This is a genomic window from Homoserinibacter gongjuensis (assembly GCF_030161875.1).
GTDB classification, from domain to species: Bacteria; Actinomycetota; Actinomycetes; order Actinomycetales; family Microbacteriaceae; genus Homoserinibacter; species Homoserinibacter gongjuensis.
Genome location: NZ_BSVA01000001.1, coordinates 1,574,811 through 1,687,152 on the forward strand (window position 1 = coordinate 1,574,811; position 112,342 = coordinate 1,687,152).

The 112,342-nt window shown below is 70.7% G+C and carries 103 protein-coding genes, 2 tRNA genes, 23 pseudogenes and 2 riboswitches (2 of these 130 only partly in view); of the genes and pseudogenes, 76 read left to right on the forward strand and 52 right to left on the reverse strand.

From position 1 onward, the window contains the following. The 3 genes from QQK29_RS08480 to QQK29_RS08490 form a co-directional block, all read left to right on the forward strand. Positions 1-231, forward strand: partial view of an MFS transporter gene (locus QQK29_RS08480; RefSeq protein WP_284299474.1) — the end only. The gene continues 1,071 nt to the left of window position 1, outside the view; only the last 231 of its 1,302 coding nucleotides appear in the window; its start codon lies beyond the left edge, outside the window; it ends in the stop codon at positions 229-231. Between the two features lie 83 nt (positions 232-314). Beyond that, complete coding sequence (locus tag QQK29_RS08485; protein WP_284299477.1) at positions 315-785, forward strand: hypothetical protein; 471 nt, start codon at positions 315-317, stop codon at positions 783-785. After that, entirely contained in the window at positions 782-973 is a 192-nt protein-coding gene (locus QQK29_RS08490; RefSeq protein WP_284299479.1) for a hypothetical protein, read from the forward strand. The genes QQK29_RS08485 and QQK29_RS08490 overlap by 4 nt, the downstream gene beginning before the upstream one ends. Before the next feature lie 6 nt (positions 974-979). Here the strand turns inward: QQK29_RS08490 and QQK29_RS08495 are convergent, their stop codons facing one another. Continuing rightward, the gene (locus QQK29_RS08495) at positions 980-1,450 is read right to left on the reverse strand and encodes a hypothetical protein (RefSeq protein WP_284299481.1); all 471 of its coding nucleotides are present in this window, start codon (positions 1,448-1,450) and stop codon (positions 980-982) included. Between the two features lie 67 nt (positions 1,451-1,517). Here QQK29_RS08495 and QQK29_RS08500 point away from each other — a divergent pair, with 67 nt between their 5' ends. The 9 genes from QQK29_RS08500 (at position 1,518) to QQK29_RS08540 (ending at position 12,386) form a co-directional block, all read left to right on the forward strand. After that, positions 1,518-2,507, forward strand: coding sequence for a glycerophosphodiester phosphodiesterase family protein (locus tag QQK29_RS08500; protein WP_284299483.1), 990 nt, complete (start codon positions 1,518-1,520; stop codon positions 2,505-2,507). Positions 2,508-2,595: 88 nt separating this feature from the next. Further along, positions 2,596-3,018, forward strand: coding sequence for a hypothetical protein (locus QQK29_RS08505; protein ID WP_284299485.1), 423 nt, complete (start codon positions 2,596-2,598; stop codon positions 3,016-3,018). Further along, positions 2,943-4,622, forward strand: coding sequence for a sensor histidine kinase (locus QQK29_RS08510; RefSeq protein WP_284299487.1), 1,680 nt, complete (start codon positions 2,943-2,945; stop codon positions 4,620-4,622). Before QQK29_RS08505 ends, QQK29_RS08510 begins: the two co-directional genes overlap by 76 nt. Then, entirely contained in the window at positions 4,619-6,190 is a 1,572-nt protein-coding gene (locus QQK29_RS08515; protein WP_284299490.1) for a hypothetical protein, read from the forward strand. Before QQK29_RS08510 ends, QQK29_RS08515 begins: the two co-directional genes overlap by 4 nt. Continuing rightward, positions 6,126-6,710 (forward strand): sensor histidine kinase, encoded by a 585-nt coding sequence (locus QQK29_RS08520; RefSeq protein WP_431308785.1) that lies wholly within the window; start codon positions 6,126-6,128, stop codon positions 6,708-6,710. The genes QQK29_RS08515 and QQK29_RS08520 overlap by 65 nt, the downstream gene beginning before the upstream one ends. Then, the gene (locus QQK29_RS08525; protein ID WP_284299494.1) at positions 6,707-7,378 is read left to right on the forward strand and encodes a response regulator; all 672 of its coding nucleotides are present in this window, start codon (positions 6,707-6,709) and stop codon (positions 7,376-7,378) included. Before QQK29_RS08520 ends, QQK29_RS08525 begins: the two co-directional genes overlap by 4 nt. Positions 7,379-7,430: 52 nt before the next feature. Then, positions 7,431-8,384, forward strand: coding sequence for an Ig-like domain repeat protein (locus tag QQK29_RS08530; RefSeq protein ID WP_284299496.1), 954 nt, complete (start codon positions 7,431-7,433; stop codon positions 8,382-8,384). 190 nt (positions 8,385-8,574) lie between these two features. Next, entirely contained in the window at positions 8,575-10,710 is a 2,136-nt protein-coding gene (locus QQK29_RS08535) for a hypothetical protein (protein ID WP_284299498.1), read from the forward strand. A gap of 146 nt (positions 10,711-10,856) precedes the next feature. Further along, entirely contained in the window at positions 10,857-12,386 is a 1,530-nt protein-coding gene (locus QQK29_RS08540) for a S1C family serine protease (protein WP_284299500.1), read from the forward strand. Between the two features lie 319 nt (positions 12,387-12,705). Here the strand turns inward: QQK29_RS08540 and QQK29_RS08545 are convergent, their stop codons facing one another. Continuing rightward, positions 12,706-12,879 carry a hypothetical protein gene (locus tag QQK29_RS08545; protein ID WP_284299502.1) on the reverse strand — a complete coding sequence of 58 codons (174 nt, stop codon included), beginning with the start codon at positions 12,877-12,879 and terminating at the stop codon, positions 12,706-12,708. 392 nt (positions 12,880-13,271) lie between these two features. On the opposite strand from QQK29_RS08545, the gene QQK29_RS08550 reads away from it, so the two are divergent. The 4 genes and pseudogenes from QQK29_RS08550 to QQK29_RS08565 all read left to right on the forward strand — a co-directional run bounded on the left by QQK29_RS08550 (position 13,272) and on the right by QQK29_RS08565 (position 17,773). After that, on the forward strand, positions 13,272-13,775 hold the full coding sequence (locus tag QQK29_RS08550) for a hypothetical protein (RefSeq protein WP_284299504.1): 504 nt from the start codon (positions 13,272-13,274) through the stop codon (positions 13,773-13,775). Positions 13,776-13,789: 14 nt separating this feature from the next. After that, positions 13,790-14,287: a hypothetical protein gene (locus QQK29_RS08555; protein ID WP_284299506.1), complete on the forward strand. Its 498-nt coding sequence runs from the start codon at positions 13,790-13,792 to the stop codon at positions 14,285-14,287. 51 nt (positions 14,288-14,338) lie between these two features. Further along, positions 14,339-16,724 (forward strand): annotated as a pseudogene (locus QQK29_RS08560) (ATP-dependent helicase). 143 nt (positions 16,725-16,867) lie between these two features. Next, the gene (locus tag QQK29_RS08565) at positions 16,868-17,773 is read left to right on the forward strand and encodes a hypothetical protein (RefSeq protein WP_348533838.1); all 906 of its coding nucleotides are present in this window, start codon (positions 16,868-16,870) and stop codon (positions 17,771-17,773) included. A gap of 39 nt (positions 17,774-17,812) precedes the next feature. Here the strand turns inward: QQK29_RS08565 and QQK29_RS08570 are convergent, their stop codons facing one another. Together QQK29_RS08570 and QQK29_RS08575 are read right to left on the reverse strand one after the other, a co-directional pair. Further along, positions 17,813-19,084 carry an MFS transporter gene (locus QQK29_RS08570; protein ID WP_284299508.1) on the reverse strand — a complete coding sequence of 424 codons (1,272 nt, stop codon included), beginning with the start codon at positions 19,082-19,084 and terminating at the stop codon, positions 17,813-17,815. Beyond that, positions 19,081-20,643, reverse strand: a complete 1,563-nt coding sequence (locus QQK29_RS08575; RefSeq protein ID WP_284299511.1) for an HNH endonuclease signature motif containing protein — start codon at positions 20,641-20,643, stop codon at positions 19,081-19,083. The genes QQK29_RS08570 and QQK29_RS08575 overlap by 4 nt, the downstream gene beginning before the upstream one ends. Positions 20,644-20,888: 245 nt before the next feature. Here QQK29_RS08575 and QQK29_RS08580 point away from each other — a divergent pair, with 245 nt between their 5' ends. The 4 genes and pseudogenes from QQK29_RS08580 to QQK29_RS08595 all read left to right on the forward strand — a co-directional run bounded on the left by QQK29_RS08580 (position 20,889) and on the right by QQK29_RS08595 (position 23,542). Further along, positions 20,889-22,109 (forward strand): MFS transporter, encoded by a 1,221-nt coding sequence (locus tag QQK29_RS08580; protein WP_284299513.1) that lies wholly within the window; start codon positions 20,889-20,891, stop codon positions 22,107-22,109. 79 nt (positions 22,110-22,188) lie between these two features. Then, a pseudogene (locus QQK29_RS08585) lies at positions 22,189-22,275 on the forward strand (family 1 glycosylhydrolase); the annotation flags it as partial. A gap of 110 nt (positions 22,276-22,385) precedes the next feature. After that, a pseudogene (locus tag QQK29_RS08590) lies at positions 22,386-22,985 on the forward strand (family 1 glycosylhydrolase); the annotation flags it as partial. Positions 22,986-23,179: 194 nt separating this feature from the next. After that, complete coding sequence (locus tag QQK29_RS08595; RefSeq protein ID WP_284301932.1) at positions 23,180-23,542, forward strand: family 1 glycosylhydrolase; 363 nt, start codon at positions 23,180-23,182, stop codon at positions 23,540-23,542. A gap of 95 nt (positions 23,543-23,637) precedes the next feature. Here QQK29_RS08595 and QQK29_RS08600 read toward each other — a convergent pair whose 3' ends face one another. After that, entirely contained in the window at positions 23,638-23,799 is a 162-nt protein-coding gene (locus QQK29_RS08600) for a hypothetical protein (protein WP_284299516.1), read from the reverse strand. Next, positions 23,796-24,365: an oxygenase MpaB family protein gene (locus QQK29_RS08605; RefSeq protein ID WP_284299518.1), complete on the reverse strand. Its 570-nt coding sequence runs from the start codon at positions 24,363-24,365 to the stop codon at positions 23,796-23,798. Before QQK29_RS08605 ends, QQK29_RS08600 begins: the two co-directional genes overlap by 4 nt. 124 nt (positions 24,366-24,489) lie before the next feature. On the opposite strand from QQK29_RS08605, the pseudogene sucC reads away from it, so the two are divergent. The 5 genes and pseudogenes from sucC to QQK29_RS08630 all read left to right on the forward strand — a co-directional run bounded on the left by sucC (position 24,490) and on the right by QQK29_RS08630 (position 29,703). Then, positions 24,490-25,651: pseudogene (gene sucC, locus QQK29_RS08610) on the forward strand (ADP-forming succinate--CoA ligase subunit beta). 12 nt (positions 25,652-25,663) lie between these two features. After that, positions 25,664-26,563, forward strand: coding sequence for a succinate--CoA ligase subunit alpha (gene sucD / locus QQK29_RS08615; protein WP_284299520.1), 900 nt, complete (start codon positions 25,664-25,666; stop codon positions 26,561-26,563). A gap of 109 nt (positions 26,564-26,672) precedes the next feature. Then, positions 26,673-27,560: a serine hydrolase domain-containing protein gene (locus QQK29_RS08620; RefSeq protein WP_284299522.1), complete on the forward strand. Its 888-nt coding sequence runs from the start codon at positions 26,673-26,675 to the stop codon at positions 27,558-27,560. Next, the gene (locus QQK29_RS08625; RefSeq protein WP_284299524.1) at positions 27,548-28,084 is read left to right on the forward strand and encodes a hypothetical protein; all 537 of its coding nucleotides are present in this window, start codon (positions 27,548-27,550) and stop codon (positions 28,082-28,084) included. The genes QQK29_RS08620 and QQK29_RS08625 overlap by 13 nt, the downstream gene beginning before the upstream one ends. 95 nt (positions 28,085-28,179) lie before the next feature. Continuing rightward, a complete protein-coding gene (locus tag QQK29_RS08630; protein ID WP_284299525.1) occupies positions 28,180-29,703 on the forward strand; it encodes an alpha/beta hydrolase in 1,524 nt (507 codons plus the stop codon). Here QQK29_RS08630 and QQK29_RS08635 read toward each other — a convergent pair. Beyond that, a complete protein-coding gene (locus QQK29_RS08635; RefSeq protein ID WP_284299528.1) occupies positions 29,700-29,918 on the reverse strand; it encodes a hypothetical protein in 219 nt (72 codons plus the stop codon). The two genes, QQK29_RS08630 and QQK29_RS08635, sit on opposite strands and share 4 nt — an antisense overlap. A gap of 186 nt (positions 29,919-30,104) precedes the next feature. Here QQK29_RS08635 and QQK29_RS08640 point away from each other — a divergent pair, with 186 nt between their 5' ends. The 3 genes and pseudogenes from QQK29_RS08640 (at position 30,105) to purH (ending at position 33,598) form a co-directional block, all read left to right on the forward strand. After that, positions 30,105-31,340, forward strand: coding sequence for a cell division protein PerM (locus tag QQK29_RS08640; RefSeq protein WP_284299529.1), 1,236 nt, complete (start codon positions 30,105-30,107; stop codon positions 31,338-31,340). Between the two features lie 88 nt (positions 31,341-31,428). Continuing rightward, positions 31,429-32,015 (forward strand): annotated as a pseudogene (gene purN, locus QQK29_RS08645) (phosphoribosylglycinamide formyltransferase). Then, on the forward strand, positions 32,012-33,598 hold the full coding sequence (gene purH, locus QQK29_RS08650; RefSeq protein WP_284299531.1) for a bifunctional phosphoribosylaminoimidazolecarboxamide formyltransferase/IMP cyclohydrolase: 1,587 nt from the start codon (positions 32,012-32,014) through the stop codon (positions 33,596-33,598). Before purN ends, purH begins: the two are co-directional and overlap by 4 nt. Before the next feature lie 165 nt (positions 33,599-33,763). On the opposite strand, the gene QQK29_RS08655 is transcribed toward purH, so the two are convergent. Beyond that, entirely contained in the window at positions 33,764-35,209 is a 1,446-nt protein-coding gene (locus tag QQK29_RS08655; RefSeq protein WP_284299533.1) for an NCS2 family permease, read from the reverse strand. Positions 35,210-35,569: 360 nt separating this feature from the next. Between QQK29_RS08655 and QQK29_RS08660 the strand changes: the two genes are divergently transcribed. Continuing rightward, positions 35,570-37,390 carry an ABC transporter ATP-binding protein gene (locus QQK29_RS08660; protein WP_284299535.1) on the forward strand — a complete coding sequence of 607 codons (1,821 nt, stop codon included), beginning with the start codon at positions 35,570-35,572 and terminating at the stop codon, positions 37,388-37,390. Next, entirely contained in the window at positions 37,387-39,195 is a 1,809-nt protein-coding gene (locus QQK29_RS08665) for an ABC transporter ATP-binding protein (RefSeq protein WP_284299537.1), read from the forward strand. The genes QQK29_RS08660 and QQK29_RS08665 overlap by 4 nt, the downstream gene beginning before the upstream one ends. Positions 39,196-39,311: 116 nt before the next feature. Here QQK29_RS08665 and QQK29_RS08670 read toward each other — a convergent pair whose 3' ends face one another. The 3 genes from QQK29_RS08670 to QQK29_RS08680 form a co-directional block, all read right to left on the reverse strand. After that, positions 39,312-39,785: a hypothetical protein gene (locus QQK29_RS08670; RefSeq protein WP_284299539.1), complete on the reverse strand. Its 474-nt coding sequence runs from the start codon at positions 39,783-39,785 to the stop codon at positions 39,312-39,314. Positions 39,786-39,854: 69 nt separating this feature from the next. Next, entirely contained in the window at positions 39,855-40,172 is a 318-nt protein-coding gene (locus QQK29_RS08675) for an MGMT family protein (protein ID WP_284299541.1), read from the reverse strand. Positions 40,173-40,208: 36 nt separating this feature from the next. After that, positions 40,209-40,652, reverse strand: a complete 444-nt coding sequence (locus tag QQK29_RS08680) for a GNAT family N-acetyltransferase (RefSeq protein ID WP_348533839.1) — start codon at positions 40,650-40,652, stop codon at positions 40,209-40,211. A gap of 124 nt (positions 40,653-40,776) precedes the next feature. Here QQK29_RS08680 and QQK29_RS08685 point away from each other — a divergent pair, with 124 nt between their 5' ends. Then, a complete protein-coding gene (locus QQK29_RS08685; RefSeq protein WP_284299543.1) occupies positions 40,777-41,994 on the forward strand; it encodes an NADP-dependent isocitrate dehydrogenase in 1,218 nt (405 codons plus the stop codon). An 89-nt stretch (positions 41,995-42,083) separates the two neighbouring features. Next, positions 42,084-43,063 (forward strand): annotated as a pseudogene (locus QQK29_RS08690) (malate dehydrogenase). Between the two features lie 25 nt (positions 43,064-43,088). On the opposite strand, the gene QQK29_RS08695 reads toward QQK29_RS08690, so the two are convergent. The 7 genes and pseudogenes from QQK29_RS08695 to QQK29_RS08725 form a co-directional block, all read right to left on the reverse strand. After that, positions 43,089-43,661 (reverse strand): YdeI/OmpD-associated family protein, encoded by a 573-nt coding sequence (locus QQK29_RS08695; protein WP_284299545.1) that lies wholly within the window; start codon positions 43,659-43,661, stop codon positions 43,089-43,091. Between the two features lie 54 nt (positions 43,662-43,715). Then, on the reverse strand, positions 43,716-44,159 hold the full coding sequence (locus QQK29_RS08700; RefSeq protein WP_284299547.1) for an Hsp20/alpha crystallin family protein: 444 nt from the start codon (positions 44,157-44,159) through the stop codon (positions 43,716-43,718). Between the two features lie 214 nt (positions 44,160-44,373). Then, positions 44,374-44,595: a hypothetical protein gene (locus QQK29_RS08705; protein ID WP_284299549.1), complete on the reverse strand. Its 222-nt coding sequence runs from the start codon at positions 44,593-44,595 to the stop codon at positions 44,374-44,376. Between the two features lie 72 nt (positions 44,596-44,667). After that, positions 44,668-44,793: pseudogene (locus QQK29_RS17935) on the reverse strand (hypothetical protein); the annotation flags it as partial. Positions 44,794-45,241: 448 nt separating this feature from the next. Continuing rightward, positions 45,242-45,877, reverse strand: a complete 636-nt coding sequence (locus QQK29_RS08715) for a hypothetical protein (protein WP_284299551.1) — start codon at positions 45,875-45,877, stop codon at positions 45,242-45,244. Beyond that, a complete protein-coding gene (locus tag QQK29_RS08720) occupies positions 45,874-46,731 on the reverse strand; it encodes an FAD:protein FMN transferase (protein WP_284299553.1) in 858 nt (285 codons plus the stop codon). The genes QQK29_RS08715 and QQK29_RS08720 overlap by 4 nt, the downstream gene beginning before the upstream one ends. 32 nt (positions 46,732-46,763) lie before the next feature. Next, positions 46,764-47,186: an FMN-binding protein gene (locus QQK29_RS08725; RefSeq protein ID WP_284299555.1), complete on the reverse strand. Its 423-nt coding sequence runs from the start codon at positions 47,184-47,186 to the stop codon at positions 46,764-46,766. Positions 47,187-47,343: 157 nt separating this feature from the next. Between QQK29_RS08725 and QQK29_RS08730 the strand changes: the two genes are divergently transcribed. The 8 genes from QQK29_RS08730 to QQK29_RS08765 all read left to right on the forward strand — a co-directional run bounded on the left by QQK29_RS08730 (position 47,344) and on the right by QQK29_RS08765 (position 54,939). Beyond that, complete coding sequence (locus QQK29_RS08730; RefSeq protein ID WP_284299559.1) at positions 47,344-48,492, forward strand: ROK family transcriptional regulator; 1,149 nt, start codon at positions 47,344-47,346, stop codon at positions 48,490-48,492. Positions 48,493-48,570: 78 nt separating this feature from the next. Next, positions 48,571-48,735 (forward strand): hypothetical protein, encoded by a 165-nt coding sequence (locus tag QQK29_RS08735; RefSeq protein ID WP_284299561.1) that lies wholly within the window; start codon positions 48,571-48,573, stop codon positions 48,733-48,735. Continuing rightward, on the forward strand, positions 48,690-49,871 hold the full coding sequence (locus QQK29_RS08740) for an extracellular solute-binding protein (RefSeq protein WP_284299563.1): 1,182 nt from the start codon (positions 48,690-48,692) through the stop codon (positions 49,869-49,871). The genes QQK29_RS08735 and QQK29_RS08740 overlap by 46 nt, the downstream gene beginning before the upstream one ends. A gap of 95 nt (positions 49,872-49,966) precedes the next feature. Next, complete coding sequence (locus tag QQK29_RS08745; RefSeq protein WP_284299566.1) at positions 49,967-50,929, forward strand: carbohydrate ABC transporter permease; 963 nt, start codon at positions 49,967-49,969, stop codon at positions 50,927-50,929. Continuing rightward, positions 50,926-51,768, forward strand: coding sequence for a carbohydrate ABC transporter permease (locus QQK29_RS08750; RefSeq protein ID WP_284299568.1), 843 nt, complete (start codon positions 50,926-50,928; stop codon positions 51,766-51,768). The genes QQK29_RS08745 and QQK29_RS08750 overlap by 4 nt, the downstream gene beginning before the upstream one ends. Beyond that, complete coding sequence (locus tag QQK29_RS08755) at positions 51,765-53,231, forward strand: glycoside hydrolase family 3 protein (RefSeq protein WP_284299570.1); 1,467 nt, start codon at positions 51,765-51,767, stop codon at positions 53,229-53,231. The genes QQK29_RS08750 and QQK29_RS08755 overlap by 4 nt, the downstream gene beginning before the upstream one ends. Continuing rightward, the gene (locus tag QQK29_RS08760) at positions 53,228-54,154 is read left to right on the forward strand and encodes an ROK family protein (RefSeq protein ID WP_284299572.1); all 927 of its coding nucleotides are present in this window, start codon (positions 53,228-53,230) and stop codon (positions 54,152-54,154) included. Before QQK29_RS08755 ends, QQK29_RS08760 begins: the two co-directional genes overlap by 4 nt. After that, on the forward strand, positions 54,154-54,939 hold the full coding sequence (locus QQK29_RS08765) for a glucosamine-6-phosphate deaminase (protein ID WP_284299574.1): 786 nt from the start codon (positions 54,154-54,156) through the stop codon (positions 54,937-54,939). The genes QQK29_RS08760 and QQK29_RS08765 overlap by 1 nt, the downstream gene beginning before the upstream one ends. A 99-nt stretch (positions 54,940-55,038) precedes the next feature. Here the strand turns inward: QQK29_RS08765 and QQK29_RS08770 are convergent, their stop codons facing one another. The 3 genes and pseudogenes from QQK29_RS08770 to purU form a co-directional block, all read right to left on the reverse strand. Beyond that, positions 55,039-55,458 carry a hypothetical protein gene (locus tag QQK29_RS08770; protein WP_284299576.1) on the reverse strand — a complete coding sequence of 140 codons (420 nt, stop codon included), beginning with the start codon at positions 55,456-55,458 and terminating at the stop codon, positions 55,039-55,041. A gap of 183 nt (positions 55,459-55,641) precedes the next feature. Further along, complete coding sequence (gene nagA, locus QQK29_RS08775; protein ID WP_431308672.1) at positions 55,642-56,853, reverse strand: N-acetylglucosamine-6-phosphate deacetylase; 1,212 nt, start codon at positions 56,851-56,853, stop codon at positions 55,642-55,644. Further along, positions 56,796-57,645, reverse strand: a pseudogene (gene purU / locus QQK29_RS08780) (formyltetrahydrofolate deformylase). The gene nagA and the pseudogene purU overlap by 58 nt, the downstream one beginning before the upstream one ends. Positions 57,646-57,779: 134 nt before the next feature. Here purU and QQK29_RS08785 point away from each other — a divergent pair. Next, positions 57,780-58,973 carry an MFS transporter gene (locus QQK29_RS08785; RefSeq protein WP_284299580.1) on the forward strand — a complete coding sequence of 398 codons (1,194 nt, stop codon included), beginning with the start codon at positions 57,780-57,782 and terminating at the stop codon, positions 58,971-58,973. Between the two features lie 22 nt (positions 58,974-58,995). Here the strand turns inward: QQK29_RS08785 and QQK29_RS08790 are convergent, their stop codons facing one another. From QQK29_RS08790 to QQK29_RS08800, 3 genes and pseudogenes are all read right to left on the reverse strand, one after another. Continuing rightward, the gene (locus QQK29_RS08790) at positions 58,996-59,472 is read right to left on the reverse strand and encodes a hypothetical protein (protein WP_284299582.1); all 477 of its coding nucleotides are present in this window, start codon (positions 59,470-59,472) and stop codon (positions 58,996-58,998) included. A gap of 96 nt (positions 59,473-59,568) precedes the next feature. Beyond that, the gene (locus QQK29_RS08795; protein WP_284299584.1) at positions 59,569-60,117 is read right to left on the reverse strand and encodes a family 20 glycosylhydrolase; all 549 of its coding nucleotides are present in this window, start codon (positions 60,115-60,117) and stop codon (positions 59,569-59,571) included. A 125-nt stretch (positions 60,118-60,242) separates the two neighbouring features. Then, positions 60,243-61,010 (reverse strand): annotated as a pseudogene (locus QQK29_RS08800) (family 20 glycosylhydrolase); the annotation flags it as partial. Positions 61,011-61,176: 166 nt separating this feature from the next. Then, positions 61,177-61,262, forward strand: a riboswitch (ZMP/ZTP riboswitch). A gap of 40 nt (positions 61,263-61,302) precedes the next feature. Between QQK29_RS08800 and glyA the strand changes: the two are divergent. Both glyA and QQK29_RS08810 read left to right on the forward strand, forming a co-directional pair. After that, positions 61,303-62,594 (forward strand): annotated as a pseudogene (gene glyA, locus QQK29_RS08805) (serine hydroxymethyltransferase). A gap of 88 nt (positions 62,595-62,682) precedes the next feature. Continuing rightward, on the forward strand, positions 62,683-63,561 hold the full coding sequence (locus tag QQK29_RS08810; protein WP_284299586.1) for a bifunctional methylenetetrahydrofolate dehydrogenase/methenyltetrahydrofolate cyclohydrolase: 879 nt from the start codon (positions 62,683-62,685) through the stop codon (positions 63,559-63,561). Between the two features lie 267 nt (positions 63,562-63,828). Here the strand turns inward: QQK29_RS08810 and QQK29_RS08815 are convergent. The 5 genes and pseudogenes from QQK29_RS08815 to galT all read right to left on the reverse strand — a co-directional run bounded on the left by QQK29_RS08815 (position 63,829) and on the right by galT (position 68,266). Next, positions 63,829-65,054: pseudogene (locus QQK29_RS08815) on the reverse strand (RNA polymerase sigma factor). Between the two features lie 22 nt (positions 65,055-65,076). Then, positions 65,077-65,493 (reverse strand): YciI family protein, encoded by a 417-nt coding sequence (locus QQK29_RS08820; RefSeq protein WP_284299588.1) that lies wholly within the window; start codon positions 65,491-65,493, stop codon positions 65,077-65,079. A gap of 125 nt (positions 65,494-65,618) precedes the next feature. Beyond that, positions 65,619-65,894, reverse strand: a complete 276-nt coding sequence (locus QQK29_RS08825; RefSeq protein WP_284299590.1) for a Fe-S cluster assembly protein HesB — start codon at positions 65,892-65,894, stop codon at positions 65,619-65,621. A gap of 127 nt (positions 65,895-66,021) precedes the next feature. After that, on the reverse strand, positions 66,022-67,185 hold the full coding sequence (gene galK / locus QQK29_RS08830) for a galactokinase (protein ID WP_284299592.1): 1,164 nt from the start codon (positions 67,183-67,185) through the stop codon (positions 66,022-66,024). Then, positions 67,182-68,266 (reverse strand): annotated as a pseudogene (gene galT, locus QQK29_RS08835) (galactose-1-phosphate uridylyltransferase). The gene galK and the pseudogene galT overlap by 4 nt, the downstream one beginning before the upstream one ends. 52 nt (positions 68,267-68,318) lie before the next feature. On the opposite strand from galT, the gene QQK29_RS08840 reads away from it, so the two are divergent. The 6 genes and pseudogenes from QQK29_RS08840 (at position 68,319) to QQK29_RS08865 (ending at position 73,308) form a co-directional block, all read left to right on the forward strand. Continuing rightward, positions 68,319-69,128, forward strand: a complete 810-nt coding sequence (locus tag QQK29_RS08840; protein WP_284299594.1) for a DeoR/GlpR family DNA-binding transcription regulator — start codon at positions 68,319-68,321, stop codon at positions 69,126-69,128. A gap of 174 nt (positions 69,129-69,302) precedes the next feature. Further along, positions 69,303-70,205, forward strand: coding sequence for an aldose 1-epimerase family protein (locus QQK29_RS08845; protein WP_284301933.1), 903 nt, complete (start codon positions 69,303-69,305; stop codon positions 70,203-70,205). Further along, positions 70,202-71,017 carry an aldose epimerase family protein gene (locus QQK29_RS08850; protein WP_284299596.1) on the forward strand — a complete coding sequence of 272 codons (816 nt, stop codon included), beginning with the start codon at positions 70,202-70,204 and terminating at the stop codon, positions 71,015-71,017. The genes QQK29_RS08845 and QQK29_RS08850 overlap by 4 nt, the downstream gene beginning before the upstream one ends. A gap of 360 nt (positions 71,018-71,377) precedes the next feature. After that, complete coding sequence (locus QQK29_RS08855; protein WP_431308673.1) at positions 71,378-72,451, forward strand: VIT1/CCC1 transporter family protein; 1,074 nt, start codon at positions 71,378-71,380, stop codon at positions 72,449-72,451. A gap of 14 nt (positions 72,452-72,465) precedes the next feature. Then, positions 72,466-72,887 (forward strand): annotated as a pseudogene (locus tag QQK29_RS08860) (helix-turn-helix transcriptional regulator). A gap of 19 nt (positions 72,888-72,906) precedes the next feature. Beyond that, positions 72,907-73,308: a VOC family protein gene (locus QQK29_RS08865; RefSeq protein ID WP_284299600.1), complete on the forward strand. Its 402-nt coding sequence runs from the start codon at positions 72,907-72,909 to the stop codon at positions 73,306-73,308. 83 nt (positions 73,309-73,391) lie between these two features. Here QQK29_RS08865 and QQK29_RS08870 read toward each other — a convergent pair whose 3' ends face one another. Next, positions 73,392-74,177, reverse strand: coding sequence for a putative protein N(5)-glutamine methyltransferase (locus QQK29_RS08870; protein WP_284299602.1), 786 nt, complete (start codon positions 74,175-74,177; stop codon positions 73,392-73,394). 124 nt (positions 74,178-74,301) lie between these two features. Between QQK29_RS08870 and QQK29_RS18885 the strand changes: the two are divergent. After that, a pseudogene (locus tag QQK29_RS18885) lies at positions 74,302-74,574 on the forward strand (DUF1508 domain-containing protein); the annotation flags it as partial. 35 nt (positions 74,575-74,609) lie between these two features. On the opposite strand, the gene QQK29_RS08875 reads toward QQK29_RS18885, so the two are convergent. Both QQK29_RS08875 and QQK29_RS08880 read right to left on the reverse strand, forming a co-directional pair. After that, the gene (locus QQK29_RS08875) at positions 74,610-74,975 is read right to left on the reverse strand and encodes a DMT family transporter (protein ID WP_284299604.1); all 366 of its coding nucleotides are present in this window, start codon (positions 74,973-74,975) and stop codon (positions 74,610-74,612) included. A 2-nt stretch (positions 74,976-74,977) separates the two neighbouring features. Then, a complete protein-coding gene (locus QQK29_RS08880; protein WP_284299606.1) occupies positions 74,978-75,292 on the reverse strand; it encodes a DMT family transporter in 315 nt (104 codons plus the stop codon). A gap of 10 nt (positions 75,293-75,302) precedes the next feature. Continuing rightward, positions 75,303-75,368: riboswitch (guanidine-III (ykkC-III) riboswitch) on the reverse strand. A gap of 169 nt (positions 75,369-75,537) precedes the next feature. Between QQK29_RS08880 and QQK29_RS08885 the strand changes: the two genes are divergently transcribed. Together QQK29_RS08885 and QQK29_RS08890 are read left to right on the forward strand one after the other, a co-directional pair. Next, positions 75,538-76,008: an RNase H family protein gene (locus QQK29_RS08885; protein WP_431308674.1), complete on the forward strand. Its 471-nt coding sequence runs from the start codon at positions 75,538-75,540 to the stop codon at positions 76,006-76,008. A gap of 69 nt (positions 76,009-76,077) precedes the next feature. Next, entirely contained in the window at positions 76,078-76,800 is a 723-nt protein-coding gene (locus QQK29_RS08890; protein ID WP_284299608.1) for an alpha/beta fold hydrolase, read from the forward strand. A 62-nt stretch (positions 76,801-76,862) separates the two neighbouring features. On the opposite strand, the gene QQK29_RS08895 is transcribed toward QQK29_RS08890, so the two are convergent. Continuing rightward, complete coding sequence (locus QQK29_RS08895; RefSeq protein WP_284299610.1) at positions 76,863-77,456, reverse strand: TetR/AcrR family transcriptional regulator; 594 nt, start codon at positions 77,454-77,456, stop codon at positions 76,863-76,865. Between the two features lie 49 nt (positions 77,457-77,505). Between QQK29_RS08895 and QQK29_RS08900 the strand changes: the two genes are divergently transcribed. Both QQK29_RS08900 and QQK29_RS08905 read left to right on the forward strand, forming a co-directional pair. Further along, positions 77,506-77,910 (forward strand): dihydrofolate reductase family protein, encoded by a 405-nt coding sequence (locus QQK29_RS08900; protein WP_284299612.1) that lies wholly within the window; start codon positions 77,506-77,508, stop codon positions 77,908-77,910. Next, entirely contained in the window at positions 77,838-78,080 is a 243-nt protein-coding gene (locus QQK29_RS08905; protein ID WP_284299614.1) for a dihydrofolate reductase family protein, read from the forward strand. The genes QQK29_RS08900 and QQK29_RS08905 overlap by 73 nt, the downstream gene beginning before the upstream one ends. 85 nt (positions 78,081-78,165) lie before the next feature. Here QQK29_RS08905 and QQK29_RS08910 read toward each other — a convergent pair. Then, positions 78,166-78,238: transfer RNA gene (locus QQK29_RS08910), tRNA-Lys, on the reverse strand. Positions 78,239-78,295: 57 nt separating this feature from the next. Here QQK29_RS08910 and QQK29_RS08915 point away from each other — a divergent pair. After that, positions 78,296-78,928, forward strand: a complete 633-nt coding sequence (locus QQK29_RS08915) for a DNA-directed RNA polymerase subunit beta (RefSeq protein WP_284299616.1) — start codon at positions 78,296-78,298, stop codon at positions 78,926-78,928. Between the two features lie 426 nt (positions 78,929-79,354). Here the strand turns inward: QQK29_RS08915 and pstB are convergent, their stop codons facing one another. From pstB to QQK29_RS08950, 7 genes and pseudogenes are all read right to left on the reverse strand, one after another. Beyond that, a complete protein-coding gene (gene pstB, locus QQK29_RS08920; RefSeq protein ID WP_284299618.1) occupies positions 79,355-80,134 on the reverse strand; it encodes a phosphate ABC transporter ATP-binding protein PstB in 780 nt (259 codons plus the stop codon). A 14-nt stretch (positions 80,135-80,148) separates the two neighbouring features. Then, positions 80,149-81,230 (reverse strand): annotated as a pseudogene (pstA, locus tag QQK29_RS08925) (phosphate ABC transporter permease PstA). Beyond that, a complete protein-coding gene (gene pstC / locus QQK29_RS08930; RefSeq protein WP_284301934.1) occupies positions 81,230-82,168 on the reverse strand; it encodes a phosphate ABC transporter permease subunit PstC in 939 nt (312 codons plus the stop codon). Before pstC ends, pstA begins: the two are co-directional and overlap by 1 nt. A gap of 225 nt (positions 82,169-82,393) precedes the next feature. Continuing rightward, a pseudogene (locus QQK29_RS08935) lies at positions 82,394-83,359 on the reverse strand (phosphate ABC transporter substrate-binding protein PstS); the annotation flags it as partial. Between the two features lie 135 nt (positions 83,360-83,494). After that, entirely contained in the window at positions 83,495-84,421 is a 927-nt protein-coding gene (locus tag QQK29_RS08940) for an NUDIX hydrolase (RefSeq protein WP_348533840.1), read from the reverse strand. An 11-nt stretch (positions 84,422-84,432) separates the two neighbouring features. Further along, positions 84,433-86,607, reverse strand: coding sequence for an RNA degradosome polyphosphate kinase (locus tag QQK29_RS08945; RefSeq protein WP_284299622.1), 2,175 nt, complete (start codon positions 86,605-86,607; stop codon positions 84,433-84,435). A 51-nt stretch (positions 86,608-86,658) separates the two neighbouring features. Beyond that, positions 86,659-87,353 (reverse strand): annotated as a pseudogene (locus QQK29_RS08950) (response regulator transcription factor). 69 nt (positions 87,354-87,422) lie between these two features. On the opposite strand from QQK29_RS08950, the gene QQK29_RS08955 reads away from it, so the two are divergent. The 3 genes and pseudogenes from QQK29_RS08955 to ygfZ all read left to right on the forward strand — a co-directional run bounded on the left by QQK29_RS08955 (position 87,423) and on the right by ygfZ (position 89,572). Further along, the gene (locus QQK29_RS08955) at positions 87,423-87,716 is read left to right on the forward strand and encodes a hypothetical protein (protein WP_284299624.1); all 294 of its coding nucleotides are present in this window, start codon (positions 87,423-87,425) and stop codon (positions 87,714-87,716) included. 153 nt (positions 87,717-87,869) lie between these two features. Next, a pseudogene (locus tag QQK29_RS08960) lies at positions 87,870-88,501 on the forward strand (nitrobindin family protein). Between the two features lie 28 nt (positions 88,502-88,529). Further along, a pseudogene (gene ygfZ, locus QQK29_RS08965) lies at positions 88,530-89,572 on the forward strand (CAF17-like 4Fe-4S cluster assembly/insertion protein YgfZ). Here ygfZ and QQK29_RS08970 read toward each other — a convergent pair. Continuing rightward, the gene (locus QQK29_RS08970) at positions 89,505-90,389 is read right to left on the reverse strand and encodes a class I SAM-dependent methyltransferase (RefSeq protein WP_284299626.1); all 885 of its coding nucleotides are present in this window, start codon (positions 90,387-90,389) and stop codon (positions 89,505-89,507) included. The pseudogene ygfZ and the gene QQK29_RS08970 sit on opposite strands and share 68 nt — an antisense overlap. 107 nt (positions 90,390-90,496) lie before the next feature. Between QQK29_RS08970 and QQK29_RS08975 the strand changes: the two are divergent. The 3 genes and pseudogenes from QQK29_RS08975 (at position 90,497) to QQK29_RS08985 (ending at position 91,805) form a co-directional block, all read left to right on the forward strand. Then, positions 90,497-91,242, forward strand: a pseudogene (locus QQK29_RS08975) (phosphoglyceromutase). A gap of 36 nt (positions 91,243-91,278) precedes the next feature. Beyond that, on the forward strand, positions 91,279-91,482 hold the full coding sequence (locus QQK29_RS08980) for a hypothetical protein (RefSeq protein ID WP_284299628.1): 204 nt from the start codon (positions 91,279-91,281) through the stop codon (positions 91,480-91,482). Positions 91,483-91,494: 12 nt separating this feature from the next. Further along, positions 91,495-91,805, forward strand: a pseudogene (locus QQK29_RS08985) (thiamine-binding protein). Between the two features lie 116 nt (positions 91,806-91,921). Here QQK29_RS08985 and QQK29_RS08990 read toward each other — a convergent pair. Beyond that, a complete protein-coding gene (locus tag QQK29_RS08990) occupies positions 91,922-92,845 on the reverse strand; it encodes an alpha/beta fold hydrolase (protein ID WP_284299630.1) in 924 nt (307 codons plus the stop codon). 156 nt (positions 92,846-93,001) lie between these two features. Beyond that, positions 93,002-93,643: a phosphate signaling complex protein PhoU gene (gene phoU / locus QQK29_RS08995; RefSeq protein ID WP_284299632.1), complete on the reverse strand. Its 642-nt coding sequence runs from the start codon at positions 93,641-93,643 to the stop codon at positions 93,002-93,004. Positions 93,644-93,828: 185 nt separating this feature from the next. Here phoU and QQK29_RS09000 point away from each other — a divergent pair, with 185 nt between their 5' ends. The 3 genes from QQK29_RS09000 to QQK29_RS09010 are packed head-to-tail and all read left to right on the forward strand — an operon-like array spanning position 93,829 to position 95,665. Next, positions 93,829-94,458: a histidine kinase dimerization/phospho-acceptor domain-containing protein gene (locus QQK29_RS09000; RefSeq protein WP_284299634.1), complete on the forward strand. Its 630-nt coding sequence runs from the start codon at positions 93,829-93,831 to the stop codon at positions 94,456-94,458. Between the two features lie 56 nt (positions 94,459-94,514). Continuing rightward, a complete protein-coding gene (locus tag QQK29_RS09005) occupies positions 94,515-94,985 on the forward strand; it encodes a sensor histidine kinase (RefSeq protein ID WP_284299636.1) in 471 nt (156 codons plus the stop codon). Further along, complete coding sequence (locus QQK29_RS09010) at positions 94,982-95,665, forward strand: response regulator transcription factor (RefSeq protein WP_284299638.1); 684 nt, start codon at positions 94,982-94,984, stop codon at positions 95,663-95,665. Before QQK29_RS09005 ends, QQK29_RS09010 begins: the two co-directional genes overlap by 4 nt. A gap of 34 nt (positions 95,666-95,699) precedes the next feature. Here the strand turns inward: QQK29_RS09010 and QQK29_RS09015 are convergent, their stop codons facing one another. After that, the gene (locus QQK29_RS09015; protein ID WP_284299640.1) at positions 95,700-96,224 is read right to left on the reverse strand and encodes a hypothetical protein; all 525 of its coding nucleotides are present in this window, start codon (positions 96,222-96,224) and stop codon (positions 95,700-95,702) included. A 126-nt stretch (positions 96,225-96,350) separates the two neighbouring features. Here QQK29_RS09015 and QQK29_RS09020 point away from each other — a divergent pair, with 126 nt between their 5' ends. Together QQK29_RS09020 and ispD are read left to right on the forward strand one after the other, a co-directional pair. Then, the gene (locus tag QQK29_RS09020) at positions 96,351-96,833 is read left to right on the forward strand and encodes a CarD family transcriptional regulator (RefSeq protein ID WP_284299642.1); all 483 of its coding nucleotides are present in this window, start codon (positions 96,351-96,353) and stop codon (positions 96,831-96,833) included. An 82-nt stretch (positions 96,834-96,915) separates the two neighbouring features. After that, positions 96,916-98,072 (forward strand): annotated as a pseudogene (ispD, locus tag QQK29_RS09025) (2-C-methyl-D-erythritol 4-phosphate cytidylyltransferase). On the opposite strand, the gene QQK29_RS09030 reads toward ispD, so the two are convergent. Continuing rightward, positions 98,062-98,685: an HtaA domain-containing protein gene (locus QQK29_RS09030; RefSeq protein WP_284299644.1), complete on the reverse strand. Its 624-nt coding sequence runs from the start codon at positions 98,683-98,685 to the stop codon at positions 98,062-98,064. The pseudogene ispD and the gene QQK29_RS09030 sit on opposite strands and share 11 nt — an antisense overlap. Beyond that, a pseudogene (locus tag QQK29_RS18640) lies at positions 98,583-98,894 on the reverse strand (HtaA domain-containing protein); the annotation flags it as partial. The gene QQK29_RS09030 and the pseudogene QQK29_RS18640, both read right to left, overlap by 103 nt. A gap of 132 nt (positions 98,895-99,026) precedes the next feature. Between QQK29_RS18640 and cysS the strand changes: the two are divergent. Together cysS and rlmB are read left to right on the forward strand one after the other, a co-directional pair. Beyond that, a complete protein-coding gene (gene cysS / locus QQK29_RS09035; protein WP_284299646.1) occupies positions 99,027-100,439 on the forward strand; it encodes a cysteine--tRNA ligase in 1,413 nt (470 codons plus the stop codon). A gap of 25 nt (positions 100,440-100,464) precedes the next feature. Continuing rightward, the gene (rlmB, locus tag QQK29_RS09040; RefSeq protein WP_284299648.1) at positions 100,465-101,448 is read left to right on the forward strand and encodes a 23S rRNA (guanosine(2251)-2'-O)-methyltransferase RlmB; all 984 of its coding nucleotides are present in this window, start codon (positions 100,465-100,467) and stop codon (positions 101,446-101,448) included. A 16-nt stretch (positions 101,449-101,464) separates the two neighbouring features. Here rlmB and QQK29_RS09045 read toward each other — a convergent pair whose 3' ends face one another. From QQK29_RS09045 to QQK29_RS09055, 3 genes are all read right to left on the reverse strand, one after another. Then, complete coding sequence (locus tag QQK29_RS09045) at positions 101,465-101,935, reverse strand: heme-degrading domain-containing protein (protein ID WP_284299649.1); 471 nt, start codon at positions 101,933-101,935, stop codon at positions 101,465-101,467. Further along, positions 101,935-103,221, reverse strand: coding sequence for a DUF4032 domain-containing protein (locus tag QQK29_RS09050; protein ID WP_284299651.1), 1,287 nt, complete (start codon positions 103,219-103,221; stop codon positions 101,935-101,937). The genes QQK29_RS09045 and QQK29_RS09050 overlap by 1 nt, the downstream gene beginning before the upstream one ends. A gap of 149 nt (positions 103,222-103,370) precedes the next feature. Then, entirely contained in the window at positions 103,371-104,480 is a 1,110-nt protein-coding gene (locus QQK29_RS09055) for an ABC transporter ATP-binding protein (protein WP_284299653.1), read from the reverse strand. 264 nt (positions 104,481-104,744) lie between these two features. On the opposite strand from QQK29_RS09055, the gene QQK29_RS09060 reads away from it, so the two are divergent. The 3 genes from QQK29_RS09060 to QQK29_RS09070 all read left to right on the forward strand — a co-directional run bounded on the left by QQK29_RS09060 (position 104,745) and on the right by QQK29_RS09070 (position 106,788). Further along, positions 104,745-105,680, forward strand: a complete 936-nt coding sequence (locus QQK29_RS09060; RefSeq protein WP_284299655.1) for a DsbA family protein — start codon at positions 104,745-104,747, stop codon at positions 105,678-105,680. Positions 105,681-105,703: 23 nt separating this feature from the next. Next, positions 105,704-105,777 (forward strand) — tRNA-Thr (locus QQK29_RS09065). 21 nt (positions 105,778-105,798) lie between these two features. Continuing rightward, the gene (locus QQK29_RS09070; RefSeq protein ID WP_284299657.1) at positions 105,799-106,788 is read left to right on the forward strand and encodes a DMT family transporter; all 990 of its coding nucleotides are present in this window, start codon (positions 105,799-105,801) and stop codon (positions 106,786-106,788) included. Here QQK29_RS09070 and QQK29_RS09075 read toward each other — a convergent pair. Together QQK29_RS09075 and msrB are read right to left on the reverse strand one after the other, a co-directional pair. Next, entirely contained in the window at positions 106,757-107,281 is a 525-nt protein-coding gene (locus tag QQK29_RS09075) for a nitroreductase family protein (RefSeq protein WP_284299659.1), read from the reverse strand. The genes QQK29_RS09070 and QQK29_RS09075 overlap by 32 nt on opposite strands. 31 nt (positions 107,282-107,312) lie before the next feature. Next, complete coding sequence (msrB, locus tag QQK29_RS09080; RefSeq protein ID WP_284301935.1) at positions 107,313-107,747, reverse strand: peptide-methionine (R)-S-oxide reductase MsrB; 435 nt, start codon at positions 107,745-107,747, stop codon at positions 107,313-107,315. Positions 107,748-107,841: 94 nt separating this feature from the next. Here msrB and QQK29_RS09085 point away from each other — a divergent pair, with 94 nt between their 5' ends. The 5 genes from QQK29_RS09085 to groL form a co-directional block, all read left to right on the forward strand. Further along, positions 107,842-108,852 (forward strand): DUF2332 family protein, encoded by a 1,011-nt coding sequence (locus tag QQK29_RS09085; RefSeq protein WP_284299661.1) that lies wholly within the window; start codon positions 107,842-107,844, stop codon positions 108,850-108,852. 55 nt (positions 108,853-108,907) lie between these two features. Further along, on the forward strand, positions 108,908-109,222 hold the full coding sequence (locus QQK29_RS09090) for a DUF3263 domain-containing protein (protein ID WP_284299662.1): 315 nt from the start codon (positions 108,908-108,910) through the stop codon (positions 109,220-109,222). Beyond that, positions 109,223-109,798 (forward strand): LytR C-terminal domain-containing protein, encoded by a 576-nt coding sequence (locus tag QQK29_RS09095; protein WP_284299664.1) that lies wholly within the window; start codon positions 109,223-109,225, stop codon positions 109,796-109,798. Positions 109,799-109,888: 90 nt separating this feature from the next. Then, the gene (locus tag QQK29_RS09100) at positions 109,889-110,929 is read left to right on the forward strand and encodes a DUF3048 domain-containing protein (protein ID WP_284299666.1); all 1,041 of its coding nucleotides are present in this window, start codon (positions 109,889-109,891) and stop codon (positions 110,927-110,929) included. 114 nt (positions 110,930-111,043) lie between these two features. After that, positions 111,044-112,342, forward strand: the 5' portion of a protein-coding gene (gene groL, locus QQK29_RS09105; RefSeq protein ID WP_284299667.1) for a chaperonin GroEL. It continues 324 nt past the right edge of the window; only the first 1,299 of its 1,623 coding nucleotides appear in the window; it begins with the start codon at positions 111,044-111,046; the stop codon falls past the right edge of the window.

Consider the following 112,342-nt stretch of genomic DNA (forward strand, 5'->3'; position numbering starts at 1 on the left):
GCCATGCCGGTCGGGATGGTCGCGTTCGGTCCGCTCGCCGACATCGTGCCCGTCGAATGGGTGCTCATCGCGGCGGGCGTCGTGACCTTCGTCGTGGTGGCCATCGCCGCCCTCATCCCGGCCGGCCGCCGGGCCATCGCGGTCGGCGCGGAGCCCGCGCCGACGATGCCGGCCGCTCCCGAGAGCGGCGAGGCAGCGCAGGCCGACGAGGCGACGACGCCCGCGAACTGAGTCGGCGCACGGGTGTGGCCCCGATGGGGGATACCCCTTCAGGGGACTCCCGGCGGATGCCGCACGCGGCATACGCTCCCCTCATGCAGCGGAACGACGGCACGCGTGCGCGCGCGGCCGACGACACGGGGGCGGCCGCCCCCACCCCGCTCTTCCTCGCCTACCTGGCGTCGCTCGGGCTCGCCGCCGCGGGATCGTTCTTCGGCGGCTTCGGGACGGATGCGGTGATCGACTTCCTGCTGCTCGCGGCGATCGTCTCCGGCAGCGTGCTCGTGCTGTTCGCCGTGCTCATGATCTGGTCGGCTCGCGCCGGTCACCGCGTCGCGGCGCTCGCTGCCGCGCGCCCCGGCGCGCTCGTGCTGCGCGGTGCGCGCGCGCGGGGCTCCGGCGGGCCGTGCGCGCCCTGCGCACCGACGTGCCCTTCGTGCCGGTCGGCCTCACGCTGCTCGCCGACGACACGGGCTTCGAGGTGTGGTGCGGATCGGCCGAGCATCCCGTGCGGCTCGGACGCGCACCGTGGGAGCGCGTCGCCGACATCCGGGTCACGCGTGTGACGCGTCTGGGTCGGGCCACGGGCGGCATCACGGTGACGATGCTCGACGGCGCCGACGAGACGGGGGTCGAGCTGCCGTTCGCGGTGCTCGGTTCGGGCCTGGGCGGACTCGCCGTTCCCGACGGGCCCGAGTTGGAGCACCTGGTCTGCGCGCTGCGCGCCCGCCGCGCCGCGAGTGTCGACGCCTGATGGGCGTCAGCGTCGTCGACGGCGATCGATGAGCTGCGCGAGCCATCCGGCCGCGAGCATCGCGACCCCGACGATGCCGAGCGCCGTCAGCATCCGCGTGTAGTCCTGGCCGAACGCATCGCCCACGAGCAGGGCGACCATCGCGACCGGAACGGCGGTCAACGCCGCGAGGGCCGATCGGTGCCGCACGAGCAGCCACAGCAGGTAGGGCACCACGAGCACGATCACGAAGCGTGGTCCGGCGAGCAGCAGCCACATCGTGAGCGTCGCGGGGGCGACCGCGACGGTGCGCCGCCATCCGGCCGACGGCAAGAGGCACCAGCCTGCTGCGTGCGCGACCGTGCCGAGCGCGAGCACCCAGAGGGCTTCGGTGTTCGACCCCGCGATCGCGGCGCCGCCGCCCACCAGCAGCCAGGCGCCCGCCCACAGCCTCGTCGGCACATCGCCCCAGCGCAGCGGCGGGAGCGAGGTGGGCATGATCGGAGCGTAGCGGCGCGGCGACTCCGCGCGTTCGCCTCAGCCACGCCCGGCTAGGGTTGCCTGCATGATTCGAGAGCGGCGCCCGTGGGTCATCGGGCACCGCGGGGCGAGCGGCTACCGCCCCGAGCACACGCGCGCGGCGTACGAGCTGGCCTTCGCCCTCGGAGCCGACGCCGTCGAGCCCGACATCGTCGCGACGCGCGACGGCGTGCTCGTGCTGCGGCACGAGAACGAGATCTCGGGAACCACGGATGTCGCCCGCCGTCCCGAGTTCGCCGATCGTCGCACGACGAAGCAGTTCGCCGACGTCTCGGCCACCGGTTGGTTCACCGAGGACTTCACGTGGGACGAGCTGCGCACGTTGCGGGCGGTCGAACGCCTGCCTCAGCTGCGCCCGGCATCCGCGACCTTCGACGGCCGCTATCCGATCGTGCGGCTCGACGAGCTGATCCAGCTCATCCACGACGCGTCCGAACTCTTCGCTCGTCCGATCGGCCTCGTCGCCGAGATCAAGCACGCGGCGTACTTCGACTCGATCGGCTTGCCGCTCGGTGAGCTCGTGCCCGAGGCGCTCGCACGATTCGACGGGCCCCTCGTGGTGGAGAGCTTCGAGGAGACGGTGCTCGGGGAGGTACGCCAGCGCGGCGTCGACGCGAAGCTCATCTATCTGCTCGAGGGCAAGGGGACCGCGCCCGACCTCGCCCTGCGGCTCGGCGCATCCGCTCCCGACTACAGCGCGCAGTTGAGCGACGAGGGCCTCGCCGACCTCGCCACGCGCGTGCACGGCGTGAGCGTCGACAAGGGGCGGCTGCTCAAGCCCGACCCGCGCGCGGGCATCGAGCTCGTCGACCGTGCCCACCGCGCCGGCCTCGAGGTGTTCACTTGGACCCTGCGTCCCGAGAACAAGTTCCTCACCGCGCCGTTCCGTTCCGGCGCGGCGGCCCGCGAGTGGGGCGACTGGCGCGGCGAATTCGACGCGGTGCTCGCGACAGGGCTCGACGGGGTGTTCGCCGACCACCCGGACCTCGCGCTCGCGGCGCGCGACGAGCGCTGACCCGCGCGAGGACAATCGCCCCTGGATTCCGGGACGTGGGACACGGCATTCTTGCCTGCAGTGACTGCGCGACGCGGAAGGATGCAGGATGAGCGCCCCGGCGGACGCCGCGCGGTGGAACCCGCGACGGGTTCCCGCACGTCCGCGCACGAGCGACCGGGTGCGCGGCATCTGCGTGCTCGCCGTGGCGTGGTCGCTCGTGCTGGCCGCGGTGATCCTGGCCGCCGTGATCGGGCCGCCCTACGCGGTCGCCGGCGACCTCTCGATCATCTATCTGGGCTACGCCGTCGTGTGGGGCGGGGTCGCCTGCATCATCGTGAGCCGCGGACCCACGATCACGGGGGTGATCCTCGCGGCGCAGGGCATCGGAGCCGGGCTCTCGCTCCTGTTCACGGTGCTGCTGCGCGCCGAGCCGGGTCCCCCGAGCTCGTCGGCGTGCTCGCGCACACCGCCGACCGCTTCTGGCTGCCCGGCGCGCTCACGAGCTTCGCCGTGCTGCCGCTGCTGTTGACGACCCGCACGACGGGGCGGCGCATCCGGATCCTCGTGGGCGCCGCGATCGCGATCTCGTTCGTGCCGGTGCTGCTCTCGCCGTTCCGTCAGCGCGCGGGTGTCGTCGCGAACCCGCTGGCTCCGGATGACCCGGTGCTGCAGGAGCTGCTGCGCGCGATCATCGTCGCGGCCTTCACCGCCGAGGTCGTGATCGGTGTCGTGAGTCTCGGCGTCGCGGCATGGCGACGGTGGCGCGGCCCGGTCGCCGATCGGCCCGGACAGGGCTGGGTCGTGCTCGGCCAGGCGCTGCTGGTGACATTCGCCTCACCCATCTTCCTGCCGATCCTGCCCGAGGTCGCCGCCGCCGTCGACGCGGTCGCGCCGCTTGCCCCGCTCGTGGCGCTGCTGTTCATGCCCGCGACCGTCGTGCTGTTCGCTCTCGGGCGTCGGACCCGCGGTGTCGAGGTCGCCGTCAACCGCACGGTCGTCAACGTGCTGCTCGTCGCGGTGCTCGTGCTGGCGTACTCGACGATCGCGACCACGATCGCATTGACCCTGCCGGTGCCGCCGCTCATCGCGGGTGTCATCGGGGTCGCGGCGCTCGTGCTGAGCCTCGAGCCGTTGCGCGCCTGGATCCAGAGCCGCGTCGACGAGCTCGTGTACGGCGACGCCGCCGACCCCCGGCAGCTCGTGCGCACCCTCGGCGATCGCGTCCCCGATGACGTCGACGGCGACGCCCTGCGCGCGCTGGCCGAGGAGCTGCGTTCGGCGTTGCGCCTCGCGCGTCTCGAACTCCACTCGGCCGAGCCGGGCGGGGTGCGGGCCGTCAGCGGGGTGGGCGGCGGGCCGGTCACCCGCATCGCGCTGCGCGGTTCCGCGGGCGAGGTCGGCTGGCTGGAGGCGGCGGCTCCCGGCAGGCAGCGCGTCGATCCGCGCGTCGCGCATGTGCTCGACCAGGTGTCGGGCGTGCTCGCGATCACCGTGAGCCTGGCGGAGATCAATCGCGACATCCTGGAGGCCGGCGATCGCGCACGCGATGTCGCCGCCGAGGAGCGGAGGATGGTCGCCCGCGAGCTCGACGAGGGGCTGGGGCCCGGCCTCGCGAGAAGCGTCGACCGTCTCGACAGGATCCCTCAGCTGGTGGTCGCGCGGTCGCCCGAGGCCGGCGCCGAGCTCGCCGCGGTGCGCGAGGAGCTCGCCGAGCGCACGAGCGAGGTTCGCGACCTCGCCCGCACCCTGCTGCCGGGAGCCCTCGACACGGGCGACGTCGACACCGCCCTCCGCGAGCTCGCGACCCGGTTCTCGAGCGCGCGCCTCGACATCACCGTCGAGGGGCGTCTCGGCGACGCCGTGCCCGATGGGCGCGAGGCGGCCATCCATCACCTCGTGGCCGAACTCGTGCTGCTGGCGCGGAGGGCGCCGGATGCGCGCACGGCCGTCATCACGATCGACGTCGCCGCGCGTGAGGTGCGCATCGCGCTCGAGGTCGACGGCCGCGGGCGCCCCGGCGATGAGGGTCCGATCCTCGCCTCGGTGCGCGACCGGGCCGACGAGCTGGGAGGCGATCTGGAGGACACGGTCGTGGGCGCGGGTCGAGTGATCGTCGTGGCGGTGCCGCGATGATCCGTCGCCGCGTCGCCGTCCGTCGCATCCTCGCGGTCGGTGTTCTCGTGACCTCGTGGGGGCTCGCGCTCGCCTCGATCGTGATCGCGTGGGTCTTCCAGCTTCCCGAGCTGCCGGTGGCGGGGGCATTCCTCTCGGCCTCTCCGCCGCTCGTGCAGTCGCGTTTCGACGAGATCGGCGTGGTGGTGGCCCTCATCTACGGTCTCTTGAGCGCCGTGCTCCTGCTGCGTCGCCCGCATCCCGTGGTCGTCGTGCTGGCCGTGCACGCCGTCGGGTCGGGCATCGCCGCGTTCGGGGTGCAATGGGGACTGCTCGGCGAGCGGGTTCCCGACCTGCCGCTCTGGGGTCTGCTCGCGCACGCCGCAGGGTGGGGCTACATACCGGGCACCGTGGGCACGGTCATCGTGCCGGTCATCCTGCTGCGCAAGCCGCTCGGAGCCGCAGGGCGCACGGTCGTCACCGTCGTCGTGGCGCTCGCCGCCGTGAGCTGGCTCGCGGCCGTCGTGCACCAGGCGCCGCTCGATCCGGTGACCGGCGGGCCGATCAATCCGTTCGCGATCCGGGATGCCGCAACGCAGGCGATCCTGCCGTGGATCTACGGGGTCGCGGTCGTGCTCGCGGTGCTCATCTCGGTCGGCGTCGCGGTCTGGGTCGTGATGCAGTGGCGCCAGGCGACCGCGGATCGGCGCGCCCGGGTGGGCTGGCTCACCGTCGGCCACGCCTTCCTCACCCTCTCCTATGCCGCGCTCGTGGTGCCGGCGGACCCCGAGATCCCCGCGCTGCTGTGGGACTTCGGCATGATCGCGCCCGTGATCGGCCAGATCTTCTACCCCTCCGCCGTGCTCGTGCTCGTGCTCGGCACCCGTCTGCGCGGCATCGACCTCGCGGTGACGCGCGTGCTGCTCTGGACGATCCTGACCGTCGCGGCCATCACGGCGTATCTCATCGTGAGCGAGCTGCTGACCGCCGTCACCTCGCTCGACCCGGTCGCGATCGGCATCCTGAGCGCCGCGATCGTCGCCATCCCGCTGCAAGCGGCGCGGCGGGGATCGAACTCGGCATCGACCGGCTCGTGTATGGACCGGATGGTGACCCGGCACGCCTGCTCGGTCGGCTCGGTGAGCGGGTGGGCGAGTTCGACTCCGGTGCCGAGGGGCTCGTGGCTCTCGCCGCAGCGCTGCGCAGCGCGCTCGGCGTGGCGGCCGTCGAGATCGTGCCCGACCGCACGGGCGCCGCCCCGATCGGCGTCGGGAGGGTCGGAGAGGACGCCGTGGCCGTGGAGCTGCGCGCCGCGGGGGCACGGCTCGGTGAGATCCGGGTGCATCCCTGGCCGGGGAGCGGCTCTCGGGCAGCGTGCTGCAGAACCTCGAAGAGCTCGCCGGCGTCGTCGCGATCGCTCTGCGGCTCGCGCTCGCGAGCGCGCGGCTCGGCGCTGCCCGGGATCTGCTCGTCGCGGCACGGCAGGACGAGCGCCGCACCCTGCGTCGCGAACTGCACGACGGCATCGGGCCCTCGCTCGCGGGCGTCGGCTTCGGGCTTGCCGCTGTCGACAACCTCCGGGCGAGTGATCCTGCAGCTGCGGGTGCCCTGGCATCCCGTCTCGCCGACGATCTGCGCGAACAGCTCGGTGAGGTGCGCCGCGTCGCGCGCAGCGTGCGCACCGATCGTGCCGTCTTCGAGCTCTCGGTCGAGCTCGCCGAACTCGCGGCGGACTTCGCCGGCTCCGGTGTCGAGGTGAGCGTCGACGCTCCCGCTGCGTGGCGCGTGCCGGTGGCTGCCGTGCGCCCCTTGTACCTCGTGGCCGCGGAGGCCGTTCACAACGCCGTGCGGCACGCGCGGGCCACGCTCGTCGAGATCGAGTTGCGCGAGGACGGCGAGGGGTTCGTGGCGCTCGGCGTGCGTGACGACGGCCGAGGCTTCGACCCCGACGGCGTCGCGGCCGGCGTCGGACTCACGACGATGCGCGAGCACGCCATCGAAGCGGGCGGCGACCTCGACCTGCGCTCGGGGCCCGCGGGAACCACGATTCTGATCCGCGTGCCGGCGTCGGCCGGCGCGGCCACCACCGTTCTGGAGACCACCACATGACCACAGACTCAGCAAGCATCCGCGTCGTCGTCGTCGACGACCATCCGCTGTTCCGGATCGGCATCATCTCGCTGCTCGAGACGCTCGAGGGCGTCGAGGTCGTCGGGTCGGCCGGGACCGCCGACGAGGCAGTCGAGGTGGTGCTCGAGACCTCTCCCGCGGTCGTGCTCATGGATCTGGATCTGGCATCCGGCAGTTCGGGCATCGACGCGACGCGACGCATCAACCGCGAACGTCCCGACATCGGGGTGCTCGTGCTCACGATGCTGGGCGACGACGAGTCGCTCTTCGCTGCCGTGCGCGCGGGCGCCCGCGGCTACCTCCTGAAGACGGCGGCTCCCGGCGAGGTGCAGCGGGCGATTCACGCGGTCGCCGCGGGCGACATGCTGCTCGGCGCGGATGTCGCACGTCGCGCCGTCTCGTATCTCACCGAGGCGAAGCGCACGGGTGGCAACCCGTTCCCCGAGCTCACCGAGCGCGAGCGCGAGGTGCTCGACCTCGTGGCACGCGGCCAGGACAACCCGACGATCGCGCGCACGCTCGTGCTCACCAACAAGACGGTGCGCAACTACGTCTACGGCATCTCGACGAAGCTCGGCGCGACCGACCGCTCGGCGCTCATCGTGATGGCGCGCGAGGCGGGGGTGGGGATGGATTCACCCGCCTGAAAGGCAATTCGAAACCCATATCGGGTGCGACTGGCAGGAGTCCACCATCCTTGTGGATGCGACGGCCCCGGTGATCGCGCTCTACGGGATCGTCGACGGTGGCCGGTACGCCGTCGGTGAGGAGCTCTTCGTCGAGTACCAGTGCGGCGACGCGACCTCAGGGCTCGTCGGCGACGACTGCACGGCGGACCTGCCGGATGGAGCGCGCGTCGACACCACGACGCCGGGCGACTACACCTTCGCGATCCGGGCCACCGACCTCGCGGGCAACACGACGCGTATCGTGCGCTCCTACAGCGTTGTCGCACCCGACACGACCGACCCCGTCGTCGAGGTCGACGTGCCTGCGGAGCCGGCATCCGGCTGGTACCTCGATACGGTCACCGTGCGCTTCACCGCGAGCGACGAGAGCGGCATCCGTCGCATCCACTACGAGTACGACACGACGCAGGGCACGGTGAGCCGCGACATCGAGGCGGAGACCGCGGAGGTGACGTTCGACCGCAGCCAGTACTACACGCTCAGCTACTGGGCCGAAGACAACGCTGGCAACCGCAGCGAGGGTCGCGACCTGCACCTCTACGTCGATGCAACCGCGCCCTGGATCAACCTGGTCTCGCCCGACGAAGACGAGCTCTCGATCCTGCCGAACGGCCACTTCGCCCAGCACGAGCGCGTCGTGATCGACTTCAGCTGCGACGACGACGCCTCGGGCATCGCGAGCTGCGATGCGACGACCCCGGATGGCCAGCTGCTTCCGACAGGGACGCCCGGCACCCATGAGCTGCGCATCGTGGCCACGGATGTCGCCGGTCACCGCACCGAGCGCGTGGTGAGCTACACGGTCGACGCGGCGGCGCCGAACGGCAACGGGGTCGTCGGACGGGGCGCCCCGCGCCTCGCGTCGACCGGCGCCGAGGGACTCGTCGGCGGTGTCGCGCTCGCCGTGCTCCTGCTGGGGGCAGGCGCGGTGCTCGCGATCCGTCGACGCGTGCGCACGCGGTAGAGAAACCCGTGCGCACCGGTGGTCCGGCCCTTCGGGTGGGCCGGACCACCCGTCCGTCCCAGGACGCATGTCCCGGATGTCCCGGCGCTCTCGGGCCGCTGATCGAGGGCACCCGACTCTGGGCACCGGGACGCCCGGCCCGCGAATGTCGGATGGCGGCTTCGGTCGCACCCGAAAGGACACCTCCACCATGACCTCCACCACCCCCGTGCGCCGGCTCGCCGCGGGCGCGACCACCGCGCTGCTCGCACTCGGGCTGCTGACGCCCGCCGCGCTCGCAGTCGCCGACGAGCTGCCCGTCGAGGACCAGACCACCACGGTCCTCGACGAGGCGACCGCCCCCGTTCCTGATGAGATCCCGGATGCCGCCGCGGCGCCCGCGAGCGATCCGGAACCGATCGAGGAGGGCGCCCCTGCGTCCGAGTCCTCGGCGCCGGAGTCCTCGGCGCCCGAGACCCCGTCGGCCGAGGCTCCCGCCTACGACGCCTCCGCATCCGGCGCCCCGGCTTCCGGCGCCCCTACCGCCCAGGCGTTCGCCGCCGTGACTGACGCTCCCGCTCAGTTCTTCACGCCCACGATCGCGGCGGGCGCCACCTGGACCGGAACCGTCGAGGTCACCGACATGGTCTTCATGAACCTCGGTGCGCTCGGGGCGGAGCTCTCGGGCCGGCTGCGCTCGCCCGCCGGAACCAGCTACGCGTTCGTGAGCCGCCCCGAGGGCAGCGCCGCGGTGGCCTTCTCCACGTCCACCCCGCAGAGCGGCACGGTGACGCTCAGCGTGCGCAACGAGGGCAGCACCGAGCGTGTCGTGCCCATCGGCTTCAGCTACCGCACGAGCACGGTCGACAACGGCGCCTTCTCGAGCATCGGCAAGACCTTCATCGAGCTCAACGTCACCCCGCAGAAGGACGGCGTGCTGCGCCCCGACGCGACCGCCCGCGCCCGCATCGTCGGACTCGATGCTGAGTACACGGCCGAGATGACCCCGATCGTGCCCAGTTCGCCTCAGCGGCGCGCCCGCTTCGACGGCGTCGTGCCGGGCCCCTACCTCGCGTTCGCGACCGTCACTCTCGACGGCGAAGAGCACTCCGTGCTCGTCGTGACCCACGCGGCTGCGACCGACACGACCCCTCCCGTCGTCGAGTACCTCACGAATCCCGCCAGCTCGAACGCGCGCGGCTGGTTCCGGCAGGCGGTCACGGTGACCCTCACGGCGAGCGACGCGGGCGCGGGCGTGTGGCGCCTGCAGCACGGCCTCGACGGCGGTCCGCTCACGACGCTGTACGGCCCCGTCGCGACCGTGAACATCGGCGAGGGCGTGCACGAACTGCGCTATTCAGCCGAGGACTACCAGGACAACGCGAGCCTCATGCACACGCGCACCATCCAGGTCGACCTCACCCCGCCGACGGTCGAGATCACCGGCATCCCCGACGAGATCGACGCGGGCGACGACCTCACCGTCAGCTACAGCTGTGCCGACGCGCTCTCGGACGTGTTCTCGTGCACGGCCCCGATCGCCTCCGGTGGGCAACTCGACACCTCGACGCCCGGACGCCACACCTTTACCGTCGTCGGCCTGGATCGCGCCGGCAACGAGACCCGCGAGACCGTCGAGTACCGCGTGATCGGCGCCGACACCACGGCGCCGGAGGTGCGCGTGGACCTTCCGACCGAGCCGGCGAGCGGCTGGCACACGAGCGCCGTGACGCTGCGCTTCACAGCGACCGACACCGAGAGCGACATCGCGTACATCCGCTGGGAGTACGGCACAGGGTCGGGCACCATCGTCGGCTCGGTGAACGGGCCTGACGGCGAGCTCGAGCTCGCCTCCACGGGCGAATACACCGTGCTTGTGTGGGCCGAGGATGCCCAGGGCAACCGCAGCGAACCGCACCAGCTCCCGGTGAACATCGACCTGCACGCGCCCGTCATCGAGGTGAACTCGCCCGAGGCCTCCTCAGGCATTCTGCCCAACGGGCACTACGCCCAGCACGAGCGCGTCCTGGTCGAGTTCGACTGCGCGGATATCGGCTCCGGGGTCGACCGCTGCGACGGGACGACTCCCGACGGCGTCCTGCTGCCCACCGGCACCCCCGGCACGCACGAGCTGCGCATCGTCGCCACCGACGTGGCCGGCAACCGCACCGAGCGCACCGTCAGCTACATCGTTGACCCGGCCGCGGCATCCCCCGCGAACGGCGATCGAGACCCCCGACTGGCACAGACCGGCGCCGAGACCGTGATCCCCGGGATCATCCTCGTCGCAGTTCTCCTCGCGGCGGGAGCCATGCTCCTGACCACGCGGAGGCTCGGCGGCCGCTAGTCGGGTTGCGGCCGCCGCGCGTCCGGGCGGGATATCCGGGGGTTCTCCGCCCGGACGCACCCGCGGCCCAGCACCACCCTGCACCACCCACAGCACCACCCCCGACCCCCGGAACCACCAATCCGACACAGAAAGAGAACAGGACGATGTCCCGAACCACCACACGCGCCCTCGCGGGCGCTCTCACCGCAGGCGCGGCCGCGATCGCGCTCGCCGGCTGCAACCTCATCCCGATTCCGGGCGGTGCTCCGGCCGAGCCCGGCAAGGCCGTCGGCTTCGAGCAGGTGCAGCAGGCCGTGATCCAGCTCGAGGCGCGCGGAACCTTCGTCGACCCGCAGTACGGCGGCTACGAGGGCGCAGGCCGAGGATCCGGCTTCATCATCAGCGAGGACGGCCTCGCCGTCACCAACAACCACGTCGTCGTGGGCGCGGGCACGATCGACGTCTGGCGCGGAGGCGACCAGAGCGACACGCTCGACGCTCGCGTGCTCGGCGCATCTGAGTGCCTCGACATCGCCGTGGTGCAGCTCGAGAAGGACGAGTACCCCTACCTCGCCTGGCGCAAGGGCGACATCGCGACCGGCATCGACGTGTACGCCGCGGGCTTCCCGCTCGGCGACCCCACGTTCACCATGACGCGGGGCATCGTGTCGAAGGCCGACATCGAGGGTGACACGGCGTGGGCGTCGATCGACTCGATCATCGAGCACGACGCGCGCATCCGTCCTGGCAACTCGGGCGGCCCGCTCGTCGACACCGACGGCCGGGTGGTCGGCGTGAACTACGCCGGCGAGGACACCTACGACTACAACTTCGCCATCCACCGCGACGAGGTCAAAGACGTCATCGAGCAGCTCGCCGCGGGCGAGAGCGTGCTGAGCCTCGGCATCAACGGCCAGGGCGTGGCCGGCGAGGACGGCGGGCTCGGGGTCTGGGTCGCGTCCGTCGCGGCCGGCTCGGTCGCCGACAAGGCGGGCGTCAAGCCCGGCGATCTCATCACCCGACTGGGCGGTGTGAGCGTCGGCACCGACGGCACGATGCGGGAGTACTGCGACGTGCTGCGCACCCACGGAACCGAGGCGACGCTCGACATCGAGCTCTACCGTCCGGCCGACGAGTCGTACTACCGCGGCCAGGTCAACTCGGAGCGCGTCGTGACCGCTGTCGCGAACGTCGGCGGCGGGGGCGGCCAGCCCTCGGGCGACTTCGTCGACATCTCGGATGACTCCGGCCAGGTCGGCGTCTCGGTGCCGGTCGAATGGAAGGACGTCGACGGCTCGGGCTTCACCGACGACTCCGGCAACGTCTGGTACGGCGTGACCGCGAGCACGAGCATCCAGAAGCTCAACAGCGGCTGGAGCGTGCCCGGCGTCATCGTGATGGCGACGCCCGGCGCGTCCGACCCCGCCTATGTCGACAACCTCCTCAACACGACGCGCTCGGGTGTGCAGTCCGAAGGCTGCAGCTCGAACGGGGTGCAGAGCTACGCCGACGGCTACCACACCGGCAAGTACGAGTACTTCACCGGATGCGGTTCGACGAAGGCCGACTACGTCGCCATCGCGGCGATCGCGGACGACGGCAGCTACCTCATCTACGTGACCATCCAGGCCGTCAGCGACGACGACGCCGCCGCCCTGGACCGCATCGTCAGCAGCTTCATCGCGGGCTTCTGACCCCTCGGGCGAGGCGCCGCGTCCTCCTGCGCAGCGCCTCGCCCGCCAACGCGCTTTCCTCCACCTCCACCTCCACCTCCACCTCCACGCGGGCCTCCCGCACCACCTGAATCAAGGAGCGAACCACCATGACCGCAGCCACCGCTCGCGATCGCCTCTGGCCCCTCTGGGGCGCCGCAGCCGGCCTTGCCGGATTCACCGCCACCGTGCTCTTCGACCATCGGCCGTCGAGCGAGATGGAGGCCGCTGCCCGCGGAGAGGACTTCGTCGTGACCCCCGAGGTCATGCACGAGCTCACCCGCATGCCCAACTACCTCGGCTACCTCGTCGGCTTCGCCGCGGTCGCCCTGCTCGTGATCTTCGCGGCCGCCTGGCGCTCGCGCGTCGAAGCGCAGCATCCGCGGTCGATCGCGGCCGGCGTCGTGACCGGCGGCGTGCTCGTGTCGGCGGCGGGTCTCGCGCTCGCGTACGGCTGGAAGGGCGCGCTCGCCAACTACGGCTTCGACGGCCCCGAGAAGGGGCTCTACGAGAACGACGGCCTCTTCGTCTACTTCATGCTCACCGATTTCGGGCCCTACATCCCGTGGCTGGGTGTGCTCGTCGCCTTCGCCGGCATGGCGTGGATGGCGTGGGTCGAGCGTCTCGTCTCGCGCGTGCTGGGCACGGTGCTCGCGATCTACGTCGCACTCATCGTGTTCGCCTACATCGCGATGGGCGTGCCCGGTATCGCGGGCCCCGCCTCGGGCCTCGTGCTCGCCATCGCGGGCATCTGGCTCAGTGCCGGCCGCAGCCGGATCACGCTGCGCCCCTGCTCGTGGGATCGCGTCGCGCGCGGGCCGGCGTCCCGGCGGATGAGGCGGTCGCCCGGCCGGAGGAGCTGCCGGCGTGACGCTGCGCCGAGCCGGCGGCATCGGGCTCCTGGCCGTCGCCGCAGTCGCGCTGAGCGCCTGCCGCGACGCCGAGCCGATGCCGATCCCGACGGGCACCGCATCCCCGACCTCCGACGCGGTGCAGGGCGAGCCGCCTCCGCAGCTCGATCCGCGCTGCGTCGAGCAGTACGGAGCGAAGGCCGGGTTCGTGTACGAGGGCGACATCCGGATGCGACCCGACGGCTGGCCGACCCCCGCCGAGTTCGCGGTGCTGTGCTGGGTCGAGACGATCTCGACCACCGAGCAGGCCGGGCACTACGCCACGAGCTACTACACCCCGTACGACACCGTGTTGCGCTTCTACGAGGGTGCGCTGACCGCCGGCGTGCATGGGCGCGCCGACTCGACCGACGGCGAGCTGCTCACGGGCGTGCTCGGCGACGCGTCGTTCTACATCGTCGAGACCGGCACGAGCCGATACGCCATCCACTGGGCGATCGACGGCGAATACCTGGACTGATCGAGAGGACCACCATGACCCCCACATCGACGCGCGCGGCCACCCGCGCGCTGCACCTCGCCGCGATCGGCGGGCTCCTGCTCGCGCTCAGCGCCTGCGCGCCCGACCCGAACGGCCCCGCTGTCTCCGGGCCGGCGCTCGGCGATCCCGGCCCCGCCGGACCTGCGGCGGGCGACGCGTGCGAGCGCGCCTTCCCGGGCAGTCCGTTCGGCACCGACCTCGCCGACGCCCCGACCGTACCGGCGGACTGGACGCATCCGGATGGCGTCGAGCTGTGCGGCGTCTACCAGTCGAGCGACGCGAACGCCGTTCTGCAGTACGTGACCGAGCTCGAGCCGGATGCCGTGCTCGACGCCTGGGAGCCGCTGCTCGGCGGGTACGCCCTCGAGCGCAGCTCGGGCATGGGCAGCTGGCCGATCCTCAACGCGGTGGCGGGCGACCTCGAGTTCGCGATCCAGACCGACGGCGACACCGGGGCGATCATCATCGGCTTCGCCGAGGGTGCGGCCTGAGTGCATCCCGTCCGGGAGGAGGTCGGCGGCGCGACCTAGACTGGATCGGTCATGACCTTCCTCCTCGACGGGTTCGACTCGGATCCCGGTGATTCCGGCTTGCCGTCCTCCGCGCCCGCCGTCGACGAGGCGCTGCTCGCGGGCCTCAACCCGCAGCAGCGCGAGGCCGTGCTTTATCGCGGCCCGGCGCTGCTGATCGTCGCCGGCGCCGGCTCCGGCAAGACGAGCGTCCTCACGCGGCGCATCGCAAGCCTCCTGCAGACCCGTGAGGCGTGGCCGAGCCAGATCCTCGCGATCACCTTCACCAACAAGGCCGCGAACGAGATGCGCGAGCGCGTCGAGCAGCTCGTCGGCGGCGCGGCCGACGGCATGTGGATCTCGACCTTCCACTCGGCCTGCGTGCGCATCCTGCGGCGCCAAGCGGAGGCGATGGGGCTCAAGTCGGCCTTCACGATCTACGACTCCGCCGACACGCGCGCGATGCTCAAGCGCATCATCAAGGAGCTCGAGGTCGACACCCTCGGTCTCACCGTGCCGAGCGTCGCGGGCAAGATCTCCAAGCTCAAGAACGAGCTCGCCGACGTCGACACCTATGCACGCCAGGTGAACGCCGACGACCCGGCCGACGCGGCCTTCCTCGAGGTGTTCCGCCGCTACAGCGAGGGGTTGCGCCGCGCGAACGCCCTCGACTTCGACGACCTCATCGCCGAGACCGTGCACCTGTTCCGGGCCTTCCCCGAGGTCGCGGCGCTCTACCAGCGGCGCTTCCGCCACATCCTCGTCGACGAGTACCAGGACACGAATCACGCCCAGTACGCGCTCATCCGCGAGCTCACGCGGCCGGTCGAGCCGCAGCACGTGCCCGCCGACACCCGGACGCGGCTGGATGCGAACGGCGGCATCCCGGGCGCCTCGCTCACCGTCGTGGGCGACTCGGACCAGTCGATCTACGCGTTCCGCGGCGCCGACATCCGCAACATCGTCGAGTTCGAACGCGACTACCCCGAGGCGCAGGTGATCCTGCTCGAGCAGAACTACCGCTCGACGCAGAACATCCTCGACGCGGCCAACGCGGTGATCGCCTCCAACTTCGACCGCCAGGAGAAGAACCTCTTCACGACGGCCGGGGCGGGCGACAAGATCACCGGGTTCACCGGGTACAGCGCCTACGACGAGGCCCAGTTCGTGGCGGATGAGATCCAGAAGCTGCACGAGGCGGGTGCGGCCTACAAGGACATGGCGGTGTTCTTCCGCGTCAACTCGCAGACGCGAGCGCTGGAAGATATCCTGATCCGCTCCGCGATCCCGTACCGCATCGCGGGGGCACCAAGTTCTACGAGCGCGCCGAGATCAAGGATGCGATGGCCTACCTCGTGCAGGTCGCGAACCCCGCTGACGACCTGGCTCTGCGCCGCATCATGAACACGCCCAAGCGGGGCATCGGCCCCGCCACCGAGGCCGCCCTCCAGGCGCACGCCGACCGGCTCGGGGTTCCGCTGCGCGAGACGCTGCGTGAGGCCGACCAACTCGGGCTCGGCCCCAAGGTCACCAAGGCGATCATGGACCTCGGGCAGATCCTCGACGAGGTCGAGGCCATGGTGCCCACGAAGCCGCCGGCCGACATCCTCACCGAGCTGCTCGTGCGCACCGGCTACGTCGAGGCGCTGCGGGCCACCCGCGACGCGCAAGACGAGGTGCGCGCCGAGAACGTCGAGGAGCTGCTCTCGTTCACCAAGGAGTTCGCGCGACGCAACCCCGAGGGGCGTCTCATCGACTTCCTGACCGAGGTCGCCCTCGTCGCGGCGGCCGACGAGATCGACGACGCCTCGGGCACCGTCACGCTCATGACGCTGCACACCGCCAAGGGGCTGGAGTACGAGACGGTGTTCCTCACCGGCATCGAGGAGGACCTGCTGCCGCACCGCATCTCGGCGGGCGAGCCGGGGGCATCGCGGAGGAACGGCGGCTGTTCTACGTGGGCATCACCCGGGCCAAGAAGCGCCTCTACCTCTCGCTCGCGATGACGCGCTCGTCGTTCGGCGACACCGCCGTCGCGATGCCGAGCCGGTTCCTGCAGGACGTGCCGGGGCACCTCATCGAGTGGCGGCAGTCGCCCGGCATGGCCAATTCGCGCGGTGGTACGCGCTCGCGCGCCCTCAACGCGGGCCGGCCGCGACAGACCTTCAGCTACAGCACCTCGCTGCCGCCCGCCCCGCCGCGGGAGAAGCGCGAATGGACGAGCGCGGTCACCAACACGGTGCGCGACAACGGCGACCTCACCCTCGCACCGGGTGACCGCATCCGGCACACCGACTTCGGCGAGGGGCGCGTCGTGGATGTCACGGGTCAGGCCCCGAAGGCCGTCGCCGAGGTGCAGTTCGACACCGCCGGCCGCAAGCGACTGCTCATCAAGATCGCGCCGATCGAGAAGTTGTGACGCCCTCCTCAGCTGGGTGAGGAGCCGCGAAGCGGCCTTGCTCAGCTGGTTGAGGAGCCGCGTGGCGGCGTTGCTCGGCTGGGTGAGGAGCCGCGTAGCGGCGTCTCGAAACCAGCGTCGGTAGCCTCGCATACCGTCACCCCATGGACACGATCGACTGGCTGCTCGACTCCGACCCCGCGATCCGGCACCAGGTGCTGCGCGACCTCACCGACGCATCTCCGGATGTCGTCACCGCCGAGCGTTCCCGGGTCGCCCGCGAGGGCTGGGGCGCGCAGCTGCTCGCGCTGCAGGATCCGGAGGGCACCTGGGATCACGGCACCTACCGGCCCGGGTGGGTCGACGAGTCGCGTCCATTCTTCTCCGCGTGGACCGCGACGCACTTCTCGGTGACGCTGCTGCGCGACTTCGGCGTCGATCCGCACGACCCGGGGGTGCGCGATGCCATGAATCGGGTGGCGGAGAACGTGCGGTGGGATGAGGTCGACGGCGGCGAGCTCTACTTCGAGCAGACGACCGAGGCCTGCGTCGCCGGCGTGCTGCTGTCGAACATCGTGTACTTCGGCTTCGATGCCGCGCGCGCCCTCGACAGCATCCTCGCCGACCAGCAGCCCGACGGTGGGTGGAACTGCGAACAGAACACCGCCGTCTCGTCCTTCCACCCCACGATCTGCGTGCTCGAGGGTCTGCTCGCCTGGGAGCACGCGGCCGACCCGGCTGACCCACAGCGCTCACGCGTGCGCGAGGCCCGCATCCGCGGCGAGGAGTACCTGCTCGCGCGACGGCTGCTGCGCCGGCTGTCGACCGGCGGGTTCGTCGACCCGCGCTTCACGATGACGACGTTCCCGACGCGGTGGCACTACGACGTGCTGCGCGCGCTCGAGTACTTCCGCCGCGCGCGACCCGAGGGCGACGAGCGCCTGCTCGAGGCGGTCGAGCTCGTGCGTGGCAAAGCGGATGCTGAGGGCCGCTGGCCGCTCGAGAACGAACTCGACGGTCCCACGTGGTTCTCGATGGGGAGTGGGAGGGCGCTCCGAGTCGCTGGGTGACCCTCGCGGCACTGCGCGTGCTGCGCTGGTGGGACGGGCTCACGCCTCGCTGATGGCGTCGCGCTCGCTGGCTGCGACCTCCACCGCACCGGTGGCCGGCATCCGGCGCCGCCAGGCGAGGGTCACGACGAGCATCGCGGCCGCGGCCACGAGCAGCAGGGCGGCATCGATGCCGATCGCCCAGGTGACGCCGAGCCACGCGCCGATCGCGCCGATGAGGATGCCGGATCCGGTGCGCGACCCGCTCGAGGCGACGGCATAGGCGCCGAGGAAGCGACCGCGTCGGTCGGCCGGTGCCTCGAGCTGCACGACCGCCTGCGAGGTCGAAGAGGAGATGAGGTTGGCCATGCCCGCGACCACGAGCACGAGCAGGCTGAGCACGAAGTTGCGCGAGATCGCGAACACGAGCACCGCCGCGGCGAACGCGATGGTCGCCACGATCGCGAGCCGCGGGCTCACCCGTACCCGCCCGATCGCCTCGAGGCCGACACCTCCGATCACCGCCCCCGTCGCCATCGCGACGAGCAGCAGGCCGTAGCCGAGGCCCGAATCGTCGAGCCCCAGGAGCGCTCCGAACTCGGGCAGCAGAGGCAGCAAAGCTGACCCGATGAAGAGGCCGACGAAGGCCTGCAGCAGCATCACGCTGAGGATGGCCGGGAACTTCGGCACCTCGCGCATCACCCCGAGCAGGTCGCCCAGGCGCAGCGGCGTGCGGTGCTCGCCGACGCGGCTGTGACCGTCGTAGGGCACGAACAGCAGGTAGACCACGAAGGGCACATAGAGCACGACGTTGACGGCCATGCCCCACGCGGGACCGACCGTGAACAGCAGGGCGGCGCCGAGACCCGGGCCGACGAGCATGCCGAGGTTGAGCCCGGTGGCCATGAGACGCACGGCGGAGGGCAGGTCCTTCGGGCCGACGATGTCGTAGAGCATGAGCTGATCGGCGGGGCCCCAGAAGGTTCCCGCGAGCCCGTGCAGCAGCAGCAGCACGACGCAGTGCCAGGGCTCGAGCGTGTTCGTCGCGATGAGCACGGCCCAGCCGGCCGAGGCGACCATGAAGCACGCGGCACCGAGCTGGATGAGGCGGCGGCAGTCGAAGCGGTCGGCGAGCGCCCCGAACGGGATCGCGAACAGCAGTTGCGGCACCCAGTGGCTGATGACGGCGAACCCGGCGAGCACGGGCGACTCGAACAGCTGCCACATGACGAAGTAGGTGATGGCGTGCTCGACGTGGTCGGCGCCCATCATGAGCGAGCCGCCTGCGAGGTAGCCCTTGTACCAGGGCGCGCGAAGGGCGGCGAATCTCACCCGCCGAGCCTATGCGGTTCTCGCGCCAACTCGTGCCGACCTCTCCAGCCCATGATTCGGACAGGTGCTTCGCAGCCGCCGGCCGCCCGATCATGCGGTTGCTCGGAGTCGTTGCAGGGCGGGGCTGCGGGTGGGCAGGGGGTGCGGCGGAGGATGCCGTCGGCGTCGGGCTGTTCGAGGAAGTAGGTGCCGCCGTGTCGGCAGATGCGCCAGTTCTGGTTGTGCAACAGCAGGTGGCAGTGCCGGCACAACAGGACTCCGTCATCGATGTCGGTTCGGCCGTGGTGTTGGTCCCAGTGGTCGATGTGGTGTGCTTCGGTCCAGGCGGGTGGCCGGTCGCACATCAGGCAGCCGCCGTCACGGGCGGCCATGGCCTGGCGTTGCTCCGCAGAGAACAGGCGTTGTTCCCGGCCAAGGTTGAGCACCCGTCCGTCGGTGTCGAAGAGGATCGGCACCGCCCCGCTGCTGCAGATGTAGCGTTCCGCGGTGGCGATCGAGACGGCATCGGGTTGCCCTTCGAAGAACGCCGCGCCCTCGCGCACCCCCTCACTGTTCGTGGGGGCATCGAGGTCGCCCTTGGTGACCAGGATCCGCACCGCGGGCTTCTTGTCACCCAGAAGCTTGCCGTCTTCGACGCGGGCGCCGAGGCGGATCAACTCGACGAGGGTGTCGAGGGTGAGCTGCTCGGTGCTGCGGGTGTCCCGCACGACATCGTCGGCCCGCGCCACCGCATCCGGGTTCACGAAGCGGGGCCCGCCCCTCCGGGGTGAGGTCGCGGCATCGAGGATCGGCACCACGATGGCGGCGGATTCCGGATCCAGCAGCCCGTGGATGCGGGTCATCCCGTCCAGTTGCCGATGCACCCGCAGGTACCGCTGATCCCGCAACGCGTCCTCGCGCGCGGCAATCCCCGCCACATCGAGATCGTCCCGGGCGCGCGATGCCCGCACCGCGAGCTGCTCGATCGTCAGGTGCGGCGCTTCGGCCGTGAGTCGCTGCGCGGCGTCAGCCAGCCGGGTCTCGAGCTCGGCACGTGCCTCAGCGGTTGCCCCATCGGTCTCGTGAGAGAAAGCCGCGTCGAGCCGTTTCGCCGCATGGCCCAGGCGAGTACGGATCACGTCAGCCGCCTCCACCGTGATCGTCGCACGGGCGACTGCGTCACCGATCACCGCCGACCAGCGCGGTATCGCCGGTGCTGCGGGAGCGCCCGTGTCTGCCGGCGGCGTCCCTGTCCGCGCGGTCGCGGTGGGCTGCAGCTCGCCCGCCTTCACCAGGGTGCGCGCATCCCGCAGCGAGGTGCCCGTCAGCTGCGAGATCAACCCCTCCGCCGTGCGTTGCCCGTTCGCGGCCGCCAACCCCGCATGCCCGAGCTCCCGACGCGAGCGATGTGCGATCTCGGCCGCCACCACCGCCGCCTGCGTCTCCACCCGACGCCGCACCTCCGCCACAGCGCGCTGAGCGGCCAGCAACGCATCATCCGGCAAATCACCCACCGGCAGGGGCGCGAACGGCACCGACAGATCCCCCAAGGTGGGGAGCGCGTCGGTGAAGGAGGGCATGCGTCCATTCTCCCGAGTTTCGAACACATGTTCCAGCGATTCTGAGGATTCGTGGAGAGGTCGCACCGGCCGTCCCTGGGGAGGAGAGGAGAACCCGATCTCGCACTGCCCAGTCCCCGCCAGGCCGCCGCGCGGGCCCGCGCAACCCATCCGGGGGTCTTGCACGCGGGAGCCGTATCGGCCACAGTGGTCGCAACTTGGACGACCGTCCAAGTCCGGCCGCACGACCCCGACGACGAGGTGCGATGACCCGCAACACCATCAGCCGCGGCTGGCTCGCGGCCCTGCTGCTCGCCACCGGCGGCGTGTTCGTGGGTTGGTTCGGCCCGATCCAGATCCTGCTGCCCGCCCAGGCTCAGGCGCTCTCCGGAGACCTCGGCAAAGAGGCGCTGCTGGCCCTCGTGACGGGCATCGGCGCGGTCGCCTCGATGATCGCCAACCCGCTCTGGGGCCTGCTCTCCGATCGGATGTCGCTCGTGCGCCCGCGGCGCCGCCCGGTCGTCGTCGCGGGGGTCGCGATCGGTGCGATCGGTCTCGTCGTGCTCTTCCTCGCGCCCGACCCCGCCTGGATGATCGTCGGCTGGGTACTCGTGCAGCTCGGTCTGAACGGCCCCTTCGCGGCCCTCATCGCGATGATCGCCGACCGGGTTCCGGCCGAACGCCGGGGGCTCGTGGGCTCGCTCTTCGGCATCGCCCAGGTCGCCGGCGTCGTGCTGGGCACGGCGGTCGCTGTGGCCTTCGAGGAAAGCGTGGTCGGCTACCTCGCGATCGCCGTGGCCGTGCCGCTGCTGTGCGCCGCCATCGCGCTGCTGCCCGAGCTGCGGATCGCGAACGCGACCCCGGATGCCGCGCGCATCTCGCCCGAGCGGCGTGGCATCCGCGAGGTGCTCGCCACCGTGCGGCCCACGGCCACCTTCAGCTGGGCGTGGATCATCCGGCTGCTCGTAAACCTCGTGAACGCGCTCGTGCTCGTCTACCTCTACTACTTCCTCGCCGACGGGGTCGGGCTCGACGACCCGGGCACCTGGGTGCTCGTGCTGACGCTCGGCAATGTCGTGCTCACGGCGATCGCCGCGGGCGTGGGCGGGGTGTGGTCGGATCGCCTCGCGCGCCGCAAGGTGTTCGTGGTCGCGGGCGGCGTCTCGCTCGCCCTGGGCGCCGCGCTGTTCGCGGCGTTCCCGGTGCTCCCGATCGTGCTCGTCGGCTCGCTCCTCGTGGCGATCGGATGGGGTCTCTACGTGAGCGTGGACGTCGCGATCATCACGCAGGCGCTGCCGTCCGACCGCTCGACCGGCAGCATGCTCGGCATCGCCAACATCGCGAGCGCGGCCCCGCAGGCCCTCGCGCCGCTCATCGCGGCCCCCATCGTCACCGGCCTCGGCGGCTACCCGGTGCTCTACGCCGTCACCGGCGCCGTCGCCCTGCTCGCCATCGCCTGCCTGCCGCGCCTGCACCAGGTGGCGTGACCGCATCCGAAGGAGACCCATGAACGACCAGACCGATCAGACCGAGCTGCCCCGCCTGCCCGCCGGATTCCGCTTCGGCATGTCGACCGCCTCCTACCAGATCGAGGGCGCCGTCGACGAAGACGGTCGTGGTCGCTCCATCTGGGACACCTTCACGCACACGCCCGGCCGCATCCGGGATGGCGACACGGGCGACGTCGCGATCGACCACTACCACCGCTGGGAGGGGACCTCGCCCACCTCGCAGAGGCCGGAATCCACGACTACCGCTTCTCGATCGCGTGGCCGCGCATCGTGCCGGATGGCACCGGAGCGGTCGAACCGCGCGGCCTCGCGTTCTACGACCGGCTCGTCGACGGGCTGCTCGAGCGGGGCATCCGTCCGGTGCCCACGCTCTACCACTGGGATCTGCCGCAGCGATGCGAAGACCGCGGCGGATGGATGGTGCGCGACACCGCCGAGGCGCTCGCCGACTACGTGGAGGTCGTGGCGGCGCGGCTCGGCGACCGGGTGCGCGACTGGATCACCCTCAACGAGATGAGCGTGCACACCCTCTACGGCTACGCGCTCGCCGACCATGCACCCGGCCGGGGGCTCGGTTTCGGGGCGCTGCCCGCCGCCCACCACCAGCTGCTCGCGCACGGGCTCGCCGTGCAGCGGCTGCGTGAGGCGGGCGCCGAGCGCATCGGCGTCGCCCAGCAGCACTTCCCGGTCGAGCCCGCCTCGGATGCCGAGCAGGATCTCATGGCCGCCGGCACCTTCCACGCGATCACGAACCGGCTGTTCTCGCAGCCGATCCTCGCGGGCAGCTACCCCGACGAGCTGCGCCCGCTCATCCCGATCGACGACGCGCAGCTCGCCGCCGACCTCGAGCTCATCTCGGCGCCGCTCGACTTCTACGGCGTCAACTTCTACGAGCCGGTGCGCGTCGCAGCCCCCACCCCGATCTCGACACGACGGGTGCCATCGAGGTCGAGCTGCCGGAGGGCCTTCCGTTCGCACCCGTGCCCTACCCCTCCGACGAGCGCACCGACTTCGGCTGGGCGATCGTGCCGGCGGCGCTCACGGCCGTGCTCACCGAGCTGCACACGAGCTACCCGAGCATGCCGCCCATCGTCATCACCGAGGGTGGGGCGTCGTTCCACGATGTGCCGGGTGCCGACGGCAGCGTGCATGACCCGCGCCGCATCGCCTACCTCGACGCCCACCTCCGGGCGGTCGCGGATGCCGTGGCCGCGGGCGTCGACGTGCGCGGCTACTACGTGTGGTCGGCTTTCGACAACTTCGAGTGGGCGGCGGGCTACCAGGAGCGCTTCGGTCTCGTCTATGTCGACTACGCGACGCAGCAACGCATCCGCAAGTCGTCGTGGGAGTGGTATCGCGAGGTGATCGCGGCGAACGCGCAGCCCCGGACCTCGAGCCCCTCTCCGTGAACGCGCACCCCTGACCTCGAGCCCCTCTCCGTGAAAGTACGCACTTTGGGCCCGAAAGCGGCCCCATCGCGAGGCAAAGTACGTACTCTCGCGGATCAGGCCGCCGGCAGGAGCAGGCGCGACGGCAGCTGCCGGATGCGGCGGGGCGTGAGTCGCACGAGCACGCGGACGAGCGCGAGTGCGGCACCCTCGCGCCGGGGGCGTCGCGGCAGCCCGTACGCATCGCGCACCGCGCCCGGCAGCAGCGCCGCCGTCATGAGCCGCCCGAGGGGAGCGCCGCGCGCACCCACCACGGCACCGTGCCGCGGGCCGGCCGCAGGATAGCCGCCGCAAGTGCGCGCGCCTCCTCGCCGACGGCGAGCGCGGGCAGCATCCGCTCCCAATACCCCGCGAACTCGGCCCGGGTCGCGGGCCACAGCTCGGGCGGCACCTGCAGGCTCGTGCCGAAGCGTCCCGAGACGGCGTAGACCTCGTCGGCCACCGCATCCGCGAGCGGCGGGGAGAGCGCGTCGTGCACCCGCATCCCGACCTCGTAGAGCGTGGCCGCGACCCACAGCTGCGGCTCGGCGTCGCGCGCTCCCGGGATGCCGGCGTGCGCCCGGTCCACCGCGGCGGCCGCCGTCGCCGCCACCTCGGGAGTGCCGAGGGCGATCGCGTACACGTAGCCGAGCGTGTGGCGCAGCCGCCGCATGGGATCGCTCATGAACCCCGAATACGCGGCGACCGCGTGGCCGACCGTCGGATGCGCGAGCTGCAGCAGCAGCGCCGCACCGCCGCCGAGCACGAGCGAGCCCTCCGCGAGGTAGTCATCGGAGCTGCGCACGGGTCCATCCTCCCGAATGGAGCAGGTAGCATGGCAAACGGTCATTTATCTCGATATCGAACTATCTCGGCGTCGAGACACTCCGACCCCCTCCATCCCCGACGCATTGGAAGAAGCGACAAGCGTGGATCTCTACGAGTACCAGGCCCGCGACATGTTCGAGAAGCACGGGGTTCCTGTGCTCGCCGGCATCGTCGCCGACACCCCCGCCGAGGCGCGCGCCGCGGCCGAGAAGCTGGGCGGTGTGACCGTCGTCAAGGCCCAGGTGAAGACCGGAGGCCGCGGAAAAGCCGGCGGCGTCAAGGTCGCCAAGACCCCCGCGGATGCCGAGGCCGCAGCCGAGGCCATCCTCGGTCTCGACATCAAGGGTCACGTCGTGAAGCGCCTCATGGTCGCTGCCGGCGCCGACATCACGCAGGAGTACTACTTCTCGGTGCTGCTGGACCGGGCCAACCGCTCCTACCTCTCGCTCGCCTCCTTCGAGGGCGGCATGGAGATCGAGCAGCTCGCCGAGGAGCGCCCCGAGGCCCTCGCTCGGGTCGAGGTCGACCCCTCGTCGGCATCACCCTCGACAAGGCGCGCGAGATCGCCGTCGCCGCGAAGTTCCCCGCCGAGCTCGTCGAGAAGGTCGCGCCCGTCTTCGTGAAGCTCTACGAGGTGTACACCGCCGAGGATGCGACGCTCGTCGAGGTGAACCCGCTCGTGCTCACGGGCGCCGGTGACATCGTCGCCCTCGACGGCAAGATCTCGCTCGACGACAACGCGAGCGAGGTGCGCCACCATGAGCACGAGGCGCTCGAAGACAAGGGCGCTGCCGACCCGCTCGAGGCGAAGGCGAAGGCCGCCGGCCTCAACTACGTCAAGCTCGACGGCGAGGTCGGCGTGATCGGCAACGGCGCGGGCCTCGTGATGTCGACGCTCGACGTCGTCGCCTACGCGGGCGAGGCCCACGGCGGCGTGAAGCCCGCCAACTTCCTCGACATCGGGGGCGGCGCATCCGCCGAGGTCATGGCGAACGGCCTGGATGTGATCCTCGGCGACGCGCAGGTCAAGTCGGTGTTCGTGAACGTGTTCGGCGGCATCACCTCGTGTGTCGCCGTCGCGAACGGCATCGTGAAGGCGCTCGAGATGCTCGGCGACGCCGCCACCAAGCCGCTCGTCGTGCGACTCGACGGCAACCAGGTGGAGGAGGGGCGCGCGATCCTCGCGGCCGCGAACCACCCCTCGTGACCATCGCCACCTCCATGGACGACGGCGCCGACAAGGCTGCCGCGCTCGCCGCGTAAGGACGGAAAAACATGTCGATCTTCCTCACCAAGGACTCCAGGGTCATCGTCCAGGGCATCACCGGCGGCGAGGGCACCAAGCACACCGCGCTCATGCTCAAGGCGGGAACCAACATCGTGGGCGGCGTCAACGCCCGCAAGGCCGGCACCACCGTGTCGCACACCGACAAGGACGGCAACGCGCTCGAGCTGCCGGTGTTCGCATCCGTGGCCGAAGCCATCGAGAAGACGGGCGCGGATGTCTCGGTCGCCTTCGTGCCGCCGGCCTTCACCAAGGACGCCATGATCGAGGCCATCGACGCCGAGATCCCGCTGCTCGTGGTGATCACCGAGGGCGTGCCCGTGCAGGACTCCGCCGAGGCGTGGGCCTACGCGCAGTCGAAGGGCAACACGACCCGCATCATCGGCCCGAACTGCCCCGGCATCATCACCCCGGGCGAGGCCCTCGCGGGCATCACACCCGCCAACATCACGGGCAAGGGCCCGATCGGGCTCGTCTCGAAGTCGGGCACGCTGACCTACCAGATGATGTACGAGCTGCGCGACCTGGGCTTCTCGACGGCCATCGGCATCGGCGGCGACCCGGTGATCGGCACGACGCACATTGACGCTCTCGCGGCGTTCGAGGCCGACCCCGAGACGAAGGCGATCGTCATGATCGGCGAGATCGGCGGGGATGCCGAGGAGCGTGCGGCCGAGTTCATCAAGGCGAACGTGACGAAGCCGGTCGTCGGCTACGTCGCGGGCTTCACGGCCCCCGAGGGCAAGACGATGGGTCACGCGGGCGCGATCGTGTCGGGTTCCGCCGGCACGGCGCAGGCCAAGAAGGAGGCCCTCGAGGCCGCCGGCGTGCGCGTCGGCAAGACGCCGTCGGAGACGGCCGCGCTGCTGCGCGAGGTGCTCGCGGGCTGACGCCTCCGCTTTCTCCCCTGAGGGGTCGCAAGGTGCACTCAACACGCCGTTGAGGACGCACATTGCGACCCCTCAGCCGTTCGCCCACCCGACGAGGCAGACTGGCACCATGAGCACCGACGCCCTCCGCCGCAGCACGCCGTCCGCCGAGGGGATCGACGCCGCGGGGATCGAGGCGCTCCTCGACGCATTCGAGGCGCACCCCCACATCCGTCCGCACGGGATGGTGCTGCTGCGTCACGGCGCGGTCGTCGCCGAGGGCTGGTGGCAGCCGTACAGCGCCGACCGCGTGCAGCTGCTGTACTCGCTCAGCAAGAGCTTCACTTCCACGGCTGCGGGCTTCGCGCGCGCCGAAGGCCTGCTCGACCTCGACACCCCGGTGATCGAGTACTTCCCCGAGTACGACCCCGAGATCACCGATCCGCGCACCCGCCGCATGACGGTGCGCCACATCGCCGCGATGGCGAGCGGTCATGCCGGCGAGACGCTCGATCGCGCGCTCGCGGCGGGCGAGGGCGACCTCATCCGGGGCTTCCTGCGCACGCCGCTGGATGCCGAACCCGGCAGCATCTTCGCCTACAACCAGCCGTGCACCTACACGCTCGGCGTGATCGTGCAGCGGGCGGCGGGCCAGACGCTGAGCGACTACCTGCGCCCGCGGCTGTTCGAGCCGCTCGGCATCCGCGACACCTGGTGGGAGCAGGCGCCCCCGGTGTCGAGATCGGCTTCAGCGGCCTGCACGCCACGACCGACGCCGCCGCTCGCCTCGGCCAGCTCTACCTGCAGCGCGGGCGCTGGGGCGACACGCAGCTGCTCGACGCGGAGTGGGTCGACGAGGCGACGCGCGTGCAGGTGGCGACGGATGGCGAGGGCACGATCGACTGGAACCTCGGCTACGGCTTCCAGTTCTGGCAGTCCCAGCACGGCTATCGGGGCGACGGCGCGTACGGCCAGTTCTGCCTCGTGCTGCCGGAGCACGACGCCGTGCTCGCGGTGACCACCGAGTCGACCGCGACCCAGGACCTGCTGCAGGCGGTGTGGTCGCTGCTGCTGCCCGCGTTCGACCGGGAGACGGATGCCGCAGCCGACGTGCGCCTGGCATCCCGCCTCGCGAGCGCGCGGCTGGCGACCCCGGCGCTCGCCCCGCATCCGCGCGACCCCGCAAGTTGGAGCGACGTGGTTTTCTCGGTCGCCGACGCGGACGCCGCGCAGCCGACGAGCTCGGTGCGCGAGGTGCGGTTGCGCCCCGATGGCGAGGGCTGGGTGCTCGTGCTGGTCGATGCGCTCGGTGAACTCGCGTGCCCGGTCGGTGCCGATGGCTGGACGGTCTCGGAGCCCGAGGGCGTGCCGGTCGGCGTGACGGGCGGGTGGGGTGACGCGGGCTTCGAAGCGGAGGTGGCGTTCATCGAGACCCCGCACACGCTGCGGGTGGTGTGCGCGCCGAGCGGGGCGGCGACCACGAGCTGGGTGACCGAGCCGCTCGGGTCGCACGACGTCCGCTCGCTGCGGCGCCTGGGTTGACACTCTCCACAGCGGTGCGCCCGCGGGGGCACGCCGCATGCCAGCCCGTAGGCTGAACGCATGACGACCCCCGCCGCCTGGGTGCCCTCGCCGTCGTGCTCACCGCAGCCCTCGCGCTCAGCGGATGCGGCATCCTGCCGTTCTTCCCGGGCGGAGGCGGAGGCGGTGCCGAGCGACCCGGGCCGACTGGTGAAGACGTCGCGGCCGAGCTCGAGCAGTATTACACGCAGGAGCTCGACTGGTCGGGCTGCGGGGGAAGTGGCATCGACTGCACCGAGGTGACCGTGCCGCTCGACTGGAGCGACCCGACGGGCGACACGATCGAGATCGCCATCGCCCGCCACAAGGCGAAGGGCACCCCGCTCGGCTCGCTGCTCATCAACCCGGGCGGCCCTGGTGGGTCGGGCTACGACTTCGTGCACGACTCGGTGAACTACGTCGTGAGCTCCGACGTGCTCGCGAAGTACGACGTGATCGGCTTCGACCCGCGCGGGGTCAACCACTCGAGTCCCGTCGAGTGCTACACCGACACCGACGATCAAGACGACTACCTCTACGGCACCTACTCCGCGGCCTACGGCACCCAGGGCTGGCTCGACGAACTGACCCAGCGCGAGAAGCGCTGGGCCGCCGCGTGCGAACAGAACACCGGCGCCCTTCTCGGCCACCTGGATGCCGCATCCGTCGCCCGCGACATGGACGTGATCCGTGCCGTGCTCGGCGACACCCAACTGCACTACCTGGGCTACTCCTACGGCACCTACCTCGGCACGATGTACGCCGAGCTGTTCCCCGAGAAGGTCGGGCGCATGGTGCTCGACGGCGCCGTCGACCCGCAGGTGGGCGACCTCGATGCGCTCGCCGTGCAGATGGCCGGGTTCGACTCGGCGCTGCGGGCCTACATGGAGTGGTGCCTGCAGGGATCGGAGTGCCCGTTCCGTGGCAGCACGGATGCGGCACTCGCCTCGGTGCGGCAGATGCTCGACACGGTCGACACCCGTGGCTTCGTCGCCTCCGACGGGCGCGAGCTCGACTCGGCCACCGTCGCGACCGGCATCATCTTCACGCTCTACTCCGATCGCTATTGGAGCGAGTTGTCGAACCTGTTCACCCAGCTGCGTAAGGGTGACGCCGACACGGTGTTCGTCTACGCGGACGCCTACAACGGCCGCAGCCCGAGCGGCTACGAAGACAACTCGATGGACATCTACACGGCCGTGACCTGCAACGAGGGAACGCTCGCGACCGACGGCGTCGACGTGTTCGACGGGCTCGAGAAGATCGACGCGGCGGCCCCCATCCTCGGCCGCTACGCCGCCTACGACGACTACGCCGTGCTCAAGGTCGTCTGCTCCAATTGGCCGGTGCCCACGGCCCAGCTGCCCGAGACCTTCAGCGCCGAGGGAGCCGCGCCCATCATGGTGATCGGCACCACCAACGACCCGGCAACCCCGTACGCGAACGCCGTGTCGCTGGCGAAGCAGCTCTCGAGCGGCTTCCTCGTCAGCTATGAGGGCGAGGGTCACACGATCTACGCGCAGGGTGTGACGTGCATCGACGACACGGTCGACGCGTACCTCATCTCGGGCACCGTGCCGGATGCGGATCCGCGGTGCTAGTCGGCTGAGCGCCGTGGGCGGACGGCGTGGCCGACGATGGCCCCCAGCAGGGCGAACAGGATCGCCGCGAGGAACCACGCGGCGGGTGAGTCGTCGGGCTCACCGCTGACGAACTGACCGATCAGCACTCCCATGCCCACGAGGAACACGATCGCGCCCGGGGCCAGCAGCCCGACAACGAGGATGCGCGGCGTCGCGCGCCTGCGGCTCTGCATCACCGGCCGCGTCCCGCGATACCTGACATGCGAGGATCCCTCCTACTCGGTCCACGCGAGTCTTTCGCGCGTCGTCAGGCCTGTCAACAGCTCCCGCCCGCCTTCGGCGCCTGCGGATTCCGACGGGATCGCGTGAGCGTTGCGCGGCACCCCTGCCTGGCCCCCGCAGTGTCGTAGGGTCGCCACGTGACTCGCCGCCTCACCCTCCTCTTCGCGGGCTTCGAGGCGCTTCTCGTCGCCGCGATCGGCGTCGCGATCCCGCTCTTGCTCGCGACCCTGATGTGGGCGATCCAGTTCGGCTTCGGCCCCGATTGGGCGATCTTCTGGCGCGGGGCGGTCGACGTGTGGCTCATCGGCCATGGGGTGGATGTGACCTTCACGCTCGATGAGCTCACCGCTGCGACGATCGGCGCGCCCGCCGGCACGGTCGTGCTGGTCACGATCGCGGCGCTCGGCTTCGCCCTGCTGACCCTCGTGCTCGGCGTGCGAGCGGGCGCCCGGGTCGCGGAGACCGGGCATCGGCTGCTCGGCGAGCTCACGGCGTTCGTCGTCTTCGGTGGCGCCTCGCTGCTGCTCACGCTCTCGGCCGTGCACCCTGCGGCGCGTCCCTCGATCTGGCAGGGTGCGCTGCTGCCCGCCATCGTCTTCGGGGCGGGCCTCGTGCTCGGGGTGCTGCGCGCGGATGCCGACCGCGGTGCCGAGACGCACGGTCGCCTCGCGACGTGGGTGGCATCCGTGAACCCCCGGGTGCGTGCGGCACTGCGGGCCGCACTCACGGCGGGTGCCGCATCCGTGATGCTCGTGATGCTCGTGAGTGCCGTGACCGCCACGGTCGTGCTCGCGACCGGCTACGCGCAGGTGATCCGGCTGTACGAGGCGCTGCACACCGAGGTGCTCGGCGGCATCGTGCTCACGGCGGGGCAGTTCGCGTTCGTGCCGAACCTCGCGATCTGGGTCGCGTCGTGGTTCGCGGGCCCGGGCTTCGCGCTCGGCGTCGGCTCGCAGGTGTCTCCGCTCGGCACCGCGGTGGGGCCGCTACCGGCGATCCCGCTGCTCGGCGCGCTGCCCTCGGGCGAGCTCTCGTTCGGCTATGTGGGGCTCGCGGTGCCGGTCGTCGCCGCGTTCCTGGCGGCGACCGCGGTGCGCCCGGCGCTCGTGCGTGCTGTGGGCGACGGATCGCGGCTCGCGTGGTCGGCGTTCGTCACGCTCGTCGGCGGTGCGGCCGGGGGCGTGCTGTTCGGAGTGCTCGCGGCGGCTTCGGCGGGCGCGCTGGGCCCCGGCCGCTTCGACCACGTCGGGCCCGATGCGCTCGCGGTGGGTCTCGCCTCGGCGCTCGAGTTCGCGATCGGTCTCGCGCTCGGCTTCGCCGCGGCGTCCGTCCCGTCGCTCCTGCGTCGTCGGCCCTCCGGCCAAACGCTGTAGCGGTTTGCCCCCGGCGCCGGCGATCACAGCGGCTCGACGGCAGGCGCTACAGCGTTTGGAGCCATGCCGCGCCCGGTAGGCTGTGCGCGTGCTGCGTGTCGTCGTCCTCATCTCGGGGGCGGCTCCAACCTTCGCGCGTTGCTCGAGGCGGCGCAGAGCGCCGAGTACCCGGCGCGGGTCGTCGCCGTCGGGGCCGACCGCCAGGCCGACGGGCTCGCGCACGCCGAGCAGTTCGGCATCCCGAGCTTCGTGGTTCCCTTCACCTCGTTCGCGTCGCGTGAGTCGTGGGGCGACGAACTGCTCGCCCAGCTGCGCGAGTGGCAGCCCGACCTCGTCGTGCTGTCGGGCCTCATGCGGCTGCTGCCCGCGCAGCTCGTGGCCGAGTACGCCCCCGCGATCATCAACACGCATCCCGCGTACCTGCCCGAGTTCCCCGGAGCGCACGGTGTGCGCGACGCGCTCGCGGCCGGCGTCACGCAGACGGGTGCGAGCGTCATCGTCGTCGACAACGGTGTCGACACCGGCCCGATCCTCGCCCAGCGGCGGGTGCCGATCGAGCCCGGCGACACCGAGGCCACCCTCCACGAGCGCATCAAGCCCGTCGAGCGCGAGCTGCTGATCCAGACCGTGCGCGACATCGCGACTCACACCATCGACCTCAAGGAGTTTCGTTGAGCGGCCCTGCCATCGACCCCACCCGCTACCGCGATCGCGATCGCGTGCCGATCCGTCGCGCACTCGTGGCCGTCTCCGACAAGACCGGACTCGTCGAGCTCGCCCGCGCGCTCGCCGATGCGGGCGTCGAGATCGTCTCCACCGGCGGCACCTCGAAGGCGATCGCGGATGCCGGCATCCCGGTCACCCAGATCGGCGAGCTGACGGGCTTCCCCGAGCACCTCGACGGCCGCGTGCGCACCCTGCATCCGAAGGTGCACTCGGGGCTGCTCGCCGACCTGCGGCTCGAGAGCCACGAGGCCGAGCTCGCCCAGTTCGGCATCGAGCCGTTCGAGTTGCTCGTGGTGAACCTCTACCCGTTCGCCGAGACCGTCGCCTCGGGCGCGGCCCCGGATGCGGTGATCGAGCAGATCGACATCGGCGGCCCCGCGATGGTGCGCGCGGCAGCCAAGAACCACGCCAACGTCGCGGTCGTCACCTCTCCCGCGCGCTACGACGTGATCGTGGCGGCCCTCGCGGCCGGCGGCACGACGCTCGCCGAGCGTCGCGAGCTCGCGCGTGACGCGTTCCGTCACACGGCCACCTACGACATCGGCGTGGCCAGCTGGATGGGTTCGGTCGTCGCCCCCGACGACGAGGGCTCCGGCTTCCCGGCGTGGACCGGCGCGAGCTGGGAGCGCGCCGACGTGCTGCGCTATGGCGAGAACTCCCACCAGGGCGCCGCGCTCTACCGCAGTCCAGGCGGGCACGGCATCGCCCAGGCCGTGCAGCACGGCGGCAAGGAGATGTCGTACAACAACTACGTCGATGCGGATGCCGCCCTGCGCGCCGCCTACGACCACGACACACCCGCCGTGGCGGTCATCAAGCACGCGAATCCCTGCGGCATCGCGACCGCCGCGACGATCGCCGAAGCGCACGCGCTCGCGCACGCGTGCGATCCGGTGTCGGCGTACGGCGGGGTGATCGCCGCCAATCGCGTCATCACGAAGGAGGCGGCTGCCTCGATCGCGCCGATCTTCACCGAGGTCGTCGTGGCGCCAGGCTTCGAGCCTGAGGCGCTTGAGATCCTGCAGGCCAAGAAGAACCTCCGCCTGCTCGAGCTGCCCGCCGACTACGCGCGATCGGCAACCGAGCTGCGCCAGATCTCCGGCGGCCTGCTGCTGCAGCGCGCCGATGCCCACTTCGCCGACCCCGCCGAGTGGACCCTCGCCGCAGGCGAGCCCGCCGACGAGGCGACGCTCGCCGACCTGGCCTTCGCGTGGCGAGCGGTGCGCGCCGTCAAGTCGAACGCGATCCTGCTCGCCTCCGGCGGCGCCTCGGTCGGCGTCGGCATGGGCCAGGTCAACCGGGTCGACTCCTGCCGTCTCGCCGTCGAGCGCGCGGGGGAGCGGGCGGCCGGATCGGTTGCCGCGTCCGATGCCTTCTTCCCCTTCGATGACGGCCCCCGCATCCTGCTCGAGGCAGGCGTGACGGCGATCGTGCAGCCGGGTGGCTCCATCCGCGACGCCGACGTCATCGCAGCGTGCCAGGAGTACGGCGTCACCCTCTACCTGACGAGCGAGCGGCACTTCTTCCACTGAGTTTGTTCGGCACGGCGGCCGTTCCCGTTCAGCAGGGCCGCCGCACCCGCCCGAAGGGGTGCCGACGCCGTCGGGCTTCGCAACTCAGGAGGAACGTCGCGGATGCGGCACTACGACGCCCGCAGGCACGGGATCTCCTGAGTTGCGAAGCTGACCGGGCGCGGGTCAGGCGAAGAGCGCCTCGATGGGCCCGCGGGCGAAGTAGATGAGGAAGCCGACCGCCACGACCCACAACAGCGGACTCACCTTGCGCGCCTTGCCGCTGAGCGCCTGCACGAGCACCCAGCTGATGAAGCCTGCGCCGATGCCGTTCGCGATCGAGTAGGTGAGCGGCATGACGGTGACCGTGAGGAACACCGGCAGCAGCACCGCGAAGTCGGTGAGGTCGATGTGGCGGATCTGCGACATCATCATGGCGCCCACGATCACGAGCGCGGCGGCCGCGATCTCGGTCGGCACGATCGAGGTGAGCGGCGTGAAGAACATCGCGAGCAGGAACATGGCGCCCGTGATGAGGTTCGCGAAGCCCGTGCGCGCGCCTTCGCCGATGCCCGAACCCGACTCGATGAACACGGTGTTCGAGGAGGATGACGTGAGACCACCCGCGACGGCGCCGACACCCTCCACGATGAGGGCCGACTTGATGCTCGGGAAGTCGCCCTTCTCATCCGCCAAGTTCGCCTCCTTCGCAAGGCCCGTCATGGTGCCCATGGCGTCGAAGAAGTTCGTGAAGACGAGCGTGAACACGAGCATGATGAGCGTCACGATGCCGACCTTGCCGAGGTCGAAGCCGAAGTCGACGGCCCCCACGAGGCTCAGGTCGGGCAGCTGGAACGGCGAGCCGGCGAGCGCCGGAACGGTCAAGCCCCAGCCGCCGGGGTTGACGCCGTCGTCGGAGAACATCGGGCCGATGTGCCAGATCGCCTCGACGATCACCGCGATCACGGTTCCGGTGATCAGGCCGATGAGGATGCCGCCCTTGACGCGCAGCGCGACGAGGATGCCCGTCAGCACGAGGGTGATCACGAACAGCAGCGTCGGGACGGTCGCAACAGACCCGGCGATGCCGAGGCCGACGGGCGGCGACGCCTCACCGGTCGCGGTGACGAAGCCCGAGTTCACGAAGCCGATGAAGGCGATGAACAAGCCGATGCCCACCGTGATGGCGATCTTGAGCGCGAACGGCACCGCGTCGAAGATGAGCTTGCGCAGGCCGGTCGCCGCCAGCAGCACGATCACGAGACCGTTGATCACGACGAGGGCCATGGCTTCGGGCCAGGTCACCTGACCCACGACCGAGAACGCGAGGAAGGCGTTGATGCCGAGGCCGGCGGCGAACGCGAACGGCAGGCGGGTGATGAGACCGAACAGGATCGTCATGACCCCGGCGGTGAGTGCCGTCACGGCACCCAGGGCGGCGAAGTCCAAGGTGTTGCCGTCGACATCCGGCTTCCCCGACAGGATGATCGGGTTGAGGATGACGATGTAGGCCATCGTCACGAAGGTCACGAGTCCGCCGCGCACCTCGGTGCCGATGGTGGACCCGCGTTCCGAGATGCGGAAGAAGCGGTCGAAGGCGGACGTGGGCTGTTTCGACGTGGTGGTGTTCACGAAGGCTCCGGAGATCGAGGCGGGCGAGCGGCAGTGCTCCGGGCCTGAGTCTAGAGCCGCGCAGCCCGCGCTCAGCGCCGATGATCGCGTGTTGCGTCGCGACGGATCGCGGGCATATTCTGTAGGGCTGCTCGGGCATCCCTCCGGGCGGACGAGCTCGCATCACGAGGAGGCATCATGACGTACACCGGCACTTCGCGCCCTGTTCTGGCCGCGATCCCGGTCGTCGGCGCCTCCGTCGCGCGACGCCGTTAGCGGCTCAGCCCGCCCGCCCTTTCGACGGATCCGGAATCCGTCGCCCACGTCCCACGTTCCACCTCCTGTGCGCCGCCGTCTGTGCGCGCCCGTCTCGGATGTCTCATGCCTGATCAGTCGACCCCACCCACCCGCGGCACTGTGCGCACGCTCGCGCGCATCCTGCCGTTCGTCCGTCCCTACCTCGGGCGCACCGTCACGAGCCTCTTCGTGTACGTGGCGCTCACGATGGTGTCGCTCAGCGTGCCCGTCGTGCTGCAGTGGATCATCGACGGCCCACTCACGACCGGCGACGCCCGGCAGGTGTGGCCCGCGGCCGGCATCGTGCTCGGTCTCGGCATCGCCGAGGGGCTGCTCATCATGGTGCGCCGCTTCCTCGTGCTGACCCCCTCGACCCATATCGAGGCGAACATGCGCAACGCGCTCTACGCGAAGCTGCAAGATCTGCCGGTGGCGTTCCACGACCGCTGGCAGTCGGGTCAGCTGCTGTCGCGCTCGATGAGCGATCTCTCCACGATCCGCCGCTGGCTCGCCTTCGGCGTCATCCTGCTGGTCGGCAACGTCGTGGTGATCGTCGTCGGATTCGGCATCCTGTTCACCTGGTCGTGGCAGCTCGCGCTCGTGTTCATCATCGCGTCGATCCCGATGTGGGTCGTCGGGTTCCGCTTCGAGCACCGCTACTCGCTCGTGTCGCGCCGTGCGCAAGACCAGCAGGGCGATCTCGCGACCACCGTCGAGGAGTCCGTGCACGGCATCCGGGTGCTGAAGGCCTTCGGACGCGGCAAGCACAGCCTCGAGAACTTCCTGCGTCAGGCCGAGGAGCTGCGCGGCACCGAGCTCGAGAAGGCGCGCTCGATCGCCGGCCTGTGGCTGTGGCTGCTGCTGATCCCGGATGTGGCGTTCGCCCTGTCGCTGCTCGGTGGCGTCGTGCTCGCCGCGAGCGGGCAGCTGACCGTGGGCGGCCTCATCGCGTTCTTCGCGGCCGCCGCCGTGCTGCGCTGGCCCATCGAGTCGATCGGCTGGTTGCTCTCGATGACCTTCGAGACACGTACCGCCGTCGAGCGCGTCTTCGAGGTGCTCGACGAGCCCAACCCGATCCGCGACCCCGAGCATCCGTCGACCGTCGCCGAGCCGCGCGGCCGGCTCGTGTTCGAGAACGTGCACTTCCGCTACCAGGACTCGCCGCCCTCGGTTCCCGACCTGCTCGACGACGTCGTGCTCGAGGTGGAGCCGGGAGAGACCATGGCGCTCGTCGGGCTCACGGGCTCGGGCAAGACGACGCTCACGGCGCTCGCGACGCGACTGTACGACGTGACGGGCGGGCGCGTGCTGCTCGACGGCGTCGACATCCGGGAGCTCACGCGCGACGAGCTGCGCGCGCGTATCGCGATGGCGTTCGAGGAGGCGACGCTGTTCTCGGCGTCGGTGCGCGAGAACGTGCTGCTGGGTCGCCCCGAGCTCGATCTCGATTCGCCCGAGGCGGATGCCGTGCTCGCCGAGGCGCTCGAGATCGCGCAGGCCGACTTCGTCGAGCGGCTGCCGCTCAGCGCCGACACGACGATCGGCGAGGAGGGGCTGAGCCTCTCGGGCGGGCAGCGGCAGCGGATCGCTCTCGCGCGTGCGATCGCGGCGCGGCCGTCGGTGCTCGTGCTCGACGACCCGCTGTCGGCGCTCGACGTCGACACCGAGGCGCGCGTCGAGGCGGGCCTGCGGCGCGTGCTCGCCTCGACGACGGCGCTCGTGGTCGCGCACCGGCCGTCGACCGTCATGCTCGCCGACCGCGTGGCGCTGCTTGAGAACGGGCGCATCACGGACGTCGGCCGGCACTCGGAACTGCTCGCCCGCAACGAGCACTACCGCTACGTGATCTCGTCGCTCGACGAGGATCGCGAGACCGAACATGAGGAACAGGAGGTGATCGCGTGACGCTCGCAGGTGTGGAGGGCGAGGACCGCCAGGACTACACGCGCGAGGAGAGCCGCGCGATCCGCGCACGCTCCTCGCGGCTGCTCGGCTCGCTGCTGCGACCGCTGCGCGGCCGTGTCGTGGTGGCGATGCTCATCGTCGCCACGAGCACGGCGCTGCAGACCGCCGGCCCCGCCCTCATCGCGTTCGGGATCGACGCGGGTCTGCCCGCCATCCTGAACCACCAGGATGCGATGCCGCTCGCCGTCGTCGTGCTGCTGTACCTGGGCGCCGCGATCGTGGGCGCCGTGCTCATGTGGCATTACACGATGCTGTCGGCGCGCATCAGCCAGGCGTTCCTCTTCGACCTGCGCGGGCGCATCTACCGGCACGCGCAGCTGCTGAGCCTCGAGTTCCACGAGAGCTACACCTCGGGGCGCATCATCGCGCGGCAGACGAACGACCTCGACTCGATCCGCGAACTGCTCGACTCGGGCATCCAGGGCCTCATCCGCGGCGCGCTCTACATGGTGTTCATCGCGGCGACCCTGCTGTTCCTCGACCCGATCTCGGCGCTCGTGATCGCGTGCTCGGTCCCCGTGCTGCTCGTGCTGACGCGCTGGTTCCAGGTGACCTCGCAGCGCGCCTTCCGCGCGACGCGCGTGCACTCGGCGCGCCTCATCGTCAAGTTCGTCGAGACTATGACGGGTATCCGTGCGGTGAAGGCGTTCCGCGCCGAGCAGCGCAACGCGGGCGAGTTCGGTGCCACGAACGAGAGCTACCGCGACGCGAACGCCAAGGCGATCGGCGTGTTCGGCATCTTCGACCCGAGCCTCGTCGTGATCGGCAACATCGTCGTCGCGGTCGTGCTGCTCGTGGGCGGGCTGCGGGTGGCGGATGGCGGGCTCGCCGTGGGCGTGCTGCTCGCGGCCCTCATGTACACGCGGCGCTTCTTCGACCCGATGGAGGAGATGGCGCAGTTCTACAACTCGTACCAGTCGGCATCCGCCGCGCTCGAGAAGATCTCGGGCGTGCTCGAGGAGAGCCCGAGCGTGCCGGATCCGGTGCGCCCCGTCGACCTGTGGACGGCGAAGGGCGCGCTCGACTTCGACGACGTGCGCTTCGCCTACCACGAGGACCGCGTCATCCTGCCCGACTTCGAGCTGCACATCCCTGCCGGGCAGACGGTGGCGCTCGTCGGCTCCACGGGTGCCGGCAAGTCGACGCTCGCGAAGCTCGTCGCGCGGTTCTACGACCCGACCGACGGTGTGGTGCGGCTCGACGGCGTCGACCTGCGCGACGTGCACCCCAAGGATCTGCGCCGCGCGATCGTCATGGTCACCCAGGAGGCGTACCTGTTCTCGGGCACCGTCGCCGACAACATCGCGCTCGGCAAACCGGGGGCGACCCTCGACGAGATCCGGGCTGCAGCGCACGCGGTGGGGGCCGACACCTTCATCGAGGCGCTGCCCCAGGGCTACGACACGGATGTCAACAAGCGTGGCGGCCGCGTCTCGGCGGGCCAGCGGCAGCTGCTGTCGTTCGCGCGCGCGTTCCTCGCGGATCCGGCCGTGCTGATCCTCGACGAGGCCACCGCATCCCTCGACATCCCGAGCGAGCGGTTGGTGCAGGAGGGCCTCACCACCCTGCTGGCCGACCGCACCGCGATCGTCATCGCGCACCGTCTGTCGACGGTCGCGATCGCCGACCGCGTGCTCGTGATGGAGCACGGCCGCATCGTGGAGGACGGCACGCCCGCGGAGCTCATCGGCGGAGACGGCCGCTTCGCGACGCTGCACAAGGCATGGCGGGACTCTCTCGTGTGAGCTGCGGCCGGAGGCTTCGGGACGCGTCCGCTGCGCGGGCGCTCCTCGGCCACCCGACTGTCGAGGTGGTTGAGGAGCCGCACGGCGGCGTCTCGAAACCGCCGCCGTGGGGGCGCTCAGCCGATCGTGTTGACGATCACCGTCAGCACGACGATCACCGCGATCACGCCACCCGCGGCGACCGCGAGCATCGCGACGAGCTTCTTGCGGTCGAGCGTCTCGCGGAATCCGAGCCCGCCCGCCTCGCGCCGCACGAGCCGACGGATCGGCTCGGCGCTCACGTGCAGGTCGACCTCGTCGCGCAGGCTCTGCTTGGGGCCGCCGGTGGGGGCCGCCGACAGGCGCGGCCGGTCGTTCTCCCAGTCGATGTAGCGCGGCGTCTCGATGATCGTGAACTTCGAGTCGATCTCGTCGGTGACGATCTGGTAGCTCGCGGTCTCGGTGAGGTTGGTGCGCGCGATGATCTCCCACCAGCGCGGGTTCTGGATGTCGAGGTCGACGGAGAATCCCTTGGCGGTGCGGGTGAAGACGAAGGCGGTGCCGCTCATGTGCCTCTGCATCATCGCCATGAGGTCATCGGTTCGGGTCATGGCATGAGAGGCTACCGGCCTTCACCGGCGGCGCGAACGCGCCCATTCGGGGATGCCGCGGTGCGCGGCTCAGTCCGGAGCGTGGCGCGCCCGCGCGAGGTCGACGCGGAACACGTGGCCATCCCGCGACCACACGAGCGGCGTGCCCTCGGCGCGGTAGAACTCGAGCGCGCGGCCCTCGTGGCACTGCGGCGGATGCCCGCTCGCCCGCACGACCCGCCACCACGGCACGTCGCTGCCGTAGTACGCCATGACCTGACCGACCCCGCGTGCCGCGCGCGAGCCGATCGCGGCCGCGACGTCGCCGTAGCTCATCACGCGACCCTCGGGGATCGAGGCGACCACCTCGAGCACCGCGCCCACGAAGTCCTCGTTCGGCTGCGGCATCCGGATGTCCTCGCGACTCGCAGGGATGCTAGAGCTTCAGCGCGCCGAGGTTCTCGCCGTAGGGGTCTCGCCCACGACCTCGAACCCGACGGCCTTGAAGAACTGCTCGGGCCCGGCCTCGCCGGAAGCCCACACGACGGTGAGGCGCTCGAAGCCGCGGCGGCGCGCCTCGTCGGCGAGCGCCTGCACGGCGAAGCGTCCGACACCGGAGCCCTGCGCATCCGCTTCGACGTGGATGCGCCAGAGGGCGGCCTTGAGATAGTCCTCGGTCGCGTCGGGGTCGAAGGTGCCCATGACGTAGCCGACGAGATGGTCACCATCGAGGATGACCCGGGGCCAGGAGCCCGCCGGATCGAGGTCCGGCTCGACGTGCACATAGGTCTCGGGGGCGATGAACGCCTCCTGGCCCGGCTTCAATGCGAGGTTGCGGGCCGCGACGATGGTCTGCGCCGTCAGCTCTTCCAGTCTCAGGTCCGCCATTCAGCCAGGCTAACCCTCTCGAGCGCTCGCGCGCATAGATATCTCGATGTCGAGATACCTAGCGGGGCAAGGTAGGCTGGGCGGCGGCTTAAACGCGAAAGCGCATTCAACGAAAGGTTGGCACGTGGTCGACAAGATCAAGGTCGAGGGAACGGTCGTCGAGCTCGACGGCGACGAGATGACGCGCATCATCTGGCAGTTCATCAAGGACCGTCTCATCCACCCCTATCTCGACCTCACGCTCGAGTACTACGACCTCGGCATCGAGCACCGCGACGCGACCGATGACCAGGTCACGATCGACGCGGCGCACGCCATCCAGAAGCACGGTGTGGGCGTGAAGTGCGCCACGATCACCCCCGACGAGGCGCGTGTCGAGGAGTTCGGCCTCAAGAAGATGTGGAAGAGCCCCAACGGCACCATCCGCAACATCCTCGGCGGCGTGATCTTCCGCGAGCCGATCGTCATCTCCAACATCCCGCGCCTCGTGCCTGGCTGGAACAAGCCGATCATCATCGGCCGTCACGCCTTCGGCGACCAGTACCGCGCCACCGACTTCGTGTTCCAGGGTGCGGGCACGCTCACCATGAGCTTCCAGCCGGCCGACGGCTCCGAGGCGCAGAGCTTCGAGGTCTACCAGGCGCCGGATGGCGGCGTCGCCATGGCGATGTACAACCAGGATGCGTCGATCCGCGACTTCGCGCGCGCGAGCTTCAACTACGGGCTCGACCGCGGCTACCCCGTGTACCTCTCGACGAAGAACACCATCCTCAAGGCCTATGACGGCCGCTTCAAGGACCTCTTCCAGGAGGTCTTCGACGCCGAGTACAAGGACAAGTTCGAGGCGGCCGGCCTCACCTACGAGCACCGCCTCATCGACGACATGGTCGCCTCGGCGCTCAAGTGGGAGGGCGGCTACGTCTGGGCCTGCAAGAACTACGACGGCGATGTGCAGTCCGACACCGTCGCGCAGGGTTACGGCTCGCTCGGCCTCATGACCTCGGTGCTCACGACTCCCGACGGCAAGATCGTCGAGGCGGAGGCCGCGCACGGCACGGTCACGCGGCACTACCGTCAGCACCAGGCGGGCAAGCCCACCTCGACCAACCCGATCGCGTCGATCTACGCGTGGACCCGCGGGCTCATGCACCGCGGCAAGCTCGACGGCAACCAGGCGCTCATCACCTTTGCCGAGACGCTCGAGGACGTCGTCGTCAAGACCGTGGAGTCGGGCAAGATGACCAAGGACCTCGCGATGCTCGTCGGCCCCGAGCAGGAGTGGCAGACGACCGAGGAGTTCCTCGCGACGCTCGACGAGAACCTGCAGGAGCGTCTCGCGTAACGTCCCCGAGAGCGCACGTCGCTTTCGCGGAGAGGGGTCGGGTCGAAAGGCCCGACCCCTCGTGCGTACCCGGCGCGTAGCGTGGAGGCATGACAGCCCCCACGACCGTCACCGTCACGGGCGCCGCCGGCCAGATCGGCTACGCGCTGCTGTTCCGCATCGCCTCGGGCGCCATGCTGGGCGACAACCCCGTGCGCCTGCGCCTACTCGAGATCCCGCAGGCCGTCGGCGCCGCGGAGGGCACGGCGATGGAACTCGCGGATGCCGCCTTCCCGCTGCTCGACTCCGTCGACGTCTTCGACGACGCGGATGCGGCATTCGAGGGCGCCGAGGTCGCCCTGCTGGTCGGCGCCCGGCCACGCACCGCGGGCATGGAGCGCAGTGACCTGCTCGCCGCCAACGCCGGGATCTTCGGGCCCCAGGGGCGTGCGATCAACGACCACGCCGCCGACGGCATCCGCGTTCTCGTCGTGGGCAACCCCGCGAACACCAACGCGCTCATCGCGGCCGCCCACGCGCCCGACGTGCCGGCCGAGCGCTTCACGGCGATGACGCGCCTCGACCACAACCGCGGCCTGGCCCAGCTCGCCGCGAAGCTCGACGTCGGCGTCGGGCGGCTGCGGCGCATGACGGTGTGGGGCAACCACTCCACGACCCAGGTGCCCGACCCCTCGCACGTGCTGCTCGACGGTGAGCCCGTCGGCTTCGATGCCGCGTGGCTCGCCGAGCACTTCGTGCCCACGGTCGCGAACCGCGGCGCCGCCATCATCGCGGCGCGCGGGGCATCATCCGCAGCTAGTGCGGCATCCGCGGCGATCGATCACGTGCGCGACTGGGTGCTCGGCACCCCCGAGGGGACTGGGTCTCGGTGGCGCTGCCGAGCCGTGGCGAATACGCCGTGCCCGCGGGGCTCGTGAGCTCGTTCCCCGCCGTCTCGGTCGACGGAGCGTGGCGCGTGGTCGAGGGCCTCGAGTCGTCGGATGCCGTGCGCAGCGGGCTCGCCGCGTCGGTCGCCGAACTCGCGGCCGAGCGCGACGCCGTGCGGGCGCTCCGGCTGTTGCCGCAGTAGGGGATCGCGCCAGCCGAAGCGCGTCTCAGTAGAAGGCCTCGCCGCGCTCCATCATCTCCACGAAGCGGCGGGCGTTGCGTTCGCGCGTCTCGGGCCGCTTGGCCTGCGAGATGCGGAAGATGAAAGCCCAGCGGTTCTGCGCGGTGAGCGTCGAGAAGAACGCGGATGCCGTGGGGCTTTTGTCGAGCGCTGCCTGCAGCTCGGGCGGCACCGCGGCATCCTTCTGACGGTAGGCGGCGTCCCAGCGCCCGTCTGCCTTCGCGCGGTCGATCTCCGCCTGACCCGCGGCGCGCATCCGCCCCTCGGCGATGAGCCGGGCCACGTGGTCTTGATTGATCTGCGACCACGGGCTGCGCGCGCGGCGGGGTGTGTACGCCTGCAGGCTGTAGTTCTCGTCGAACGCGCCGGCCTGCCCGTCGATCCAGCCGAAGCACAGGGCGACATCGAGCGCCTGCTGGCGGGTGATGCCGGGCACGTCCGCCTTGGCCTTGAGGATCTTGACCCGCACGCCGTCGTGCGGTGGGTCGTTCTCGAGAAAGGCCTCCCACTCGCGCCAATCGGTGAAGTGCAGGATCGGCTTCTCGGCGAACGACGACATGCCGCACACGATACGGGCCCCGGATGACACGCATCCAGGGCCCGATCGCCGTTGTTACGCCTCGGCGGGCTCGGCGTGCGCCTCGATCTGCTCGCTGCGGGCGCTCGTCTGCACCTCGATCTTGCGCGGCTTCGCGGCCTCGCTGACCGGGATGACGACGCTCAGCACACCGTTCTCGTAGCTTGCCGAGATGGCGGCGATGTCGACGCCCTGCCCGAGGTTGAGCTGGCGCAGGAACGATCCGCCCGACCGCTCGCGCGCGATCCACTTGACGCCCTCGACGCTGCGCGGGGTGCGCTCAGCGCGGATGGTGAGCAGCTGCCCGTCGACGTCGATGTCGACGCTGCCCGGGTCGATGCCCGGCAGGTCGGCGTTGAGCACGTAGTGGTCGCCGTCGCGGTAGAGGTCCATCGGCATCAGCCGCGGACCCTGACGGGTGTCGAGGAGCTGGCCGGCGACACGGTCGAGCTCGCGGAACGGGTCGAAGAACATGGTCATCGGATACCTCCAGATTTTCAGATGTGAGTCGTGGTGACTCAACTTCTCGATATCTGTTTTAGCACTCGGAGGTAGAGAGTGCCAGCCTGCTCGCGCAGGGCGAACGGGTCTGCCTCGCAGGCAAACTCGCCTGTGTCGACACGCGGAATCGCGGCCCCTCGCGCGGGGCCGCGATTCCGGTCGGCGCTGCGGATTACCGCAGCGCAAAAAACACTCAGTAACCCAGGAAGACGTCGGTGCGGATGCGGCGCACGCCCGCCGCGCGGAGCGCCCGCCGCAGGCGCGCCACGTCGCGCGGCGCGCCGGAGAGATACACGGTGCGCGACGTGACATCCGGGATCGCCCGGCGCACGGCAGAGGCGTCGAGCGCATCCGTTCCGAGCCACGTGCAGTGGGCAGGCAGGTCACCCGGGTCGTCGGGGCACAGCACGCTCACGCGGCACCCCGTGGCGGCGAGCTCGTCGCGGTAGGCGAGTTCGGACGCCGAGCGCACCGCGTAGACGACCTCGACATCGGAGGCGCGCGCCTCGCGCGCGAGGGCGCCGAGGTGCGCGACGAACGGCGTGACCCCGATGCCGGCCGCGACGAAGGCGAGTTTCGCATCCGGCGTGCGCGGCAGGGTGAAATCCCCCAGACGCCCGTGGCGCGCACCCGTGCGCCGGGCACGAGTGCGAGCAGCGCGCGCTTGAAGCTCGAGGCCTCGTCGCGGATTCGCACGCCGATCGTGAGCTCGGCGTCACCGGGCGCGGAGGTGATCGAGAACACCCGCCGGATGCCGCGGGCATCGGGGTGCGGATGCGGAAGCGTGAGCTCGAGGTACTGTCCGGCATCGAAGCGCAGCGGTGCCATCGGCCGGAAGCGGAACTCCCACGCGGTCGGGGTGAGCTGCCGTCTGCCGATGAACTCAAGCCGAACGGCTCGCCGCTGTCCGAGCAGGAACGCGAGCACCCCGCCGATCACGAGGGCGAGCTCCGGCGTCGTGCGGAACGGCCCGACGGTGTACGGCACCGTCGCGAGCAGCGCCACCACGACGGCATAGGCCAGGCGCTGCCAGCGTCGTGGCGGCAGGGTCAGCGGTTCGCTCAGCATGTACCCGGCGGCGAAGACGAGCGGGCCGGAGAGGAAGGTGAGCGACAGCGCCGCGGGCAGGTCGCCCCCGCGCCCAGCACGACGGCGATCTGCACGGCAGCGCCCACGGCGAGGAACAGCACCCCCATGCCGAGACGCCGCGTGCGCCACAGGATGAGCAGCGCGCCGAGCGCGACCGCGGGCAGCATCGCGGCTGTGCCGACCCACCACGACGAGAAGGCCAGCCCGCTCACGCCCGCGACGAGCGCTCCGAGTGCCGCGGGGTTCACGAGGTGCCGGCCGCGCCAGGCGATGAGGTACTTCGACGCCGCCGCGATCGCCGCCGCCGCGACGAGCCCGAGCAGCCCCGCCGGCTCGCGCGTCGGCTCGAGCACGAACAGCAGCAGGAGGGCCGTGATGATGCCGGACTCGGTGAGCGGTCGACTGCGGAAGGCGATGCCCAGCACCTGGTTCGCGATCCAGGAGGTGGCCACGAGCACGACGGTCGACACGAGGATCGCGAGCGGGTCGATCGAGATGACGCCGGTGAGGGCGAGCACGAGGGCGAGCGCGGTGAGCACACCGAGGATGCCGATCATCAGCAGGTACATCGTGACGCGGCCGAGCAGCGCATCCAGTCGCGCGATCATGCGAACACCTCTCCGGGGAAGTCGGGGCTCGCCTCGAGCGCGCCGTCGTGCAGCATCCTGACCCACGCGATGCTCCTGCGGCTGAGCCAGGCCGGATCGACATCGAAGAACAGCGCCGTCGCCGCCCCGTCGGCCGTGAGGTCGTCGGAGGCGACCGCCCAGGTCGCGACGACCTCGCGTGCGGGAAGGCCGGTCACGGCATCGAGCACGTGGTGGCGGTCACCGACCACGCGGCGGTTGCCCGCGCTCGCCGAGAGCGCGCCGTCGCGCAGCTCGGCGATGCCGACAGCCTTGGACGGGTGGGCCGGATGCTCGAGCGCGATGCGCATGGGCACGTCGCGGATGCGCAGATCGCCCGATCCGTCGACGACCGAGCGGGCGATCCCCGCGTCGGCGAGCAGCTCGCTCACGAGGTCGACGAGCAGCCCCTTGCCTGCGGCTCCCATGTCGAGCAGCACGGGGGAGGAGGTGGCCAGGTGGGTGCCGTCCCAGGCGAGCGCGTCCTGCCAGCGCGGCACGGCATCCGGGATCCCCGCGAGCCGCGGGCCGAAGCCGGATGCGGCGAGGGCTCCGCCGACGAGAGGCGAGACGCGCCCGCGGGTCGCGGCATAGAGCTCCGCGTAGAGCCCGAGGAGCGGCGCGGCCTCCTCGGGAAGGCAGTGGTGCCCCGGCTCGCGGGCGATGCGGGACACGAGGGAGTCGTCGCGGTAGCGCGACCATGCCCGGTCGAAGCGCTCGACGCGGTCGGCGACGGCCGCGCGCACGTGCTCCCCGAGCGGCTCCTCGGTGTCGATGCGCCACGGGGTGCCGAGCGCGTCGAAACGCCAGGCGGCGGGGAGGGGGTCGGAGATCACGGCCGGTCGGGCGCGCGGAGGGGAGGGGCCGTTCAGCCCTCGAGCGCCTCGGCCTTGATCGACTCGATCGCCTTGGTGAAGCCCCCGCTCGTGAGCGAGGAGCCGGCGACGCGCGAGACGTCGAGGGTGTCGATGTCCTTGCCGACGATGACGTCGGAGATGCCGCCGGCGAACTTCTGCTGGAAGCCCTTCGCCTGCGGGTCGTCGGCCTCGGGGGTCACGGTGACGGCGGTGACGGCGTCGTCCTTCAAGGTGAGCTCGACCTTGACCGACTGCTCGCCGGCGGGGGAGATGTAGCTGCCCTCGGCGGAGTAGTCGCCATCCGCGTAGGACGCCGAGGTGTCGACCATCGCGTCGGCGGCTCCACCGGCGCACCCCGCGAGGGTGAGCAGGCCGAGTCCGGCGGTTCCGACGGCCGCCAGACGGGCGGTGGCGAGGCGAGGGGAGGTCGTCATGCGGTTCAGAATGTCAGCGAATCCTTGGTCGCGGCTGGCAATCTCCATGATTCCGCATGGACCGTGTCGTCGTCGGCGATACGCTCCGAGATAACGACTTCGTAACCGGCGCATCCGCATCTTGCGCGATGTTTGTTCGTACGCTTTACTAACAAACATGCCCGCACCCGAAGCGCAGCGCAGCGCTCTCCGTGCCCTTCGCCCCTCGGCGAAGGTGCTCCCCGAGCACGCGCGTCGTCACAACCGCTCGCTGGTGCTGCAGAACCTCTACCGCGGCGGCCTCCAGAGCCGCGCCGACCTGGCCCGCGAGACCGGCCTCACGCGCGTCACGATCTCCGATCTGGTCGCCGAGCTCATCGCCGACGGCCTCGTCGTCGAGACCGGGCAGCGCGACGAGGGTCGCCCGGGCAAGCCCGCGATCCTGCTCGACATCAACCGTGAGGGCTACCGCATCATCGGCGTCGACCTCTCCGACGCGGGTGTGTTCCGGGGTGCCGTGCTCGACATCGACGGCCAGGTCGTCACCCGCAGCGAGCTCGCGACCGATGGGGCCGAGGGCGCCGAGGTCACCGCGATCCTCGTGCAGCTCGTGCGCGACCTCGTGGCGTCGGTCGACATCCCGATCCTCGGCATCGGAATCGGCTCGCCCGGCATCGTCGACCTCGCCGGCACCGTGCTCTCCGCCCCCAACCTCGGCTGGACCGACGTGGCGCTGCAGGGAATCCTGGAGGCCGCGACCGACCTGCCGGTGCTCGTGGCGAACGACGCCAACGCCGCAGCCCTCGCCGAGCACAGCTTCGGGGATGCCATGGGCGACTTCATGGTCATCCGCGTGGGCCGCGGCGTCGGCGCCGGCCTCATCCTGGGCGGGCGTCCCGTCTACGGCAGCCGCTTCGCCGCCGGCGAGCTCGGCCACGTCGTGGTCGGCACCGACGGTGGCGACCTCTGCGTGTGCGGTAAGCACGGATGCCTCGAGACGTGGCTCTCGGTGCCGCGCCTCACCGCGGGGCTCGCCGCCGCATCCGATGCCGACGCGCGCGATGCCCTGCTGCGCACCGCGGGTGAGCGTCTCGGCATCGCCCTCGCGCCGGTCGTCGGCGCCCTCAATCTCGACGAGGTCGTCATCAGCGGCCCCGTCGAACTGCTCGACGGTCCGCTCACCCAGGCGGCCATCGAGACCTTCCGTGCCCGCACGATGGCCGAGTTCCACGGCGATCTGACGGTACGGATGTCCCACCTCGGCCAGGACATCGTCATGCGCGGCGCCGCCGCCATGGTCCTGTCGGGGAGGCTCGGGGTCTCCTGACCCGATCAACGCAACATCCCTGCACCATGCGGTGTCGCCACCCGGCAACAGCGCAATTCAATGAAGAAGGAAGCACCAATGAAGCGAAAGATCGCAAGCATCGCCGCGGCGACTGCTGCGCTCGTCGTCCTCGCGGGCTGCTCGACCCCGTCGGAAGCCCCGAACCCGGACGACGCCAAGGGCCAGAACATCACCTTTTGGCTGATGGGGGTGACACCCCGGACACTCTCCGTGACTACCTGAAGACCGAGTACAAGAAGGCGACCGGGGGCACCCTGACCATTGAAGAGCAGGGTTGGGGTGACGCTCTCGCGAAGCTTCAGACCGCCCTGCCCGATGCCGACAATACTCCCGACGTCACCGAGATCGGCAACACCTGGTCGCCGACGTTCACCAACGTCGGCGCCTTCAGCGACATCTCCGACATGTACGACGAGCTCGGGGGCGACAAGCTGCTGACGTCGTTCGTCGACGTGGGCAAGGTCGACGGCAAGAACTACGCGCTTCCGTACTACTTCGGATCGCGCTACGTGTTCTACCGCAAGGACCTCTACGCCGCTGCCGGTGTCGAGGTGCCGACGACCCTGCCGCAGCTCACCGAGATCGCGCAGAAGCTGCACAACGACTCGACGTCCGGGTTCTACCTCGGCGGCGAGGACTGGCGCAACGGCGTCTCGTGGATCTTCGCCTATGGCGGAGACCTCGCGAAGCAGGACGGCGACCAGTGGAAGTCGAGCCTCTCCGACCCGAAGTCGATCGAGGGACTCGAGGCGCTGCAGGAGCTCTACACCTCGGCGTCGAACGCTCCCGTCACGGAGGCCGACAGCACCCCGTGGGTGAACATCAACACCCAGCCCGAGGCCGCAGGCCCCGAGGCCGCCACGATCATCGCACCCGGATGGGCGCACTGGTCGATCGGCGACCTGGCTCCCGACCCCAAGGACGACACCAAGCAGGTCGCCACGTGGAACGACGAGGTATTCGGTGCCTACGTGCTCCCCGGTGTCGACGGCGGTGTCGCCCCGGTGTTCGCGGGTGGCTCCAACATCGCGATCTCGGCCTCCTCGAAGAACCAGGCCGGTGCGCGCGAGCTCATGAAGATCATCTTCAGCAAGGAGTACCAGGAGATGCTCGGGGCGAACGGTCTGGGACCTGCCAACTCGGACTACGTCTCGTCGCTCGGTGACGACCAGTTCGCGAAGGCGCTCATCGAGTCGGCTCTCGGTTCGAAGCTCACCCCGGCCGCCGTCGGCTGGGCGGGCGTCGAGGGCTCCGGCCTGCTCGAGGAGTTCTTCGGCAAGGTGAACGCGGGCGGCGACGTCGCCTCGCTCGCCGCGGAGTACGACAAGAAGATCGACGAGCTCATCAACAAGAGCTGACATCGTCTGCCGGTCGGGCAGCGTGCAGTCGCTGCGCTGCCCGACCGGCACCCTCTCCACCTCAACCCGAAAGCCCCATGAAGGGAGGATCCCGCATGTCCGCACCCACCCGAACCCCGGCCCGGGCCCGCATGTCGTCACCGGCACCCGGCCCCCGCATCCAGCCGCGGCGCACGACGGGCGTCCCCTACGTGCTGATCGTGCCGGCCCTCATCGCCCTCTTGCTGGGCCTCGGGTATCCGCTCATCTGGCAGATCGTCACCTCGTTCCAGAAGTACGGTCTGTCGCAGCAGTTCGGCAAGCCACCGGAGTTCGTCGGCTTCGACAACTTCGCCAATCTCGTGTGGGACGGCGAGTTCTGGGCGGTGCTCGTGCGCTCCCTGCTGTTCTGCGTCGTCACCGCCGCCGTCACCGTCGTGATCGGCGTGCTCATGGCCGTGCTCATGAACGCCGTGGGTCGGACCGTGCGTCTCATCCTGCAGATCTCGATGCTCTTCGCGTGGGCGATGCCGGTCGCGGCGGCCACCACGGTGTTCATCTGGCTCTTCGACCGCCGTCGCGGGGTCGTCAACTACCTGCTCGATGCGATCCCGGGCGTCGACATGAACCGCTACGACTGGCTCGGCAACCCGCTCACCTTCTTCTTCGTCGCGAGCGTGCTCATCATCTGGATGTCGGTGCCGTTCGTGTCGTTCGCCATCTACGCGGGTCTCACCCAGATCTCCGAGGAGGTCATGGAGGCCGCCCAGATCGACGGCGCGGGTGCGTGGCAGCGCTTCCGTCGAATCATCCTGCCGATGGTGCGCCCCGTGCTCTCCATCGTGCTGCTGCTGCAGCTCATCTGGGATCTGCGGGTGTTCGCGCAGATCACCCTGCTCAAGGACGCCGGCTCGAAGTCCGGCGACTTCGACCTGCTCGGCACCTACATCTACAAGCTCGGCACGGCAACGGGCGACTTCGGTATGGCAAGCGCCGTCTCGATCGTCGTGCTGCTCGTCACCCTCGCCATCAGCTGGGTGTACGTGCGTGAGCTCATCAAGGAGGATGAGGCACAGTGACCGCCGTCAAGACCGGGCGCATCGCCCTTAGCGCGCTCGCGATCGTGCTCGCGATCGTATGGATCTTCCCCGTCTACTGGATGGCCAACTCGGCCTTCATCTCCACAGCCGTGCTGCAGCAGTTCACGCCGCACTTCTTCCCCGGTGAGTACTTCACGTTCGCGAACTTCACCGGCGCGATCTCCGACGGCTCGTTCTTCGGAGCGCTCGGCATGAGCGTCACGATCACGCTCATCGTGGTGGCGGTGTGCCTCGTGTTCGCGTTCCTCGGTGCGGTGGCCATCAGCCGCTTCAAGTTCCGCGGGCGCAAGAGCTTCGTGCTCGCCCTGCTGCTCATCCAGATGCTGCCGGCAGAGGGTCTCTTCATCGCGCAGTACAAGATGGTCTCCTCCGTGGGGCTGCTCAACACCGTGCTCGGCGTGAGCGTCATCTACATCGCGGCCGTCATCCCGTTCACGGTGTGGATGCTGCGCGGCTTCGTCGCGGGCGTGCCCGCCGAGCTCGAGGAGGCCGCCATGGTCGACGGACTCAGCCGCTTCCAGGCCTTCATGCGCATCACGTTCCCGCTGCTCGCCCCGGGGCTCGTCGCATCCGGTGTCTACGCCTTCCTGCAGGCGTGGAACGAGTTCACGGTCGCGGTCGTGCTGCTGCCCGCCGAGGCGGCGCAGACCCTGCCGCTCTGGCTGCGTGGTTTCGTGCAGGCCTCGGCCACCCGCGAGACGGACTGGGGCCAGGTGATGGCCGCGTCGACGATCGTCGCGATCCCGGTGATCGTGTTCTTCCTCATCGTGCAGGGACGCATGACGAGCGGCCTCGTGGGGGGTGCGGTCAAGGGATGATTTCGACGGGCTCAATCCGCGAAGAGCGGATCAGCGCCGCCGCCGCACCCGTGCTGCTGCCCGGCTTCGTGGGTACCGAGCTGCCCGAGTGGCTCGCCGTGCGGCTGCGCGGCGGCCTCGGCGGGGTGTGTCTCTTCGCCGAGAACATCACCTCGCCCGAACAGCTGCGCGCCCTCACGGCGGCGATCCGCGCGGCCAACCCCCGGGCCCTCATCGCGATCGACGAGGAGGGCGGCGACGTCTCGCGCCTGCATGCCGCGACGGGGTCGCCCTACCCGGGCAACGCCGTGCTCGGGCGCATCGACGACACCGAGCTCACGGCATCCGTGGGTGCCGCCGTCGCGACCGAGCTGCGCGCCGCGGGCGTCAACCTCAACTTCGCGCCCGACGCCGACATCAACTCCGACCCCGACAACCCCGTCATCGGCGTGCGCAGCTTCGGAACGGATGCGGCGCTCGTCGCGCGGCACACCGCCGCGTGGGTGGCCGCTCACGAAGCGCAGGGCGTCGCGGTCAGCGCGAAGCACTTCCCGGGGCACGGCGACACCTCGGCCGACTCCCACCACGCGCTCCCCGTCGTCGACCTCCCGCTCGACACGCTGCGGTCGCGGGAGCTCGAGCCCTTCCGCGCCGCGATCGCCGCGGGGGCTCGCACCATCATGTCGAGCCACATCCTGCTGCCGCAGCTCGATGCCGACCAGCCTGCGACCTTCTCGCCGCGGATCCTCGGCGAGCTGCTGCGCGGCGCTGTTGACGAAGGCGGCCTGGGTTTCGACGGTGTCGTCGTCTCCGACGCCCTCGACATGGCGGGTGCCTCGGGCGAGATCGGCATCGCCGCCGCCGCCGTGCGCGCGCTCGCGGGAGGCTGCGACCTGCTCTGCATCGGAACCCGCAACACGGATGCGCAGCTCGCCGAGATCGAGGCGGCGATCGGCGCGGCTGTCGCATCTGGTGCGCTCGCGGCCGACCGGCTCGCGGATGCCGTGGCACGGGTGAGCGCCCTGAGCGTCTCGCTCGAGCAGGCGCCGGAGGCCGCGCCTTCGACGTTCGTTCCCGATGCGGCGCGCATCGCATCCGCGTTCGAGGTGCGTGGCGGCGTCGAGGTGCCTGCCGGCGCGCGTCTCGTGGCTCTCGAGACGACCGCCAACATGGCCGTCGGTGACGTGCCGTGGGGGCTCGCGAGCGCGGGCCTCGCCCCCGAGCGGCTGCGTGAGGGCGACGCCCTGCCGCCGTCGGACGTGCCCTACCTGATCGTCGGCAAAGACAACCACCGCCGCGGCTGGACGCGCGACCTCATCGACCGTGCGCGCGCCGCACAGCCCGCGACCGTCGTGATCGACATGGGCTGGCCAGGCGCCGATCGTGCCTACGCTGACATCGCGACCTTCGGGGCCTCGGCGAGCGTGTCGGCGGCGCTGCGCACGGTGCTGGACGGCACCGTGCAGGACGGGAGATCACGGTGAGGCTCGGGCTCGACATCGGCGGCACCAAGACGGATGCCGTCGCGATCGGCGAAGACGGTCGCGTCGTCGAGACCCTGCGGCTGCCCACGGGCTTCGGCGCCGAGGTCGTGCTGCTGACCGCCGTCTCGGCCGTTGAGCAGCTCGCGCACGCCACCGGAATGCCCATCGCCGAGTTCACCTCGATCGGCATCGGCATCCCCGGCGCGGTCGACGCCGACACCGGCCGAGTGAGCCACGCCGTCAACCTGGGCCTCGCCGACCTCGAGCTCGGCGGGTTGCTGCGCGATCGCCTCGGACGCCCCGTGCGGGTGGAGAACGACGTCAACGCCGCGGCCCTCGGCGCCTTCCACCTGCAGGGCCTCGGCTCGGGCCAGTCGATGGCCTACCTCAACCTCGGCACGGGCCTCGCGGCGGGCCTCGTGCTCGGCGGCGAACTGTGGCGCGGCGTGAGCGGCGTCGCGGGCGAGATCGGGCACATCCCCGTCGACCCCGCCGGTCCCGTCTGCCCGTGCGGGCAGCGCGGCTGCCTCGAGCTGTACGCGTCCGGCTCGGCGGTCGCGCGGCAGTGGCCGAGCGACGACCCGCTTCCGGTGCGTGCGCTGTTCGATGCTGCAGCATCCGGGGATGCGGTGGCCGCGGCCGTGCGCGATCGCGTGCTGCAGGGTGCGGCCGAGGCCGCGCGCCTGCTCGTGCTCACGGTCGACGTCGACGATGTGGTGATCGGAGGCGGCATCAGCCGGCTCGGCGAACCGCTCATCGCGGGGGTGCGCGGCATCATCGCGCGGTGGGAGGCCGACTCGCCCTTCGTCGCCTCGCTGCGACTGGGCGAACGGGTGCGCCTGCTGCCGCCCGACTTCCCCGCCGCAGCCGTGGGCGCAGCCTTCGTGGGCGACCCCGAAGCGAATGCCGTGGAGGTGGTCTGATGGCCGAAGTCGTCATCCTCCCCGGAACGCCGGAAGAGGCCCGCGTGACCGCGGGCGAACTGGCCGCCGGCCTCATCGCGAGTGTCGTGCAGAGCAAGCCGGATGCCGTGCTGGGCCTCGCCACCGGCTCGACCCCGCTGCCCATCTGGAGTGCGCTCGCGCGCCTCGACCTCGACTGGTCACGGGTGCGTGGCTTCGCGCTCGACGAGTACGTCGGGCTGCCGGCCGACCATCCCGAAAGCTACCGCGCGGTCATCACGCGCGAAGTCGTCGACCCCCTCGGCCTCACGCCGTCGCTCGTCCACGTGCCTGGGGACGACGGCGGGCCGATCGCATCCGCGGGCGACCGCTACGAGGCTGCGATCCGTGAGGCCGGGGGCGTCGACATCCAGGTGCTCGGCATCGGGCGCACGGGGCACATCGGCTTCAACGAGCCGGGTTCCTCGTTCGCCTCGCGCACCCGGGTGAAGACGCTGACCGAGGCGACGCGCGCCGACAACGCGCGCTTCTTCGCCTCGGCCGACGAGGTGCCCATGCACTGCCTCACGCAGGGGCTGGGCACGATCCTCGACGCCCGCGCGCTCGTGCTGCTCGCCTTCGGCGAGGCGAAGGCGGATGCCGTGGCCGGCGCGCTCGAGGGCCCCGTGTCGGCGTCGCTGCCGGGTTCCGCGATCCAGCTGCATCCCGAGGTCACGGTGCTGCTCGATGAGGCGGCGGCCTCGAAGCTGCGCTTCGCCGACTACTACCGCTACGCCTGGGACAACCGCCCCGACTGGGCGCGCTGACGCGCAGAACTCAGCTGGTTGAGGAGCCCGCGAAGCGGGCGTCTCGAAACCAGCCCACAGGCACTCACGCCAGGCGCGACCCCGCGTTCCATACGTCGCTCAGATCCGTGACGTGCGCACGCGGGCGCGTCTCGTCCTGATCCCTGAGTGCAGGTAGAGCACGCCCGCCACGAGATACCAGCATGCGTTCAGCACCCATGGTGACGGAGCCGCGACGTAGAGCGGCAGCGTCAGCGCGGCGTTCAGCACTCCGAGCGACCCCAGCACGAGCGCCGAGCGCGCGCCTCCTGTCATCCGCCACCACGGCCGCGGCGGCGCCACCGCCTCATCGCGGCCGCGGAAGATGCGCACCCCCAGCGACAGCGATGCTGTATCCCACGCGAGCAGGGTGGCGACGATAATGGCGTCCGCGACACCGCTGAGGATGACGTTCGCGAGCACGACGCCGAATCCATACCAGACCACGACGTAGGCGAGCTTGACCCACACGTTCGTGATCCGCAGCGGCGACGATGTCATTCGCCCATCCTGGCGCACGCCGAGGTGCTTGGAGTCGGGAGGCGACATCGATGCTGGGCCGGCTGAGGCGACGGCGGTTTCGAGACGCGTGCCGCCTGCGGCGACCCGCTCCTCAACCACCTGGGCTTCAGCATCAGCTGGTTGAGGAGCGGCGGAGCCGCGTCTCGAAACCAGCGCCACGCACTACCCGAGCCGCGCACCCGCGGCCCACACGCCCGCGACGTGGCCCTCCGCGTCGAGCACCACGGCATCGGCGGCGTAGCCGGGCTCGAAGAGGCCGAGGCGGTCACCGTAGCCGAGCGCGCGGGCCGGTACCGACGTCACGGCGGCCACGGCATCCGGCCACGACAGACCCACGACGTCGACGGCGCGGCGCAGCGCCGCGTCGAGCGTGAGGGTCGACCCGGCGATCGTGTCGGTGCCCGACAGCACGGCGAGACCGTCGCGCACGGTCACGTTGAGTTCACCGAGGCGATAGTGGCCGTCTTCGCTTCCCGCGGCGGCCATCGAGTCGGTGATGAACGCCACCCGGCCGGGCGCCTCGTCGAGCGTGAGCGCCACCACCTGCTCGTGCACGTGGTAGCCGTCGAGCACGATCTCGAGCGTCACGCGCGGGTCCGACAGCGCCGCGACGATGGGGCCCGGCGCGCGATGGTGGATGCCGTTCATGGCGTTGTAGGCATGTGTCAGAATGCTGGCCCCGCGGTCGAACGCGCGCGCGGCGGTGTCGTAGTCGGCCTCGGTGTGCCCGATCGCGACCGTGACGCCTGCCGCGAGGAAGCAGTCGATGGCGTTGTCGGCGCCGGGTAGCTCGGGGGCGATGGTGATCTGCCGCACGGCACCGTCGCCGGCCTCGATGAGCTCGTCGACCGTGATCTGGTCGGGCTCGCGCAGGTAGTCGACATGGTGAGCGCCGCGTCGCGCGGGGGCGAGGAACGGACCCTCGAGGTGCGCGCCCAGCACGAGCGGGTCGCGCGCGGCACGGGCGGCGACCCCGGCGAGCCCCGCGCGGAGGACTGCGAGCGGGTTCGCGACGAGCGAGATGACCGAGCGCGTCACACCGTGCGCACGATGCGTCGCGAGCGCCGCATCGAGGGCCTCCCCGCCGTCGTCGTAGGAGTGCCCGCCGCCGCCGTGGCCGTGGATGTCGACGAAGCCGGGAACCAGCCGCGCACCGTGCAGATCGATGCGCTCAGCGGCATCCGGGGCCTCACCCGTGCCGGTCGCGGCGATGGTGTGCCCGTCGAACAGCAGCCAGCCGTCGGGTCGCTCGCCGCGTTCGTCGGTGAGCAGGGCGGAATGCAGCAGCAGCGTCACGCTCCGAGCGTAGCGAGGGCCTACGTGAAGATGATGGTGCGCGCGCCGTCGAGCAGCACGCGATCCTCCGCGAACCACTTCACGGCCTGGGTGAGGGTGCGGCTTTCCTCGTCTTGCCCGATGGCGACGAGCTCCGAGGGTGCGGGTGTGATCGACCCGCACGATGTTCTGCTCGATGATCGGCCCCTCGTCGAGGTCGCTCGTGACGAAGTGGGCGGTGGCACCGATGATCTTGACGCCGCGCGCATGCGCCTGCCGGTACGGGTTCGCGCCCTTGAAGCCCGGCAGGAAGGAGTGGTGGATGTTGATGACCCGCCCGGCGAGGGTCTCGCACAGCTCGGGCGAGAGGATCTGCATATACCGGGCGAGCACGACGAGCTCGATGTCGTGCTCCTCGACGACCTCGAGCACGCGCTCCTCGAAGGCGAGCTTCTGACCGGGAGTCGTCACCGCATGCGATTCGAACGGCACCCCGTAGAACGCGGCGAGCTCACCGAGGTCCGGATGATTCGACAGCACGAGCGGGATGTCGATACCCAGCTGCCCGGCTCGCTGACGGAACAGCAGGTCGTTGAGGCAGTGGCCCGCCTTCGACACGAGCACGAGGGTGCGCAGCGGGCGACCCACGACATCCAGCTTCCAGGTCATCCCGTACCGTTCGGTGACGGGGAGCAGGGCGGCCTCGACGCGCTCGCGGGAGGCGGTCGTCTCGACCTGCAGGCGCATGAAGAAGGTGCCGGTGTCGTCACTCGAGAACTGCTGCGACTCGGTGATGTTGCCTTGGGCCTCGACGATCGCACCGCTGATGGCGTGCACGATGCCCGGGCGGTCCTCGCACACGAGCGTGAGGATCCAGTGCGTCGACGTCATAGCTCCCCAGCGTAGGCCGTCGGGAGGGGTGCCGAACGCTGCAGCGCTTGCCCCGCCGCGCCCGTGATCACTGCCGCCCGACGCCAACCGCTACAGCGTTTGACACACGGATGCGGCAGCTAGGCTCGTGGCTCGTGAGCACGACGAACGACGGCACCGGGTTTCCCTTCTTCCGCCTCCTCGTGCTCACCGGGGCGATCTTCGCATCCGTCTCGAGCGAGTTCCTGCCCACGGGCCTGCTGCCCGAGATGGCGGCCGAGCTCGGCGTCTCCGAGTCGCGCATCGGGTTGCTCGTGACGGTGTTCGCGGGCACGGTCGTGCTCACCACCGCGCCGCTCACGGTGCTCACCCGCAACTACTCGCGCAAGTGGTTGATGGTGGTTCTGCTCGGGGTCTTCGCGCTCACCAACGTGCTGTGCGCCATCGCGCCGAGCTACGAGTTCCTCGTCGGCGCGCGCATCGTCGGCGGGCTCGCGCACGGGTTGTTCTGGGCGGTGACCGGACCGTATGCGGCCCGGCTGGTTCCCCGGCATCAGCTCGCGCGCGCGATCTCGGTGACGAACGCCGGCGGCACTCTCGCGTTCATCCTCGGCGTGCCGCTCGCCACCTTCCTCGGTCACGCACTCGGATGGCGCCTCGCGTTCGGCGCGATGGCCGCCGTGGTCGTCGTGTTCCTGGTGTTCGTGATCGTCTACCTGCCGCCGGTCGCCCACATCGTGCCGCTCACGACGGGCGAGATCGCGGTGCCGGCTCGCAAGGATCGCTCGCTGCCCGCGGTGCTCATCGTGTGCGTGGCGGTCGTGCTCGTCATCACGGGGCACAACACCTTCTACACCTACATCGCGCCGTGGGCCATCCAGATCGGCGGGGTGGACGAGGCGGGTGTCAGCGGGCTGCTCTTTGTCTACGGCGCCGCGGGTGCGATCGGTCTCGCGCTCGGCGGCGCCTTCGGCGACCGCTTCCCGCGTGGCTCGGTCAACGTCGCGCTCGCGGGCGTCGCGCTCAGCGTGCTCGCGCTCGCGGTCTTCGGCACCTCGGCCCTGCCGGTCGTGATCGGCATGATCGTGTGGAGCATCTTCTTCGGCGGCGTGCCGGCGCTCATGCACACGCGCGTGCTGCATTCCGCATCCGAACGCATCCGGGATCTCGCTGCGGCCTGGCTCACGACGGCGTTCAACGTGGCGATCGGGGGCGGCGCGCTGCTCGGCGGCGTGCTGCTCGACCAGTTCGGCATCGCGGTGCTGCCGTGGATCGCCTCGGCGATCATCGCGGCCGCCCTCGCGTTCGTGCTCGCGAGCGACCGCGCGCGTCTCGCCGCGCACCGCTGAGCCCCGGCGGCCGCTGCACGACTCAGGAGGGCGTCTGCCCCTCCTCGGTGGCCGAGAACCACCCGACCCACCCATCGCCGTAGGGCACGACCTCGTAGTCGCCGCAGAGGAACACGTCGCCGAGCAGCCCGCCGTCGGGCAGTTCGAGCATGTCGGCGGGCGCCCAGTCGGGTGTCGCGAACGGGAGCCCGCGGCGTTCCGCATCCGCACATCCGACCGGTTGGCTCTCCGAGCTGACGCCCACGACCGACTGCGCCTCGTTGAAGGTGGCGTAGTTGTGCAACTGGGTCGCGTCATCCGGGATCCACGACGGGATGTCGACCCCGACCCAGCCCTCGGCCGCCTCGCTGTAGCTCGCGAACGACTCCTGGTGCACCTTGTGCAGCTCGTCGAGCAGTTGCGAGCAGCCGCTGAGTGCGGCGGCGGCCAGCAGCACCGTCGCGCCCGCGACGATCGGGGTGAGCAGCTGACCCGTGGATGGCATGGTGCGGTTCGACATGCCTCCAGCGAAGCGGATGCGCTTCCGGCGGCGCGTCCCTCGCTCGGCGGAAGCGCGTCAGCCGGTGTGCTGATTTCGGGCCGCCGGCAGCGACCGTCAGGGCCACGGGATGCCGTGCGGGCGCAGGTAGTGCACGCCCTCGGCATCCCAGTGGCGCGCCAGCGTGACGAGGCGCGGCACGAACTCCGCATAGTCGCGTGCCGCCTGCGGGGTCCAGGCGACCTCGGCCATCGCCGCGAGCCGCGGCATCGCCATCTGCTCCACGTCATCCATCGTGCGCAGGGTCTCGGTCCACATCGGCGCCTCGACGCCGAGCAGCTGCTCCTCCTCGACGCCGGGCAGCACCGCGGCCGGATCCCAGCCGTAGGCGTCCTCGATGCGCGTCGGGCCTTTCGCCCAGGTGAGCCCATGAGGCGTCAGGATGTCGTACTTCATGTCGAGGTAGGCGACATCGGCGGGCGACATGATGAGCTGCCCGCCCTGGTCGACGATCGAGCGCGCCTCCGCGGCGTCGTCGCCCTCCGGCTCGAGGTAGCCCCAGTACTGCCCGACGGTGCCGGGTGGCAGCTGGTCCGACTGACCGAGCTGGTGCCAGCCGACAACCGTCTTGCCGGTGTCGGCCGCGATCCCTGCCGCGCGCGCCACGAACGCGCGGTAGTCCTCCGGAGCGGTCGCGTGCGATTCGTCGCCGCCGATGTGCAGATAGGGCCCGGGGTGAGCGCTGCGAGTTCGGTGAGCACGTCCTCGATGACGGCGTACGTCGCCTCGGACCCCGTGTCGAGGCTCGAGAACCCCACCTCGATGCCGGTGTAGGGCTTCGCGACCGTGCCGTCGGGATTGAGCTCGGCGAGTGAGGCGAGAGCCGCATTGGTGTGCCCCGGCATGTCGATCTCGGGCACGATCGTGATGAAGCGCGCGGCGGCGGAGGCGACGATGCGGCGGTAGTCCTCGTGCGTGTAGTAACCGCCCGGGTCACTGTCGACCGCGTAGCGGCCGCCGATCTCGGCGAGCTGCGGATACGCATCGATCGCGATGCGCCAGCCCTGATCGTCGGTGAGATGCAGGTGCAGCACGTTGAGCTTGAGCGCGGCGAGCCGGTCGAGGTAGCGCTCGACGTCGGAGACCGAGAAGAAGTGCCGCGCGACGTCGAGCATGGCCCCGCGGTAGGCGAATCGCGGAGCATCGTGCACGGCGACCGCGGGCACCCGGCTCGCGTCGTCGGCCGCCGGCAGTTGCAGCAGCGTCTGCACGGCCCAGAAGGCGCCGGCCGGCGCGCCCGCCGCGACCTCGATGCCCTCGGCGTCGACCTCGAGGCGGTACTCCTCCTCGTCGAGCGTCGCGTCGAGGGTGAAGCGGATGCGGGGGTTGTCCCCGTCTGCCGACGGTGCGTCGGTCGCCAGCGCAACGTGCGACAGCGCGAGGTGCGCCCGCTCGGCCACCGCATCCGCATAGGCCGCAGCGACCGGATCGAGGCTCGCGTCGTCGGTGGCGATGCTCGTGCCCTCGCTGAGGGTGAAGGGCGCCCCGCCGCGCACCACGAGCTCGACGGGAGCCGGGACGACCGAGACGGGTGCGGCATCCGAGGCTCCGGGGGAGCGGATGCGAGCCCCGCCGCCTGCAGAACACCCACCACGAGGCCTCCCATCGCCAGCGTTGCGAGCCCGGCGAGGCCGAGGGTCGTCGCGGTGCGCATGTCCGGTAGTCTGGCAGGGTCGCGACTGGCGTTCGGGTGGGTCACCATCGGGGAGCGACGAACACGAGGACGGCGGCCGTACGCCTGGGCTGCCCCGCAATGACCGGGTAGTTTTCTCGTGAGCCTAAGGAGCGCCAGTGTCCGTCGAATCCACCTTCCTTTCCCCGTTGGCTGAGGTCGACCCCGAGGTCGCCGCCGCGCTGGAGGCCGAACTCGGTCGCCAGCGCTCGACGCTCGAGATGATCGCCTCCGAGAACTTCGTGCCGCGGGCCGTGCTCGAGGCTCAGGGCTCGGTGCTCACCAACAAGTACGCCGAGGGCTACCCCGGTCGCCGTTACTACGGCGGATGCGAGTTCGTCGACGTGGTCGAGACCCTCGCCATCGAGCGTGCCAAGCAGCTCTTCGGCGCCGCCTACGCCAACGTGCAGCCGCATTCCGGTGCCTCCGCCAACGCCGCCGTGCTGTCGGCCATCGCGCAGCCCGGCGACCGCATCTTGGGCCTCGAGCTCGCGCACGGCGGGCACCTCACGCACGGTATGAAGCTCAACTTCTCCGGCAAGCTCTACGAGGCCCACTCCTACAAGGTCGACCCCCAGACGTTCCGCGTCGACATGGATGAGGTGCGCCGCGCCGCCCTCGAGGTGCAGCCGCAGGTGATCATCGCCGGCTGGTCGGCCTACCCGCGCCAGCTCGACTTCGCGGCGTTCCGGGCGATCGCCGACGAGGTGGGCGCCAAGCTCTGGGTCGACATGGCGCACTTCGCGGGGCTCGTGGCCGCGGGCCTGCACCCTCGCCCGTGCCGCACGCGCACGTCACGAGCTCGACCGTGCACAAGACGATCGGCGGACCGCGCTCGGGCTTCATTCTCAGCAACGACGAAGACATCGCCAAGAAGATCAACTCGAACGTCTTCCCCGGTCAGCAGGGCGGGCCGCTCATGCACGTCATCGCGGCGAAGGCCACGGCGTTCAAGCTCGCGGGCACCGATGAGTTCCGTGACCGCCAGGAGCGCACCGTGCGGGGTGCGGCGATCCTCGCGGAGCGGCTCACGGCATCCGATGCGAAGGCCGCCGGGGTGGACGTGCTCACGGGCGGCACCGACGTGCACCTCGTGCTCGTCGACCTGCGCGAGTCGGAGTTCACGGGCAAGGATGCCGAGAACCGGCTGCACGAGGTGGGCATCACCGTCAACAAGAACTCGGTGCCGAACGACCCGCGCCCGCCGATGGTGACCTCAGGAGTGCGCATCGGAACCCCGGCGCTCGCCACGCGCGGCTTCGGCGATGCGGAGTTCACCGAGGTGGCCGACATGATCGCGCTCGCCCTGCAGCCGGATGCCGACATCCCGGCCCTGCGCGCGCGCGTCGCGACGCTGGCAGACGCCTTCCCGCTCTACGAGGGCCTCACCTCGCCCACCACCTGGGCCTGACCATCCCGCCAGGGTCCGCGAGAGTACGCGCTTTTGCGGGCTGTGGCCTCGTTTTGGCCCCAAAAGTACGTACTTTCACGGAGATGACATGAGCGCACGGGTACTCGACGGGATCGCGACGGCGAGCGCGATCAAAGGCGAGCTGAAGGAGCGGGTGGCGGTGCTCGCGGAGCGGGGCGTCGTTCCCGGTCTCGGCACGCTCCTCGTGGGCAGCGATCCCGGCTCGGTGAGCTACGTCACCGGCAAGCACCGCGACTCGGCCGAGGTCGGCATCCGCTCCATCCGCGAGGAACTGCCGGCGGATGCGAGCGAAGCGGATGTGCGCGCGGCGATCGCCCGCCTGAACGCGAATCCCGAGGTCACCGGCTACATCGTGCAGCTGCCGCTGCCGAAGGGCATCGACGAGAACGCGATGCTCGAGCTGATCGACCCCGACAAGGACGCCGACGGCCTGCACCCCACCAACCTGGGCCGCCTCGTGCTCGGGGTCGAGGGCGAGCTGCACTCGCCGCTGCCGTGCACCCCCGCGGGTGTCGTCGAACTGCTGCGTCGGCACGACGTGCCGATCGCGGGCCGACACGTGACGATCATCGGCCGAGGGCTCACCGTGGGCCGCCCGCTCGGGCTCGTCTTCACCCGCAAGGGCGTGGACGCGACCGTCACGCTCACGCACTCGCGTACGACCGACATCGCATCCGAGGTCGCGCGCGCGGATATCGTGGTCGCCGCCGTCGGGGTGCCGCACTTCGTGAAGCCCGAGTGGGTGAAGCCGGGTGCGGCCGTGCTGGATGTCGGGGTCACCCGCGTCGGCACCACCGAGTCGGGGCGCGCCAAGCTCGCGGGGGATGTGCATCCGGATGTCGCCGAGGTCGCCGGGTGGCTCTCGCCCAACCCCGGCGGAGTGGGGCCGATGACCCGCGCGATGCTCATCGCGAACGTCGTGGAGGCGGCGGAGCGCCGGGGCTAGCGACGCTTCGCGGGGAGCGGATTCGGTTTGCGGACGCATGCCCCCGCGTATCGCCTGGCGGCGATGCGCTCCCGCCCGGCCCGATGCCAGCGTCCGCAAACCGAATCCGCGCCCCCGCTCCGCTCGACGGACCCACTCAGGTGGCCCGGGAGCGGCGCGCGTCGGAGGCTTCGAGACGCGGCGCTGCGCGCCGCTCCTCAGCCACCTTGGCAGTCCGCTCCAGCAGCCACCTCGGCAGTCCGCTGCAGCAGCCACCTTGGCAGTCCGCTACAGCGCCGACGCCTTGTCGAGCAGCACCTGACGCTCGCGGTCGTTCGCGGCGAGGGATGCGGCGGTCGTCAGCTCGCTGCGGGCCTCCTCGACGCGTCCGAGCCGCGCGAGCAGCTCGCCGCGCACGCTCGGCAGCAGGTGCGAACCGCGCAGCGCTCCCTCGGATGCGAGCTGGTCGACGATCCTGAGCGCCGTGGCGGGGCCCGTCGCCATCGCGACCGCGACGGCGCGGTTGAGCTCCACCACGGGGCTCGGAGCGATGCGTCCGAGCGCCTCGTAGAGCACGACGATGCGCTCCCAATCGGTGGCCTCGACGCTCGGAGCGACGGCATGGCACGCGGCGATCGCCGCCTGCAGCGCGTACGGACCGCGCCCACGGCCGAGCGCGTCACAACGCGCGAGCGCCTCCCGACCGCGCTGGATCTGCGCCCGGTCCCACCTCCGCCGGTCCTGATCGGTGAGCAGCACGGGCGCCCCCGTCGCATCCGTCCGCGCCGCGAAGCGCGAGCGCTGCAGCTCGAGCAGCGCGACGAGACCGTGCACCTCCGGCTCGCGCGGCAGCAGCCCGGCGAGCATGCGTGCGAGACGCACCGCCTCATCCGCGAGCTCGGGTCGCATCCAGCGTTCCCCGCGGTCGCGGCGTAGCCCTCCGTGAACATCAGGTAGACGACCCCGAGCACGGCGCCGAGCCGTTCCGGCCACTCGCGCGGCTCGGGCAGCTCGAACGGCACGGATGCCGCCTGCAGCGTCTTCTTCGCCCGCACGATGCGCTGTTGCACCGTTGCGACCGGCACGAGGAAGAGCCGTGCGATCTCCTCACTCGTCAGGCTCCCCACCACCCGCAAGGTCAGTGCGAGCTGCGCCTCCCGGGAGAGCACCGGATGGCATGCCGTGAAGACGAGCCGCAGCACGTCATCCGGGATCGGCTCCCAGACGTCGTCGACGCCCTCGTCGAGTTCGTTGGCGAGCAGCCGGTAGCGCTCGGTGAGCTTCTCGCGCCGCCGCCACGCGTCGATCGCGCGCCGCTTGCCGACGCTCGTGAGCCAGGCTCCCGGGTTGTTCGGGACCCCGGTGCGGCCCCAGCTCTCGAGCGCCTCGGCGAGCGCCTCCTGCGCGAGGTCCTCGGCGTCGCCGACATCCCCCGTGTACCGAGCGAGGGTGGCGACCACCCGCGCGCCGTCGATGCGCCAGACGGCATCGACGGCGCGCCGGATGTCGGTCATGGTCGGAGCTTCCGGCCGAGCCTCAGCGGCCGTCCGCCCGCCACTCCTTCTCCTTCTGCACGTACTCGTTGTCGGCGAAGTCGGCGAAGTCGGTCTCGTCGGTCACCCGCCGCACCTCGAGCTTGTTGCCCGGTCCGAGCGGCGCGCGGCGCGCCCACTCGGCGGCTTCCTCGCGGCTCGACACCTCGACGAGCCAGAAGCCGTTGAACAGCTCATGGGTCTCGCCGTAGGGCCCGTCGGTCACGACGGGCGGCTGGGTGCTGAAGTCGACGACGAAGCCCTGCTCGGCATCCGTCAGACCGTCGCCACCCACGAGCACGCCGGCTTCGATCATCGACTCGTTGTAGGCGCCCATCGCGTTGATGATCGCCTCGAAGTCCTGCTCCTTCGATGCCGCGACGGCCTCGTCGGTGCTGCGCATGATCAGCATGTACTTCACGGTGTTCTCCCTCGTTCGTGGGGCCGCTGATGCGTCCCTCTACTATCCATGTCGAACGAGGGTCAGGGGAATCGACACCGCCCGCGAGTTTTTCTCGCGGGCGGTGTCGGTGCGTACCTCGGCCGCTACAGCTGCGGCGCGAGGGCGAAGCGGATCTCGCCCTCGGGCGTGATCACGGCGTCGAGGGTCATCTCGTCGAGCACCTGGGCGACGGGCGCATCCATGAAGACGCGTGCGCCCGCGCGCTCGACGACGACCTCGCTCGGGGCAGGCGCCTCGGCGATCGCGATGTCGAAGCGGTTCTCGCCCTGCTGGATGCGCAGGCCCGCGGTGTCGGTCTCGCTCGCGCGGGCGACGAGGTCGGAGACGACAGTTCCGGCGTTCTCGGTGAGGGTGAGCATTGCGGTTCCCCTTTCCATGGGTCTCTCGGAGTCGGCCACGATTCCGAGGATCCGCACCGCCTGCAACCCCGGCACCGGCGGTTCGGCCGGATGCGGAGGGGATTGCCAGGGTTTCGGAACCCTAGGCCTACTCCCGGCGCGCGCCCTCCGACGGCGTCACCATGAAGGTGACCGGCTGCGCGTACCCGTGCTCGGCGAAGGCGCCGTCGACCGCGACCTGCACGTGCGACACGAGACCGCGGGGCACGAGCGCGATGGCGGAACCGCCGAAGCCGCCCCCGGTCATCCGCGCCCCGATCGCCCCCGACGACTGCGCCGTCTCGACCGCGAGATCGAGCTCGGGCACCGAGATCTCGAAGTCGTCGCGCATCGAGCGGTGGGATGCGTCGAGCAGTTCGCCGATCGCGCGCGGCCCGTCTTCTGCGAGCGCCGCGACCGTGTCGAGCACGCGCTGGTTCTCGGTGACCACGTGGCGCACCCGGCGGAAGGTGACGTCGTCGAGCACCTCGCGTGCGCGTTCGAGGTCGGCGAGCGTCACGTCGCGCAGCGAGGCCACGCCGAGCGCGGCCGCGCCCGCCTCGCACGACGCCCGGCGCTCGCGGTAGCCGCCGGAGGCGTGCTGATGCTCGACCTGGGTGTCGATCACGAGGATCGTGAGGTCGTTCTCGGCGAGCCGCAGGTCGATCGCCCGCGCCTCCTCGGTGCGGCAGTCGATGAACACGGCGGCGTCGTCGCGGCCGAGCAGCGACGCCATCTGGTCCATGATGCCGGTGGGCGCCCCGACGAAGTCGTTCTCGGCGGTGCGGCCGACGCGCGCGAGTTCGACGCGGTCGAGGCCGAGCCGCCACAGCTCGTCGAGGGCGAAGGCGACCGCTCCCTCGATCGCGGCGGACGACGACAGTCCAGCACCCACCGGAACATCCGATTCGAGCATGATGTCGACACCGGGAACGGCCTGCAGATCGGCGTGGCCGAGCCGGCCGAGCGCCCAGACCACGCCGAGCGGGTACGCCGACCAACCGCTCACGGCATCCGGGTGCAGCTCGGCGAGCGCGATCTCGGCGATCTCATCCGAGAAGGTCGAACCCACCCGGATACGTGCGTCGTCGCGCAGGCCGACCGCGGCGAAGGTGCGCCGATCGATGCCGAACGGCAGCACGAAGCCCTCGTTGTAGTCGGTGTGCTCGCCGATGAGGTTGGCGCGTCCCGGAGATGACCAGATGCCGGCCGCCTCGGTGCCGTAGGCCGCCTCGAACTCGCGCCGAACCAGGTCGCGCAGATCCTCGCTCATACCGATGCCACCGCCTCCCGCAGCCGTGCGGCCGCATCCTCCGGAACGATATCCGCAACCCACGCGCCCATGGCCGCCTCCGACCCCGCGAGGAACTTCAGCCGGTCGGCACCGCGTCGCGGCGAGGTGATCTGCAGCATGAGCCGCACCTCGTCACGCCCCTCGCGCACGGGGGCTTGGTGCCAGGCCGCGATGTAGGGCGTCGGGGTGTCGTAGAGGGCGTCGAAACCGAGCAGCAGGCGCTTGAACACCACCGCGAGCTCCGCGCGCTCCGCCTCGTCGAGCGCGTCGATGTCGGGCACCTGCCGATGCGGCAGCAGGTGCAGCTCGAGGGGCCAGCGGGCCGCGAACGGCACGAACGCAGTCCAGTGCTCGCCGGCGAGCACGACGCGCGGGCCCGCTTGCTCGCGCTCGAGGATGCGCGCGAAGAGGTCGGGACCGAGCTCGCGGATCGCATCCAGCGTCGAGCGCGTGCGGGGCGTCACGAAGGGATAGGCGTAGATCTGGCCGTGCGGATGCCCGAGGGTCACGCCGATCGCCTCGCCGCGGTTCTCGAAGGGGAACACCTGTGCGACGCCCGGCAGCGCCGAGAGCTCGCGCGTGCGATCCGCCCAGGCCTCGATGACGGTGCGGATGCGGCCCACGCTCTGGGTGCCGAGCGAACCGGTCGACTCGGGGCTGAAGCACACCACCTCGCAGCGGCCGACGGCGGGGGAACTGCGGTCGAAGCCGCGACCCTCCGGGGCGAGCGGACCGCCGGTGTCGGGCCCGAAGGAAGGGGACTTGTTCTCGAACACGACGACGTCGTACTGGTCGGGGATCTCGGAGGGATTGTCGGGTGTCTGCGGTGCGAGGGGTCGAGGTGCGCGGGCGGTAGGAAGACGCGGTTGTTGCGGCCCGAGGCCACCGAGATCCAGTCGCCGGTGAGCACGTCTTGGCGCATCTGGTTGGTGGCGGGACGGGGGTCGAGCTGGCGCTCGTCGAGGCGGCGCTCGGGCGGCAGCGTCGTGTCGGCGTCGTCGAAGTAGATGAGTTCGCGGCCGTCGGCCATGCGCGCCGTGTGGCGGGTGACACCGGTCATGTGCTTACGATAACGTAACTGCATCTTGCACATTCGAAAGGATTCGTAAGGGATGACTGCCGCGCTGCCCGCCGAGGAGCGCCGCGCCCGGATGGCCGAGCGGGTGCGCGACGAGGGCATCCTGCGGGTCGCCGACGCCGCCGCCGAGTTCGGGGTGAGCGAGGTGACGGTGCGGGCCGACCTCGGCAGGCTCGAGGCGGCCGGACTCGTGCGGCGCGTGCACGGCTCGGCGCTGCCGGCCCGCGGCGGACCCCGCGAGGAGCCGCTCGAGCGCGTCTCCGCGCGCGACGCCGCAGCCAAGCGTGCCATCGGACGCCGGGCCGCCGCACTCGTCGACAGCGGCACGAGCGTGCTGCTCGACGTCGGCTCGACGACGCTCGCCGTGGCCCACGCGCTCGTCGACCGCGCCGAGCGCGGCGAACTCGACGAACTCGTCGTCGTCACCAACGGACTCTCGATCGCCCTCGCCCTCGAGCCCGCGGTGCCCCGCATCACGGTCGTGCTCACCGGGGGCACGCTGCGCCCGCTGCAGCACTCGCTCGTCGACCCCGGCGCGTCGGAGTCGCTCGCCGAGCTGCACGTCGACCTCGCGATCCTGGGCTGCAACGGCGTCGACGATGAGGGCCGCATCACCAACCTCAACCTCGCCGAGGCGCAGGTGAAGCGCGCGATGCTCGCGGCATCCGCGGCACACCTCGTGGTGGCCGAGAGCGCCAAGCTCGGGGTGCGACACCTCGGCACGATCGGTGCGGCCTCGCCGGCGACGACCCTCGTGACGGCGGGCGCCTGGACGGATGCGGCGGGCCGCTGCGCCGCCGCCCTCGCCTCGTTCGGCGCCCGCGTCATCCGCGCCGACACCTGAGCGAGCTATGTCGAAAATGCAGGAGAACCCGGGCGTGCCGCCGAGACGGGCCCTGCAATCACGGGCATGACGCGGCGACTTTCCTGCATTTTCGACACAGGTGCGGGCGGCCGAGCGGAGCAGGCGCGGGTCTAGGCTCGAACCCGTGCCCACACCCTCGGCGAGATCATCGAACTGCGCACTCCGCACGCATCCGCGACCGTCGCGACCCTCGCGGCCGCCCTCGCCGGACTCGAGGTGCACGAGCGCGAACTGGCCGAGCGCACCCCGCCGACCCGCATCCCCTCGCACGGCCACGGCATCGTGCTCGCGCCCTGGCCCAACCGGGTGCGGGATGCGCGCTGGACCCATGACGGAACGGTGCAGCAGCTCGACGTGACCGACCCCGGCAACAACACCGCCATCCACGGGCTGCTGCGCAACACCGCGTACCGCATCTCCCAGCGCAGCGACGACGCGGTGACGCTCACCGCGACCATCCATCCGCAGCACGGCTGGCCGTTCCTGCTCGACACGGCGGTGCGGTACGCCCTCAGCGACGAGGGGCTCACCGTCACCCACACCGCCACCAACCGCGGCTCGACCGCCGCGCCGTGGGCGGTCGGCGCGCACCCGTACCTGCGGATCGGCGCCGGGCCCCTCGAGGCGGTGACCCTCGAGGTGCGCGGCACGCACTACCTCGAACTCGACGCGCAGCTGCTGCCGGTGGCCGTGCACGAGGTCGAGCCGGGTGGCGACTTCGACCTGAGCACCCCGCGCGCGCTCGGCGAGCTCGACCTCAACGTCGCATATCAGGATGTGGCCACCGGGCGCGGGGGCGCCGCCGTGCTCACCTCGCCCGACGGGGATCGCACGGTCGTCTGGCAGGACCCTGAATTCCGTTGGCTGCAGGTGTTCACGCCCCGCAACTTCCCGCACGTCGCCGCCAACGGCTCGTCCTCGCCCGCGCTCGCAGTGGCGCTCGAGCCCATGACCGCCGCACCCGACGCGCTCAACTCCGGGGAGGGGCTCGTCTGGCTCGAGCCGGGGGAACGCTGGGAGGCGTCGTGGGGCATCCGCTACGAGGGGAACGCATGAGCACGCACACGGGAGTCGGCGAGCGCTTCGAGCTGCGCGCCGGACAGGCTTTCGCCGAGGTCGGCACGGTCGCGGCCGTGCTGTGCGCCCTGCGCGTCGGCGACGTCGACCTGACCGAGCCGCTGCCGCAGGATGTCGCACCCCCGCCGTTCTGCTCGGGCATCGCGCTCGCCCCCTGGCCGAATCGCGTGCGCGCGGGGCGCTGGAGCCTCGACGGCGCGGTGCAGCAGCTCGACATCACCGAGCCCACGCGCGGCGGCGCGCTCCACGGCCTGCTCGAGTTCACCGAGTACGAGGTGCGCGAGCGCTCGGATGCCGCGATCACGCTGGGTGCGGTGATCCACCCCCAGCACGGCTGGCCGTTCCTGCTCGACACCTGGGTGCGCTTCGAGCTGGCGCCGGATGGACTCAGCGTGACGCATGGCGCGCGCAACCTCTCGGAGCGGCGTGCGCCGTACGCCACGGGCACGCATCCGTATCCGCGGGTCGGTACGGCCGACGTCGCCGACCTCGTGCTCACGGTGCCCGCCGACGAGTACCTCGAGGTCGACGAGCGGCTCGACCCGATCCGGTGGCTGCCGGTCGAGGGGGTACCGACCTACGCGGCGGGGTGCGCGTGGGCCAACTCGCGCTCGACACCGCGTTCCGCGGACTCCGGCCCGACGGCGACGTCACCGCGACCCTCACGGCCCCCGACGGCTCGCGTCTCCAGGTCTGGCAGCAGGACGACTGGCGCTACCTGCAGGTGTTCACGACGCCGATCTTCCCGCGGGGCGGCGGCCTCGGCACCGCGGTCGCGATCGAGCCGATGACGGCTCCTCCCGACGCCCTCAACTCGGGCGACGACCTCATCTGGCTCGAGCCCGGCGAGTCGTACGAGGGACGCTGGGGCCTGCGTTACCTCGCGAGCTGACTCCGGCATCCGCGCGCCCCGGCGCCTGCCACCCCCGCCGGCCGCCCCCGGTGGCACCCGCCGCCTTGTGTCGAAAATGCAGGAGAGTTGCGGCGTCATGCCCGCGATGGCAGGGCCCGCCTCGGCGACACGCCCGGGTTTCCTGCATTTTCGACATAGCTCGCTCGGCTGTCGGCGCGGCGGGTCGGACGCCGCGAGGTGCCGACCCCCGTGGCAGCCGACGGATTCGGCGCCCCGCAACTCGTATGCAGTGGGCAGAATGCATCAGGTGACCTCGCCGACTCCCTCCCAGATCCGCCGGTGGCGGCGCTATCTCGCCGCCGAGCGCGCCGAGCGCGACATCTACCGCGACCTCGCCGAGCGCCGCGACGGGCGCGAGCGCGACATCCTGCTGGGTCTCGCCGAGGCGGAGCGCCGGCACGAACAGCACTGGCTCGAGCTGCTCGGCGAGCATCAGTCGCCCGCTCCGACCCCGGATGCGCGCACCCGGTTCCTCGGGTTCCTCGCGAAGCGCCTCGGCTTCCTGTTCGTGCTCGCCCTCGCGCAGCGGGCGGAGGGGCGCTCGCCCTACGACGTCGACGCCGACGCGACCGAGCGGATGGCAGCCGACGAGCGCATCCACGGCGAGGTGCTGCGGGGTCTCGCCGCGCGCGGCCGCACCCAGCTCTCGGGCGTGTTCCGGGCGGCCGTCTTCGGGGCGAACGACGGGCTGGTCTCGAACCTCGCCCTCGTGCTCGGCATCGGGGCGACGGGAGCCCCACCGCACGTCGTGCTGTTCACCGGCATCGCAGGCCTTCTCGCGGGCGCGTTGTCGATGGGGGCCGGGGAGTATGTCTCGGTCAAGTCGCAGCGCGAGCTGCTCGCGGCATCCCGACCCGACCCCGACTCGCAGACCGCACTGCCGCACCTCGACGTCGACGCGAACGAGCTCGCACTCGTCTACCGCGCCCGCGGCATGGCGCAGGGCGAGGCCGAGGAGCACGCCCGCGAGGTGCTCGCGACCCTCTACCTCGACGCCGACACCCCGCCCGACGACGTGGATCCCGATGAGGCGGTCGGCTCGCCGTGGCACGCCGCCGGGTCGAGCTTCCTGTTCTTCGCCTCCGGCGCGCTCATCCCCGTGCTGCCCTATCTGTTCGGGATGACGGGCATCGACGCCGTGCTGCTCGCCTCGGGGCTGGTGGGCGTGGCACTGCTCGGCACGGGTGCGATCGTCGGCATCCTCTCCGGCACCTCACCGCTCACCCGCGCCCTGCGTCAGCTCGCGATCGGGTTCGGCGCCGCTGCCGCCACGTATCTGCTCGGGCTGCTCTTCGGGGCGACGCTCGCATAGGCGAGACTGGAGCCATGGACCGCGCCGACCTCGTCCGCTTGCGCAAGGCGCGCGACCGCATCGACCGGGAATACGCCGATCCTCTCGACGTCGAGTCGCTCGCGCGCACGGCCCTCATGTCGGCGGGCCATTTCTCCCGCAGCTTCCGCGCCGCCTACGGTGAGACGCCCTACGGCTACCTCATGACGCGCCGCATCGAGCGCGCGAAGGCTCTCCTGCGTCGCGGCGATCTCAGCGTCACCGAGGTGTGCGTGGCGGTCGGGTGTACCTCCCTCGGCTCGTTCAGCACGAGCTTCGCCAAGCTCGTCGGCGTCCCCCGAGCGAGTACCGGGCGACCGTCACCCCCGACGTCGCTGATGCAGCGCTCGACGGCATCCCGTGCATCGCCAAGACGGTCACCCGACCGATCAGGAATCGAGAAGCGCCCACCGGGTGACGCGCCGTAGCGTGTCGGCATGACAATCAGAATCCAGCACAGCTACATCGCCTTCGACGACGCGGATGCCGCGCTCACCTTCTATCGCGACGTTGTCGGTTTCGAGGTGAGCAACGACGTCGACATGGGCGGCGGCATGCGGTGGATCACCCTCAACCCCGCCGGCCAGGATGTCTCGATCGTGCTCACGCCGGTGGGCGCGGGTGAGTCGGATGCCGACCGCGAGGTGATGGCCGATCTGCTCGCGAAGGGCGTGCTCGGCGGCATCGTGCTCGCCACCGACGACCTCGACGCCGACTTCGAACGCATCGCCGCATCCGGGGCCGACATCATGCAGGAGCCCATGGATCAGCCGTGGGGCGTGCGCGACGCAGCCTTCCGCGACCCGGCGGGCAACCAGCTGCGGCTCACCCAGCACTGATGTGCGCGATCATGCTGCCTGACGGGCGGTGGACGCACGTTCCTGCCTCGGCGGCGGGTTTCGAGACGCCGCTGCGCGGCTCCTCAACCAGCGGGGCTGCCCTCCACGCCCCCGAGCACCCCGACGACGCACGTGCCGTCGCGCTCCTCGTCGCGCACGACCCGCACCTGGAACCCCTGCTGCTCGAGCAGTGAGGCCGTGCGCGGCGCCTGCCGACGGCTCGTCTCGATGATCACGCGGCCACCCGGTGCGAGCCACTCCCGGCTCCCGGCCGCGATGCGCCCCTGCACCGCGTGACCGTCGGCTCCGCCGTCGAGCGCCACCCGGTGCTCGTGGTCGCGCGCCTCGGCGGGCATGAAGGCGATCTCCTCCGTGGGAACGTACGGGGCGTTGGCCACGAGCACGTCGACCCGACCACGCAGGGATGCCGGCAGAGCGTCATACAGGTCGCCTTCGCGCACCCGATCGGGCGGCAGATTGCGCCGCGCGACCGCCACGGCATCCGGGTCGATGTCGCTCGCCCACACCTTGGCGTCGGGTCGCGCGGCGCGCACGGCCGCCGCGATCGACCCGACCCCGCAGCAGAGCTCGACGACGATCGCCTCATCCGTGAGCGCCTCGAGCACCGCGTTCACGAGCAGTTCGCTGCGTCGCCGCGGCACGAACACCCCCGGCGCCACGGCGACGCGCAGCCCCGCGAACTCCGCCCAGCCCACGAGCACCTCGAGCGGTTCACCCGCCACCCGGCGCGCCACGAGCGCCTTGAGCGCCTCGCCGGACGCCGCACCGCGCAAGAGCGCAGCCTCGTCTTCCGCGAACACGCAGCCGGCGGCGCGCAGGCGTGCGACGAGCGGATCGGGTGGGGGCATCGCGGCAACGCTACTCGCGGTCGCCGATCACCGCCGCCATGAATGGACACCGGCACGGCGCCCCGCCATACTGACGACATCCGGCGCGGCGCGCCGGGGAGAGCACGACGACGTGCAATTCGAAGTGAAGGCCGACTCCGGCGGCAACTACTCCTGGTGGCTCAACTCGAGCAACGGTCAGACGGTCGCGTGGGCGGGTGAGTCGTTCGCCTCCAAGTCGAACGCCAACCGCGCCGCCGAGGCGTTCAAGGCCGGAGCCGCTGAGGCCACCTACGAGCTCTACGAAGACAAGGGCGGCAATTGGCGCTGGCGTGCGCATCGCGGCAACAACGTCGTCGCGGTGCCGGGTGAGTCGTTCGCCTCGAAGTCGAACGCGCAACGCGCGGCCGACAACGTGCGCGACAACGCCGGGGTGCGACGGGGCCGTAGGGCTCAGCCGGTGGTCGCGCCGACGTCGGGCTCGTGTTCGGCGCGGCGCGGTTCCGCCGGCACGAGCTTCAGACCCACCACCGCGCCCACGATCACGGCGAGGAAGAGCAGCTTGAGCGGCGACGCGGCCTCGTCGCCCACGGCGATCGCGTATCCGACGGTGAGCGCTGCACCCACGCCCGTCCACACCGCGTAGGCGGTGCCGATCGGGATGCGGCGCGCGGCCCAGCCGAGTCCGAGCATGCTCACGACGAGGGCGCCCAGAAAGACGGCGGTCGGCAGCGGGCGGCTGAGCCCCTCGGAGTAGCCGAGCGCGGTCGCCCATACCGCCTCGAGCACGGCGCTTGCGAGCAGCACGATCCACGGCATCCTCAGCTCACCACCTTGAGCCCGACGACGGCGCCGACGAGCGCGCCGATGAGTAGCAGGCGCACGAGCCCGGCCTTCTCGGTGCCCGTGATCATCGCCCACAGCACCGTGAGCGTCGCGCCGATGCCGACCCACACGGCGTAGGCGGTGCCGGTGGGGATCTCCGACATCGCGTAGGCGAGCCCCACCATGCTCGCGGTCATCGCGACCACGAACACGATCGTCGGCACGGGCCGACGGAACCCCTTCGAGGCCCCGAGCGCGGTGGCCCAGACGGCCTCCAGCATCCCGGACGCGATGAGCACGATCCACGTCATGACGAACCCTTCCGAGTCAGTCTTGTCGTGGTGCGGGTACTGCTCCCTCGTCCGCGAGACCTGCATCGGCCCCCAGCACCGACGTTAGCGGCGGATGCTGTGCAGCGCGTGTGCAGGCCGCAGCGGCGGGTGCGCGGCGCCTGGCAGACTCGTCGGGTGACATCCTCCGATCGCGCCGTGCCCGGACGATACGTGCTCGCGACCGACGGTGCCTGCAAGGGCAACCCCGGTCCCGCGGGCTGGGCGTGGGTGGGGAGGACGGCCACTGGGCCGCCGGCTCGCTTCCGCAGGGCACCAACAACATCGGCGAGCTGCTGGGTCTGCTGCACGCCATCCGCGACCACCTGAACGTGCGCGAGCTGGTCGTGCAGGCCGACTCGAAGTACGCGATCGACACGTACTCCTCGTGGATGGACGGCCACAAGCGCCGCGGCTGGGTCACGAGCGCGAAGAAGCCTGTGGCAAATCGCGAGATCCTCGAGCAGCTCATCGAGGTGCGCGACGCCCGGCGCGCGGCAGGGCTGCCGGACGTCGTGCTCGAGCACGTGCGCGGCCACGCGGGGCATCGCCTCAACTCCTGGGCCGACGAGCGTGCCGTTCGGGCGTCGCGGCACGCGGCGAAGGGCACGGCGTCGGAGTGGTCGTCGCTCGGCGGCGCGCAGGAGAAGCTCGACGTTTCGGTCGACCCGCCGCGGGGGTCGGGCGACAGGCGGTAGTGCTAGCTTCGTGTCGTCGTTACACGAGGAAAGAACGGAAACCACCACGATGTCCCCCGTCGTCTTCTGTTGTCCGCAGCCGCCATCGCCGCCTGTGTCGCGCTCGCGGGATGCCAGGCGGCCGAACCGCCCGCCGAAAGCCCCACGACCGCGCCGCTTCCGAGCTACACCGTCGTCGACGAACCGGGCGGCGTCGCGGGGTGCGTGCACGACGGCGATACCGTGCTGACGCTCGGCGACGATCCGCTCCCACGCAGCGAGTCGCTCGCCTTCGGCGAGGGCGAGAGCGCGGTGATCCTCGCGCACCAGGCGGGGCAGCGGCCGTGCTCGTGGAACGACTACGGGCGCGAGCTCGCCGCGCGGGGCTTCCAGGTGTTCATCCCGTCGCTCACGGGAACCCCGGATGCGGTGATCGGTGCCGCGGTCGTGTGGCTGCGCGAGAACGGTGTCGAGCGGTACGCCCTGGTCGGCGCATCGATGGGCGGCACGTACGTGCTCGCGGCCGCCCCCGCGCTCACGCCGGCCCCGAGTCTCGTCGTGGCGATCTCGGCACCGACCGAGTACGCGGGTGCAGATGCGCTCAGCGCGATCTCCGAGATCGACGCCCCCGTTCTGCTCATGGCAGGCAACGGAGATGGTGACTTCCCCGCACAGGCGCGCGAGCTCGCCGACGCCCAGCCGAACGCGGAGCTGCTCGTGGCGACCTCGAATGCGCACGGCATCGAGCTGCGGGCCGACAACGCACCCGTCGCGGAGCGGCTCGACACGGCACTCGCCGACGCGCTCGGCTAGGCCGCGCCTCCGTCACCCGTCCCGTTCCGCGGGCGACCGCATCCGCTTCGTGTGCGCGCGGTTCAGACCTCGGGCAGCAGGCCGTCGACGAGGGCGTCGACGATGTCGTCCAGGCTCTCATCGGGCATGAGGGGCGTCGTGAGGCGATCGAGCAGCAGCCCGTCGATTGCGTAGTGGAAGAGCGCGATGTGGCGCGCGTCGCCCGGCAGGCCCGCGGCGGCGTTGAACTCGACATCGGCGGCGAAGCCCGCCCGGAGCCACGCGCCGAGCACCTCGGCGACCTCCGGCCGGCGGATGCTCTCGAGACGCAGTTCGAGCAGCGCGATCGTGACCTCGCGATGGGTGAGCAGTCGTTCGACGATGTTCCGCAGGTACTCGGCGAAGAGCTCGCGCGTGGGGGCAGCCCCGCGCGTTCGTCGACGAACTGCTGGGTGGGGGCGAGTCGCTCCCCGATGCGTTCGACGAGGCCCTGAAGCAGCTGCGACCGGCTGCGGAAGTAGTTGGTGGTCGTGCCGATGGGTGCACCGGCGGCCTGGTCCACCGCGCGATGGGTGAGGCCGCGAGCGCCGGATTCGGCGAGCACTCGGATGCCGGCGTCGGCCAGGTCCCGTCGGCGGGCATCGTTGCGTGCCATGTGGGCAGCCTAGCGCAACCACAGCAGGTGATGTACATTAACCGGAACACCTGCTGTGATTGGAGAACCACATGCGTGAACTCATCTACTACGTCGCCGTGAGCATGGACGGCTACATCGCGGGCCCCGACGGCCAGTTCGACGCGTTTCTCATGGAGGGCGACCACATGCAGGGCATCAACGAGGGCTACGCCGACACGATCCCGACAGCCTTCGCGGCATCCCTCGGCCTCGACCAGAGCGGCGGTCGCTTCGACGCCGTGCTCATGGGCTCGGCAACCTGGGGCGTCGGACTTCCTGACCACCCGAGTCCCTATGGGCACCTCGCGCAGTACGTGTTCACTCACCGCCCGCAGCAGCCGGTCGAGGGGTCACCTTCACCGACCGTGACCCCGTCGCGCTCGTGCGGGAACTCAAGGAGCAGCCCGGCAAGGACATCTGGCTGTGCGGAGGCGGTCGGCTCGCGGGGCAGCTGATCGGCGAGATCGACCGCTTCCTCCTCAAGCGGCAGCCGGTGCTGTTCGGGAACGGCATCCCCCTGATCGCGGGTGGCGCCTACGATCCGCGACTGTTCACCCACGTCGGAACGCGCGAGTTCACCTCGGGCGTCTCGTTCGCAGAGTACGAGCGGGTCGCGGTCGCCTGAGCCAGGTGTGCGCGGCGTGGTCCCACCTGCTGGTTCTTGCGCTGCACCGCTCACACGAGCACGCCGATCTGCGGCCGGGAATCGGTGGGCCCGGAGGGGCTCGAACCCTCGACCCGCGGATTAAAAGTCCGATGCTCTACCGACTGAGCTACAGGCCCGACCCATCCAGGGTAGTCGCCGAGCGGGTTGCCGCGCGCGGGGGCAGAATGGTGCGAATGGCCGACGACTTCCACAAGCCCACCCTGTTCGGCGGACGCGAGTTCGAGGCGTTCCCCGGATCCTTCGTCGACCCGGCCGTGAGCCGCCGCATCGCCCACGACACCGCGCGCGGGCTCGTGGCGCGCGTGCGCGACAGCGACGATCCCGAGGTGCTCGACCGCGTCGTACGCTTCACCGACGAGCACGGCCTCGACGCGGTCGCCGAACTGTGGGCCATGTCGGGCCCCAACACACTGCCCGGTGCGCTATGGCGCATCTACCTGCTGCGCACCATGATCCGGCAGGACCCGGATGGCGTGGCGCTGTTGTTCCAGCGGGGAACCGAGACGCTCGTCACGATCGATCCCGTCATCGCGGGCGCACCGAGCCCCGCGGGACCGGAGGAGGTGCTCGAACTCTCCGACCGCATCCTGCGCGGGGTCTTCGACGGCGACCTCGCCCACGCGCTCGAGCGGGCATCCGCGTTCTGCCGCGTGGAGGCATCCGGTGCCGCCTCCATCGCCGACGACCAGGAGGGCGCCGCGCCCGAACGCTCGACCGAGCTGACGACCCGCGCCGCACGCCTCACGACCGTCGCCGAGGAGCTCGCCGTGTGCGCGCGCCTCGCGCGCGACGACGCGCTCGAGTAGCGCGCGTCGTCCGCCCCCGGCGGCCGCGCCTCATTGTCGAAAATGCAGGAGATCTGCGGCGAAGGGGCCGTGTTTCCGGGCTCGCCTGGGTGCTAGCTGTGCAGTTCTCCTGCATTTTCGACACGACTGCGGGGCGGGCGGCCCTCGCGTAAACTGTCACGGCCGGGCCGCAGTAACCCCGGGCTCCACTTTTCGCCGCTTCGAGCGGCCTCGCGCCGAGAGGCGTTCTGCGGCCCGGCACTCACGTCTCCGCCCCTGTTTTCTGTTGTGCAGGAATTCCCGCATCCTCTCGTGCCCGCCGTCCGGAAAACCCCTGGTCAGCGTCTGGGAGGCCTCGGAGCCTGCCCGAGAACTCCTGCACAACAGCAGAACTCCTGCACAACAGCAAGGAGCGCTGAGCGCGCGGATGCCGCACCCGCCCGTGGATCACCCGAACTTGCCCGAGACGTAGTCCTCGGTGGCCTTCACCGACGGCATCGAGAACATCTTGGTCGTGTCGTCGTACTCGATGAGCTTGCCCGGCTTGCCGGTGCCCTCGATGTTGAAGAAGGCGGTGCGGTCGGAGACGCGCGAGGCCTGCTGCATGTTGTGGGTCACGATGACGATCGTGTACTCCTTCTTGAGCTCCTCGATGAGGTCTTCGATCGCGAGCGTCGAGATGGGGTCGAGGGCCGAGCAGGGTTCGTCCATGAGGATGACCTCGGGCGAGACGGCGATGGTGCGCGCGATGCAGAGCCGCTGCTGCTGACCGCCCGAGAGCCCGGAGCCGGGCTTGTCGAGGCGGTCCTTCACCTCGTTCCACAGGTTCGCGCCGCGCAAGGAGCGCTCCACGAGGTCATCGGCATCCGAGCGCGAGATCTTCTTGTTGTTGAGCCGCACCCCGGCCAGCACGTTCTCTCGGATCGACATCGTCGGGAACGGGTTCGGCCGCTGGAACACCATGCCCACCTGCCGCCGCACGAGCACCGGATCGACGCCCGGTCCGTACAGGTTGTTGCCGTCGATCAGCACCTCGCCGTCGACGCGCGCGCCCGGGATCACCTCGTGCATGCGGTTGAGCGTGCGGATGAAGGTCGACTTGCCGCATCCGGACGGCCCGATGAAGGCCGTCACCGTGCGGGGCTCGATCGTGAGCGACACGCCCTCGACGGCACGGAAGGCGCCGTAGTAGACGTCGAGGTCGCGGACTTCGATGCGCTTGGACATGGATTCCTTACCGGTCAGCGCCCGAGCTTGGGCGAGAAGAAGTGGGAGACGAGTCGCGCGACCGCGTTCAGCAGGGCGACGATGATGATGAGCGTGAGCGCCCCGGCCCAGGCCCGCTCGAAGTAGAACGACGAGTCGGTGCCGGGGCTCACGTACTGGGTGTAGACGAAGACGGGCAGCGACATCATCCGCTCCCCGAAGGGGTTGTAGTTCATGGATGCCGTGAACCCCGCCACGATCAACAGGGGGCCGTCTCGCCGATGACGCGCGAGATCGAGAGCATGATGCCGGTCGTGATGCCGGCCACCGAGGTGGGCAGCACGATCTTCAGGATGGTGCGCCACTTGGGCACACCGAGCGCGTAGGAGGCCTCCCGCAGTTCGTTCGGCACGAGTCGCATGATCTCTTCGCTCGAGCGCACGACGACCGGGATCATCAGGATCGTCAGCGAGATCGACCCCGCGAACCCGCTGCGCACGCCGTCGCCGAACAGCAGCGAGAACAGGGCGTAGGTCGCGAGCCCCGCGACGATCGAGGGGATGCCGGTCATGACATCCACGAAGAAGGTGATGCCGCGCGCGAGCCGGCCGGTGCCGTATTCGACGAGGTAGATCGCGGTCATGAGCCCGATCGGGATCGAGATGAGCGCCGCGAACCCCGTGATGAGCAGGGTGCCGACGATCGCGTGCAGCGCTCCGCCGCCCTCGCCGACGACGTTGCGCATCGAGTGGGTGAGGAACGTGCCGTTCAGCAGGGTCGGCAGGCCGTCGGCCACGACCGTCAGTGTGAGCCAGATGAGCGGGATGAGCGCGAGCACGAACGCGGCCGTCACGAGCGAGGTCACGAGCCGGTCGGTGGCCTGTCGCGCGCCTTCGACGAGACGCGAGATCAGCCAGTTCGCGAGCACGAAGAGCGCCACGCCCGCGATGAGCGACAGGATCCAGTTGAACTCCTCGTCGGTGCTGAGCGCCAGGAACGCGCCCGTGCCGAGGCAGACGGCGAGGGATGCGGCGAGCACCGCCCACGGTGCCGCCCGTGGCAGCTTGCCCGCGGTGAGCGAGTTGGCGAGCGGACGCGCCTGGAGGTCGGTCGTCATCAGTTGGCTCCCGAGAATTCCTTGCGGCGCGCGACCGCCCAACGAGCGGCCGAGTTGACCGCGAAGGTGATCACGAACAGGATCAGCCCCGTCGCGATGAGCACGTTGACGTTGATGCCGTACGCCTCGGGGTAGTTGAGGGCGATGTTGGCGGGGATCGTCGTGGGGTTCTGCGAGCTCGTGAGCACGAAGCTGATGATCGTGGCGGGCGAGAGCACCATCGCCACCGCCATCGTCTCGCCGAGGGCGCGGCCGAGCCCGAGCATGACGGCCGAGATGATGCCGGGTCGCCCGAAGGGCAGCACCGCGAGCTTGATCATCTCCCAGCGGGTCGCCCCGAGGGCGAGCGCCGCCTCCTCGTGCAGCTTGGGCGTCTGCAGGAAGACCTCGCGGCACAGCGCCGTGATGATCGGCAGGATCATCACCGCGAGCACGATCGCGACCGTCAGGATGGTGCGGCCGGTGCCCGAGACGGGCGGCGCGAACAGCGGGATCCAGCCGAGGTTGTCGACGAGCCAGGAGTAGAACGGCTGGATCGCGGGCGCGAGCACGCGTGCGCCCCACAGTCCGAAGACGACCGACGGCACGGCCGCGAGCAGGTCGATCGTGTAGCCGAGCCCCTGCGCGAGACGGCGCGGGGCGTAGTGCGAGATGAAGAGCGAGATGCCGAGGGCGATCGGCACGGCGATGAGCAGCGCGAGCGCGGCAGCCCACACGGTGCCGAAGGCGAGCGGCAGCACGTAGGCCCAGAAGCTGTCGGGCGATCCCTTGATCTCGGACGGATCGACGACGAAGGCGGGCAGCGACTGGGCGATCAGGAAGACGGCCACCCCCGCGAGAACCACGAGGATGAGGGCGCCCGCTGCGAGCGCCCCCGTCGAGAAGAGCGTGTCGCCGAGACGTCTCTTGGCGGTGATCCGGGCCGGGGCGGCGGTCATGCGTCCTCGTCTGGTGGGGGTCGGGTTCAGTGTGTCGGGATGCGGCCCCCGGCGCAATGCCGGAGGCCGCATCCCGTCGTGGTTACTTGATCGAGGCGATCGCGTCGGCGACCTTGGCCGACAGCTCGCTCGAGAGGGGGCGGCGCCCGCCGACTCGGCGGCGACCTTCTGGCCCTCGGGGCTCGTGATGAAGCCGATGTAGGCCTTCACGAATTCGCCCTTGGCGGCATCCGCGTACTCCTGGCAGACGATGCTGTAGGAGACCAGCACGAGCGGGTAGTGGCTCGGGTCGGTGGTCTTGCGGTCGAGCGTGAACGCGAGGTCGTTCGCGTCGCGGCCCTCGACGAGCGGCGAGTCGGCGACGACCGCGGCCGCGGCCTCCGGCGTGTAGCCCACGAACTCGTCGCCGACCTTGATCTTGGCGGTCTTGAGCGCGCCCGCCTTCGACGCGTCGGCGTAGCCGATCGTGCCCGTTCCGGTCGCGACGGCGTCGACGACACCGGTCGTGCCCTGCGCGCCCTCACCGGTCTGGTAGGGGAACGGGTCCGCCGGCTTCGCGTCCCACACCTCGGGGGCGAGCTGGTTCAGGTAGTCGGTGAAGTTCTTCGTGGTCCCCGAGTCGTCGGAGCGGTGCACGGCGGTGATCGTCTGATCGGGGAAGGTCGTTCCCTCATTCAGGGCGGCGATCGCCGGGTCGTTCCAGTTGGTGATGTCGCCCTTGAAGATCTTCGCGAGGGTGGCGGCGTCGAGCTTGAGCTCGTCGACACCGTCGACGTTGAAGATCACCGCGATGGGCGAGATGTAGGTCGGGATGTCGATGGCCGGGCTGTCGGCGGCGCACGCACCGAAGGAGCCGGCGAGCTCCTCGTCGGAGAGCGCCGAGTCGGAGCCGGCCCAGTCGGAACCGCCGCCGATGAAGGTCTCCCGGCCCGCGCCCGAACCGCTCGGGTCGTAGTTGACGGTGACGTCGGGGTTGGCGGTCTGGAAGGCGGCGACCCAGGCATCCTGCGCCGAGCCCTGCGACGACGCTCCTGCACCGTTGAAGGTGCCCGACAGGGTGCTGCCGGTCGTGCCGCCGTCACCGGACGGCTGCTCGTTGGCGGCGCACGAGCTGAGGGCGAGGGCGCCTGCGAGGGCGAGGGCGCCCCATCCGGCGAGGCGGGCTGCGCCGCCGATACGCGTGATCTTCACTGTGTTCCCTTCGGGAATGTCGGTCAGGTTCGAGGCTCTTGGCGGCCTCGCTGCCGACGCTAGGAAGCGACAGTGACCAGCGTCGTGGGCGACGGTGAACGGGAGGTTAACAGGCGGGCAACGGTGGTGGCCGGTTCAGACGGTCGGGCCGTGCACCTCGACGGCGACGAGTCCGGATTCCGGATGCTCGATCGGCACGTGCAGCACGGCGTACTCGCCCGTGCCGAGGGCGGCAGCGCGCTGCAGCTTCGAGCTCCCGGCGGTTCCGGTGAGCTCCGCCACGGCGGCGATGATCTGGGGCAGCACGGGGCCGTGACTGCACAGAACCGTGCTCTCGGCCGCGTCGATCCGCTCCGCCACGAGCGCGCGCACGGCCTTGCCGCCGGAGCGGTACTCGTCCTGGCTGATGACGTGCTCCTCGTCCACCGGAAGCCCCGTCACCCGTGCGGTCGGCGCGATCGTGCGCAGGCACCGTTCTGCTGTCGAGCTGATGAGCGCACGCGGTCGGAAGGCGGCGATCCCGTGGGCGACGCTCATCGACTGGTTGACGCCGCGCTGCATGAGCGGTCGCGTCGCGTCCGGGCCGTCCCAGTCCTCGGCGGGCACCGCCTTGCCGTGCCGCAACGCGACGATCGCGAAGGTGCGCGCCCGGCCCTGCGCGAACAGTTCGGCGAAACGCTCGACGATGTCGACGTCGTGCGGGTAGCTGAGCACCTTCCGGGCCTTCGTGATGCCGACCCAGTGCAGTTCCTCGATCTCGTCGTTGGCGACGAAGGTCGAGTTGGCACGCGACTCGGCACTGACCTCGCCCGCCCAGTAGTACACCTGCTTGTCGCGCCCGCCCGGCAGTCGATACTCGACGACCCCGAGCGGGGCGCCGAGCCCGATGATGAGCCCCGTCTCCTCGGCGATCTCACGCACGGCCGTCTCGGGCAGTGTCTCGCCCGGGTCGACCTTGCCCTTGGGCAGCGAGACGTCCTTGTGCTGGGTGCGGTGCACGAGCAGGATCTTCGGCTTGCCCTTCTTCGACACGCGCCAGCACACAGCGCCTGCCGCGAGCACGGGCCCCGGGCTCATCGGGCGCCCACCGGACGTCGACGGCTCGACACCTGACGCCAGCGCTCGTCTTGCAGATCGACGAGCGGCTCGCCCGCGGCATCCCGATCGTGCCGCACCCAGTCGCCGTCGGGTTCGAGATGCCACGCGGAGGTGCCCGGGTCCATGGCGAGGTCGAAGAGCTCGCTCGTCTCGGCGATGTGGGCAGGGTTGTCGAGTCGCACGAGAGCCTCGACGCGGCGGTCGAGGTTGCGGTGCATGATGTCGGCGCTGCCGATGTAGACCTGCGGGTCGCCGTCGTTCTCGAAGTGGAAGATGCGGGAGTGCTCGAGGTAGCGGCCGAGGATCGACCGCACCCGGATGTTCTCGCTGAGCCCCGGCACGCCCGGTCGCAGCGAGCAGATGCCCCGAACCCACACGTCGACGGGCACGCCCGCCTGGCTCGCGCGATACAAGCCGTCGATGATGGCCTCGTCGACCATCGAGTTGACCTTGATGCGGATGCCACTGGGCCGCCCGGCAAGCGCGTTCGCCGTCTCCGCCTCGATCTGCTTGAGCAGGCTGCGACGCAGGTACCGGGGCGCCACGAGCAGGCGCTTGAACTTCTTCTCGATCGCATAGCCCGAGAGCTCGTTGAAGAGGCGCGTGAGGTCTTTGCCGACGACCGGGTCGGCGGTCAGCAGCCCGAGGTCCTCGTAGACGCGGCTCGTCTTGGGGTTGTAGTTGCCCGTGCCGATGTGGCTGTAGTGGGTGAGCGTGCGCCCCTCCTGCCGCACCACGAGCGCGAGCTTGCAGTGGGTCTTGAGCCCCACGAGCCCGTAGACGACGTGCACGCCGGCGCGCTCGAGCTTGCGCGCCCACGAGATGTTGGCCTGCTCGTCGAAGCGCGCCTTGATCTCGACGAGGGCGAGCACGGCCTTGCCGGCCTCGGCCGCGTCGATGAGCGCCTCGACGATGGGGCTGTCACCGCTCGTGCGATACAGCGTCTGCTTGATGGCGAGCACGTTCGGGTCGGCCGCGGCCTGCTCGAGGAAGGCCTGCACGCTCGTCGCGAACGACTCGTAGGGGTGGTGCAGCAGGATGTCGCCCGCGCTGATCGAGGCGAAGATGTCGGGTCGTTCGGTGGGCTCGGCGGGCTGCAGGGCGACGGAGGTGGTGGGCACCCGCCGCGGGTACTTGAGGTCGGGCCGGTCGAGCCGGTTGAGCTCGAAGAGCCCGCCGAGGTCGAGAGGCGCCGGCAGACGGTACACCTCGCGGTCGGTGATGCGCAGCTCCTGCATGAGCAGCTCGAGCGTGAGCTCGTCCATGTCGTCCGAGATCTCGAGCCGGATGGGCGAGCCGAAGCGCCGCCGCAACAGCTCCTTCTCGAGCGCCTGCAGCAGGTTCTCGGTCTCGTCCTCCTCGATCACGACATCCTCGTTGCGCGTCACGCGGAACTCGTGGTGCTCGAGGATCTCCATGCCCGGGAACAGCTCGCCCAGGTGGTTGGCGATGAGGTCTTCCAGCGGGATGTAGCGCAGGATGCCGCGCACGTCGGGCAGCTGCACGAACCGCGGCAGGTTGGTGGGCACCTTGAGGCGCGCGAACTCGACCTTCTCGGTCTTGGGGTTGCGCACCCGCACCGAGAGGTTGAGCGAGAGCCCCGAGATGTACGGGAACGGATGCGCCGGGTCGACCGCGAGCGGCATGAGAACCGGGAAGATCTGGTTCTGGAAGACGTCGTGCATGCGGTCCCGGTCGGCCTCGTCGAGGTCGTTCCAGGTCTCGATGTGGATGTCGGCCGCATCCAGCGCGGGCTTCACCTGGTCGCGGAAGACGCGGGCGTGACGTTCCTGCAGTTCGTGGGCGCGATCCGAGATGTCGGCGAGCACGTCGAGCGGGGCGCGACCGACGTTGGTGGGCACGGCGAGCCCGGTGTCGATGCGGCGCTTGAGGCCGGCGACGCGCACCATGAAGAACTCATCCAGGTTGGAGGCGAAGATCGCCAGGAAGTTGGCGCGCTCGAGCAGCGGCTGGCGAGGGTCTTCGGCGAGTTCGAGCACCCGCTGGTTGAAGGCGAGCCAGCTGATCTCCCGGTCGAGGAAGCGGTCGGGCGGCAGCGTCCCGTCGTCGAGCGGGGCGGGATCGGCGTCGTAGTCGTCGAGCAGGTCCGCTGCCAGCGTGGCGTCTCCGAACGGGCTGTTCGTCTCCATCGCACCATCCTGCCAGCATCACGGTTAACGGCGGATGACGTGTCAGGGTTCTCACCCGGCGGGCGCGTCCGCCGGCACGGGCGCGGGCTCGTCCTCGTAGACGTTGAAGCGGTAGCCGACGTTGCGCACCGTGCCGATGAGCGAGTCGAGCTCGCCGAGCTTGGCGCGCAGGCGCCGCACGTGCACGTCGACCGTGCGGGTGCCGCCGAAGTAGTCGTACCCCCACACCTCGGAGAGCAGCTGCTCGCGCGTGAACACCCGGCTCGGGTGGGTGGCGAGGAAGCGCAGCAGCTCGAACTCCTTGAAGGTGAGGTCGAGCGGTCGCCCGTGCACCTTCGCCGAGTAGCTCGCCTCGTCGATCGTCACCCCCGAGGCCTGGATCTTCGAGTCGGTGCTCTGCTGGGCCAGCCGGTCGATCACCAGCCGGATGCGCGCATCCACCTCCGCCGGACCCGCGGTCGTGAGGATCACCTCGTCGACCCCCAGTCGGCCGACACGGCGGTGAGACCGCCCTCGGTGAGCACGAGCACGAGCGGCACCCCGAGTCCCGTCGTGCGCAGGATCTTGCACAGCGACTTGGCGCTCGCGAGGTCCTGACGCGCGTCGACGAGCACGACATCCGAGGTGGGAGCGTTCACGAGCGAGGCCGGCTCGGCGGGGATGACCCGCACCCGGTGGCCGAGCAGTCCCAACGCCGGCAGGGCATCCGTGTCGGCGGCGGGGCTCAGGATCAGCAGCTGCGCCACGCAGGTCCTTTCGGGGCGGTCGGGTCTCGTCGCTACGCATGAGTGTACGACCCGCGTAGTCTGAAGCGCGTGGCCATCTCGTTGCGCAGCGTCATCCCGGTATGGGTCGCCGCTGTGCTCGGGGCGATCGCGGTGGGCATCTTCGCGCTCCCGGGCCTGCTGACCTGGATCCCCGTCGTCATGGCGGGGGCCGTGCTGCTGACCTTCGCGATCCAGCTGAGCCTGGCCCGCAAGGAGGGGCTCGTCGAGCGCATCACGGCGAGCCTCGGTGGCGCGCTCATCGTGCTCGTGGTCGCGACGGGGGTGCTCGTGGGGATCGGGCTGTCGACGTACACGACGATCGAGATCGCGTTCCCCCGCTGAGGTCAGCGACGCGCGGTAGCCCCGCGGTAGAGTGGGCAGCATGATGCTGGCGCTCGAGCTCTTCTTCATCGGTCTGCTCGGTCTTGCGACGCTCTCGATCGGCGCCGTCTCCGTCGTGGTGCTCGTGAACCTGTTCCGCGGCCAGCGCTGACGGTGTTCGAGCTCGACGTCGACCTTCCGGCCGAACTCGTTCCGCTCTCCTGGCTCATCGGCGTCTGGGAGGGGTCGGGCGTGATGGCCTACAAGGTCGGCGACGAGGTGCACGAACGCGAGTTCGGGCAGCGCATCGCCTTCAGCCACGACGGCACCCCCACCTGCAGTACTCGTGCACCGCGTGGCTGCTGTCCGCCGCGGATGCCGAAGCCGATTCTGCGGGCGAGGAACCGCATCCGCGTCACCTGTTCTCGGAGATCGGCTACTGGCGTCTCTCCCGCCCGCTGAGCGCGGGGGATGACGGCCCCGGCATGCTGCCCGCCACGGCCGAACCGGTGTTCCAGACCGCCGAGGCGGTCGAGACGCTGCGCAACGACGCCGGCGGCTTCGACATCGAGGTGCTGCTCGTGCAGCCGGGCGGCGTGAGCGAGCTCTACCTCGGCGCGATCACGGGGCCGCGCATCGACCTCGCGACGGATGCCGTGCTGCGTTCCGCGACGGCGAAGGAGTACGCGGCGGCGACGCGCATGTACGGGCTCGTCGACGACCACCTGCTGTGGGCCTGGGACATCGCGGCGCTCGGGCAGGACCTGCGCACCCACGCATCCGGGCGCCTGGGGCGGGTCGAATGACCACCCCTTCGCCGCACGCCGCGGCGCCGTGGGCGACCCGCCCGAGCATTACGGAGACCCGATCGGCGAGCAGCGGCCGCTGGCATCCGGCGACGCTGTCGTCGACCTCTCCGACCGCGACGTCGTGACGATCACCGGCCCGGACCGTCTGAGCTGGCTCGACTCGCTCACCTCGCAGGCGATCGCGACGCTCGCCCCCGGTACCTCCGCCGAGACGATGCTGCTCGACCCGACCGGCCGCATCGAGTACGTCGCGCGCGTGGTCGACGACGGCACCACGACCTGGCTGCTCATGGACGCGGGCACCGGCTCCGGGTTCGCGGCCTTCCTCGACCGCATGCGGTTCATGCTGCAGGTCGAGGTGGCTAACCGCTCGGCCGACTTCGCCACGATCGGCACCTTCGGCGATGCCCCCGCGGCGACCGCTGCACCGAACGGTGTGCCGCTCGTCTGGGTCGACCCCTGGGGGTCGTGCAGCCGGGTGGGTTCCAGTACGCCGCGGGTGAGCATCCGGCCGAGGGCTGGAGCTACCGCGAGGCGCTCGTCGAGACCTCACGCCTCGCCGAACTCGCGACGCTGCCGGCCGCGGGCACCCTCGCGCTCGAGGCCCTGCGCATCGCGGCCTGGCGTCCGCGCGCCGTCACCGAGCTCGACGAGCGCGCCATCCCCCACGAGTTCGACTGGCTGCGCTCGGCCGTGCACCTCGCGAAGGGCTGCTACCGCGGGCAGGAGACGGTGGCGAAGGTGCACAATCTCGGTCACCCGCCGCGCCGCCTCGTGCTGCTGCACCTCGACGGCAGCGACGCCGTGCTGCCGGATGCCGGTGCCGAGGTGCGCCTCGGACGCCCGGATGACGAGGGCGCGGTCGTCGGACGGGTCACCGCATCCGCGCGGCACCACGAGCTCGGCCCGATCGCGCTCGCGCTCGTGAAGCGCTCGGCCGACGTGGCATCCGAGCTCACGATCGACGCGGCCGGCGTACTCGTGCCTGCCGTGCAGCAGGTCATCGTGCCGCCGGGCGCCGGTGCCACCGCCGACGTGCCGCGTCTGCCGCGCCTCGGCGCCCGCTGAGCCCCTCACGTCGCGGGAGCGGGGCGACGGCGATCCACGGCACCGAGAGCTCCCCGAGACGCCACCGCCCGCGGCCGCCGAGCGGCGGCCGATCGAGCACGGGCCACCCCGCTTCCCGCACGGATGCCACCGCCGCCTGCCAGCGCTGCACCGGTCCGTAGACCCCGAGCGGCGCATGCGTCGCCCACGCCCGGTCGAGCTCGACGAGCAGCGCGTGCACGCGCTCGCCGGGCACGTTGCGGTGGATGAGCGCCTTCGGCAGGCGCTCGGCCACGATCGACGGCGCCTCGAGCTCGGCGAGGCGCAGCGAGATCGTGAAGGTGTGCGGGCCGTCGGCGTCGAGTGTCACCCAGCTCGCGACGCGCCCCAGCTCGGAGCAGGTGCCCTCCACGAGCTGCCCGCCGGGGGCGAGGCGTGCGCGCATCCGTGCCCAGGCATCCGCGACCTCGCTCTCGTCGTACTGCCGCAGCACGTTGAGCGCCCGGATGACGGCGGGGCGGCGCCCGTCGTCGGTCGGCACCTCGAAGCCGCCGAGCCGGAAGCTCACGCCCGGCCGCGCCGCGCGCGCGGCGATGCGCACCCGCTCCGGGTCGATCTCGATGCCGAGCACCTCGACATCCGGACGTACGCGCGCGAGGCGCTCGTGCAGCTCGTTGCTCGTCGTGGCGGAGGCCCCGTAGCCCAGGTCGACCACGAGCGGGTCGGCGGCCGACCGCAGCACCGGCAGCGCCGCGATCCACCGGTCCACCCGCCGCAGGCGGTTGACTCCCGTGGTGCCCCGGGTGATGCGTCCCTCGGGCTTGCCTGCTCTCCCCATCTCCTGCCAAACGCTACAGCGGTTGGTGGGGCGCGCCCGTGATGACTGCCGCCGGGGGCCAGACGCTACAGCGTTTTGCCGATGACCCACCTCGGTAGGCTGGATGCATGACGTCGACGCTCATCCTGCTCCGCCACGGCAACTCCGAATGGAACCAGAAGAACCTCTTCACCGGATGGGTCGACGTGCGGCTCTCGGAGCAGGGCGTCGCGGAGGCCAAGCGGGCGGGCGAGCTGCTCGCCGAGTCGGGACTGCACCCCGACATCCTCTACACGAGCGTGCTGACCCGCGCGATCCAGACCGCGAACCTCGCGCTCGACGTGGCCGACCGCGCGTGGATCCCGGTGAAGCGCAGCTGGCGCCTCAACGAGCGTCACTACGGCGCGCTCCAGGGTCTCGACAAGGCCGAGACGCTCGAGAAGTACGGCGAGCAGCAGTTCATGGAGTGGCGCCGCTCCTTCGACGTGCCGCCGCCGCCGCTCGCCGACGACGCCGAGTTCTCGCAGTTCGGCGACCCGCGCTACGCCGACGTGCCCGACGCCGAGTTCCCGCGCACCGAGAGCCTCAAGCTCGTGATCGACCGGATGCTGCCCTACTGGGAATCGGACATCACGAAGGATCTCGCGGCCGGCAAGACGGTGCTCGTCACCGCCCACGGCAACTCGCTGCGCGCCCTCGTGAAGCACCTCGACGGCATCTCCGACGACGACATCGCGGGGCTCAACATCCCCACCGGCATCCCGCTCGTCTACGAGCTCGACGACGACTTCCGCCCGACGGGCCCTCGCGCTACCTCGACCCGGATGCCGCCGCCGCGGGAGCCGCCGCGGTCGCCGCCCAGGGCAAGAAGTAACAACCACGTCTCTGCGCCGCGTGCCATAGTGGTGCCATGGACGGCGTCGGCAATGCCGTAGGCGCGTTCTTCCTCGTCACCGGTTCGTTGTGGCAGCTGCTTGCCGGCCTCATCGTGGTCGCGGCAGTCTACGTCGTCATCTCGATGACGCTGGGCTACGGTGTGAGCGCCTTGCGGGCATGGTTCCGCCGGCGACGCGCAGCTGCGCCGACCGCGCCCGAAGTCAACTCCGACCACTAGAAGGACCCACCAATGCTCGTCGCATTCTCGGTAGCCCCGACCAGTTCGAGCCCCGACGGCTCCGTGCACGACGCCGTCGCCGCGGCCGTGCAGATCGTGCGCGACTCGGGGCTGCCCAACCGCACGACCTCGATGTTCACCGAGCTCGAGGGGAGTGGGACGAGGTGATGGATGTCGTGAAGCGTGCGACGGAGGCTGTCACCGCGTACGGTTCGCGTGTCTCGCTCGTGCTGAAGGCCGACATCCGCCGCGGATACTCGGGCGAGCTCGACGGCAAGATCGAGCGGCTCGAGCGCGCAATCGACGAGGGTCACGGCAGCTAGCGAATCGGGGCGGAGAAACCGGCACGCGGCGGGGGATGTTGCTCCCGCCATATGCGGATAATGCCGCCCGGTTGCGCGGTTGCCCCCGCCGACGCGCTCCGCCGCGCGCACCTCCCCTAAGCCTGCGCGTCGAGGAAGCCCGCCACCGCTCGGGCCGACCGCACGGGGCTGTTGAGCCACGGCGCATGGCCACCCGGTACGACCGTCACCTCGACGTACGGGATCGTCGCGAGCCCGGCGTCGCCGACCTCGGGGTCGAGGAAGACGTCGTCTTCGCCGAACAGGGCGAATACGGGTGCGGTCACGCCCGCGAGCTCCTCGGGCGCGAGCTGCAGTTCGCGCCGCCCCAGCCCGCGGTAGTACTGCGGTGCCGTCGCGCGGAACTCGGGCCGCAGCGAGGCGTACCAGCCGACATCGACGAGCTCGCGCGGCCACCCGCCCACGGCGCCGGGACCGAGCGTCATCGCGCTGTTGCGCTCGTACCGCTCGCGGCTCACGGGGCGCGTGAGCATGCTCGCGAAACCGGGCAGCGCGAGCATCCGCATCCCGAACGGCGTCGACGTGCCCGGCAGCGCGACGCCCGGCGCGCCGAGCACCGTGAGACTCGCGACGCGCTCGGGGCGGGCGAGGGCGTAGTACAGGCCGAACTGGGCGCCCATCGAGTGGCCGACCAGGTGTGCGCGCTCGAGGCCCGCGTCGTCGAGCACGGCGTCGAGCCAGGGGAGCGAGGCGTCGCGGATGCCGGTGCGCGGAATCGTGGTGGCATCCGAGAGTCCGTGGCCGGGCCAGTCGGGCGCGATCACGCGGCGTCCGCCGAACGCGGGGATGAGCGGCACAGCGGCCGCCGTGACGGCCGCCATGCCGTGCAGCAGCACGACGGGAACGCGCTCGTCGCCCGCGAGCTCGATGACGTGCAGCCGCATCCCGGCGCCGGGCATCTCGACCATGCGGTCGTCGGCGCGCTCGAGCGCGTACTCCGCGAGCAGCCGGGCCTCCGCGTCGCGGTAGGCGCTCGGGATGTCGGCCGGCTGTGGGGTCACGGTGCCAGCGTATGGCCATCGACGCGGATGCCGTGGCGGGGAAACGACCATCGACGCCGATGCCGTGGCGGGGAAAACGACCGCGCGGCGGGAGGCGTTTCTCCCGCCGACGGGTCACGGCTCCAGCCGCGCCAGGAGAGGTCGGAGGGTGCGGGCTCAGGCCCAGTCGCCGGTCGCGAGGTATTGCACCTTCTTGGCGATCGAGACGGCGTGGTCGGCGAAGCGCTCGTGGTAGCGGGAGGCGAGGGTCGCGTCGACGGTGTCGACCGTCTCGCCCTTCCACGTCTCGCCGAGCACCTTGTCGAACACGGCGAGGTGCAGCGCGTCGACCTTGTCGTCCTCGTTGCGGATGTGTTCGGCGATGTCGGTGTCCTGGGTGCGCAGCAGCTCGGTCAGGTTGCGTGCGATCTCGACGTCGAGCGCACCCATCTCGCGGAACGTCGAGCGCAGCCCCTTCGGCACGACCTTCTCGGGGAAGCGGTAGCGCGCGAGCTGTGCGATGTGCTCGGCCATGTCGCCCATCCGCTCGAGGGAGGCCGAGATGCGCAGGGCGCTCACGACGATGCGTAGATCGCGTGCGACCGGCTGCTGGCGGGCGAGGATCGTGATCGCCAGCTCGTCGAGCTCGGCGGCGAGCACGTCGATCCTGCGGTCGTTCTCGATGACGCCCTCGGCGAGCGTCACATCCGACTCGTTGAAGGCGCGCGTGGCGTCGTCGATCGAGTCGGCCACGAGGGTCGCGATCTCGACGAGACGCTCCTGCACCTCGTGCAGCTCCTGCTGGAACACCTCGCGCATAGCTCGTCCTTTCGCCGGACCGGGTCCGGTGTCTCCGCGGCAGCGTTGTCATCACGCCGACCGCCCTGCCACGGTCTCCCGGGAAGGTTAACGCGCGGTGGCCGGATGATGAACGACCCGCGAAGGGTTGCCGAGACCTCCCGCGTTCGCCGGTCGCCGGGGTGGGTCCGCCCTAATCTAGTCGCATGGACGCCGCCTGGCTCGTGCCCGCCGCCCTCGGCTTCGGGCTCGCCGTCGGCATCGGCGGATCCGCCGCCGTCGTGGTCGCCCATTCACGCGGACAACGCGCCGCCGCCGTCGTGACGCCGACCGTTCCCGACGGGGTCGAGCAGGTCGTCGACGCCCTCGACAACGCCGGCATCGTGCTCGACTCCTCGAACAACGTCGTGAGCTTCTCACCGGCCGCGGTCACCCTCGGGCTCGTGTGGAACGGCGCCCTCGTGCACCCCGAGCTCGTGGCGCTCGTGGATCGCGTGCGCACCGCAGGCGAACCGGCGGGGGAGGAGCTCGAGCTGCCGCGCGGCCCCTTCGGTGAGGCCCGGCTGCAACTCGCCGTGCGTGCCGCCCCGATCGGCAGCCGCTTCGTGCTCGTGCTCGTCGACGACCGCACGGAGGCGCATCGCCTCGAGGAGGTGCGGCGTGACTTCGTGGCCAACATCTCGCACGAGCTGAAGACCCCGATCGGCGCGATCGGGCTGCTCGCCGAGGCGATCGGGTCGGCGGCCGACGACCCGGATGATGTGCGCCGTTTCGCCACGCGGCTCACGATCGAGTCGGAGCGGTTGCGCTCCTCACCCAGGAGATCATCGAGCTGAGCCGCCTGCAATCGGCGGACGCCCTCGAGAACGCCGAGCGGGTCAGCGTCGACAGCGTGATCGCCCGCGCCGTCGACGCCAACCGCGTCGCCGCCGAATCGCACCGCATCACGCTCGTCGCGCAGACCGATCCGGATGCCGTGGCGTGGGGCGACGAGTCGATGCTCGTCACCGCTGTGCACAACCTCATCGCCAACGCGATCCAGTACTCGCCCGACGGCACGCGGGTCGGTATCGGTGCTCTGCACCGCGACGGCGCGATCGAGATCGCGGTCACCGACCAGGGGGTCGGCATCCCCGAATCCGAGCGCGAGCGCGTCTTCGAGCGCTTCTTCCGGCTCGACAACGCCCGCAGCCGCCAGACCGGAGGGACCGGGCTCGGTCTCGCGATCGTCAAGCACGTCGTGCAGAACCACGGCGGCGAGGTGCGCGTCTGGTCGCAGCAGGGTCACGGGTCGACCTTCACCATCCGCCTCCCCCAGGCCCCAGAGGCCGCCGCCGTTCCGAGTCGTGGAGCCCGCACGTGACCCGCATCCTCATCGTCGAAGACGAGCCCTCTCTCGCCGAGCCGCTCGCGTTCCTGCTCGAGCGGGAGGGTTACGAGACCGCGATCGCGAGCGATGGCCGGGCCGCGCTCACCGCGTTCGACGCGCACGGCGCCGATCTCGTGCTGCTCGATCTCATGCTGCCGGGACTCCCCGGAACGGAGGTGTGCCGCGAGTTGCGTGCCCGCTCGAGTGTGCCGATCATCATGCTCACCGCGAAGGACTCCGAGGTCGACATCGTGGTCGGCCTCGAGCTCGGCGCCGACGACTACGTCACGAAGCCGTACTCGAGTCGCGAACTGCTCGCGCGCATCCGGGCCGTGCTGCGGCGGCGTATCGAGGCGAGCGACGAGCTCGAGGAGGTCGTGCTCGAGGCGGGGCCCGTGCGCATGGACATCGAGCGTCACGCGGTGTCGGTCGACGGCGCGGAGGTCGCCATGCCGCTCAAGGAATTCGAGCTGCTCGAGTACCTGCTGCGCAACGCGGGCCGCGTGCTCACCCGCGGGCAGCTCATCGATCGCGTGTGGGGGTCCGACTACTTCGGCGACACCAAGACGCTCGACGTGCACATCAAGCGCCTTCGCGCGAAGATCGAGCCGGATCCCTCGGCTCCCGTGCACCTCGTGACGGTGCGCGGACTCGGCTACCGCTTCGAGAACTGAGCGGGCCGCCGAGCGCGGTGCGTCGCGCGGGGCGTCAGCCCTCGGTGGACGCGTCGGGCTCGGTCGAGGCGGTCTCCACCGGGGTCGGTGTGGGGGTCGGGGTCGGCAGCACCTCGTCGTACTCGGGCAGGGTCGCGTCGAGCACCGGGATGCGCAGCGCCTTCTGACCGTCGTCGATGTGCACGACCGCCTCGAGCAGACCGCCCGCGGGCTCCCCGAGCGGCTGCAGGGTGACCTGATCGTCGACGCCGAAGTTCGTGCGCCCGTTCGCGTCGGCGGTCAGCGAGACCTCCTGATAGGCGCCGTCTGCCTTCCACTGCACCGTGAAGTCGATGTCCGACCCGGTGAGGTTCACGGCCGTGCCCATGAGGTTGCCGAGCTCGCCGTCTTCGGTCAGCACGACCACGTTGCGCAGCTGAAGGTCGCCGAGGGTGATGTTCACGCCGTTGCTCGGGTGGTACGGCCGAGACGTCTCGACGTGCATCCACATGGTGCAGCCGGACAGGCCGAGGGCGAGCGCCCCACTCAGGGCGATGGCGGCCACGGCACGTGCTCTCACGGGTTCCTCCAGGTGTCGATGACAGACCCTCCTAGCCTAGCGGCAGTGGCGCGGAGCGGATGCGGCGACCCCGGCCGGGGGCCTGTCTCCGTGATAGAATGGGGGGTCTGCGGAAGGAATAACTCCATGCTCTTCGAGGTCGGCGAAACCGTCGTTTACCCCCATCACGGTGCGGCAACCATCATCGAGGTGAAGGACAGGGTCATCAAGGGTGAGACCAAGAAGTACCTGAAGCTCAACGTCACGCAGGGCGACCTCGTCATCGAGGTGCCCGCCGAGAACGTCGACCTCGTCGGCGTGCGCGACGTCATCGGCAAGGAAGGCCTCGACAAGGTCTTCGAGGTGCTTCGCGCTCCCTTCACCGAGGAGCCCACCAACTGGAGCCGCCGCTACAAGGCGAACCTCGAGAAGCTCGCCTCGGGCGACGTCATCAAGGTCTCCGAGGTCGTGCGCGACCTGTGGCGCCGTGACCAGGACCGTGGCCTGTCGGCCGGTGAGAAGCGGATGCTCGCGAAGGCCCGCCAGATCCTCATCTCGGAGCTCGCGCTCGCCGAGAAGACCGACGAGGAGAAGGCCTCCACCGTGCTCGACGAGGTGCTCGCCTCCTAGGGGCGCACCGAGCAGCACTCAGCTGGTTGAGGAGCGGCGAAGCCGCGTCTCGAAACCGGCGCCCTCGGCATAAGCTCGAGCCATGGATGACCCGCGCCTTGCGATCGTCGTTGTCGCGGCGGGTAGCGGCACGCGGCTGGGCCACGAGACGCCGAAGGCGTTCGTCGAGCTGCGCGGCCGCACGATCCTGGAGCACGCCCTGCACGGGGTGTTCGGGGCGACGCATGCCGCTCAGGTGATCGTCGTCGCGCCCGCACACCTCGTGCCACAGGCCCGCGGCATCGCGGAGCGCGCAGCAGGACCGGCATCCGCATACGTCACCGTCGTCGCCGGGGAGAGACGCGGCAGGCCTCCGTGGCGGCGGGGCTCGCAGCGCTCGCCGACGGGGTCGAGGCGGTGCTCGTGCACGACGCGGCGCGTGCCCTCGCACCGAGCGCGCTCATCGATCGCGTGGCATCCGCGGTCCTGGCGGGAGGCAGCGATGGAGTCATCCCCGTGCTGCCCGTCGTCGACACCATCAAGCGTGTCGACGGCGAGCGGGTGGTGGGTGCTGTCGATCGCAGCGACCTCGTACATGTGCAGACCCCGCAGGGTTTCCCGCGGGCCGAGTTGCTCGCGGCCTACGCCGCGGCGACCGACGACCACACGGATGATGCCGCGCTCTACGCGGCGGCGGGCCACGGCGTGGTGACCGTGCCGGGCGAACCGCGGGCCTTCAAGATCACGACCGCGTGGGACCTCGGCAGGGCGGCACGCATGCTGGATGCCGGTACGGGCGTGCGCACCGGGGTCGGGATCGACGTGCATCGCTACGACGACACGGTTCCGATGTGGCTCGGCGGCGTGTACTTCCCTGACGAGCCGGGACTCGCCGGGCACTCCGACGGCGACGCCGTCATCCATGCCATGTGCGACGCCCTGCTCTCGGCGGCGGGCCTCGGCGACATCGGCTCGCGCTTCGGTTCGGCGGCTCCCGAGTTCGCCGGAGCCGCGAGCGAGGTGTTCCTGCGCGAGACGCTCGCACTCGTGCAGGGCGCAGGCTTCCGGGTGGGCAACGTCTCCGTGCAGGTGATCGCGGCGCATCCGCGGCTCGCGCCCCGCCGCATGGAGCTCGAGGCCCATCTGGGCGCGCTCCTCGGAGCCCCCGTCAGCGTGGCCGCCACGACATCCGATGGCCTCGGGTTCACCGGCGAGGGCGACGGTCTCGTCGCGGTCGCGACGGCGCTCGTCACGCGCTGAGCGATCGCCGCCGCAGCACCACGACCACGATCGCGCCGATGAGGCCCAGAACGGCGAGCGCCACGATGAGCATCGTCGCCCACAGCGGCCAGCTCTGCGCGAAGGCACGGCAGTCGCCGTCCACCGTCGCGGTCAGCGTGATCGGGTCGAGCACCTCGTTCGGCTCATAGGTGCCGAAGGCGGCGGAGCCGTCCGCAGTCAGCACAGCGGGGATCTCGGTGACCGTGAGAACGTCGCCGTCCTGGCTGCGCTCGGCGGCCGCGAGGTCGAGCTCGGCGAACGCGACGCTCTTCTCGTCGACCGCGTCGCCCGCCTGCGTCGTGCCATGCACGTCGAGCCGAAGTACTCCCCGGTCGCCCTCGAGCACGAGGCGTGGGTTCTCGACCGTCGTGTCGAGCACGCCCCCGTGGCCCGTGAAGCGCACGGCGCCGCTGAACTCCACGACGAGGGCGCCATCCCCCTCGCCTCCCCTGCCGCCGCTCCACGTGAAGAGGGGGTGGCGTAGCTCGCGTCGCCCGAGGTGGTCCACTCGCCCTGGGCGATCGCGCCGTCGATGTAGGCCCGGAAGCTCTCCTTGAACCCCCACACGAGCTCGGCATCCGACACCGTGCATCCGGCCTCGTCCGCGGTCGTCGCTGCGGTCGCGGGCGTTGACGGCACGACGACGCCGCCGAGTACGCACAGCGCAGCCAGCACCGCGGCGACCCGGGCGAGGCGTCGGCGGGCGTGGACGGACGCGTGGGGCACGACGATTCTCCGGTGCTGGGGATGAAGGGATTCGTGGCAAGGTGACGGGCGACGCGACGGGCGCCGGAAGCACACCAGGTAAGGCTGACCTTAGCGACCCGAATTCCGGATGTCGAACCCCGCGGTGCAACCACCGTCGCCGGCAGAGTGCGATGGCACAGTGAGACGGCACAGTGAGACGGCGAGGCGCGCCGGTAAACTCACCGGGTGACGATCCGTGTGTACGACAGCCGCGCGCAGGCGCTGCGCGACTTCGAGCCCCTGCAGCCGGGCCGTGTCGGCATGTACGTGTGCGGTCCGACCGTGCAGTCGTCGCCGCACGTCGGCCACCTGCGTTCGGCGCTCGCCTATGACCTGTGGCGGCGTTGGTTCGCGCACTCCGGCTACGACGTGACCTTCGTGCGCAACGTCACCGACATCGACGACAAGGTGCTCGCGAACGCGAGCGAGCACGAGGAGTGGTGGGCCGTCGCCTACCGCGTCGAGCTCGAGTTCACCGAGGCGTACCGCACGATCGGCATCCTGCCTCCCACCTACGAGCCCCGCGCCACCGCGAGCATCCCGCAGATGCAGGAACTCATCAGCCGCCTCATCGAGCGCGGCCACGCGTACGTCGCTGACGACGGCTCAGGCGATGTGTACTTCGACGTGCGTACCTGGCCGAGCTACGGCGAGCTCACGCGGCAGAAGCTCGACGACATGGCCGAATCGCCGGATGCCGCCACGCGCGGCAAGCGCGACCCGCGCGACTTCGCGCTCTGGAAGGGCACCAAGCCCACCGAGCCGGAGTCGGCATCCTGGGCCTCCCCGTGGGGTGCCGGGCGCCCCGGATGGCACATCGAGTGCTCGGCGATGTCGCGCCGCTACCTGGGGGCCGAGTTCGACATCCACGGTGGCGGACTCGACCTGCGCTTTCCGCACCACGAGAACGAACTCGCCCAGTCGACGGCTCTCGGCGACGGCTTCGCGCGGTACTGGGTGCACAACGGCATCGTGATGGTCGAGGGCCAGAAGATGTCGAAGTCGCTCGGCAACTCGATCTACGCCTCGGAGTTCCTCGCCCTCGCGGCGCCCGTGGTCGTGCGGTACTACCTCGCGAGCGCGCACTACCGCTCGACGATCGACTATCACCCGGGTGCGCTCGAGGAGGCCGAGGCGGCGCTCGATCGCGTCGCCGGCTTCCTCGAACGCTCCGCACGTGTGCTCGAGGACGCCCAGGTGGCCGGGCCGGGAGACGGGCGCGTGCCCGACGCCTTCACGGCGGCGATGAACGACGACCTCGGCGTGCCCGAGGCGCTCGGCGTGCTGCACGAGACGGTGCGGGCCGGGAACAGCTCCTTGGATGCCGGCGACACCGCCCAGGTCGCCGTGTTGCGTGAGCGCGTGCGGGCGATGGCCGGGGTGCTCGGCGTCGATCCCACCTCGCCCGAGTGGGCGCACGAGGGCTCGCACGCCGTCGAGGCCGCTCTCGCATCGCTCGTCGAGAAGCTGCTCGCCGACCGAGCCGCCGCGCGCGCTGCCAAGGACTGGGCGGCATCCGACCGCATCCGTGATGAACTCGCCGCAGTGGGCATCACGATCGACGACACACCCGCGGGCTCTCGCTGGAGCCTCGCGTGATGACACACCGACAGGGGAGCTGCTGATGGCCAAGCCGGGACGCCCGGGGGCGCGCAAGACCAAGAAGGGTGCCACATCCGGCACCGGCGGCCACGGGCGCAAGGCGCTCGAGGGCAAGGGCCCGACCCCGAAGGCCGAGGACCGCAGCTGGCACGTCGCCGGCAAGCGCAAGGCCGCGAACGAGCGCCTCGAGGCGGCGCGGTCACGCCACGGCAAAGGTGGGGATGCGGTGGCCAAGCGGCCGGGCCGCCCGCGGAAGTCGGAGGATGCCGAACTCGTCACCGGGCGCAACTCCGTCGTCGAGGCGTTGCGGGCGCGCATCCCGGCGACGACGCTGTACGTCGCCGCCCGCGCCGACATGGACGACCGCATGAAGGAGGCGCTGTCCCTCGCGACGAAGCGCAACATCCCCGTGCTCGAGGTGATGCGCCCGGAGCTCGATCGCATGACGGGACCGGATGCCGTGCATCAGGGCGTCGCGCTCAAGGTGCCCGCCTATGAGTACGCGCACCCCATGGACCTGCTCGAGCGGGCCGTGGATTCCGGCAGCACGCCGCTGCTGGTGGCGCTCGACGGCGTGACCGACCCCCGCAACCTCGGGGCGATCGTGCGCTCGGCGGCCGCGTTCGGCGCCCAGGGCGTGATCGTGCCGCAGCGCCGGTCGGTGGGCATGACGGCATCCGCGTGGAAGACCTCCGCGGGCGCGGCGGCGCGCGTGCCCGTCGCGATGGCGGCGAACCTCACGCAGGCGCTCACCGCCTTGAAGAAGCAGGGCGTCTTCGTACTCGGCCTCGACGGCGGAGGCGACACCCCGCTGCCCGGGATCTCGTTCGCCGACCGGCCGATCGTGATCGTCGTGGGCAGCGAGGGCAAGGGCCTCTCGCGACTCGTGACCGAGACGTGCGACGCGATCGTGTCGATCCCGATCTCGGCCGACACCGAGTCGCTCAACGCCGGCATCGCCGTGTCGGTCGCGCTCTACGAGGTCGCGAAGCTGCGCTCGGCCTGACCCTTAGGGTCGGGCGTCAGCCCTCGTCGAGGTACCGGCGGATCGCCTCCGCCGCCGTCGCGTGGTCGACGACATCGGGCTCGCCTGAGGTCGTGATGGTGCCGACGACCTCGCCGTTCACGCGCAGCGGGATCGACCCGCCGTGCGCGCGCAGCAGCTCGTGGTCGACATCCGTGCGTGCCTCGAAGGGCGTGCCGGCCTCTTCGTGGCGGCGGCGCACCAGCAGCGACGGCTCGCCGAACCGTTCGGCGACGGCCGCCTTGCCCGCGAGCCACGGGTCGTTGCCGGGGCCGGACGCGCCGAGCTTCGCCTGGAAGACCACGTCGCCCCGCAGTACGATGCGAACCGCGAGGTCGAGCCCGCGCTCGTCGATCACCTCGAGAGCCGCGAGGCCGAGGCCCACGGCGTCGTCGTTGTCGAACGCGGGAACGTCGAACACCGGCTCACGTTCGAGGTCGGCCACGGTGTACTCCGGGAGCTCGCTCATCAGACCTTGTCTCTCCAATCCTCTTCGCCGTCGTCGACGACCGCGACCGGAAGCGTGATGGCCGAGGTCTGCGGACCCACGACGGTCACCTCATCACGACGGTGCCGCAGCACGGTGTCGACGTAGGAGGTGAGTGCCTCGGCGAGCGGCACGTTGCGCTTCTGCTCCTGCGAGAGGTACCAGCGGTGGTCGAGCAGCTGGTGGAACACCTCGGCCGGCTCGAGCTTGCCGCGCAGCTCACGCGGGATCGAGCGCACGACCGGCTCGAACACCGACACGAGCCACTCGTGAGCCACCATCTCCTCGTCCTCGTCCGACTTGCCGCGCATGGCGCGATAGGAGTCGAGGTCGTTGAGCAGGCGGCGGGCCTGGTTCTCGCCGGCGTCGAGCCCGGTGAGCCGCAGCAGGCGCCGCGAGTGGTGACCCGCGTCGACGACCTTGGGCTGGATCCGCACCTGGGTTCCGCCATCGGCCGTGCGGATCGACATCTCCTCGATGTCGAATCCGAGCTCGTTGAGGCGCTCCACCCGCTCGCGGATGCGCCACCGCTCCGACTGCGGGAAGGTCTCGGATGCGGTCAACTCGCGCCACAGTGAGCGGTACGCCGCGACGATGCCGTCGGCGATCTCGACGGGGTCGACGGCCTCGTCGAGGCGGCCGCCGGACTGCAGGTCGAGCAGCTCGCCCGCGATGTTGATGCGCGCGACCTCGAGGTCGTTCTCGCGCTGTCCGTTGGAGAGCCCGCCCTCGTAGAGCTTTCCCGTCTCGGCGTCGACGAGGTACGCGGCGAACGCTCCCGCATCCCGGCGGAAGAGCGTGTTGGAGAGCGACACGTCGCCCCAGTAGAAGCCCACGAGGTGCAGGCGCGCCAATAGCAGCGCGAGGGCGTCGACGAGGCGCGTCGCGGTGTCGGGCCGCAGGGCCTGCGAGTAGAGCGCGCGGTAGGGCAGTGAGAACTTGAGATGGCGGGTGACGAGCGCGGGCGCGAGCTCCTCGCCGTCGTCCGCGACGCGGCCCGTGACGACCGCGACGGGTTCGACGCACGGCACCTCGAGGCGCTGCAGGGTGCGCAGCAGCTCGTACTCGCGGCGGGCGAGCTCGGCGGTCGTCTCCTTCACGGCGACGATGTAGCCCTCGAGGTGCACGAAACGCACGAGGTGGCGCGAGATGCCCTTCGGCAGCGCGGCGATGGTCTCATCCGGCCAGATCTCCAGCGGCAGATCCCACGGCAGATCGAGCAGCGCCGGGTCGGGCACGGCGGAGGTGATCGAGAGGCTGGAGCTCACGTCTCGAGCCTAGGGTGCAAACGCTGCAGCGGTACGCCTGGTGCGGCAGTGATGACAGGCGCGGGCGGCGAAGAGCTACAGCGTTTGGCAGAGAAAACGGCGGAGGCCGCACCCGAGATGGGCGCGGCCTCCGGTGACGGGGATGCGGTTCAGGCCGTGGCGCCCGCGGCGATCGCGGCGGCGTTGAGGCGCTCGCCCGACTCGACGTCGAACGCGTGCACGTGCTTCGGAACCGGGGTCACGACGACCGTCTCGCCCGCCTCGGGGTGGTTGCGGCCGTCGACGCGCGCGATGATGTCGACGCGGTGACCGTCGAGCTCCGTGTGGCCGTACAGGTAGCCGTCGGCGCCGAGCTCCTCGACGACGTCGACCTCGACCGACAGGCCCTCGCCCGAGCTCGCGATCGCGACATCCTCGGGGCGCACGCCCACGATGACCTTGCCGTTCTTGGCGTGCGCGAGCACCTCGCGCTCGATCGGCGTGGTCGAGGTGCCGAACTTCACGCCACCGTCGACGACATCCGCCTGGAACAGGTTCATAGCGGGCGAGCCGATGAAGCCGGCGACGAACACGTTGCTGGGCTTCTCGTAGAGGTCACGCGGCGAGCCGACCTGCTGCAGCACGCCGTCCTTGAGCACCGCGATGCGGTCACCCATGGTGAGGGCCTCGGTCTGGTCGTGGGTCACGTAGACCGTGGTGACGCCGAGGCGGCGCTGCAGCGAGGCGATCTGGGTGCGGGTCTGCACGCGCAGCTTCGCGTCGAGGTTCGACAGCGGCTCGTCCATGAGGAACACCTGCGGCTGACGCACGATGGCGCGGCCCATGGCGACGCGCTGACGCTGACCACCCGAGAGGGCCTTCGGCTTGCGGCCGAGGTAGGGCTCGAGGTCGAGCAGCTTGGCGGCCTCGAGCACGCGCGCGGCGCGCTCCTCCTTGCCGACGCCGGCGATCTTGAGCGCGAAGCCCATGTTCTCGGCGACCGTCATGTGCGGGTAGAGGGCATAGTTCTGGAAGACCATCGCGATGTCGCGGTCCTTCGGCGGCACGTCGGTGACGTCGCGGTCGCCGATCAGGATGCGGCCGTCGTTGACCTCTTCGAGGCCGGCGAGCATGCGGAGGGTCGTGGACTTGCCGCAGCCCGAGGGGCCGACGAGCACGAGGAACTCGCCGTCTTCGACCTGGAGGTCGATCGCGTCGACCGCGGGGCGGGTCGAACCGGGATAGATGCGGGTGGCCTTGTCGAAAGTGACGGATGCCATGGTGATTCGTTCTCCTTCACCGGCAGGTACGTGCCGGACGATCCGTAGTGAATGGAAAGACCGCCGGCGTCGGTGCCGACGATCCCGGCAAGTATGACACAGCAACGCAGTGCCGCCGTGCCCGGGTCGCGTGGAGGTTCAGGATGCGTGCGGGCGGCTCCCAGATTGGCTCCCTAGCATCGCAGGGCGGCCCGCCCGATTGGCGCCGTGCCGCGTGCGCGTCGTATTCTCTCGAACGCGCTCCATACCCGAGGACGAGGATCGATGACGTACGGCGAGCCCGATCGCGCGGAGCCCGGCAGCAGTGACGCCCGGGCCGCGGCGAAAGAGCGCGCCCGCGAACTGCGTGCCCTGCACCGCAAGCAGGAGCGTCGCCGTCGACTCATCGTGCAGCTGAGCGTGCTGGGTGGGGCGCTCGTCGTCATCGGCATCGTCGCGGTGACCCTCATCAGCATGAACCAGTCGCCCGAGCGCGGTCCGCTCAACATGGCGAGCGACGGCATCAAGATCGGCACCGACCTCACGGCCGTGCGCACCGGTGGCCTGGCCCCGAGCTCGACCCCGGTGCCATCGGAGGTCAATCCGGTCGATGTCGTCGAGATCCGCATCTACGTCGACTACCTCTGTGCCAACTGCGGCACCTTCGACCGCAAGAACTCGGAGCAGTTGCGCACCTGGGTGAGCTCGGGCGCCGCGACCCTGGAGATCCACCCGATCGCGCTGCTCACCACGAAGTCGGCGGGAGGCTCGCAGTACTCCTTGCGTGCCGCCAACGCGGCCGCCTGCGTGGCCGAGTACTCGCCCGACAGCTTCTTCGACTTCCACGAGGCGCTCTTCCGCGATCAGCCGGAGGAGGGCTCGGAGGGGCTCACCGACGAGCAGCTCGTGCAGCGTGCGAGCAAGGCGGGCGTCACCAACCTCTCCAAGGTCGCGACGTGCATCGAGAAGCGGCGGTTCACGAGCTGGGTGCAGCAGGCCACCGTGCGCGCGCTCAACGGCCCCATCCCCGACGCCGACATCGAGGCGATCACGACGGCGCCCACGATCATCGTCAACGGCAAGAGGTTCCAGTACACGAAGGAGTTCGACGCCAAGGAGCTCGCGCAGTTCGTGACCGAGGTGCAGGGCGACGAGTACACGGCCACTCCCGAGCCGACGCCGCCGCCCACACCGAGCGCGACGCCGACGCCGGTAGGCTGATGCGCGGCGCCGCCGCGGCGCACGCCTCCTTAGCTCAGTCGGCCAGAGCATCGCTCTTGTAAAGCGAGGGTCGTCGGTTCGAATCCGACAGGAGGCTCAGAGACCGAAACGGGGGTCGATGTCACACGACCATGCACTGCGTCCCTTCGTGACGAGCATCGCGGTCACCGTCGCCGTGGTCGTCGGCGGGTTCATCGCGCTGCAGGCCCGCATCAACGGCGAGCTCGCGCTCGAACTGCACGACGGGATCGTCACGGCCCTCATCTCGTTCGGCACCGGAACGGTCGTGCTCGGCCTCGCACTGCTCGTCTGGTCGCCGGGGCGACGGGGCATCGTGCGCATCCGGGATGCGGTGCGCGAGCGCCGGATGACGGTGTGGTTCCTGTTCGGGGGCGTCGCCGGCGCGCTCATGGTGGTGTCGCAGGGGGTGACCGCCCCGATCGTCGGGGTGGCGCTGTTCACGGTCGCGCTCGTCGGCGGTCAGACGGTCGGATCGCTCATCCTCGACCGCCGCGGGGTCGGCACGATGCCGGCGAAGCCGCTGACGCTCACGCGGATGCTGGGCGCGCTGCTCGCGGTCGCTGCGGTCGCGTGGGCGGTGTCCGACCGCCTGCAGACCGGGGTGCCGTGGTGGCTGCTCGTGCTGCCCTTCGTGGCCGGGGCCGGCACCTCGTGGCAGCAGGCCGTCAACGGGCAGCTGCGCGGCGCATCCGGCTCGGTGCTGAGCGCGAGCTTCGTGAGCTTCCTCGCCGGAACCGCCGTGCTGGCCATCGCGAGTTGGATCGACCTCGCGAGCACGGGCGCCCGCCTCGAGTTTCCGGCGGAGCCCTGGCTGTACGCCGGGGGCGTCATCGGCATCGTCTTCATCGCGAGCGCGGCGGCGATCGTCCCGCTCACGGGAGTGCTGCTGTTCGGGCTCGCGACGATCGTCGGTCAGCTGGGCGCCGCTGTGCTGCTCGACCTGTTGCTGCCGGTGGCCGATGCGGGCCTCGACCTCGCGACGGTGGGCGGCGCCGTGTTCGCGGTGCTGGCGCTCGCGGTGGCGGCATTCCGACGCCCCGGGCGCCGGGCGCGCGTCACAGACTCGACAGGTGCTTCTTCGCGTTGATCGGTGCGCGCCGCCCGCTCTTCTTGGCGGGCCTGGCCCCCACGTAGAGCCAGCCCAGCAGCCGCTCCTCGGGGGCGAGCCCGTGGGCGCGGTGCACGGCATCCGCGCGCGTGTAGTGCCCCGAACGCCACATGACGCCCCAGCCTGCCTCGTCGAGCAGCAGGCTCAGCGCGTGAGCGACACCGGATGCCACGGCCTCCTGCTCCCAGTCGGGCACCTTGGCGCTCGGCTGGGGCGACACGACGACGGCGAGCAGCAACGGCGCGCGCAACGGCTTGCGGGCGAGCTTCTCGGCGTCCGATCCGGATGCACCGCTCGCCTCCGCGATCGCCCGTCCGACGCGCTCGCGCGCCTCGCCCCTGATCGCGATCACCCGCCACGGCCGCAACGCGGCGTGATCGGCGACGGTGCCCGCCACCTCGATCGCGCGACGCAACTGCTTGTCGCTCGGCGCATCATCGCCGACGGAGGAGTGAGACCGCCGCCGCAGCATCGCCCCGGCAACGGCCCTCTCTCGGGCACCGTCAGCTCTCGGCCGACTCGCTCTGCGTGGCCTCCTCGGGCACGGCCTGGAAGCCGAGCGAGAGCGAGTTCATGCAGTAGCGCAGTCCCGTGGGCGTGCCGAACCCGTCGTCGAAGACGTGTCCCAGGTGCCCGCCGCAGGTGGCGCAGCGCACCTCGGTGCGCACCATGCCGAGCGAGGTGTCCTCGAGCAGCTGAACGGCATCCGGGTTGACCGAATCGTAGAAGCTCGGCCAGCCGCAGCCCGAATCGAACTTCGTGCCGCTCTTGAACAGCTCGGCGCCGCACGCCGCACAGGTGTAGAGGCCCGCGCGGTGCTCGTCGAGCAGCTCACCCGTCCAGGCGCGCTCGGTGCCCGCCTGCCGCAGCACGCGGAAGCGGTCTTCGCCGAGCTCCTCGCGCCACTGCTCATCCGTCTTGGTGACCTTGTACCCCATCGCGTTCCCTTCCTCGTCCATCGTAGGAGCCGGTCTCGGGCTCCGCTTGATGCAACGTCGCGGGACGACATCGAGTTCCCGCATGATGGGCGGCATGGCTGAATCGACCCGCGAGTGGTACCTGCGGGCCGCGCGCGAGCTCGCGGCGACCTCGTCGCGTCAGGTGGAGTGGTGTCGCGGGGTGGCCGACGACCCCCGCATGATCGGGTTGCTCGAGTCGGTGCCGCGCGCCGCCCGGCAGCCCTCTCTGCTGTTCGCGGTCGCCGCGTACCTCGGGGTTCCGGCAGCGCCGTATCCGGCGTGGGCGGATGCCGTGCTCGCCCGCGCGGACGCGGTCGCCGCCGAACTGCCGCGGCGACGCGTACAGACCAACGAGCCCGCCCGCAGCGTGCCGCTCGCGGTCGCCCTCGCGCGCATCCCCGGGCCGATCGCCCTCATCGAGCTCGGTGCCTCGGCGGGTCTGTGCCTGCTGGCGGATCGTTACGGGTACCGGTTCCGCAGTTCCGAGGCAGAGGCGGTGCGGCTCGGCGACGGCACCCCCGTGCTCGAGGCGGAACTCGACGCGTGCCTCGTGCCGTCCGCGCTGCCCGACATCCGCTGGCGGTGCGGCATCGACCTCGCGCCCCTCGATCCCACCGACGCCGACGCGCGACGCTGGCTCGAGGCGTCGCTGCCTCCCGACCGCCCGGAGCGGCTCGCACGCCTGCGCGCGGCCCTCGCCCGGGCCTCCCGCGGCACCCCGCGCGTAATGACGGGCGACGCGCTCGACGCGCTCCCGGCGCTCGCGGCCGAGGCGCCGCGCGGGACGAGTCTCGTGGTCGCCTCGCTCGGCACGGCCGTCTACCTGCCGCCGGCCGATCGCGAACGGCTCCTGGCCGGCATCCGGGCGGTGGGCGCTCGCGCGGTGACCTTCGAGGCGCGTTCCGCGGTGCCGGAGGTGCGCGCACGCTGGGACGCGCTCGCGGCCGAGGGGCGTGCGGATGCCGATGCGAGCTTCGTGCTCGCGATCGACGGGGAGCCGATCGCGAGCGGCAGCGCGCACGGCGACCGTCTCGTCTGCGTGCGCCCCGCGGGTCGCACCGGCACAGACGAGTTCCGCTCGTAGGCTGACCCCGACACGGCCTGTCGGCCGTCGTCGACGCGGTCGAGAGGTGGTGCGCATGGCGACGAGCAGCGGCGCGGCACGCCTCGACCCCGACGCCTCCGCCGGGGGCCTCGACGCCTTCTCGGTGCGCCTGCTCGCCTTCGAGGACGCCTGGTCGGGGCGCACGGGAGCCAAGGCCTCGGCGATCCGCGCAGAATTCGGTGTGGCGCCCGCACGCTACTATCAGCTTCTGTCGGCCATACTCGATTCGCCGACAGCGCTGCGCCACGATCCGCTCCTGGTGCGTCGCTTGCAGCGGATGCGGGATTCCCGCGCCGCAGCCCGTGCCGCCCGCACCTTCCGCATCGACACCCAGGACCCGATCGACTAGATGGCCAGCTTCCCCCGCGACCGCTTCGACGACATCCCCCACGACGTCGACCGGGTGGGCGCACACCGTGCGCCGCGCAAGCCCGGGAGGGGATGGATCGCGTTCGCCTGGGCCGTCGTCGCGACGGCCGTGCTCGTGGTGGTGGGGCTGTTCGGGCTCTCGCTCGTGAACCCCGACTTCGAGCTGCCGTTCGCGCCGGGCCAGACCGAATCGCCGACGCCGAGCGAGACGGTCGTCGAGACCGCCGCGCCCATCACCGATCCGACGACGGTCGACCCGGAACGCCTGGCGACGCTCTCGATCGCGGTGCTGAACGGAACCCCGACGACCGGACTCGCGAATACGGCCGGCGACCAGATCGCGGCGGCCGGCTGGCCCGACCCGAGCCGCGCGGCCGCCTCGGCCACCAACGAAGAGGTCACCTACGTCTACTACTCGGATCCCGCCGACGAGGGGATCGCGCGCGGCCTCCTGCAGCTCATGGGCGCCGGAGACGTGCGTCTCTCGGATGCCTTCCCGGCAGCGAGCATCACGATCGTGCTCGGGAGCGACTACGCACCGCCGCCCGCGGGCTGATCGACCCCGGAGCTGCGCACGGCAGAGACGGCCGATGACGCGCCGCCGCCGCTGCCCCGCCGCCGGGGTGGCCCGGCCTAGCATGACCCCATGCGACTGAGCGTGCGTCGATTCCTCGCGGTCGCAACCCTCGGGGCCCTCGCGCTCGTGGCGAGCGGATGCGCTCCGGCCGAGCCGATGCCGACGCCCACGCCGACCCCGAGTTACACCTCCAGCTACGAGACGCCCGCCCCCGTCGTCTACGCGCCGCTCACCGGAGTCCCGACCGAGGACCCCGCGAGCCTCGCGCACTCCTCGCTCGCCGCGAAGATCGACAACCACTGGGACGCGCGACCGCAGGTGGGCCTCGAGCACACCGACCTGGTCTTCGAGGAGCTCGTGGAGGGCGGCCTCACCCGCTACGTCGCGATCTGGCACTCGAACGTGCCGGCCGAGATCGGCCCGGTGCGCTCGATTCGTCCCATGGACCCCGACATCATCTCGCCCTTCGGCGGCATCGTGGCCTACTCCGGTGGGCAGTACCGCTTCGTCGAGCTCATGCGGTCGACCAACGTGTACAACGCGATCCACGGGCAGCGTGACACCGCGGATGTCATGTACCGCACCAAGACCAAGGCGGCACCGCACAACGTGCTCGTCAAGGCGCCCGAGCTGATCGCCATGCATCCCGACATCGCGGCGCCCGCGCAGCAATACGCCTACGCCGCGGATGTCGCCGGGTCGACGGGTGCGCGCGAGGGCACACCCGTCGCGGGCGTCGATCTGGTGTTCGGCAGCTCGGCACATCCGTCGTGGCGCTGGGACGCCGCATCGTCGCGGTGGCTGCGCTTCCAGGATGCGGCGGTCGATCTCGACTCGGCGGGTGGCCAGCTCTCGGCCGCCAACGTCGTGGTCGTGCGGGTCGGTGTCTCCAACGACGGCGGCGTGCCGAAGACCGAGCTCGTGGGCGGGGGAGAGGCCTGGGTGCTCTCGGGCGGCGGGATGGTGCACGCGACGTGGTCGAAGGCCGATCGACTCGCCCCGATCCGGCTCGTGGACGACACCGGAGCGGTGATCCGCCTCGCGCCCGGCAACAGCTGGTTCGAGCTCGTGCCGAACTCGGGCTCCGTCACGCAGCTGCCCGCCGCCTGAGGCTGCCCGTCGGCTTGCACTCCCCGAGGTCGAGTGCCAGACTGATCTCTGGCACTCCTCATCTGCGAGTGCCAGTTCACTGTGGATCACGTCCGGGAGGGACGACACTAACCCATGGCTAAGATCATCGCTTTTGACGAGGACGCCCGCCGCGGTCTCGAGCGCGGCCTCAACACCCTGGCCGACGCCGTGAAGGTCACACTCGGACCTCGCGGCCGCAACGTCGTACTCGAGAAGAAGTGGGGCGCCCCCACCATCACGAACGACGGTGTCTCCATCGCCAAGGAGATCGAGCTCGACGACCCGTACGAGAAGATCGGCGCGGAGCTCGTCAAGGAGGTCGCGAAGAAGACCGACGACGTCGCCGGTGACGGCACCACGACCTCGGTCGTGCTCGCCCAGGCGCTCGTGCGCGAGGGCCTGCGCAACGTCGCGGCCGGCGCCGACCCCATCAGCCTCAAGCGCGGCATCGAGAAGGCCGTTCAGGCCGTCGAGACCGAGCTGCGCGCCAACGCCAAGGAGGTCGAGACCAAGGAGGAGTACGCGGCCACCGCATCCATCTCCGCGGCCGACCCCGAGATCGGCGCGCTCATCGCCGAGGCCATCGACAAGGTGGGCAAGGAGGGCGTCGTCACCGTCGAGGAGTCGAACACCTTCGGCACCACGCTCGAGCTCACCGAGGGCATGCGCTTCGACAAGGGCTACCTGTCGGCGTACTTCGTGACCGACCCGGAGCGTCAGGAGGCGGTCTTCGAAGACCCGTACATCCTGATCGTCAACGGCAAGATCTCGAACATCAAGGACCTGCTGCCGATCGTCGACAAGGTGATCCAGGCCGGCAAGCAGCTGCTCATCATCGCCGAGGACGTCGACGGCGAGGCTCTGGCCACGCTCGTCGTGAACAAGATCCGCGGCATCTTCAAGTCGGTGGCCGTCAAGGCCCCCGGCTTCGGCGACCGCCGCAAGGCTCAGCTGCAGGACATCGCGATCCTCACGGGCGGCCAGGTCATCTCGGAGGAGGTCGGTCTCAAGCTCGAGAACGCCACCCTCGACCTGCTCGGCCAGGCTCGCAAGGTCATCGTCACCAAGGACGAGACCACGATCGTCGAGGGCGCCGGTTCGGCCGACGCCATCGCCGGCCGCGTCAAGCAGCTGCGCCAGGAGATCGACAACACCGACTCCGACTACGACCGCGAGAAGCTCCAGGAGCGCCTCGCCAAGCTCGCGGGCGGCGTCGCCGTCATCAAGGCGGGCGCGGCCACCGAGGTCGAGCTCAAGGAGCGCAAGCACCGCATCGAGGACGCGATCCGCAACGCGAAGGCGGCCGGCGAGGAGGGCATCGTCTCCGGTGGTGGCGTCGCGCTCATCCAGGCGGGCAAGACCGCGTTCGAGAAGCTCTCGCTGGACGGCGAC

Coding starts and splice junctions, on each gene's coding strand:
- QQK29_RS08485 (WP_284299477.1), top strand. CDS start 315: ATGCAGCGGAACGACGGCACGCGTGCGCGCGCGGCCGACGACACGGGG.
- QQK29_RS08495 (WP_284299481.1), bottom strand. CDS start 1,450: ATGCCCACCTCGCTCCCGCCGCTGCGCTGGGGCGATGTGCCGACGAGG.
- QQK29_RS08500 (WP_284299483.1), top strand. CDS start 1,518: ATGATTCGAGAGCGGCGCCCGTGGGTCATCGGGCACCGCGGGGCGAGC.
- QQK29_RS08505 (WP_284299485.1), top strand. CDS start 2,596: ATGAGCGCCCCGGCGGACGCCGCGCGGTGGAACCCGCGACGGGTTCCC.
- QQK29_RS08515 (WP_284299490.1), top strand. CDS start 4,619: ATGATCCGTCGCCGCGTCGCCGTCCGTCGCATCCTCGCGGTCGGTGTT.
- QQK29_RS08525 (WP_284299494.1), top strand. CDS start 6,707: ATGACCACAGACTCAGCAAGCATCCGCGTCGTCGTCGTCGACGACCAT.
- QQK29_RS08535 (WP_284299498.1), top strand. CDS start 8,575: ATGACCTCCACCACCCCCGTGCGCCGGCTCGCCGCGGGCGCGACCACC.
- QQK29_RS08540 (WP_284299500.1), top strand. CDS start 10,857: ATGTCCCGAACCACCACACGCGCCCTCGCGGGCGCTCTCACCGCAGGC.
- QQK29_RS08555 (WP_284299506.1), top strand. CDS start 13,790: ATGACCCCCACATCGACGCGCGCGGCCACCCGCGCGCTGCACCTCGCC.
- QQK29_RS08565 (WP_348533838.1), top strand. CDS start 16,868: ATGGACACGATCGACTGGCTGCTCGACTCCGACCCCGCGATCCGGCAC.
- QQK29_RS08575 (WP_284299511.1), bottom strand. CDS start 20,643: ATGCCCTCCTTCACCGACGCGCTCCCCACCTTGGGGGATCTGTCGGTG.
- QQK29_RS08580 (WP_284299513.1), top strand. CDS start 20,889: ATGACCCGCAACACCATCAGCCGCGGCTGGCTCGCGGCCCTGCTGCTC.
- QQK29_RS08600 (WP_284299516.1), bottom strand. CDS start 23,799: ATGACGGCGGCGCTGCTGCCGGGCGCGGTGCGCGATGCGTACGGGCTG.
- sucD (WP_284299520.1), top strand. CDS start 25,664: ATGTCGATCTTCCTCACCAAGGACTCCAGGGTCATCGTCCAGGGCATC.
- QQK29_RS08620 (WP_284299522.1), top strand. CDS start 26,673: ATGAGCACCGACGCCCTCCGCCGCAGCACGCCGTCCGCCGAGGGGATC.
- QQK29_RS08635 (WP_284299528.1), bottom strand. CDS start 29,918: ATGCAGAGCCGCAGGCGCGCGACGCCGCGCATCCTCGTTGTCGGGCTG.
- QQK29_RS08660 (WP_284299535.1), top strand. CDS start 35,570: ATGCCTGATCAGTCGACCCCACCCACCCGCGGCACTGTGCGCACGCTC.
- QQK29_RS08670 (WP_284299539.1), bottom strand. CDS start 39,785: ATGACCCGAACCGATGACCTCATGGCGATGATGCAGAGGCACATGAGC.
- QQK29_RS08675 (WP_284299541.1), bottom strand. CDS start 40,172: ATGCCGCAGCCGAACGAGGACTTCGTGGGCGCGGTGCTCGAGGTGGTC.
- QQK29_RS08680 (WP_348533839.1), bottom strand. CDS start 40,652: ATGGCGGACCTGAGACTGGAAGAGCTGACGGCGCAGACCATCGTCGCG.
- QQK29_RS08695 (WP_284299545.1), bottom strand. CDS start 43,661: ATGTCGTCGTTCGCCGAGAAGCCGATCCTGCACTTCACCGATTGGCGC.
- QQK29_RS08700 (WP_284299547.1), bottom strand. CDS start 44,159: ATGACCATGTTCTTCGACCCGTTCCGCGAGCTCGACCGTGTCGCCGGC.
- QQK29_RS08715 (WP_284299551.1), bottom strand. CDS start 45,877: ATGATCGCGCGACTGGATGCGCTGCTCGGCCGCGTCACGATGTACCTG.
- QQK29_RS08725 (WP_284299555.1), bottom strand. CDS start 47,186: ATGACGACCTCCCCTCGCCTCGCCACCGCCCGTCTGGCGGCCGTCGGA.
- QQK29_RS08730 (WP_284299559.1), top strand. CDS start 47,344: ATGCCCGCACCCGAAGCGCAGCGCAGCGCTCTCCGTGCCCTTCGCCCC.
- QQK29_RS08735 (WP_284299561.1), top strand. CDS start 48,571: ATGAAGCGAAAGATCGCAAGCATCGCCGCGGCGACTGCTGCGCTCGTC.
- QQK29_RS08745 (WP_284299566.1), top strand. CDS start 49,967: ATGTCCGCACCCACCCGAACCCCGGCCCGGGCCCGCATGTCGTCACCG.
- QQK29_RS08755 (WP_284299570.1), top strand. CDS start 51,765: ATGATTTCGACGGGCTCAATCCGCGAAGAGCGGATCAGCGCCGCCGCC.
- QQK29_RS08765 (WP_284299574.1), top strand. CDS start 54,154: ATGGCCGAAGTCGTCATCCTCCCCGGAACGCCGGAAGAGGCCCGCGTG.
- QQK29_RS08770 (WP_284299576.1), bottom strand. CDS start 55,458: ATGACATCGTCGCCGCTGCGGATCACGAACGTGTGGGTCAAGCTCGCC.
- QQK29_RS08790 (WP_284299582.1), bottom strand. CDS start 59,472: ATGTCGAACCGCACCATGCCATCCACGGGTCAGCTGCTCACCCCGATC.
- QQK29_RS08810 (WP_284299586.1), top strand. CDS start 62,683: ATGAGCGCACGGGTACTCGACGGGATCGCGACGGCGAGCGCGATCAAA.
- QQK29_RS08825 (WP_284299590.1), bottom strand. CDS start 65,894: ATGCTCACCCTCACCGAGAACGCCGGAACTGTCGTCTCCGACCTCGTC.
- galK (WP_284299592.1), bottom strand. CDS start 67,185: ATGAGCGAGGATCTGCGCGACCTGGTTCGGCGCGAGTTCGAGGCGGCC.
- QQK29_RS08840 (WP_284299594.1), top strand. CDS start 68,319: ATGACTGCCGCGCTGCCCGCCGAGGAGCGCCGCGCCCGGATGGCCGAG.
- QQK29_RS08850 (WP_284299596.1), top strand. CDS start 70,202: ATGAGCACGCACACGGGAGTCGGCGAGCGCTTCGAGCTGCGCGCCGGA.
- QQK29_RS08855 (WP_431308673.1), top strand. CDS start 71,378: ATGCATCAGGTGACCTCGCCGACTCCCTCCCAGATCCGCCGGTGGCGG.
- QQK29_RS08865 (WP_284299600.1), top strand. CDS start 72,907: ATGACAATCAGAATCCAGCACAGCTACATCGCCTTCGACGACGCGGAT.
- QQK29_RS08870 (WP_284299602.1), bottom strand. CDS start 74,177: ATGCCCCCACCCGATCCGCTCGTCGCACGCCTGCGCGCCGCCGGCTGC.
- QQK29_RS08875 (WP_284299604.1), bottom strand. CDS start 74,975: ATGCCGTGGATCGTGCTGCTCGCAAGCGCCGTGCTCGAGGCGGTATGG.
- QQK29_RS08880 (WP_284299606.1), bottom strand. CDS start 75,292: ATGACGTGGATCGTGCTCATCGCGTCCGGGATGCTGGAGGCCGTCTGG.
- QQK29_RS08900 (WP_284299612.1), top strand. CDS start 77,506: ATGCGTGAACTCATCTACTACGTCGCCGTGAGCATGGACGGCTACATC.
- QQK29_RS08915 (WP_284299616.1), top strand. CDS start 78,296: ATGGCCGACGACTTCCACAAGCCCACCCTGTTCGGCGGACGCGAGTTC.
- pstB (WP_284299618.1), bottom strand. CDS start 80,134: ATGTCCAAGCGCATCGAAGTCCGCGACCTCGACGTCTACTACGGCGCC.
- pstC (WP_284301934.1), bottom strand. CDS start 82,168: ATGACCGCCGCCCCGGCCCGGATCACCGCCAAGAGACGTCTCGGCGAC.
- QQK29_RS08945 (WP_284299622.1), bottom strand. CDS start 86,607: ATGGAGACGAACAGCCCGTTCGGAGACGCCACGCTGGCAGCGGACCTG.
- QQK29_RS08970 (WP_284299626.1), bottom strand. CDS start 90,389: ATGGGGAGAGCAGGCAAGCCCGAGGGACGCATCACCCGGGGCACCACG.
- QQK29_RS08980 (WP_284299628.1), top strand. CDS start 91,279: ATGGACGGCGTCGGCAATGCCGTAGGCGCGTTCTTCCTCGTCACCGGT.
- phoU (WP_284299632.1), bottom strand. CDS start 93,643: ATGCGCGAGGTGTTCCAGCAGGAGCTGCACGAGGTGCAGGAGCGTCTC.
- QQK29_RS09000 (WP_284299634.1), top strand. CDS start 93,829: ATGGACGCCGCCTGGCTCGTGCCCGCCGCCCTCGGCTTCGGGCTCGCC.
- QQK29_RS09020 (WP_284299642.1), top strand. CDS start 96,351: ATGCTCTTCGAGGTCGGCGAAACCGTCGTTTACCCCCATCACGGTGCG.
- QQK29_RS09030 (WP_284299644.1), bottom strand. CDS start 98,685: ATGCACGGTGTCGGATGCCGAGCTCGTGTGGGGGTTCAAGGAGAGCTT.
- rlmB (WP_284299648.1), top strand. CDS start 100,465: ATGGCCAAGCCGGGACGCCCGGGGGCGCGCAAGACCAAGAAGGGTGCC.
- QQK29_RS09045 (WP_284299649.1), bottom strand. CDS start 101,935: ATGAGCGAGCTCCCGGAGTACACCGTGGCCGACCTCGAACGTGAGCCG.
- QQK29_RS09055 (WP_284299653.1), bottom strand. CDS start 104,480: ATGGCATCCGTCACTTTCGACAAGGCCACCCGCATCTATCCCGGTTCG.
- QQK29_RS09060 (WP_284299655.1), top strand. CDS start 104,745: ATGACGTACGGCGAGCCCGATCGCGCGGAGCCCGGCAGCAGTGACGCC.
- QQK29_RS09070 (WP_284299657.1), top strand. CDS start 105,799: ATGTCACACGACCATGCACTGCGTCCCTTCGTGACGAGCATCGCGGTC.
- QQK29_RS09075 (WP_284299659.1), bottom strand. CDS start 107,281: ATGCTGCGGCGGCGGTCTCACTCCTCCGTCGGCGATGATGCGCCGAGC.
- msrB (WP_284301935.1), bottom strand. CDS start 107,747: ATGGGGTACAAGGTCACCAAGACGGATGAGCAGTGGCGCGAGGAGCTC.
- QQK29_RS09085 (WP_284299661.1), top strand. CDS start 107,842: ATGGCTGAATCGACCCGCGAGTGGTACCTGCGGGCCGCGCGCGAGCTC.
- QQK29_RS09090 (WP_284299662.1), top strand. CDS start 108,908: ATGGCGACGAGCAGCGGCGCGGCACGCCTCGACCCCGACGCCTCCGCC.
- QQK29_RS09095 (WP_284299664.1), top strand. CDS start 109,223: ATGGCCAGCTTCCCCCGCGACCGCTTCGACGACATCCCCCACGACGTC.
- QQK29_RS09100 (WP_284299666.1), top strand. CDS start 109,889: ATGCGACTGAGCGTGCGTCGATTCCTCGCGGTCGCAACCCTCGGGGCC.